Genomic DNA, 115,343 nt, shown 5'->3' on the forward strand with positions numbered 1-115,343 from the left:
TCTCCTTGTCCTCGGGTTTCAGGGTATTCCACCTTACTAAGCCAGACAAGGAGACAAATCCTTTTCCTGCTCTCCCTCATCAAACCGTACGTGAGGTTTTCCCTCATACGGCTTTCCGATGTTCTTCTTCCAATGGCGTTCGTACTTGCTACTTTGCCAGTTTCACTAATTTATACTTCGTCAGTTCTATGACATCCTTTATCCTAGTGTGTTTATGCCTTCTGTTTCTTTTCTTGTTCTGAAACAACGTGAGCCTTTCGAGCACATACCAGTCAATTTTATTAAGCCATTTCTTCGACATTGGAGAGACTTGATAGTAATTTTTAAAGCCTCTAAGTCTCTTGTTCAGACCTTCGACTAATTCATCCAACGAAAGATATAGCTTATTCCTTGGCGACGTGTATTCTTTGATCTTGGTTCTCATCTTCTTCATGGCTTTCTTGCTTGGAATGTGCGACATGACGTATATCTTGGAACCACCCTTGTTGTACACGGGAAATTTTCTGTGATGCATCCCGAGGAAGTCAAATCCACTTTTGTCATTCCAAATGTTCACTAATCTTGATTTGTCTTTGTTAATCGTTAAATCCAGCTTCTTCATGATGGATTTAAGGACATTGATACTTTGCAGGGCCTGATGTTTTGTTTTGCACATAATGACGAAGTCATCGGCGTATCGAATAAGCTCTCCTAAGTGAGAGAATTGCTTTTCCCAAATGGTATCCATGTAATTCAAGTAGATATTCGCTAAAAGCGGTGATATCACTCCGCCTTGCGGCGTACCTAGTTCGGTGTCATGGAACTGGCCATCTTCCATAACCCCTGCTTTTAACCATTTTCGGATAAGTTTTAGCACTCTTCTATCGCTTATTCGCTTTTCCACCAGCTTCATCAGCTTCTCCTGGTTGATGTTGTCAAAGTATCCTTTAATATCGACATCGACAACCCAGTATGATTTCCTGCTTGCTTTACGTATCCTATTTATGGCTTGATGGGCATTTCGTTTAGGCCGAAAACCAAATGAGCAGTCTTTGAAATCTGCTTCAAATATTGGTTCAATGACTAATTTCACTGCCATCTGTGCAACCCTGTCTTTAATGGTTGGGATTCCAAGAGGTCTTTGTTTCCCGTCAGCTTTTGGGATATATGTTCTTCGAACAGGTTTCGGGTGGAATCGTTTCTCCTTTAACTCAAGATAGAGTTCGTTAAGAAACTTTCTTTCCCCATATTCATAGACAATCTCTTCTATGGTCTGTCCATCTATACCCCCACTACCTCGATTCTTTTTCACTCTTCGCCATGCTTCCGCAAGGATGTCGGGACGATAAACTTTGTCATATAACGCGTGAAATCGGCGATTTTTGCTTTCCTTGGCACAAAGGTATAGTGTTTTCCAAAGTTCTCGAGCTTTTACATCGGTGTAGTTAGCCAGTTTTCCGGCATTCACTCACTCTTACCTCCTTCTAACACGCGAACAAAGCAGAGGTCCTTCACTCCAGAAAGTTTTGTTGTCTTTCCTTCATAGTTACTATGACCTCCTCCGACTCCCTCTTCACAGTCCACCACTTCGCATACACTTATAGGTTTCCTCTTTACTCTTATCGAGTGTGAAGGAGGGTCTCCCCAGTTCCGCAGGTTACTTTCTCAACATGTCGATTCCCTTACCCCGAGGGATTCTTAGGTGCTGCATTCCAAGTTCTTCACACCGTCCATGGTCTTCGCCCATCTCACCCAGGCTCGACTTCCCTTTGTCCTCTATAGAGGTCTCTTTTGACGAGGCGGCAGAATTCACTTGATGTTACGACCTGTTGATTTGCTAGCACTCCATAAGGAGTTACGTTGTCACCGGGCTTCATTCAACCTTAGGATTTCTCCACCAGTTGCCGGTCAGCTACCGAGCGTCTTGGCACTTACTCGGGTTGGACTTGCACCAACAAGCACCCTGAAGCTAGCTGGGCGCACATGAAAATATAAAAAAGCAGTGTGATTTCATTTGAGAAATCCACTGCTTTTTATATTTTTCTTTTATTTTAACCAAATTAAATATTAGAATATAAATAATGATGCTGAAAAGGAGCTGCTAAAACCATAAAACCAAGTAATTCAGTGCGAATCCTAGCAACAAGATGATAAAGGAGAGAGAATAGTTAATTTGTAAAAAGTGTAAAATTTCCCTAAAATATTCTGTTCTCATTGGTTTAATTTTATATAGAATTTGAGTAGATAAAGTTGAAGTTACAGACGCAAAAAATCTACTCTTTTAAAAAAGATCAAGGTGTACTCCAAATCATCCCAACGATATAAACCCAAAGGATATAAAAAATCACCGTAATGAAGTTGGTCCACAATGCTAAATTGTTTAACAGACGATATTTAGGGTCGTTACGTTTCCCTATATAACCAATAAGCCCTCCTACTATCCATAAAGTAATTAAAAGATAGCCATTTGGATTTGTTGAGAAAACAATCATTAAAATGGTTATTATCCATATTCCTAATGATAAGTATTTATACAATTGATTCTCCCTCCTTTAAATTTTGTTAATGTAAAATATATAATTTTTATTTTACCAAATTATGATAGTTGTTAAAATATTTTTTATTAAAAGTCCCAACAACCATCAAACATGTTGATATGGTTGTTTTTCTATAAATGTTACACATTTTAGATCGTGTGGTCACACTCTTTCTTTCTCGTTGTAGAAGAGGTCTTCAAAGAGGTCTAAATTGTATCTGAAACAGAACCATAGAATGTACAACATTATAAAAAGACGTTGGCAAATCAATGCTCAACGTCTTTTAAGTGTATTTAATGATACAAAGTATACCAACGTCTAGTCTAAATCGTTTGTTTAATTTTACAGGAATACTTTTTTTAAATATTTTTATTAGCAAAGCCATCCGCGAGGTTGGAAATACGTGTTAATTTGTAACCAGCTATAATAATCTTGGTCTTGGTACGGGTCGATACAGCTTGCAAGTGTTTTGTCGCAGCATTTATCTCCTTTTCCAAAGTTTTTCCAACATCTATCATGAGCGCGGCAGCATTTGTCAATATCATTAATAGGGGTTCCTCCACCTAGACTCATTCCATCCCCGCAACCCGGACCACAATGGTTATATTCTTTATTGTTATCCTCATCATCTAAACAGAATTTACCATCAATCCAATCAAGAGCTTGTCCTTGAACGGATTCGCCGGGCTTATAATCGGGATTGTCAGGGAAATTGTGTAGTATTGGTTGTTGATCAAGTTCACCTTTATATTCTTTTGAAAATACTTCACGAACTTCCCCTTGCATAATTTCAAAACCTTTATACACATTATCTTTAACAACTTTACCTTTTACCGTTTCAAAAGATATACCAGAACCATCTACTCTTACATAAGTAAGAGATACCGTTTTGCTTTTGTTTTTAAAAGTAAATGCTTTTACTTGTGTAACTTTATTTTCGAAGTTAAGTTGATCACTTTCTAAAGCAATAACAGGTTCTAAATCATCAACTGAAAAGTCTTGATATTCTTGTAGCTGTGCAACAAGAAGTTTAAACTCTTCAGTTTCCTTTAATAATTGGAACATTTTATTTTGTTCTTCGGAATTCGAAATAATTCGACCATCTAAAATTCTTTTTGTCATTTGTTAACCTCATTTCATCTAATTAAAATTTTAAACAATTTTTTAAAGAAACTAAAGCGGTTAAAATAGTTAGCCTTGGTTCCTAATGATTAGGCGATGATAACGCTACAACGACATTTAGTTAAGCGATTGTCCCAATCAATTACTTCACCAAAACATCCAGAATTGTAGTAACAACATTCACGGATCTGATAACATGTTGCTTGTGCCTCTACGTTATTCGATGTCGATTGTGCTTTGATCTTTTCCGCTTCTTCTTCAGAAACTACTGTGAATTCGCCTTCTAAGAACATCTTTCTTCAAACTCCTTTCCGTTAATGTAATATATAAAGAAGGATTAATAAGGAAAAACACAACTTTAAAAAAATATTGTTTAAAACTTTCTAGGCGTATACATAGGTAGGGGAAGTTCGTTAATGCGTAGATGTTAATAAAGAATTACTTTGATAAACATTACATTTATGTTACAAATCATCGTTATCATCCGTTTTGGGTAAGAATCATCTATTTTCCTGTGCTATAATGAGACCGTCCAAACTTCTTAAAAAAATAATATTAAAAAAGGGAAAACCCCATTTCGCTTCTTCTTGTATCTCCTAGTACAAGATGAATTTGGAATGGGGTTTTTAGTTTTTAAGGAAGGAGGAGGCTTTTATTCAAAAAGCGAAGCTAAGAGTGTCTTTATTGATTCTATTGGTTTTCTTTTCTTTGGCGTTCCCGATTTTCCAGTTCACCAAAGCATCCGTCGTACTAGCGGTGGATGGAAAAGAGAAAATAATTGAAACACACTCAACAACGATAGGTGAAGTTTTAGATGAACAAGATATAAAATTGAGAAAAGAAGACAAAGTAAATCCATCATTGAACACAGAAGTTCGTGATAATATGACAATTAAACTGGATTTGGCTACAAAGGTTATTCTTTCAATAGATAACAAAGAAAAAGAAGTATGGACTACAGCTGATACAGTAGAGGAACTACTTCAAGAACAAAAGGTGGCGCTACATTCATCGGATCATGTGAAACCGGAGATCAATGCAGAAATTAAAAAAGGTATGAAAATTTCAATTAACAAAGCGTTCCCTGTTAAATACACGGATGGGGAAATAGATACAGCAGTATGGACTGCTTCGGCTACTGTCGCTGACTTTTTAAAAGAGAAAAAAATTGCTCTTGGAGAACTTGACCGTGTTGAACCGAAAGCGGAAACCGAACTAACGAAAAACATGAGTATCAAGGTCTTCCGCGTAGAAAAGGCCATCGATGTAGTGGAAGAGCAAACTGATTTTGCAACAGTCACTAAAAAAGATTCCTCATTACGTGCTGGTACAGAAAAAGTGGTACAAGAAGGTGAAAAAGGCCTTGTGAAAAACCATTTTGAAGTCGTTAAAGAAAACGGAAAAGAAGTATCTAGAAAATTAATCAAAAGAGAAACAGTGAAAAAACCAAAGAACCGTATTATTTCTGTCGGAACCAAAGCAATAAAGAAACAAGTATCTCGCGGTACAACCATAAGTGCTGGAAGGGAATTTTATGTAACTGCTACAGCATACACCGCTTATTGTTTTGGATGTACTGGCGAAACCGCGACTGGAATAGATTTAAGGTCTAATCCAAATGCGAAAGTCATTGCGGTGGATCCAAGTGTAATACCTTTAGGTTCTAAAGTTTGGGTGGAAGGATATGGCTATGCGATAGCAGCTGATACCGGTGGCGCAATTAAAGGGAATAGAATCGATGTGTTTGTTCCTAGTGAATCACAAGCTAATCAGTTTGGACGTAAAACGGTTCGTATCAAAATATTAGATTAAATAAAAATATTTAAGACACTTCAGTTCATTGATATCAAACCCCTGTTCTTTTTAAGAATAGGGATTTCTTTTATAATTATGTAGGTTAATATTATAAGATAATAATAAGATATATCTAGTTGCAAGAGAAATCATTTCGTTGTAAAATAGCGGCGGCGATTAACAAGTGATCAATTTTTAATTTATTCACAAGGGAAAACCCCATTTTACTTATCTCTACATTTCTTGTGTAGGGTTGAGTGGAATGGGGTTTTTTCTTTTTATATGAGCATTTTGCAAAATTAGATTTTTTGGATAAAAGTATAAAAAATAAAGCACTCGACAAATAGCTACCAGCATGTTATTTTACAAAATATTACAATAATCCTGTTTTTGGGCATACCTGCAGAATTTTTCACATTGAATTTTTTTAAGCGGCTTTCTTCCCTTTATTTTCCTTTGCCATCGCTAGCGCTGAAACAAGTAATACAATAGCGTTCAGGTAAATATGGCTCTTTACTTTCTCAATTCCCCATACATGTAGGGAGTTCGCCGTAAGGTAGCTTTTCATTCTTGAATTACAGCGTTCTACACTTGTCCTCTCGTTGTAAAGCTCTTTCCAACGTTTTGTATCACGGTGCGGATTGGAATATCGGCGCACATCCTTTTTGATGTCGACTTTTACCACCATTCCATAGTTGGAAGATGAACAGGCTGCCATTCCTAATGGGTAATCCACTTTGCCGGTTGCGTGAGGACATCTGAACTTGAGCTGATCCTTATTGGCGCCCCAATAAGTCATTTCATAACCCATGGAACAACGCGGAGTTCCATTGGAAGAAATCCCTTCAGGAGGCTCTTTTTCGTTGCGCAAATTGAGCGGGATAATGGCTTGCGCTCCAATGTTTTTGGCTGATTCATAGTTTTTTAGTTGGTCACATCCGCCATCCATGATCAGAAATTCAATTTTGGATTTGGTACGCTCTGCCACTTGCTCGATTAATTCTGGTGCGACTTCTCCATCGTTCACATGGGCAGGGGTTACTTTTATGGCCATTGGCAGTTCGCTTGCGGTATCGACTGAAAGATGCATCTTATAGCCAAACCAAGTAATTTTATTACCGAAGGAATCAAACTTTGCCCCCCAATTGGCGTTGCCTGTTTGTTCACTTCGCTTCTTAGGCTGCTTCTTTTCATAAGCATCAATGGCGGCACTGTCGATAGCCTGATGTTTTCCATCAATTACTCCTTCCTCTTGAGCTAACTGGACGAGATCTTGAAAGATTCTTTTCACAAGTCCAGTTTTGGTTAGTGAAGAAAATACTCGGCTAAGAGTAGAGATGGATGGTGCAGGCCTGCTAATATCTAAACCACATTGGTAACGAAAACGCAGGTCATTTTTTAATCGATTGTGAAGAGAAGTAAAAGTATCAATACCTTCTAATGGGGCAGCGATAAGAGCCCTTAATATCCCTTCTTTGGAATGTCCTTCAGCCCCTTGGGGTGAAGAACTTTTCAATTGTTTAGCATAAGGACGCAAATCTAGAGCACTAAAAAAGATCGGTAATTTCTCTTTTGACTCTAAAATTTGCAATTCTTCAAAGGAAAATAGACTTTCTTGTAGAATATACAAAGTGACTTCCTCCTTATGGATTTTTGTGGTTTGGTCACTTCAAAATTCTACAAATAAGGGGTGAAGTCCTTTTTTATGCTTTAGAAAACCTTATGACTCTTGGGTTGAAAAATGTGCAAAATGCTCAAATAATAAAAAGAATATTGGTACAGTGAAAATTATTAATAAAAATACTATTGAGGAGAATACTGAAAGAAAAAATTGGAAAAATTTTTTAATCAGCAAGAAAAAATACCTAACCGAGAAATTACAACATTACGAGTAAATCAAAATACACACAAAAAAATAAAAGCACTCGTTGAGACTGTTAAAGCAAATTCCACTAATTCATTAATCGAATTAATGATTTGCGAATTTCTTAAATTACTTACAGAAGAAGAAAAAGAAAAATACAATGATTTCTATAAGCACTATATTGAAAAAGAAAAAGATTAACTAATTGAGTTAATTTCATAATTCTCACCCCTTGATTTTCAAGGGATTCAAGACAATAAAAAATGGGTACCTCCCCAAATTTCGTTATAATGGTAGGTAACCAAACAAACCATACGAAAGAGGTGAGTACCCTATGACTATTGTAAAACAAATTTCTCTTTTTGACATCCATCAATTATTAGAAATGGAAAGTTCCCATCGTTATGAAGCCATTTTTAGTGTGATCGACATTCAGCCTATATTTCAATAGTTTTCTAAAAAGACATTGAAAGGTGCACCACGTGAATTGAATTATGGTGCAATGATTCAATCGCTGATTATACGTATTGTCGAACGTATTCCAACTATCAAGGATTTAGTCAAACGTTTGGTTCATGATCCTTTATTTCGTTTCGACTGTGGATTCCTTGTGTCTGATGTCGTACCATCTGAAAGCTCTTATTCACGCATGATTCAAGTCATTAGTGAATCAGATGTGCTAGATAAAATGAACGATACACTCATCAAAACAGCGATGTTGGAAGGCTTTCTAAATGATGAACATGTCGCCATCGATGCGAGTCACTTTGAAGCTCGTGATGCTTTCACACCATCAGAAAAGAAAGCACCTAAAACTCCTAAAAAACGTGGTCGTAAAACGAAAGCTGAACGAGCTGTTTGGTTAGCCGAACAAGTAGAGAAAAAAGGAAATCAATCAACCTATGAAAAAGAACTGAAAGAACAGCTGGATATCCCATTAGAAACCCTTTGGAAGGATGTACCGATTGAGCCAAAATGGGGTGTGAAAAAGAATAGTAAAGGAAAAAATACATTCTGGTTTGGTTATAAAGCACATTTAGCTGTTTCGACGAAAAGTCAATATATCATCACTCGTTTGATGTCCTCAGGTAATTGAAGTGATTGTAAAGCTGCGATTCCATTATTGAAAAAACTTCATCACTTAGGAAACGGTCAATTTACAATAGCTATATTTGATGCTGGTTATGATGTTGAACCTATTTACCGTCAAGCCGTATCACAGTCCATGCGAGTCGTGATTCCTTACAACGTTCGCCGAGAAGGAGAATATATAGGATTCGATGAACATTTTCGTCCAACCTGTGTGCGTGAACATAGTTACCAATATGACAGCTTTGACGCTAAGTACAATACATTAAAATTCACACGTCCAAAGGAATGTGCAACTTGCCCATTACGAGAAGACACCCTTTGCCAAAAAGTTTTCAAAATCAAATGTGATATAGATATCCGTAAATTTACCTATCCAGCACGTGGGACAGAACGATGGAAACAGCTTTATCAAGAACGTACAGCAGTCGAACGCGTAAACGCTTATTTAAAGGAATACTTTCAATTTGTAAACGCTAAAATAGAATCAACAGAATTTGCTCATTTGGATTGAACACTTTTTCACTATTCAATACACTTCTAGTAAACTAGTAGTTTTAGTTTATTGGAGGCTGTACTAATGGAGGAGAAGTTAGTGTTATATGTAGATATTCACCGCTTGCATGATAGGAAATTACGAATTTCACAAATTGCAAAGCAGTTAAAAATTTCTCGTAATACAGTTTATAAGTATTTAAGTATGACATTTGAAGAAGCGGTTGAAGAATTTGGTCCAATTGAGCGAAAGAAAAAATTAGATCCCTATCGGGATTGGATTGTGAATTGGTTACAAGAATATCCAAGTATCAGTGGAGCGCAAATTTTAGATTGGCTTCAAGAAAGGTTTCCTGACATTGTAGTTGGAGAAAGCACTGTTCGAAGATATGTCAATGAAATGAGAGAAATCTATCATATTGAAAAAACAAATGAACCTAGAGAATACGAAGCAGTTGTCGAGCAATCACCAGGCAAACAGATGCAAGTTGATTGGGGCCAAACAATTCAGAAAAACACTCAGAAAAAAGAAATAAAGCTTTATTTTATTGCCTTTGTGTTGGCTCATTCTCGGCAAAAGTATATGGAGTGGCAGGACCGTCCTTTTACTACACAGGATACCATTCGTTGTCATGAAAATGCATTTCGATTTTTTGAAGGAGTAACCGAAGAAATTGTTTATGGTCAAGACAATCTAATTGCAGTGAATGAAAATGCAGGAGACATTATTTTAACAAAAGAATTTCAAAAGTATGTAAAGGAACGAAAATTTAAGGTTTACCTTTGTAGAAAGGCTGATCCAGAATCAAAAGGAAAAATTGAAAATGTAGTGAAGTATGTGAAAAAGAATTTCGCTCTTCATCGTGTTTTTTCAACGATTGAAGATTGGAATGAAAAAGCGTGGAAATGGCTAGAACGAACGGGTAATTACAAAGTGCATCAAACCATAAAAAAGAGACCTTTCGAAGTGTTTCTCCTGGAAAAGCAACACTTACGAAAAATCTCTTCACCGCTTTCAGAAGTTGAAAGCAACCCTACAGAAATTATAACAAGGAATGTGAATAAGGACAACACGATTCGTTTTCAATCGAATCGATATTCAGTGCCGATTGGCACATACACGAAGTGTCCTCAAGTGAAGCTACAAATCAACGGGCAACAACTAATCATAGTAAACTCAACTACAGGTGAGATTCTTGCCAAACATACAATTAGTTCAGAAAAAGGAAAGCTGATTAAAAATACGAATCATACGAGAGATCGTTCTAAATCAATAGAAGCACTTAAACGACATGTATTGAACCTTTTTCAAAGAGAAGAAAAAGCAAAACAGTATATTGAGGAAATTTGTCATATTTATGGGCGTTATCGCCGTGACCAATTACTTTTATTAAAAAAAGTAGCCGAAGAGAATCCCCAATGGATTTCAGCTGCACTTGAGAAGTGTATGGGTGAAAAATTGTATAGTGCGAATGCCTTTCGTGATGTTGTGGATTATTTAAAACGGCAACAATTGCATCCCATTCCCAAAATTCATGTAGCATCCGCCACCTCTGTTTCAATACCTGTAGAAACAAGAGATTTGAAGGACTACATTCAACGAATGGGAGGAAATATGCATGAGTAAGAGTGTCACGGAAATTCAACAAGCCTTTAAACAATTGCGGTTAGCAGAGACAGCGGAGGAGCTCCCCGAGCTCCTTCGCAAAGCAGAGCAATCCTCATGGACATATTTAGAATTTTTAGAGGAGCTGACTACATTTGAATTAAAAAGGCGCGAAGAAAAAAGTATTCAAAAGCGATTAAACTGGGCTCGTTTTCCATTCCATAAACCGATCGAAACGTTTGATATAAACGAGCAAACAGCGATTACAGAACGTCAGTTAAAACAGCTCCGGGAGTATCAGTGGATTGAACAAACTTACAATATCATCTTGCTTGGTCCGCCAGGAGCGGGAAAAACATTATTATCGGTTGGTTTGGGAATTGAAGCGATTGAAAAAGGATATCAAGTATATTTTGTCACCATGGGAGATTTAATTGTTTTTGTCAATATAAAATTGAGCCACTTACTGAATGAAATTTACAAAATGGAGAATTTGGAGTGAGGAGATCATGCCTTGGAGAGGGACATTATCCTCTCACTCCTTGTGGATTGATTATTATTCTTCTGTTTTTCGATGTTTTAAACTTTCTCTGAAACGATAGGGTTCACCATTAAGCAAAAGGATATGTGCTTTATGAGTTAAGCGATCTAGTAATGCAGTCGTAATTTTTTCATTACCAAACAGATTTGTCCATTCAGAGAATTCTAGATTAGTTGTAATCATTACACTGCCACGTTCATAACGATTGGAAAAGAACTGAAACAGTAATTCGACTCCAATCTTAGAAAACGGAACATACCCTAATTCATCCACGATGATTACATCATATTTGAGCCACTTGTTTTCAAATGCACCTAGCTTATGTTCGTCGTTGGAGATGAGTAATTGTTCCACTAATTCGTAGGCAGTTGTAAATTTTACTTTGTAGCCGTTCAGAATCATTTCCATCCCAAGAGCGATTGCGAGGTGAGTTTTACCAGTACCACTATTGCCTAAGAAAATAATATTCTCTTTCCTTTCCACAAACTCACCTTTTGCAAGTTTCATCAATCGATTTTTGTTTAAACTGGGCATTAAGCTAAAATCATAGGTTTCTAATGTTTTATTAATGGGAGAAACAAGCCTACAGGCTTCAAATCGTTGTTCTGGGAGAGGATGAAGGTATTCTTTTTCTTTTTCCCACATTTCAACAACTAATTCGTTGGAATGAGGAACTTTTCTTTCCTTAGCATCTTCCAAACACCAATGGAATAAGTATTCATTTAATTCTTCAATCGATTGAACTTCAGGTTCAGGCACCAAAGCATTTCTTCGTACATAACCAACGGAACCTTCAACTCGTCCTTTTTCATTACCTGAGCTAGGATTACAGAATTCTGCTTTAAAGAGATAATGGGTTTGTAAAGCCAGAAATGATTCCTGCTCTAAGTGATTTCTTCCTTGAAGAATTTTCTGCACAGATGTTTTTAAATTATCAAAGAGTCCTTCTGTAGGGATACCTCCAAAAAATTCAAACGCATGAACAAAGCCATCTAAGAAAGCCTCTTGTTTTTCGTGGAGATACGCTCTGACAAAACGTACACGACTTGCCGAAAGTTGAGCGTAAAAGAGGAAAACGCGTCGTTTTTTACCCTGAAGAATAATATCCGCCTCTCCCCAGTCGAATGGGAATTGGTGGCCGAGTTGGAATTCAAGTGGAATGAAGACTTCTTGTAGTACTTTCTTGCGTTCTCTCACAATTTTTCTAATGTTGGATTCAGACTCCTTAAAACCATATTCACGAACGAGCCTTCGATGAATATTCGCAGCTGTATGTCTCTGTTTTCCCCATCGTTTGAAATCTTCTTCAAGCCATTGATCGATAATAGGCAATATTCGTTTCGTTTCACTTGAGAATTCCTTCTTTCCATAGGACTTTTCACGTTGAATAATGGTTGGTGGCTGATTCGATTTCAAATATTTACTTACAGTATTTCTTGAGATGCCAAGTTTATTAGCTATTTTTCGTTGAGATAAACCTTCTACCTCATATAGATATTTGATAATATGAAATTGAGCCATCTTAATCATCCTTTTTTATCTCTCCTTCGATTGAGTATTCGGAATTACTCAATCTTAAGAGGGAAGATAAAAATTGGAAATAGGGTGGCTCATTTTATATGTAATCGAAAGCCTTAAAAATGGCTCAAAATTAAATTATCAAATACATTCGGTATCAGCAAATGTTTTATGTGACGAAAGCGAAGCGACAGTCACAATGTGTGACGTCCTACTAATTCCAAGAAGTACCTATTATCATCACATAAAGAAACGTGAAGATGATGAAAGACAGGCTGAAGAAGCTTATTTACAAGATTTTTAAGCAAAGTCGCAATAACTATGGTACTCGTAAAATCAAAAAAGAATTAGAAAAGAAAGAAAAGATTGTTTCAAGTCGCCGAATTGGTCGAATCATGAAGCAGTTAAATTTGGTGTCAAACTATACGGTTGCCTATTACAAACCACCGAAAAAACAAAGTAATGAAGCCAAAATCGCCAATATTTTAAACCGAGCATTTCAACAAGAAAAGAAACTCTCTGTACTGGTCAGTGATTTAACATACGTACGTGTCGGAAAAAGGTGGAACTATGTATGTTTATTTGTCGACCTGTTCAATAGGGAAATTGTAGGTACAAGTGTAGGACTAAACAAAGATACCAACTTAGTCTATAAGGCGTTAAGTAGCATTCAAGGGAATTTAATGAATGTCCAATTATTCCATACAGATCGTGGTTCAGAATTTAACAATCAATTAATCGTTGAAGCAATTGAAACATTTTGTATCCAGCGATCTTTAAGTACCAAAGGATGTCCATATGACAATGCCGTAGCAGAAGCAACATTTAAAAGTTTCAAAATTGAATTTGTGTATCAGAAAACCTTCCAAACACTTGAACAACTCACCATCGAAATGTGGGATCATGTTAACTAGTGCAATCACATACAAATTCATGAAACATTAGGTTATTTAACACCAGTAGAGTATAAGCAAAAATATGGGCAAAGCAAGGGATAAGAAAACATCTAATTGAAGAAAGGCTTTACATGGAGAGGTGGGCATGACTGCCTTGATTGGCAGAGCCAGCCATATTATAAAGCTGATTCCTTGGCTCGAGAGTCATGCCCGTAGAGGCTCCATGTCAAGCCACTTGGAACATAAGAAATTTTTAAGGAGAGCAAGAATTCTTAAACTAGGCCAACCCTTATAAATATTGTTCAATTTAATGTTGACATTCCACTCCTTCCTTGTGATAAGGATGATGATATTTTGATGTTACCATAACAAGAGAAAAGTTTTTTAAGAGAATATTAATATAAAAATTGAGGCTGTTCAGAAAGTGATTGACTTTCTGGACAGTCCCTTCCTTTTTACAAAAAATTGGTGCTGGTTTTTCTCACCAACACCACATATTGAAGAGTCATAATAAAAAGCCATCTATTAATGAGAGATGATTTTTTATCTATTTATTTAATAGGGACCATTTCACTTTCTGGGCAGCTGCCTCTGCAATTATATATGAAAATAGGTTAGATGGCATTTAAAAAATAGTTCAAATAATAAATAATACTTATTTTTTTCTTAAATATAATCCTTCAGTTGTAGTAATCATCTCAATAAGCTTTCTAGATTTTTCATCTTGATAATATAGAGAAACTATTAATTCATTTACCCAAGCAATCACCTTTAATTCTGGTAAATAGATTATAGTTTGTTCATACCCTCTAAGGCTCAGTTTTAAGAGACATGCTAATTCTATGGGGGTATTAACTTGAATGAATAGATAATCCTTAATTTTTATAAGGTAATTTCTTTCTTCCTCAGAGAGGTAATCTGGTAATCTTTTTGAGAAGTAAAAAGAGCTTTGTACCCATAACGGACTATAGCAGGACAATATTGTTAAAGTATTGATATATTTTCTTTCAACTTCAAAATATTCATTTACTGTTTGCTCTTTTCGAGTAAAAAAAACATCTAGTGGAGAAAACCATTCCATAGTTTTATTAATTATCATTGGAAAACGATCTATCAATACAAAATTTTCTGGATATAAATTGAAAAGCTCTTCTTCATTAATAAATCCATCACTATCAAATGGAATTGAAAGATTAAATGAAGCAATTATTTCTTTATATGTCATATTATTATAGTTCTCTTTCAATTTATAATAAACACCACTTTTCTATCTTAATATCTATTCAATATTTTTCCTTTTTCATCTAATGAAGCAACAGTATTTCCTTTATTATCTTTTAGTTTCCATTTTCTACCTCCATGTCCTGCTGTATCTTTATCTATTTGCCATCCCGTTTTTGGATCTTTATAGGCAGTTTTCCCATTTACTTTATCGGTAAATTTACCCAAATCTACATAACCATCATTATTTAATAGTTTTTTTGGAATTGCTTTGTATGCTATATTAATATTTTCAACTAAAGTTGGTTCTTTCAACCATAATTGATAAACTCCAGCTGCTACAGTTAATCCTGCTGCTGCCCAAACAATCAGAGATAGCAATTGCTGGTACTACAAGTAATGGTAAAGCAGCAGGCTGTACTGAGTTATCCGTTTCAACTAAGAACTCTTTTTCGTTTACTATGAAAGATTCCTTTTCTAAGTTATTATTTTCCTGAGCATTAACCATTGGAATGTTTGATACTAATAATATTAAAACTGAAAAATATATTAAAAATTTTTTTATTGTACTCATATTTATCTACCACCCTATAAAAATATTTTAGTTATTACTATGCATAGTACCATTTATAACTCGAGTTATTTATATTATAAAATCAACCAGTTAATACAAGGGATAGTATATAATTACCAATTTTGTAAAATATAGATTATGTAATAAAGTGTAAATCATTTTCTAAATAAGGAAAATATTAGTAATAACAACATTTTTATAGTTTTATAGTAATTGAAAGAGTTTCTATTCTTTCAAGTGTGACGGTTAAAATAAGTGATCCAACATTTAAAGTTTACTTATGTGTAGAAATTATTATAAATTTTAAACTTGCCCCCAACAACATTTTGTAGATGGCATTTAGAATGGCATTTGATGTATTTTGATTTGTGCAAAAATACTTCTAATTATTTATTGATCTGTAGTTATTTTGTGTAAAAGTGGTTCGACTCCCGCCGTTTCCATACATTCATGAAAGTTAATTCGTATGCAAAAATAGCTACACTTTTTAGGTGTTTTTTATCCTTAGTTAAAAAACTCACCCATTCCTATAAACATGCTTACTGATATTTTTTGCCTAAAAATTGCACCAATAAGCACCAGAATAGAACGTTAGTTTGAGTTGTTTTTGAGGTATTCTACATAGAGGAGAATAACTCAAAATGTTGAGGGTATTGGGTCTAATGAATTTTGCGTTATCATTCTACAATGAGACGCTAAAATAACCATGTATACGGATATATCAATATATGGGTATATAAATAAACAAGTCTACAAATATATCATATATAGATATGTAAATATACAGGTATAGGATATATAAATGTATGAATATACAGGTGAATTTATGTAACCGTCAAGTAGAATTAAACAATTTTCCACAAATAATTTTAAACAGTTTTCTACAATTAAGATTCAACAGTTTGCTAAATTAAAATAATACCTTTCTGTATTTCATACGAATGCTATCCGTTTCGTTATCGAAAGTGATAATTTCACTCCTATGTAATAAACGGTCAAGTATAGCTGTTGTTAAAGTAGGATCACCAAGAAATTTTCCCCATTCATTTGGCCCTTTATTAGAGGTTAGAATGAATGCTGCTTTATCATATAAATCATAGATAAACTGGAAAAATAGATTGGCTTCCTGAGTCTCGTAAGTCATGTACATGACATCATCAATAATAATTAAATCCGAAGCTATAATACGTTTGTAGCGTATTTTAGATTTATTGATATATTCTCACTAGCGTCGCATAAATAAGTTTTGAAATTTCAGATTTTATTTTTCTGGAAAATTAGCGAAAAACGAAAACACCTAAATAAAGGTAGTAAACATCCATTTTTTACCTATAGCTTAAGACGAGTGCAACAACGACAAATCAACCTTTAAGGAACGCTCATCCCTTCGATTTTCCGTAACCAAATGTGTGCAGATTTCCATAAAGCTGCTTTCAAATATCGACTTATTTGTAACGTACTTCGGTCACTATTAGTGTTCAACTGAGCTAACACATTTAAACAGTATACAATCATCGCTACGTATACTTGGTTGTGTACGGCTTGTTCACTGTGGCCGTAGAACTTCTTGATATTCAAGTGTTGTTTCATCCATTTGAAAAAGAGTTCAATGGCCCAACGTGACTTATAGATTTCAGCGATTTCATCTGCATCCATATCAAAACGATTCGTCAGTAAATGAAGTTCATTTCCTTTTGTATCCAACAATTTGATGAGACGGAACGCGTTTTCAGAACGATTTTGCGTGGTTCCAATAACCACCATTTCATCGGAGAATACAGGCGAATCTTCAGGTAACGAAAATCGTTCTAACACACGGACGACAGCGTTTTTTCGTAAACGTGAAACAAAGAAATACCCATCATCCGTCATACGGTCAAATCGCTCATAATCTAAGTATCCACGATCGAACACGTACAGGCATTCTTGATCATCAATGAATACCTCTAATTGACCACGATCATGTTCGATTGCGTTTGTCAGTACGGCCTTGTCGGGATAAGAAAGTCTTTTTTCCATGAATACAAGACGCAAGTGAAGCTTCACGCCCGATTTTGTTTTTCGGAACTCTGCCCATTTGTGGTTCGTCAAATTCAGTGGCAACGTACTCGAATCAATGATTTTTAGTGGCGTTGTCAGCTTTCTTCGCTTTTGAAAATGTGTTTTCTCATGAATTTGAGCCACTAAATCAAGAAAAATCGATTGAAAGAAAACCGTTGGAATGGCATTGATTCGTCTTCCTAATTGGGAAAAGCTAATCGATGGAAGACCTGTTGCACGTTGTAATTCTTCAGAAAAAACAGCGTCACTTAAAGCTCGCAAACTCTCGGTTTCATGTAATTGAGCGTACAACAGTAATTTCAGAAATGAAGCCATATAAAGCTTCTTTGTATAGTAATCTAAATGATAGGCTTTCACCATATCGTCAAATAAGTTGAAATTAATTGGTGAAAACCATTGTTCAAATGATGTTTTTCGTGTAAACTTATCCATAATCGTGATTCCTTTATATTGGATTTGGATAGGTTTACTACCACCAAACCATTATAAAGGATTTTTTTATGGAAAAATATAGTTACAGAAAATTCAGATTTATTATGTCTATTGATATTTTTTATGCGACACTAGTGATATATTCTTTTGTTTTTAAAATATACATAAGCTGATTCATGGAGACAAAGGATACTTTGTATCCTCTCTCCACAGCGTGTATTCCTAATGCAACGGATAGATGTAGTATAGATTTATGGACACAACTTGGTTAAGTCATTAATATTAAACTAACGAAAGGTTGTGTCCGAATCATGAGTCAAAAACGGTATAATCAAGAATTTAAACAAACAGTAGTTGAGCTTTATCGCTCAGGCACTCCAGTCAGTCAACTCTCTAGCGAATATGGTGTTTCAGAAGTAACGATTTATAAATGGATTAAGCAACTCTCTCCAATTGAATGTGAACAGGAATTAACTTTGGCTGATATAGAAGCCATTCAAAAAGAAAATCTTCGATTAAAACAGGAGATCGAAATCTTAAAAAAGGCTATGACCATATTCGCGAGAAAATAGATGAGCAAGAACTGATTGACTTGATTACAAAAGAAAGCGAACATCATCCAATCCAAATGATGTGTCGTGTTTTAAAGATGCCTAAAAGTACGTATTATCAATCGTTTCACAAGAAGCCGAATAGCTATCATGTCGCCAACGAACAACTGCTTGAACGAATTCGAGCAATCCATAAAGAAAGTAAGGGTCGTTATGGGGCCCCTAAAATCTTTGAAATACTTAAAAAAGAAGGCTATACAGGCAGTATCAATCGAGTTCAACGTTTGATGAAACAAGCAGGCATCCAATCATGTATTGTAAAAAAATTCCGCCCAACACCAACACAAAAGCCCGTAGAAGAACGAGAAAATGTATTAAATCAAGATTTCACTACAACAACAATCAACGAAAAATGGGTAGCTGATATTACATATGTCCATACGCTTCGTGATGGTTGGTGTTATCTAGCGTCCGTTCTTGATTTACATACAAAAAAAGTGGTCGGATATAAATTCTCTCGTACCATGACATCAGAAATTGTGCTGGAAGCACTTCAGAATGCGATTCAAGATCAAAAGCCCGATCCTGGTCTTATCGTGCATACAGATTTAGGAACACAATATACAAGTGAAGCCTTTCAAAAACTACTAAAAAAACATGAAATGGTTCCGTCATTTAGTCGAAAAGGATGTCCATATGACAACGCTTGTATTGAATCTTTTCATGCCATATTGAAAAAAGAAGAAGTGTATCTAACCAAATACGAAAGCTTTGAGACAGCGAGAATTGCGTTATTTCAATTCATCGAAGGTTGGTATAATCGAAAACGAATTCATGGAAGCATTGGTTATTTGACACCGGATGAATACGAAAAAATGTGCCGAATAGCAGCGTAAAACATGGGGTACAGAACACTTCCCCCCTTCACATTTTTTTTTGCACAACAGCCATGGGTTTATTTCTCCACGTCCCAAGTAGATTGTCAAAGGCTCTTTTCACTTTGACAATCTACTTGGGATGTGGAACAATCCATGAATGGTTGTTGTGCAAAAAAACTTAATCTTTTTGTGTCCAAAAACTTGACGTAGATCCAGGATAAATGTGTTTTTCCTGCTCCTGTTGGTCCCATCAAAATTAAAGTAAAAAATTCTTCAATCCAATTCAGTTCTTTTAATACATTTAGTTGTTTTTCACCAAGAGCTGTTTGTTCCTTCAAATCATAGGTATCAAACGTCAATATTTCTGGGAACTCTGCCCATTTCATTAATCTCTCATTATTTTTCTGCGTAAGCGTAAAATAACGCCCACGTGTTTTTTTCGTGGGCGTTTATTATATGCTCTATTTAGTTTTATTTGGTACGCGACATTCTTCTGGAATTGTCTTCGACCAGGGAAGGAGTTGATCGATGGCTTCTACATCATTGTGATCTATCAATGGTAATTGTTCGAAAAGATAGGTTAAGTAGTTCAATGGATTTAATTGATTCTCTTTAGCTGTTTCGACAATGCTATAAATAATAGCGCTGGCTGATGCACCTTTCATCGATTGTGCAAATAGCCATGCCTTCCGGCCCATCACGAATGGTTTAATCGATCGTTCCGCACGATTATTATCGATTTCAAGTCGACCATCTTCTAAAAACACTATGAGCTTACTCCATTGATTTATACAATATGTAATTGCCTCTCCCAATTTGCTTTTTGGGGGAACTTGAGGGCGTTTTGTTTTTAGCCATGCCAAAAAAGCGTCTAACACAGGTTTACTGTGTTCAAGACGGTATTCTTTGCGCTGTTCGGGAGTACAGTTCTCAAATTTTTCACTGATTTGTCTTTCAATCTGGAATAATTGATTACAGAATTGAATTCCTTCTGCAGCGGTTGATGATGTTTTATCCACATTGGCTGGTAATGCCTTCAGTGCTTCATCGAATTTTCGCCTTGCATGTGCCCAACACCCTACCAGTTCGACATCCTTTAATTCATGATATCCTGCATATCCATCTACATGCAGATATCCCTTAAATCCTTTTAGAAAAGCCTTCGGATGTTTACTGTGACGAGTCGTTTGATAATCATATAAGATGATTGGCGGTACGTCTCGTCCTGTTCGATACATCCACATATAAGACTTCGAATCCGCTTTTCGTCCAGGTTCTGCTAGAACTTGAAGTGTAGTTTCATCCGCATGTAGAATATCGTTTTCGAGTAATAGCTCATGCATCCGTTTATATAGAATGGAAAGCCAATTGGTTGCACCATAAATCATCCAGTTGGCGAGCGTTTGGCGTGATAAATACACACCGAATCGTTCCAACTGCTTTTCTTGACGATAAAGAGGCATTCCTTCCACGTATTTTTGGTTCATGATATAGGCCATAGCCGATGCAGATGCCAAACTTTTTGGGTAAATTGGTGTTGGCATTTTGGCTGTGACAATCGGTGTCTCGATTCCTTCCCGTTCACATTGACGGCAACTGTAAATATGTTGAACATGCTCAACGACTTTTACTTGAGCAGGAATAATCTTGATTTCTCTTCGTATTTCCGTACTCATTTCGTGTACGGTTCCACCGCAACACAAACAAACCTGCTCTTCTTCGGCTAAACGATAGTGAATCGTTTCCGTCGGCAAGTTCTCTAGTTTCGCATCGCGTTGTCCTACAGACTTCTTCCGTTTATAAGTAATGGTTTCAAGTGTAGGTTCTTCCACTTCTGTATCCGCTGTGATTTCAGCTTCATTAAAAAGAGGAAGTTCGAGTTGATCCGGATTCGTTTTTTCACTGGAAGCCCCAAATTTTTTATGTTGGCTAAGGCGGAATTGTTCTTCCAACCATTTGATTTTAGCCTGTAAGGCTTCATTTTGTTTTTTGAGTTCCGCATTTCTCGCTTGCAGTTCTTCAATTGTTGATTCATTGGTTTGTTTGTGTTTGTTCATAAGTTAAAGAATAAAGGAAAGGAATTGACAGGTCAATGTCAAATTCCTTTTAAACCATGATTTTAGCTGATACTTGTTCATGTGCTTGTTTTTGTTCAAATGAAAGACCATCGAGCAACCAACTGAATTGGCGGGGAGTGATGCACAAAGGGCCGGGAGTTCTTTCATCAGGCCATTGAAAGACCCCTTTCTCTAAACGACGATAGTACAACCAAAACCCATTGTGATCCCAATGGAGAATTTTCAATTTATCTCGTTTCCGATTACAGAAAACAAAGAGATTAGAAGAGAAAGGATTTAACTGAAAGCTCATTTGAATAATGGCTGCTAATCCATCAATCGACTTGCGTAAATCCGTTGCCCCCGCTGCTAAATAAACATGTTGAATGGGTGTTTTACTTAACATGTGTTTTCAGCACCTGAACCACTTCGTTGAAAAGGAGTGGATTGAAACCTTCTTTTACTTCGATGGAAAATTCCCCAATGTTAACGATGAGCGGGGAGTTTTTTTCATCCAACGGATGGGATACTTCAACAGTTAGCCATTGAGGGGAAGTCCGTGAAGTTTCAGTTGTCTCTAACTCTAGTCTTTTCATCCATTTATACATACTTTGGTGACCTACTTGATTTTGTTTGCACCAAGCTTTTACACTTGACTCTCCACTAGATCGATAAGATTCAATTCGTTGTTGCCACAATTGTTTTCGTTCATCTGGGGACATAAAAATAAAAACCTCCTAACTTTTGATGTTGATCTCATTATCACAAAACATCAAAATGGTTAGAAGGTGTGGGATATTTGGCGCTTACTTTTCTGCTCTCTACATCGCATCTCATAGCTTAAGATTTCATAAACCAGTTCATGATATGTCCAATTCTTTGCTTCAGCTTCACGGAGTAAATTCGGTAATTCTTTAGCCGTCTCAGCGAGGCGCAAGGTACGACATTTATCTTGTAAAATTTCATAGGGATGATGATTCATTCATTTTCACCTCCAGATAAGACTTTTAAATAAATGTCTTCGGATCGTTCTGGTGCTGATAAATCTTTATACTTCTCATTCAATTCAACGATTTTAGGTGAACTTTTTTGATATTGTACAGATAATGCATGTGCAATATCCCGAAAATCATTTGCACTGGTCATTCCAAGTTTCTTCATTTCAGATAAAGCTTCCTCACAATGATTTGGGTAAATTCTGATGGCTTGTTGTAGTACTTTGAGTTGATCCACTAAATGACGTGGATATCGTTCTTTCAATTTGTGTATTAACCATTGAATATTCTCTTTATCTATGAATGTTTCTTGAATTTGATGAATTAAAAGATCTCGTTTACTTGTGCTATGTTCCCGATGGGAGGGATCTGTAATAATCAATCCTTTTCCTTCGGATATTCGGTGCTTTGCTAACTCCATCCCAGTTTCTTTCAGTCGAATAATTAACCAACCATCCTCTTCTTGTAAATAAGCAAGATTTGGGGCATCTGCTCTATATGTTCCTTTAGGAACGCTATATCGATTTCCTTCATAACGAATAACATTGTCCTTATGGATATTTCTTGTTATACTTGGAGTTGAAACATTTGCGAAAATGTAAGTACCAGAGACTTTCTTTAAGTGTTGTGCTAATAAAGTTGTTTGCTTTGAGTAAAGTTCTATACTAAAACCGATTGCGACTCCTCCGCAATACGAATGGGACCATATAGTTGAGTAAGTTGCCAGAGTGAGGTGGTTAAAATACAGAATGTAGTTAACAAAAGCGTATTTAAAAGATCGATTAATTTTTTGATATTTGCCGTAGCAATAACAATCGTTGCAACGGTAATAACCTACATAATCAATCCAAGTTTGGAGGAACTAACCAAAGAAGTAGGAAATAATCTACCTGATCAAGTGAAAGAATCTAAAGGGATAAAAAAGGTCTGGTCATTTATCGTTAATAATGGATTTATAGTGCCTTTACAAATGTTTTTCTTGGCTTTAATTCCAATACAATTTCTATATCTATTGAATATAATTTCAACTGTTGCTCTTACTGGAATTCTTTTCGGTATTGCTTTACAGGCAAATTTTAAAAAGGGTCTTGGCATAATCATTTCTGCTATTCCTCATTATATCTTTGAGGTTTTTGCTTTTTGTTTATTTGCAGCAGTTCTGTTCAAGTTAAATCAAGTCGTTCGAGATAAAGTAAGAAGTGTATTTAAGAAAGACAAAGCAGGAACGTCTCTAATTAAAAATGTATTGGGGACAGTAAAGATTTACGCTGTTTTAATTTTACCAATCATTATTATGGCTGCATTTCTGGAAACCTACATAGCTGATATTATATTTAGCTTATTTGAGTAGTAGTTTTCAGCAATCGGGCGCGATCGTATTATAAGGGGCTGTCCGAAAAGTCGATTGAATCGACCTTGGGCTCAGCCCTTTTTTCTGTTTTTAGGGTACAAAAAAATCGTCCTTTTTTATAGAATGAAATTGACCAAAAAACATTCCATAGAAAGGACGATTTCTTATGAATAATCAAATGACTATTCAAGAAAATTATAACACGCAATTAGAAATGACTCTAGAGGGTATTCAAAAAATAGAGGTTCAAAAGAATAAGAAACGCAAAAAACTAGTTTTCCAACCTTATTGCAATCGTCAAGTCATGAGCATTTTAGATATCGAAATGTATATTCCTGAAAATCATGTCGCCCGTTTAGTGGATGAAATGGTGGAATCGATTCCGGATGAAGTGTTGTATACTCATTATGTTGGTGGGGGTCGTGCACCCTATCACCCTAAAATGTTATTGAAAGTGATTTTATATGCGTACACTCAAAACGTTTATTCAAGTCGGAAAATAGCGCAAATGGTGAAAGAAAATCTTCCGATGATGTGGTTGGCGGGATTGCAAACCCCTGACCATCGCACAATAAATGATTTTCGTAGTGTTCGTATGTCAAACATGATGGATTCTGTATTTGAACAATTTGTCCTTCAACTAGTAGAACAAGGATTTATCGACCTCGACCATATTTTTGTGGATGGTACGAAAATAGAAGCGAATGCCAACAAATATACGTTTGTATGGCGAAAATCCGTAGAAAAATATGATCAGAAACTACGAGCCAAAATTCAATCGTTTCTACAAGAAGCGCACCAAATCGCCTTGGAGGAATTAAAAGAAGAACAATTAGAAGAAGAATTAGAAAAATCATCGGCACAACTTTCTGAGAGAATAGAAGCTTTGGAAAAAGATTATAAACAGGAAGAAGACAAAGAAAGAAAAAAAGAACTTCGCTCTAAAAAATCCCAACTCACCAAACAACTGAAAACGATTCAAACGGATTATCTTCCACGATTACGAAAATACAAAGTACAAAAACAGATTCTAGGTGAACGAAATAGCTACTCGAAAACCGACCATGAGGCCACTTTTATGCGAATGAAAGAGGACCATATGAAAAACGGCCAACTCAAGGCGGGTTATAATGTTCAACTCGCCACACAACATCAATTTATCGTGGGATTTGAAATTTATCAAAATCCAGGAGATACTCGCTGTTTCCAACCATTTATGGAAAAGTTATTGGAATCGATACCGAAGGAAAAGAAACTCAAGTATGTCATTGCCGATGCAGGATATGCGAGTGAAGAAAACTATTTATATGCGATTGGCGAAGAAAAAGAACCTCGTTTTGAATTATTAGCCCCATACCAAACCTATTTGAAGGAACAAAGTAAAAAGTTTAAAAAGGATTTATCAAAAGTACAAAACTGGAAATACATCGAAGAAGACGATTGCTTTATCTGTCCGAACAATCGGAAAGTCGTATTCAAGTATTATCAAAAAAGAAAAAATGCATCTGGATACATACAAGATTTGAAAGTGTACGAGTGTGAAGATTGTACGGATTGCCCGTTGAAGAATGGGTGTACGAAAGCCAAAGGAAATCGTCGAGTATATTGGAACACGATTTATGAAGAAATGAAAGCGAAAGCCAAAGCAGCTCTTGGTGACGAACAAAAGGCAGCTCTTTATGCGAAGCGTAAAGTGGATGTCGAAAGTGTGTTCGGGAACATCAAGGGCAATTTGCGTTTCACTCGATTTCTGTTACGGGGGCTTCATAAAGTCCGAACAGAATTCGGGATTGTGGCAATGGCCCACAACATACTGAAATGGGCCGCAAATTCCCAAACCAATTTCAAAAATAAGGAAACAGAGCGAATGGAAAAACTCATTGTTTTCTCCATTCGCTCTGTTTTTATGGACTTTTTAGACAAGCCCATTTTTAATTTTTGATACTCAACTTTATATTTCTTTTTTGTATTTCTTCTGACATTGTTCCTGATTACTTGTTTTCGATTTCTGCATAAAGCGATTGAGAAGTAATAGAGTCTTTATACATATGGTCCCGCCAGCATTTAAATTTTGAATACCCTTTGAATACCCCTTGGCGCAATTCAATGAAATCTTGTGTATAAATGTCAACACAAATATGTACACTTTTGCTTGTTTAAGGATGTACAAAATCACTCGTTTTCTTTCTCTAAATGATTCTTTAATCGATAAGAATCTCCAACGATAGTGACAACGGTTGCGTGGTGTAAAATGCGGTCTAAAATCGCATTGGCCAGCTTGGGTTCTTGAAAGATTTCATCCCATGCTTTAAAATTCACATTCGTTGTAAGAATCGTACTACGCTTCTCATAACGCATATCGATGAGTTGGAAGAAAAGCTTTGCGTCCTCGGCATCAATCGGTAAATAACCGATCTCATCGATAATTAAGAGTTTATATTTTGTATAGTGTTTTAATCTACTCTCTAACCGATTTTCTAAACGTGCTTTCTTCAGATTTTGAATTAAGTCATGGCACTTAATGAAATAAGTGCTTGTACGTTTCTTCGCTGCCTCAATCCCAATGGAAGTGGCTAAATGTGTTTTTCCTACGCCACTTGGCCCTAGAAAAACTATGTTTTCATTTGCTTCAATAAATCGAAGTGTTAGAAAATCTAAAATTTGTTTTTGATTTATTGACGGTTGAAAACTAAAATCAAAATCCTTTATTTCTTTCAAATGCGGAAAAGCCGCAACCTTCACCATCGATTGAATCATATTTTGTTCACGTACATCAATTTCGTAATTCGTCAGTTTCACTAGCGTATCTACCAGTGACAATTGATGGTTAACGCTGAAGTCTAAGACTTCATTTAAATGTAAGGACATTTGCTTGAGCTTCAAATAATCTAAGTTTTGTATGAGTTGTTGATAGTTTGTTGTAGGATTCATTATTTATACACTTCTCCAATCGTTGCTAAATTCCGTTTCGCTAGATCATCAATATCCGGATAATTCGGCATGGAAACGCCCAAGGCTTCTTGATAATGTGCTTCCTGATAATTTAATTTCTTATTACTTATTGGGTGTTGCGCAATCAGTTCCGTGTTATAATAAATCCATAATTGATTATCATACACTTGTAAGCCTACTTTCTTTCCTTGGTACTGTGCTGGTACCGAGTATTGGTTTGATTTGTAGGAAATCATGTTGGATGCATTTACTTTTACAAGCGTATGTTTGATCCGATAGGAATCTCTTACTTTCTCAGTTGGTAACTGGAGTAGGTGATTCCTTTCTTTTTTGAATTCTATCGCAGGAATTTTTCCAGTTCCTTGGTGGACCTCATGGTTTACTCGATGAGATAAATCTTGCACAAATTGATGTAATTCTTCCAAGGTCAACTGACCTTGATAAGCATGAATTTCATCTAATATTTTCATTGTGGTTTCCACTTTTCCTTTTGTCCTTGGACGTCCAGCAATGCATGGCTTCACCTCAAAACCAAAATCCTTAGCGAATTGTGCAAACTTGGCATTTACTCTTCCTGGGGAATGTTCTGTTCTTGCCTCATCCATAATGGTTTTCATATTATCCGTGATGATTTCAGCTGGCACCCCTCCAAGAGCTTCGAATGTTTCTGTTAAGAAGGAAAACAGGACACTTTGTGACTTAGAAATACTCATTAGGAAGGTTCTGAAACGTGAATGAGATAGAATCAGTACTGCAACATTGATTTCAACGTTCTGACCATCCTTTGTTTCAAAAGGAATACTCTCTTTCCAATCCAATTGTGCTTGTTTTCCTATAGGCGTTTCAAAACGTGCTGTGCCTTTAGGAGAAGGAATTCGTTTATCCTCTTCAAAGTAAGCATTAAATTCGGGCGTTTTCGCAATATACGCTCGGAACGTCGATGCTGCACAATCCAGTCCATGATTATCCTTTAAATACTGCCATAGCACACGACGATAATAAAACTTTTGCTTAGCATCTTCCGAAAGTAGTGCAGCGATGATTTCATAGTATTCATCAATTTTGGAGGGCTTCTTTCGTGTACGTTTAGGAATAAATCCATTTAAATATTTATCAATGGTTCTTCGATCTACACCTAGATCTCTAGCTAATTGACTTTTATTAATTTTCATCTTCAAATGCTCCATTAGTTGTTTTAATTTTGGTAAGTCTTCAAGACTCTTAATCTTAAAATCAGTTTCGACATTTATCGATATGTACATACTAATCACCTCAAGATTAGTATGTAATCTAAAATCAATTTTGTACATTATTATTCAAGCATTTGTGTACAAATTTAAATTATCATTTCTATCTTGTGAAATTGAAACCTACTAAATATATTGATACATATGGAGTTTTCCATTAAATGATGTGCCGTGAAAACCCAAAAATTAAAGAACGTAAAAAATACGGTCTCAAAGGCGCTCGTCGCGCACCACAATTCTCAAAACGTTAATTTTATCGATACGTTTATGGCCCCTTCTTTTATCAAGAAGAGGGCCATTTTTATGCTTTCGATTACTTGCTCACCAGAATCTGTGAAATTAAATAAAATCCCCTGCCGCGCATACATTAAGCGGCAGGGGATTATTTTTTTGGAATGGATCAATCAATGCAAATTCTATAGGTAGGAAAAATTTTCATTTGTTATGTGGCCGATTGGTCTGCACTGAAAACGGGACAAGAGAATTCATTCCCATTACATCCATTCCATTCGTAACAAATCATGCTCTCGTTGATTGAAAGTCTTTTTTCCTGTTTCGTTAAAATGCAAAGCATTTATAGGGTAGCCATTTTATCTTACTGATTAATAATTTTTCGTCAAAAATATTCTATTTCCCAAAAAATGATAAAAAAATTGGCGAAGACGGAAAAAATGCCTGATGAAAGGAACGATTTGTATTCATGAAAAAAAGGCTTCCTTTATATATTGTAAGTGTAAGAAATCAGGTGGTTTCGGCGACGGATCAATAAAGAACTCAGGAAATGTTATGGAAAATGTGTTTGACAAAACTGTGAAAATTATGATATTAATTAGTTACATTAAATTATCAGAAGATTCGGATAATTATTTATTCTAATATAATGTTTACTTCCCTTTCAATACGCAAATCTTATATTATTTCAGGGTAATTTATGTTTTCACTATAATATTATTTTCATAGATTCACAATTCCGGCAAAAGGAGGTGTAAAATTGAGCAGCCAAAACAATGTGGTTAGCATTAATAGTGAAGCAGTCTTAATGAACAAGTTAACAGAGCCGGGAACAATTTCCCAATTGATCACCTTGCTTGATAATTTGGAGAAATTCAACGTACTGTTTGCAGCCATTGAGCAGTTTATTTCACGCAGTCCAGAAATGGCGGATTCCGTCAACAGAATGGTTGTGGCTTTGCGGGAAGAATTGCCAAGGAACAACTTCATCAGCAATATGCAAAAAAGCATCGAAACATTAACGCGTTTCCAAAATTTAATCAACTCCGAAGAATTCAAGAAAATTGAAGAAACATTCTTGAATGAAAGAACACTCAAGTTTTTAAGCAATTTATGCGACTCTGCGTCAGAAGCAGCTTCGCAAAAGGATTACAAAGGTTCAGGCAGCTCCGGCATTTTTGGATTGATGAAAGAACTGACAAACCCGGAAATTCAGCCTGCCATTCAATTTGTTTTGAATTTCGCAAAAGTACTTTCAAAGGAGCTTAAAAATGCATGAACTGTCTATTGCATTCAGCCTGGTCCAATTGGCGGCAGAAACTGCGGAACAAAATAATTTGAACAAGGTGGATGCACTTAGATTAAGGTTGGGAGTATTTTCTGGTGTTGTAAAGGAAGCATTGGAATTTTCCTTTGACATTGCAACAGAAGGAACAATGCTCGAAGGAGCACGCTTGATAATCGAAGAAATTCCGTTAAAAATTTTTTGCCCGCAATGTGAAAAAGAGTATGTGTTGCAAAATCCGGTTCCAATCAAATGCCCGGAATGCAACTCAGGCACTGATCAGATTCTAGAAGGGAAAGAAATTGAATTATATGAACTAATAGGTGGGGGTTAATATTGAGCCAAGCAATTGAACAGCCACGTATCGTCAAAATAAGAGAGAATGTTTTGAAGAAAAATGACATCCTGGCCAGAGATTTAAGAAAGCGTTTTCATGACCACGAAGTATACGTGGTGAACATTGTTTCCAGCCCCGGCTCCGGAAAAACAACATTGCTTACGGAAGTGCTGAGGCGCCTCAGCCAAAAATATAGCGTAGCGGCACTGGTAGGCGATTTGGCAACAGAAAACGATGCACACCGGCTGGAACAGAGCGGAGCAATGGTGAAACAAATCACAACTGGGACGGTTTGTCATCTTGAAGCCCAAATGATAGAAGATTCGCTCCGACATTGGAATTTAAATGAGCTGGATTTTTTATTCATCGAAAATGTCGGTAATTTAGTTTGCCCTTCCAGCTATGATCTGGGCGAAAATATGCGGGTTGTCTTATTTTCAACAACGGAAGGGGAAGATAAACCGGAAAAATATCCGACCATCGTCAACAGCGCAGATGTAGCCATCATTACAAAAATGGATTTGGCGGAAGCGGTGGATTTTGACAAAGAGATGTTTTACCAAGCAATCTATCATTCAAGACCTAATATGAAAGTTTTTGAAGTATCAGCAAAAAAAGATATGGGGATTGATGAATGGATTGATTTCTTAATAGAAGAAAAAATGAAAGCGTTTTAATGGGTTTGTTAGTAATAAAAATATACGCGATTTTGGAGGTGTGAGAGGTAAATGGTAAATGTGTTTTGGATTCATGGTGGAGCCTGCAATGGAAATACTCAATCGTTTCTGAATGCAGATGAACCTACCGTGATTGATTTAGTGACAGATTTTGGAATTAATATTCTTTACCACCATTCGGTCTCCATGGAATTCGGCTATCAAGTGAAAGGGATTTTGGACGACATCCTTGAAGACCGTACCGAATTGGACATCTTGGTTGTCGAAGGAACAGTCATTCAAGGCCCGAATGGAACGGGGCGCTTCGATACATTGTTTGAACGTCCTAAAAAAGATTGGATTTATGATTTGGCCCATAAAGCAAAATTTGTTGTGGCTATCGGGGATTGTGCATGTTGGGGTGGAATTCCTGCAACAAGTCCGAATCCATCCGAATCAACAGGATTACAATTCTTCAAGGATAAACCTGGCGGATTTTTATCAACGGAATTCCGCTCACAAGCCGGTTTACCGGTGATCAACATTCCAGGGTGCCCTGCCCATCCGGACTGGGTGACGCAAATCCTTGTAGCCATTGCGACAGGCAGAACTTCAGATATTACATTGGATGAATATCACCGCCCTGAAACGTTCTTTAAAACATTCACTCAAACAGGTTGTACACGCGTTCAATATTATGAATATAAAGAACCGGTGGAAGAGTTTGGACAAGGAACGAGAAAAGGCTGCCTATTCTATGAGCAAGGCTGCCGCGGACCGATGACCCGTTCATCCTGCAACCGTATTTTATGGAACCGTCAATCTTCCAAAACAAGAGCAGGTATGCCATGTATCGGATGTACAGAACCACAATTCCCATTCTTTGACTTGGCACCAGGAACAGTATTCAAAACGCAAAAAATCTTGGGAACTATTCCGAAAGAAGTGCCAACAGGCATGGATTCATTAAGCTACTCAGCACATGCTGCCGTAGCTCGTACAGTGGCTCCTAAATGGGCAAAAGAAGATCTGTTTGTACCATGATAATTGGAAATTTTTGAAAGAATTAAGGAGGGGAGAATTTGGCACAGCAAACGATTAAAGTCCCTTCTTTAGGACGTGTAGAAGGGGATTTAGATGTCAAAGTTACGATTGAAAATGGTGTAGTAGTTGATGCCTGGACGGAAGCGACGATGTTCCGGGGATTTGAAAAAATATTGGTTGGCAAAGATCCGCAAGCGGGTCTCATCATGACCCCAAGGATCTGCGGTATTTGTGGTGGCAGCCACTTAACAAAGTCCGCCTATGCACTCGATACCGCGTTTCACACTGAAGTGCCGCCAAATGCCACTTTGGTGAGAAATATCGCGCAAGCGGTGGAAACGATTCAAAGTATCCCTCGTTGGTTCTATGCGCTATTTGCCATAGGGCTGACACATAAAAACTATCAATCATCGCCTTTATATGAAGAAGTGAATAGAAGATGGGCGCCATTTGTCGGTGTGAACTATGAAAAAGGCGTAACGCTTTCCGCCAAACCGGTGGAAATCTATGCGATTTTTGGCGGACAATGGCCGCACTCAAGTTTCATGATTCCAGGCGGCGTCATGTGTGCGCCAACCCTCTCGGACGTTACCCGTTCGATATCCATTATGGAACATTTCCGGAAAAACTGGCTGGAGGATATTTTACTCGGCTGTTCAATGGAAAGATGGCTCGAGAACAAAACATGGTCCGATGTGCTTGAATGGTTGGAAGAAAAAGAAGAGCACTATGAATCGGATTTGGGATTATTTATCCGATACAGTATGGATATTGGATTGGACAAATATGGGGCTGGTCCTGGCAAGTACTTGGCTGCAGGAAGTTTCCCAAATCCTGAGAAATATACTCACCCTACAATCGACTCGAGAAACGGTGCGTTGATCGCCCGTTCAGGCGTATATGACGGCGAGAACTACCATGATTTTGACCAAGCCCGTATCCGGGAAGACCATACGCATTCCTTCTATGAAGGAACAGGTTCATACCATCCGTTTGAAGGATTTACAAATCCGCTTGATCCTGAAGAAGGGGTAAAACAAGGAAAATATACATTCGCAAAAGCTCCGCGCTATTTATTGGATAGCGGCGAAACACCGCTGGAGGTCGGACCGCTTGCCCGCCAAATGATTGCAGGACGAGAAGGTGCGGAAGATTGGCAAGATTATGATCCGTTGATTTCCAACATTGTAAAAGAAATTGGACCGAGCGCTATGGTTCGCGTGTTGGCACGATTCCATGAAGCGCCAAAATATATCCGTTATGTGCAAAATTGGTTAAAACAAATTGACTTGAATGAAAAATTCTATGTGAATCCTGGCGAATTGATTGAAGGACGCGGTTTCGGAGCTACGGAAGCAGCCCGGGGATTCTTGGCGGATTGGATCCAAGTGAAAGACGGAAAAATCGAAAAGTACCAAATCATTACACCAACTGCATGGAATATTGGACCACGTGACCGCTTTGGCCAAAGAGGTCCGATTGAAACAGCACTGATCGGTACGCCAATCAAAAATCCGGAAGATCCGGTGGAATTGGCACATATTGCGCAAAGTTACGACTCCTGTCTCGTATGTACAGTTCATGCATATGACGGCAAAACAAACAAGCAATTGGCCAAATATCGGGTGACAAACTTCTGATTATACAGAAATGGACAATTTCAAAGAAACTTAAAATCTATTAGAAGAAAAATAATTAGAGGGCAATTTTATCATAAAGCCCTCTAATTTATTCATAAAAGTTTTATAGATGGAGGACAACATGATCACAATTATTGGCTGTGGGAATTTGATCCGGAAAGATGATGGTGCCGGCCCTATTTTGATACGAAAGTTATGGGATTTAGGCGTTCCTTCAAATGTGCGTTTGGCGGATGGCGGAACGGCAGGAATGGATGTCGTATTTCAAATCGGAAAAGCTGAAGAATTGATCATTATTGATGCTTGCACGACGGGAGCGGAACCGGGGACGGTCTTTGAAATCCCGGGGGAAGAAGTGGAAGCCATTCCGTTAGAAAACATCAATATGCATGATTTCCGTTGGGATCACGCCATTGCCATGGGGCGATGGTTATTGAAAAATGAGTTTCCAAAAAAAGTAACGGTCTATTTGGTTGAAGCCCAAGATTTATCATACGGTACGGGGCTTACACCGGAAGTGGAAGAAAGCGTGATGAAGTTGGCGAAAAAAATAATCAAAAAAGTATCAGGTGAAGAAATTGAAGTGTCAAATAACTGAAACAGGCTATTTGCAAATTCCCGCGGAAATCGCTCAACACTATTTCCCTACTGGCGCGATCATTGCCATTCTGCAAGGACAAGATTTGCTCATCATGCCGGTGAATTATGTAGGAGCCGGAGGATTGATTTTAAAATACCGCAATGCCAGAGGGGATCGTTCCGTTTTCATATCTGAATTTTTGCCGGATGATGTGGACTTTGGACCAAGAGATGTCCAATGGGATGAAGAGGCATTGGCACTTCGGATTCCACTATATTTAAACCAATGAGAAGTTTTGTAGCCGTTTCAGAGGGTAATTGATTTTAGGGGGGAGATGAACATGTTGAAACGTCAGCCAATTGGAGTATTTCCAGGTACAGCCGGATTCTTTTTATTGCCGCCGATCAAAAATGCGGACACCATCATGCCTTCTTTATTGCAAGGTTTTATTCCTGAACCTTGTCCAAAAGAATGGCAATTTTTTTTAGCCGCCATTCAGGGGGAACCTGTGGAGCGGGTTGATGAGTTGTTGCCTGACACCAAAGAAGGCCACTTTAATCGATTCATTTTATATCCTGAAAAATCCCATTACGAAAAAGCGAAATCCATGTTGGGCGGAGACTTGAGACTGCTTTTGGATGCGGTAGCCTGGCGTTTGAATATGAAGCAGGAACCTCCCCGATATGACGAAGATACGGCTGACGAGATCCGGGCATTCATTATGGCTACACATGCTTATGAAGCGTTTCAGAATAACAGCTGGACGAAAGGGATTCAATTGCTGGAAGAAGCCGCTCAAATTGTCAATGAAATTTCGCCCATCTTTTCGGCGCGGCTCTTAAGTGAAGTCGCCGCAACGAAACAATCATTGGGAATGGTCGACATTCAATTGGTTGAATTATATAAAACCGCTTTATCGCTGATCGAACGTTCACCCTTTGACGTTATGCGGGCAGAGCTGACCTTCCAGATGGGGACAGCCTACCAGGAAATAGCGGACAGCGGCAATAAAACCTATTATTTAGAGGCCATCAAATGTTACAACACGGCTTTGAAAACATATCGGAAAGAAACGTATCCTGAAAACTATGCCATGATCCATATGAATTTGGCGTTGTCTTATATAGCCATGCCGCCCAATGCCCATAACTACCACTTGAAAAATGCGATGGCCATTCAATCGCTCAGGGAAGCATTGCGTTATTTGGATAAAGAAAACCATACCGACTTATGGTGCAGTGCAACGATCAATTTGGCCAATGCCCTGCAATATGCAAAGTCTTCCCATATTGAAGACAACTTGTGGGAAGCTGTCGCCCTTTATGAAGATGTACTGAAGGTGCGTAAAAAGGAAACAGATCCTCATGGCTATGCGCGGCTCGTTGCGAATCAAGGTACAGCCCTCTCTCATCTAGGCGCATTCTCCAGTGCGGTGCCAAAATTGACTGAAGCGAAACAAATCTTTGAAGAACTGGGCGATCGTGAATCGGCAAAAGTGGTAGAGGACTTGTTACAGGAAATCAAGTTGAAACAAGAAGAACTTTCCAAAAAGTAGTGGAGGGAAACCGGTGAACGATTACGAAAAGCAATATTTCAATACGCTGTTGCAAATTGCCACAGAGCGGTTTGTAGAGCGGGCCGTCCAACGTTCGGAAGGGGTGGAAAATGCGTTGCACCTTTTGCGCACGGATCCTTATGGCAATGGGGTATGGCTGGATAAATTCGTTGATGCTTTTTTTGAAGAATTTTTGCTCGATAATCCTGCAGGTTCATGTTTTATTCTACAAGCGCTCTCAAAACGGCGTTATGATCCGGAACAAGTTCTGCAACAAGAAGTAACGGTGGAAGCGATTGTAGAAAAAATGGCAAAGGGAGTATTTGAAGAGCTGTTAAAACAAAAAGCTGAAGAAGTGCTTGAACAGCATGCAGCTTTTGGGGGGTGAAGCCGATTGGGCACACAATCAAAAAGTGTGGAACAGTTGACAGAGCGGATTGATCAAGTGTTAAGAGAGATACGGGAAATGGATTTTACTGACTACCAATTGAAAAAAATCATGGAGTTAAAGAAAGCCATTGAAGCGTTTCATGAAGATGCCCTTAGAAAGCTTGTAAAAATTGTCCGCTCAACGGATGAAGGAAAACAGTTGATGTTGGAGGCCATAGAGGATCCTTCTGTCTATGCGATGCTTTTATTGCATGGAATCATAAAGCAAAACCTGTATACAAAAGTCGCTGCGGTCATGGAAGAGATTCGGCCTTATTTAAATTCCCATGGCGGGGATATTGAATTGGAAAAAATCGATGGCAATGTGGTCTATGTGCGGATGCAAGGGGCTTGTTCAGGCTGCTCTTTATCGGCAGTGACATTGAAAAACGGCGTTGAAGAAGCCATCAAAGCACGGGTTCCGGAAGTCGAAAGAGTCGAGATGGTCAACGATTTATCTCCAGGGTATATGCCTTACAAACGGAACGTCGATGAAGGGGATTTAATGAATTCGGGGTGGAGAGAAGGCCCGAATGTCGACGAATTAGAAGAAAACAAGCCATACTACCTCACCATCGATGAAGTGGACGTGCTGTTAATCATCATAGACAACAAGATCATGGCCTATCGGAACCGCTGTCCACATCGGGGAATACCATTTACACAGGAGACGGTGGAACAGGAAGATCATATGGTTTTAATCGGACATGACAATACACTTCGCTTTGATTTGACAAATGGGGAATGCGTTACTGTCCCGCATATCCAATTGGAGCCGTTTCCTGTGCGAATTGAAAATAAGCAAGTGTGGATCAGGACCGGGAATTAACGAAATGTTGGGGGGATAAAAATGTGCTTGGCGATTCCAGGAAAAATTGTCGAGTTGCTGGATGATCAAAATCAATATGCGATGATTGATGTTTCCGGTGTGAAACGCAAAGTGAACATCAGTTTGATCAAACATGAAAATGTGAATGAAAACGATTGGGTGTTGATTCACGTCGGATTCGCAATGAATAAAATCAGCGAAGAGCAGGCGAAAGAGCAATTACAACTATTGCAGGAAATAGGAGAAGACAAGGAAGCGATGGAGGAAGTGAGAGGGTATCAGTTTGAATAAGTGGTACTAAATTTTTCTGATATTTTTTGGGGGGATTTAAATGAAGATGCGTTATATTGATGAATTTCGTAATCCTGATTTGATTAAGAAAACTTTGGAAGAAATTGAGCGTATCGTTGAGCCGGATGACCATTTTCGAATAATGGAGGCATGCGGAGGGCATACGTATTCGATTTTCCATTTCGGCCTTCAAGAACTGTTGCCAAAAAATATTGAATTTATTCACGGGCCAGGATGTCCCGTATGTGTTCTTCCCCCAGGGCGTGTCGATGAAGGATTGGAGATTGCATCCAAAAATTCCGAAGTGATTTTTACAGCGTTTGGGGATGTGATGCGCGTTCCAGGAAAAAAAGGTTCCCCATTAAACCATAAAGCGATGGGGACGGATGTACGGATGATTTATTCACCCTTGGATGCATTAAACATTGCGATCAAAAATCCGGATAAAAAAGTGATATTATTTGCCATCGGTTTTGAAACGACGGCCCCTTCCACAGCCATCACGGTTCTAAAAGCGAAAGAATTGGATATCGACAACTTTTTCGTCTATTCCAATCATGTAAAAATCATACCGGTTTTAAAATCCATTTTGGACCAGCCGAATATGAGAATTGACGGATTCATCGGGCCGGGGCATGCATCGGTTATCATCGGTGCCCATCCTTATGAAATCATTGCCAAGGAATATAAAAAGCCGGTCGTGATTTCAGGTTTTGAACCATTGGATATTTTGCAGTCCATTTTGATGCTGATCAAACAGCTGAAAAGCGGAGAATCCAAAGTGGAAATCCAGTATAAACGGGTTGTAATGGAAGAGGGAAATGTTTCCGCATTAGAAATCATCGATCAAGTGTTTGAAGATCGCCCTGCATTTGAATGGCGCGGATTAGGGGCAATCCAAAATTCCGCATTGAAGCTGAAACCGGAATTCGCCAAATGGGATGCGGAAGTTCATTTCAATGTCGAAAAAATCCACATTGAAGAAAACAAAGATGCCCAATGCGGGGAAATATTGAAAGGAATGCTGAAGCCGAATCAATGCAAATTGTTCGGAAAAGTGTGCACTCCTGACAATCCTGTCGGCGCTCTCATGGTTTCTTCTGAAGGGGCGTGTGCAACTTATTATAACCACCTGTATTCTACAATGAGTTCTTAAAAACAATATTTGAAAAATGTCGAGAAGGAGTAGTTGCCATGCTGAAAGAGAAGGTCGCTTTTAGAGAACCAACCATTCAACTTGCCCATGGAGCCGGCGGGAAGGCAAGCCGGAGATTAATTGAGGGGCTTCTGGTGCCGTATTTAAATGTAAAAGAATTGAACGATGCGGCCTATGTACAAGCGGATCAAACAAAAATCGCCTTTACAGCGGACAGCTTTGTCGTAAATCCTTTGAGATTCCCTGGGGGATCCATCGGGGAATTGGCAATCAACGGAACGGTCAATGACATTGCCATGGGCGGTGCGAAACCGCTGGCCATAGTTACAACTTTGATCATAGAAGCAGGCCTTGAAACGGAAATATTGGAAGCGGAAATAAAAGCCATGCATGAAGCGGCGGAAAAAGCGAATGTGGCCATTGTCGGCGGCGATACAAAAGTGGTCGAACATCAAAAGGCGGACAAGCTGTTTATTACGACAGCAGGCATCGGGCTTGTGGACCCAAGAGTCAATTTATCAGCAAGCAGAGTCAAAAAGGGAGATAAAATCATCCTTTCCGGACCCATTGGTGACCATGGCATCACCATCCTTTTCGCCCGGGGAGATCTCGATCTGGAAGCGGATATCAAATCCGACACACGCTCAGTTTGGCCGTTTGTTTCCAAACTGATTAATGCGGCAGCACCGGGGCTAAAATGGATGCGCGATCCAACCCGTGGTGGAATGGCAACCGCATTAAACGAATTGGCAAGGGATGCCCAAGTGGCGATCATGCTTGAAGAAGAAGCCATCAAAGTGCATCCGGAAGTACGCGGCGCTTGTGAAATATTGGGGCTTGATCCGATGCATATCGCGAATGAAGGGCAATTTATCGCGGTTGTTTCAGAGGAATATGCGCAAGATGCATTAAAAGCCATACAGCAAGTCCCTGGAGGAGAACAGGCGGCCATTATTGGGGAAGTGTTTGAAAGCGATCGCCATATTGTCCTTTCCCGCTCTTCTTATGGTGGAACGAGGGCGATTGATATGTTGGTCGGTGATCCCCTTCCACGGATTTGTTGATCATCTGTAAATTATATGGAAAGAGAGTGATTGAATGACAACGCCTTATCGTACGATGACGACCTATACTTTTTTACCTGATACGGCCATTTGCGATGATTGTTTAAAAGAATTGTTTGACCCGGAAAGTAAACGTTATTTATATCCATATATCGGCTGCCCTAATTGCGGACCAAGATATGCGTTAATGAAAAATGTCCCATTTGAACGCCAAAATACAACCATGACGGATTGGGAAATGTGCCCATCCTGCAAAGAGGAATATGAAAATCCGCAGAACCGCCGATATCATGCGGAATTAAACTGCTGTCCGCAATGCGGTCCAAACTATTATCTGTTTGAAAATGGACAACGTGTTGAAGGTGAAGAGATGTTCCGGCGGGTAGCCGAACTGTTGAATGCCGGGGAAACCCTTCTTGTGAAAAACAATGGCGGCTACCATTTAGTATGTGATGCCTTTAATGGCAAAGCGGTTCAAGTCATGAGAAATAAATTGGGCCGCCCACGAAAAGCCTTTGCCATCATGGTAAAAGATTTGGAGGCAGCAAAAGAAATTGTTCATTTATCTGAAAAGGAAGAAGAGATTTTACTATCGAAAAGACGTCCAATTTTGCTTGCCAAATCAAAGAATGAAGAATTGAGCTCCATCGTTGCGCCGAACAATACAGACATCGGCCTCATGGTGCCTTATACAGGATTGCAGCATCTTTTGTTCCACTTTGGCGCGCCGCGTTACATCGTGATGACGAGCGCCAACTATCCCGGAGAACCGACGATTCATAAAGATGACCAATTAACGGGATTGATGGAAGATTTCCAATGTGCGGCTTTGATCGGTGAACGTGAAATCGAGCGGAGCGTTGACGACACGGTATTGAAAGTGACGAAACTCGGAGCGGTGCCTTTCAGAAGATCCAGGGGCTATAACAACTTGCTGGATATCGCGTTGCCTTCTTCCCGCCCGATTTTAACGGTCGGCGCAGATTTAAAGAGCACCATTACACTGGTAAAAGACCAGAAAGTCGTTATGAGCCACCATCTTGGCGACATGACGAAATATGGCACACAGTTGAAGTTTGAACGGACAGTGAAGGATTATTTGGCCATCCATGGGGTGGACTTGAGCGAAACCATTATCGGTTATGATTTGCATCCGGAATACTTTACAACGAAATTCGCCCAAACATTGGAAGGCTGTCAACATGTCGCTGTGCAACATCATAAAGCCCATCTTGCCTCCATATTGGCGGTGAAAAATAAACTGTCGGAACGGGTTGTCGGCATTGTTTTTGACGGTGCCGGATACGGTGAGGACGGCGAAATTTGGGGCGGCGAAATTTTTGTAGGAAGTGTACAGGAAGGATTTACGCGGCGCGGCCATTTAAGAAAAGCGTCTTTGATTGGCGGAGATGCGGCAGCAACGTTTCCGCTTCAAGCTTTGGCAGGTTTTATAGGTGACTTTGACAAAGAGCTGCTGGATCGTTTGCAGCTTCCGGATTCATTCCATAAGGCATTGAAAATCAAGGAAAAAAATATTCGCACATTCCCGACAACATCCGTGGGAAGATTGTATGATGCGGTGGCCGCGTTATTAGGTTTCCACCTGGACAACTCCTTTGAAGGGGAAGCGGCGATAGGTTTGGAATACTTGGCGAGCCAATCACAAGTGGAAGAAGTGTACACATTCCCATGGACAGGGGAAGAGTTGGATTATCGCCCATTATTTGAAGAAATGATTCAATCAAAGCTGAAAGGCCAATCGCCATCAGTGATTGCAAGGGGATTCCATCGCAGTTTGGCCCAGGCGGTTGTGGATGTGATTCAGTCCCTTTGTGAAGAGTATGATACGAATTACGCCGTATTGTCCGGCGGGGTGTTCCATAATAGTCTGCTGGTTTCCGACATTTTCGATTTATTGGAAGGTTCAAAGATTGAAATTTTATATGATGATGAAGTTCCATTGGGCGACAATTGCATCAGCTTAGGGCAAGCAGCCATTCTTTCAGCAACAATCCTTGAATAAAGGTGAGCGCTATGAAGGTTAATAATCGATTCCTACTTATGTCAGTGCTGATTTTTGCATGTTTCCTGCTGGTTGCATGCACATCCCAAGCTTCTGACTCAGAAACTGGCAAGAAAAAAGATAGTTTAGTATTGGCAATCGGCTCAGAACCGACCGATGGATTCGATCCGACGACAGGTTGGGGCAGGTACGGTTCCCCATTGTTTCAAAGCACCTTGCTTACACTGGACCGAAATTTCAATGTGCAGCCGGATTTGGCCGTGGACTATAGCGTGAGTGAAGATGGATTGGAGTGGACTGTAAAAATTCGCGATGATGTGAAGTTTTCCGACGGTGAGCCGCTGACAATCGAGGATGTGATATTTACCTTTGAAACGGCCAAAAACAGCCAATCAGTGGTGGACTTACAAAACTTAAAAAAGATTGAAAAACTTGATGCCCAAACAGTGAAATTTGTTTTAGAAAGACCCCAATCGACCTTTTTATACACATTAACAATGCTAGGAATTGTGCCGAAACATGCCTATTCTGAAAACTATCGGGAAAATCCAATTGGCTCTGGACCATATAAGTTAGTGCAATGGGATAAAGGGCAGCAGCTAATTGTCGAGGAGAATCCTTATTATTACGGAAAAAAATCTCCTTTTAAAAAATTAACATTCCTCTTTTTATCCCAGGATGCCGCATTTTTAGCGGCAAAAGCGGGACAGGTGGATATTGTATCCGTTCCGCCCAATTTGGCAAAGGAAACCATTCCTGGAATGAAGCTGATTGCACTGGATAGTGTGGACAATCGCGGAATTATGATGCCAACCCCAGAACCGGGACTTGATTTGGAAACAGGAATCAAATTCGGACATTTTGTAACATCGGATCTCGCCATCCGCAAAGCGCTCAACATTGCCATTGACAGAGAAAAGTTGGTTGATGAGGTACTTGAGGGATTTGGAACTCCCGCCTTTTCAGTAGCGGACAAACTGCCATGGTGGAATGAAGAGACCGTTTTTGAAGATGGGGATATAGAAGCGGCAGAACAAATTTTAATGGATGCCGGATGGCGGAAAAACGCGGATGGAATTTTTGAAAAAGACGGGGAGAAGGCAAGGTTTACATTGGTGTATCCTGCCAGTGACCAAACGCGCCAATCGTTGGCCATTGCATTTAAACAAATGGCCAAAGAAATCGGCATTGAGGTCAACACGGAAGGCAAAAGCTGGAGTGAAATCGAGGAAGTCATGCATTCAACGCCAGTCGTTATGGGCTGGGGAAGCCATGACCCGATTGAAATGTATCATCTTTTCCACAGCAAGTTTCGCGGTCAAGGTTATTCGAATGCAAACTATTACTCCAACGAAAAAGTAGACCAATATATGGATCAGGCGATTCACGCCACATCCCAGGAAGTGGCGAATGAATATTGGAAGAAGGCCCAATGGGATGGAGAAACGGGCTTTTCCGCGCTGGGCGATGCTCCATGGGTTTGGTTGGTGAATCTTCAGCACTTATATTTTGTGAATGAACATTTGAATATAGGCGAACAGAAGATACAACCCCATGGACACGGATGGCCGATAACGGAATTTATTGCAGATTGGACATGGGAAGAGTGAGTATGGAAAGAAGGTAGAGGGCATTGCAACTCTTGAATATAGGAAAATTTATTCTATTGCGCACATTGAAATTTGCCATATTGCTATTTGCCGTTGTCTTGTTCTCTTTCATACTCGTCAGCTTCTCGCCTGTCGATCCCATCCAATCCTATCTCGGGGCGGAGATGATGGTGGTCAGCGAAGAGCAAAAGGAACAACTTGCTGAATATTTTGGTGTCGATGAATCAAAAACACAGCAATTTCTTAATTGGTTGAATATGTTTTTGCATGGGGATTTAGGCACTTCCCTATTGTACCGGCAAGAGGTGCTGTCCATCATTCAAGAAAGGTTTCTCGCCTCCTTTATGCTGATGGCCATTTCCTGGATTATCTCCGGCATTTTTGGCTACGCATTAGGTGTGATTGCGGGGATGAATGAAGGATCTTGGATGGATCGGGCAATCAAATCTTATTGTTTCATCCTCGCTTCCACCCCGGCCTTTTGGATAGGGATATTATTGCTGATTGTCTTTTCCATGTGGCTCGGCTTATTTCCGATTGGTTTGGGGACCCCGATCGGGATGCTATCAGATGAAGTGACCTGGCTGGATCAAATAAAGCATATGGTGCTCCCTGCTTTGACATTAAGTATCATTGGCGTTTCCAATATCACCCTTCATACAAGGCAAAAAGTGATGGACGTTTTTAACACCGAATTTATACGATTCGCACGGGCAAAGGGGGAAGAAGGTTTCCGGCTTTTTGCCAGACATGGTTTGCGAAATACGTTATTCCCTGCCATCTCTGTGCACTTTGCCTCATTTGGAGAATTGTTTGGAGGGGCCATTTTAGCTGAACAAGTATTTTCTTATCCGGGTTTGGGACAAGCCATCGTCCAAGCAGGAATGAATAGTGATGTTCCCCTGTTGCTGGGAATCGTTGTATTTAGTACGTTGTTTGTGTTTATCGGCAATTTATTGGCCGATTTGTTGTATTACCTCATCGATGTACGGATGAAAAATGGTGAAGCGATATGAAAAATCATTCCATTACAATTGGACTTGGAAATACGGTCCACCGCAAACGGGTGTTGATGAAATTAACCGTAACCGCATTGTTATTTCTGATCATTGCTTTTAGCGGGTTTTTGATCGGAGATGAGCAGATCGAGGCGAATATGAGTGAAAAAAATCTTAGCCCTTCCGTCGAACACCTCTTTGGAACGGATTGGTTAGGAAGGGATATGTTTTACCGCACATTTTTAGGTCTTCATTTAAGTTTGCAAGTCGGCTTGCTGGCGGCAACGATCAGTACATTAATAGCCCTTATCTTCAGTTTGTTATCTTCTATAAACAAATTTTTCGATGCAATTGTAACAGGTCTTATCGATTTGTTTTTAAGCATCCCCCACCTTGTGGCTTTGATTTTAATTGCCTTTGTATTAGGTGGAGGAGTAAAAGGCGTTGTGGTTGGCATCGCTCTTACCCATTGGCCTTCGCTGACACGGGTGTTGCGTGCGGAACTGATGCAAATCAAATCGGCCGAATATGTACAAATATCTAAGAAATTAGGAAAATCCCGTATGTGGATCATCAGGCGGCATTTCTTACCGCAATTGATGCCCCAATTATTTGTAGGATTTATATTATTGTTTCCACATGCCATATTGCATGAATCGGCCGTCACCTTTTTAGGATTTGGCTTATCGCCTGAACAGCCGGCCATTGGCATTATTTTATCGGAATCAATGAAATATTTGACGACCGGCATGTGGTGGCTTGTGCTGTTTCCCGGATTATCATTGATTTCAATGGTTGCCATGTTTGATGTGTTGGGAAATAACCTGCGAAAATTATTGAATCCGAATTGAGGAAAGGATTTAATCAATGAACATAGTTTATGAACTGAAACATGAAACAAATGAAGAGATAGAGAAAGTGCAAACCCATTTTTTGCTGGAAATAAAAAACATGTCTTTAACGATTGAACGGTTTAATAAAGGGTTTGCCCGTGAATGTTTGTATGCCATAAGGGATTTTCATTTACAGATTCAACATGGAGAAGTGGTGGCCGTTGTTGGGGCGAGCGGGTCAGGCAAAAGTTTGTTGGCGGATGCCATTTTGGGGATTCAGCCAAAAAATTCTGTGATTGAAGGTTCGGTGAATTACGAAAATCAACCGCTGACCGAGAAAAGGAAAAAACGGCTGCGCGGCAATGACATCATGCTTATTCCGCAAATGACCAATGCTTTGGATCCGTTGATGAAAATTGGAAAGCAAGTAAAAGCATTGGTGAAACAGAAAAATAAGCAAAAAACGGTGGAAGAAATATTCCGGAAGGTGGGATTGGATCCGGAGATATATCACCAAATTCCTTCCGCATGTTCAGGCGGGATGATTCGCAGAATTTTTATCGCCATGGCATTGGCAAGTGAAGCGAAGTTGATTATTGCGGATGAACCAACCAATGGATTAGATGCGGAAGCGCTTGACGAATTGTTATTCCAATTAAAAATGTTGGCAAGGGATCATCGGGGTGTGGTCATGATTACCCACGATTTGGAAGCGGCAATGAAAATCGCAGATAAAATTGCGGTGTTCTATGCGGGGGAAACGGTTGAAATTGTGGACAGAAAACATTTGAAGAAGGGCGGGAAATTCCGTCATCCTTATTCAAGGGCGCTTTGGAATGCATTGCCGCAAAACGGGTTTATTCCTATTGAAGGTTCACAGCCTTCCCCTGCAGAAGAGCTGGCAGGCTGTTCCTTTGCAGATCGTTGTCCAATCGCGACGAGAAGATGCAGGGCGGAAAAGCCTGAATTACAAAAGATCGGAAAATACGAGATGGTAAGGTGCTTTTATGCTTAAGTGCAAAAATATCAGTTTCCAGTACAATCGTTCAACATGGCTGTTTCGAAACGTTAATTTTGCGTTGGAACGGGGCGAAATCGTCGGCATGTTCGGCAAAAGCGGTTCTGGAAAGACGACCCTTGCGAAAATCATGGCGAACTACCTTTCCCCTGCTGAAGGGGAAGTCATTATTGACGGAGAAAAGAGCGTTTTTCCAAAAGTTTATCCGGTGCAGTTGATTTGGCAGCATCCTGAACAAGCCATCAACCCAAAATGGAAGCTGTCGGAAACAATCGAGGAAGTGGAGGAGCTGGATAAAGAAATCATTGATATCCTTGGTATAAAAAGAGAGTGGTTCAATCGCAGGCCCCATGAACTCTCCGGCGGCGAGCTGCAAAGGTTTTGCATTGCCCGCGCCTTTCATCCCGATACCCGGTATATTATTGCCGATGAAATTACCAGCATGTTCGACGCCATTACACAGGCGCAAATATGGCATGCCCTCATTCGGCTTGTAAAAGAGCGGAATATCGGAGTATTGGCCATCAGCCATCACATTTCCCTGCTGGAACGAATTAGCGATCGCATCATTGATTTTAATCAATTAAAAAGCTGTCCGATGTAAATGTTTCGGACAGCTTTTACAATTTAGTATTAGTTGGAAAGAACTTTTTCCAGGTGTTTGATGGTTGGTGTCAAATTTGCAAAGAAATAGGCTTCGCGCAATCGGCGGGAAGGGTCGCAACCTTGCAAATACCCGGCGCTTGCGTTATGAAGCATGCTTGCTTGTGTGGCTTCCAATGTTGAATAGGCCGTTTCCAAGCGAATTTTTGCGATTTCTTTCCAGTGAAAAGACTCTTTTTTCAGTAATTGCTCGAGTTTCTCTTCAATTTGATGGATGGTTTCTTCAATATCACTTGCTTGTGTCGGCAAGAATTGATTGCACCCATTTTGTCTTGATTTCACTTTATGAATGGAATCAGTAGAAGCTTTCATGATACCGATGCCCAATGGGATTTGGTATAGAATGAATTTCGGACGAATCAGCTCGACAAACTCGTCGGCATTTTCCGCAAGCACATACTCATTTGGAATAAATACTTGATCGAATTGACAAGCATATGTGGCGCTGCCATTTACGCCTAAAAAACCGGCCTTTTCTTTGAGTTTTAGCCCTTTGGCATTGCATGGAACAAGAAACATCACCCGTTTACTTTCACTGACGCTCGCGATGGTGCCAAACCAATGGCTCTCCTCCAAATTTGAAACAGCCGGAAGAACGCCGGAAAGAATGTAGCCTCCGTCCGTTTCCTCAGCGCATAAATGCAATTTTTCGAGCCCGGCATAATATTTCATTGGATTGGATAAGCCTGTGGCAGCCAAAAGTTCCCCATTTTCAAATAAAGGCAGTAAACGGTTTTTGATGGTCGAATTGTTTGTATTCCGTATATACGTCAATCCGGCAAGGTGACACCAAAGGCAAAATGCCGTAGTCATACAAACTTTCGCCGTTTCTTCCACCAACTTCATTTCTTTTAGAAGGTATTCTGTTTCCGTTTTGCCTTCCGACCGGAAAAATCCTTCTTTTCCGAGCTCCAGCAAATAATCCCTCGCGTAATAGGCTTCCGTATCAATTTTCTTTACAAATGGTTTCAACTTTTGTTCGATGATGCTTTCCAGCAACGGTTTTTCCGCTAAGCTTTTCGTCAATGGCTTTCACCTCTACAACCCTTTCCATTGAAGGTAAAATAAATTATAATAAAACAAATAATTCAGACTAGTTTAGTAAGTTTAAAGTTATTTTATTATACCTTGTATAAAAAAACAACTGAAAATTAAAAAAAGTAGCAAAACCATTGATTGGTTTGCTACTTGGAAAGGATGGGCAAAACATTTACTCGTTAGGCAAAATTTCTGTAATGGAATCGATCGGTGTTTGAACGGCTTTACGGGCGCGTTTTACAGCTTCTTCATCCGGCGCATCGTAGAAGCATAAGCATTTTGTCATATCTTCACATACATAAGTTCTTGAGAATTTCACTTCCGGCACTTCCTGATAATGCACAGAGTTTTTCTGTTTTCTGGCAAGGTATTGCTCCATCGTTATATCTTCCGGGATATTCCATTCAACTAAGTAGTTGACAACTTCATTGCTTTTCTTTACTTCTTCCAAGTCTTTACCAACCAGGCGGACTGGTTTGACAAGTTGAACCGGGATGGAAAATTCTCTTAACACATCAGTAAAATCGGCGCGTTTTTCGCCTTCAAAGATAAAAAATGCACGAGTGAAATCTTTTGATACTTGCAGTTCAATTAAAGAGGCATTGTTTGCTGCCAATTTTTCCTGCAGTGACTTTGTAGTCTGATTCAATTCTTCTTTTGTAGATACAATTCCTTTTAAGGAAGATTCAACTAAATATAATCCCATTAATAAACCCCTCGCTTAAATTTAAATTTTAGTTTTCCGGTAAGGTTATAATATTATACTTAGTTAAAAAAATCAACTTTGTATATAAAATAATTTTTATGTTAAACTGGGAAAACGGAGGTAGGCTGAATATGGAAACAAAAACTCGATACGATATTCCTTGCAATATTGCACAATCGCTGAATATCATCGGCGACAGATGGACGCTGCTGATTATTCACGAAATTTTAGCAGGACATACGTTATTCAACGAGATCAAAAAAGGGCTAAAGGGCATTTCTTCCAATCTTTTATCTGAGAGGCTGAAATATTTGGAACAACAAGGAATCGTGGAAACCGAATTATATTCGGAGCACCCACCCCGCTATTGCTATAAATTGACGGACAGCGGAAAAGATTTGGAGGATGTTTTTAATGCCTTCATTATATGGGGAAGCAAACATTTAAAAAAATGCTATAAAAAAATTGTTGATGAAGAAACAGGCGATGAGATAGAAATTGGATATTATTCAAAAAGAACCGGAGAGCGGGTAAATAAAATTGCTGTCGTTCCGGTCAGCGATCCTGCTGAAAATGAATAAGCCAAAAGCTGACAATAGGTTGATGGGGTTCACAAACCCTATCACTATTGCCAGCTTTTTTTATGAAAAGGGATGTTTTCAAAAAATTCTTAAAGGTAGTTGAAAAATATTACAAAGTATAATAAAATAACTTAAAATTATAAAACTAAGTAATCTTATATACATTTATGATTTTAAAGGTGGGAGGTGGATGGGATGGTTCCGGATCGGCAACCAATGATTCAAATTCATCAAGTGAGTAAAAGCTTCAAAAAGAACAAACAAGATGTGCAAGTATTAGACAATATATCTTTTACTGTACAAAAAGGGGAAATCATCTCCATTTTGGGGGAAAGCGGCTGTGGAAAAAGCACTTTGTTGAATATCATCGGCGGATTTGAACAAGCGTCTGGCGGGGAAGTATTGTTAGATGGCATAAAAGTCAATGGGCCGAGTAGAAAATGCATTATGCTGTTCCAAAATTACGGTTTGCTCCCTTGGCGGACCGTGTTAAAAAATGTGGAGCTGGGGCTTGAAAAATCAATTAAAGATAAAAAAGAAAGAAAAGAGAAAGCGTTGCACTATATTCAATTAGTTGGGTTGCAAGGGAAAGAAAATATGTTTCCACATGAATTATCCGGCGGCATGCAACAAAGGGTGGGAATTGCAAGAGCCTTGGCCCTGCAACCGGAATTGATATTGATGGACGAACCTTTTGCTGCTTTGGATACATTTAATCGCTATTATTTGCAAAATGAATTGCTTCGTATCCAGGAGCAGGAAAAAACAACGATGATTCTTGTCACCCATGACATTGATGAAGCCATTTATTTATCCGACAGAATTTTTATTATGCATCCGAATCCCGGAAGAATCCATAAAGAAATCAAGATCCATCTGACGAAACCCCGGGACCGGAGCAACGGAGATTTTCAGTATTATCGAAACATTGTGTTTAAAGAATTCCACTTCAGCAGACCTGAAACTTTAATTGAGTTCAATATTTAACTCAACTTTCGCACACAGTAATATTTAAGCATTGCTTGATATAATTAGGTATAGTAACCAACCATTTATTCATTTGATTTTTAAAGATGTCCATGTTTAAAGAAACCTTGGATTCCGCCAAAGTTTGGAAAAGGTCAATAAGCGATTGAAGGGCAGTAATAAAATCTATGTCTTTTACATCTTCGCAAAGGATGTAAAAAAGGTTGCCAATCGTCTTAGGATCCTCCTCTTTTCGCATTTGCCAGGCAATGAGAATATATCGTGTAAAAACAATGGTTGTATGGCTAATTAACATGTCGTATGAACGACCCTGGAATTCTTTCCCTAAATTTAAAAAGGATTTATTGCATTTGAAGAAGACTTCAATGTCCCAACGCATGCCGTAAATACGAATGATCTCTTCATTTTCTAATGTTGTATCTGTGCTGAGAATAGCAAGCCATTCGCTCCGTTTATTACGGTTTCGTACAAATAGAATTTTTACTGGAATTCCATTGTCTAAAGTAGCATAAACGGATCCGAGAATGTCTTTTTTACCCATGTGCGTTTTTGCCAATTTGTAAAGTTGATTCAGTGTGAAACGTTCACCATTGTAAACGTATCGCTGCTTTAATTGCTTCACCATGCCAATGACAAATAACCCTTTGTTCGTAATCTTCTCAATTAAAGGCGCTTGTGTAAACCAGGAATCCATGAGAACATAGTCAGCTATAATCCCTTTTTCAAGCGCATGATCAAGTAAAGCTGAAGCCACGTCCGGTTTTGATTTCAGAGCTTCCTGGCGACGCTTATAGCCAGATGTTCGTTTATCAATATTGGTATTGATTTCTTGCAGGCGATTTTCCTTTTTCGGTGAACTTAGAAGAGCAAAATCAATAGGAATAAAAGTAAAACTATCGGTCCAGCCAAGGGTAAGCATTTGAAACCCTTTCAAGTACTGATGCGTAGAGTGATCAAAAACCTTAGCCAACAGTTCAACCGACTTACTACGGTTTCGTGAAAAGACAGAATCATCAATCACAAAAGCTGTGACACGATCTTTTGAAGTTAATGGTTGAAGCAGACGGATCATTTCACTGCTTAATGAAAGCAGAAACTTTCTCCAATGATAGGTTGGTGTATTTAAAAAGCGATAGACTGTATCCTTTCCGGGCAGATCCTGAGATCGTTTACTCATAAAAGCACGAAACCAGTTCTTATATTGGAAGACTAAAAGAAAAATCAGTTTGAAAACAGTAAGACAAGAATACCCGGAAAGTTTCGTAATATTCGCTTTTCTTATATGATATCCAATATTTAATTCGGAAAATCCTTGTTTAATTTCTTTTGGTAATTGCGCAAAGTAGTCTTTATTCGTTATCATAGTGGTGACACCTTTCTTTTGGATTTGGTTTCGTCACCAATATTTTACCAAAAGAATAGGTGTCTTTCTTTATGTTTTAAAAAATGTCAAATGATAATTTTGTACTTCCAAAACCCATTTACATCAAGCATTTAAACAAGATTTTGGACTGCGAAAGTTGAGTATTTAATTTTTGCAAATGAAAAAATAGATTGGATGGGTAGTCATGAAACGAATTAAAAAAGGGTTATTGTTTGTTCTTGCAACGATTCTTCTATTAAGTTTATATGCTTGCAATTCTGAAGGAGAGAATTCATCTGCAACAAGCGGAAATGGAAAGAAAACAATCAAAATCGGTTATTTGCCAATAACACATGCGGTGCCATTATTTGTGGAAAAAGAACTGGAAGAATATCAAAACTTTAATTTGGAGCTCATTAAATTTGGTTCTTGGACTGAGCTTTCCGATGCTTTGAATACAGGCCGCATTGATGGGGCATCCATGCTAATTACTCTTGCCATGAAAGCAAAGGAACAAGGCATTGATTTGAATGCTGTGGCATTAGGACATCGTGATGGCAACGTGGTGGTTGTCTCCAAAGATATTAATCAAGTTGCAGATTTAAAAGGAAAAAGTTTTGCCATTCCGCATAAATTCTCGACTCAAAATGTATTACTTTATCAATTGTTGAAACAAAACGGTTTGAAATATGAAGATGTAAATGTTGTGGAATTGCCGCCTGCGGAAATGTCGGCCGCTCTTTCTGAAGGGAGAATATCCGGCTATGTGGTGGCAGAACCATTTGGCGCCGTATCCGTCTCCCTAGATAAAGGAAAGGTGCTTTATCAAGATAATGAAATTTGGAAAAACTCCATTGACTGTTCATTAGTATTGCGCAAAGAGTTTATTGAACAGGAAAGCGAACTCGCACAGGAATTTGTGAATTACTATATTGCGGCGGGCCATGCTGCCGAACAAAAAGATGCGCATGTGAAGGACATGTTATCCAATTATTTGAATGTGGAACAAAATGTGCTTGATTTGTCTTTAGAATGGATTTCTTACGATGATTTAAAAATCAATCAGGAAGATTATGAAGAATTGTCTAATCATCTGGTGGAAATGGGACTCTTCGATAATCCTCCGGCATATGAAGACTTTGTTAACAATTCTTTTATAGAAAAAGCGAAGTGAGAGAATGAAGAACTATAAATTTTTCATTAACGCCATTATAGGATTTGCCATTTTAATTGGGGCTTGGCAGTTTATGGTTGTAGCGGGCGATTACGAAGCCGCTTTATTTCCACCGCCTTCTTTAGTGTGGGAAGGAATTGTATCTTTAATTACTGACGGAACATTATTGGTTCATTTGCAAGTAAGTTTATTGCGTTTCATTTCCGGTTATCTATCAGCGGTGGTTGTAGCCATTTTATTGGGACTGGTTCTTGGAAGAATTCCTTTATTATGGGGCGTGATTGACCCAATCGTTCAAGTGTTGCGTCCTGTTTCTCCGATTGCCTGGTCGCCGTTTATCGTGCTTTGGTTTGGGATTGGGAATATTCCGGCCATTGTCATCATCTTTATTGCCGCCTTTTTCCCGGTATTATTGTCCACTGTTGCAGCCGTAAGAAAGGTGGAACCTACTTATTTGAAAGTGGCCCAAAACTTTGAAATTAAGAAGTTCGAAATTTTGAGAAAAATTATTTTCCCGGCTGTTTTTCCGTATATTGCCAATGGCCTCCATATCGCGGTAGGAACGGCCTGGATCTTCTTAGTATCCGGAGAAATGGTTGGCTCCCAATCAGGCCTTGGCTATTTGATTGTCGATGCGCGAAATTCCATGAGATTGGATTTGGTGATGGCGGGTATTGTGTTTATCGGGGTTGCAGGCTTTATTTTGGACCGGGCAGTTGGCTTGTTTGAAAGCTGGATCAACCGTATTTGGGGAAGACAAAGTGCATAAGATTTCCCCATTTCTAAGAAAAAAAGCTCAATTTCTTCGCTGCAGGCAAGAATTTGGGCATTTTTTTTTTGAAAAGAGAGGATTTTCCCTTGCTGCATCGAAAAATACATTCACAAAGTTTACGAGGGGGGAGAGAAATGCGTCTAGTTTCCATTTGTCCAAGCAATACGGAACTTGTAGGCTATTTAGGTTTGGCATCTTCTTTAGTCGGGGTGGATGATTATTCTGATTGGCCGAAAGAAATTGAACAATTGCCGCGATTAGGCGGAGATTTAAATATTGATATAGAAAAGGTGGAAGAGCTGAAACCGGATTTAGTATTAGCTTCCCTTTCCGTCCCTGGAATGGAACGGAATATTGAAGAACTGGAAAAACGGAAGATTCCGTATCAAATTGTGCCGAATCCAAAAACCCTTGCGGAAGTCGGGGAAACTTTACTATGCGTTGGTGAAATGACAAATACAGAGGATGAGGCAAAGAGGATTTATCAAAAATTTATGGATATGCTGGAGAAGTACCGGAAATTATCTCAACAAGTTGAACACAGGAAAACCGTTTATTTTGAATGGTGGGCCAAGCCGATTTTTACGCCCGGTGCGACAAATTGGTTGACGGAATTGGCTGAACTTGCTGGGGGAAAAAATATATTTGAAGATTTTCAAGAGGCCAATGTTCAAACAGAATGGGAAGAAGTAAAAAAGAGAAATCCGGATGTGTTTTGCATTGCATGGGTAGGTGTTGAAACAGAAAGAGTGAATCCAAAAGTGATAATGAAGCGCCCAGGAATTCAAGAAATGAAAAGCATTCAAAATAACGAATTTTATATATTGGAAGAGGCCTTATTTTGCCGTCCTTCTCCAAAACTGTTGCAAGGATTATGCAAGTTGGCGGCCCTTTTGCACCCGCAAATCTTTCCTCCTTATGATGGAAAGGATCCATTGCTTGGTGAAGAAGAAAAAGAAAATTCTTTATAGTATACTTTGGGGAACGGAAGGGGATTGGATATATCCTCGTTTAGAAGAGGCTGGGACAAAACTAGCTTCAAAATAGGAAAAAGGAGAATTTGAGCCAACTCAAATTCTCCTTTTTCCATTTCTCTCCATTATTTTTGGTCAGTTGATCTTTGTTGGCCGTGTATTTCCGTAAATTCACGGCCATTAAGGCAATCCCCATTTCATTTTCCACCTTCGATTTTCCTCGGACGGAAAATCGAGTGAAACGCAAATTAGCCTTCAAGAATCCAAAAACTGGTTCTACGTCCATTTTACGTTGACGGAAAATAGAACCTGCTTTTTCTTCTGAAAGCTTCGCTCTTACATATTCTTTTTGTCGTTCCCATTTTTCATTCACCATGACCTTTCGGTGATTGCCTTCCTTTGCTTTTGTGCATGATGAACGAAATGGACATCCTGAACAGTTTTCACATTCATAGATTTTCAATTCTCGTTTAAAACCGGTCTTATCGGTACGTACAGAACGATAACGGAAGGTTACTCGCTGCTGATTCGGACAAATGTAGGTATCACTTTCTTCGTCGTACATCCAATTGTCTGGATGAAATGGGTTTTGTTTATATTTCTTCTTTTGTTCTTTCTCATACATGGTATATGGAATAAGTGCCTCACATTTTCGATTCGAAAGGATGTCCTCATAGTTCTGTTCACTACCATAACCAGCATCTGCGACAATATATTTTGGCAATGGAAAATAATGCTTCTCAATCTCATTCAAGAACGGAATCAATGTACGTGTATCGGTAGGATTTGGAAAAATGCCATAAGCCAGTGCGTATTGACCTTCTGTTGCGATTTGTACGTTGTATCCAGCCTTCAATTGACCGTTTTTCATATAGTCGTCTTTCATTCGCATGAACGTCGCATCTAAGTCTGTTTTGGAATAACTATTCCGTTCACCCAAGATTTCGAAGTCTTTTTGATACTTTTGTTTACGTAAAATCAAGTCAATCAACTGTTTGTACACTCGCTTCGGATATTTCCGTTCGCTTCTTAATGCTTTTCGTTCTGTGGCATCGGGCGATGCTTCTATCTTTTGGTCATATTCCGTAATCACTTCATCGACTTGTTGCACCATTTGAGCGAGTTCTTCTACGGACAATTCCCCATCACTTTCCCGCTCCATTTCAGGGATGATTTCCTTCTCTAACAGTTCGTTGTAGAGCTGATTGGATTTTTCAATTAAGCTTTTGTTGTATTTTTCAATGGATTTTTTCCACACAAAAGTAAATCGGTTGGCATTCGCTTCAATCTTTGTACCGTCAATGAAAATTGCTTCTTGATCAATTAATTTTTCTTCCACCAGTTGGCAACGGAATTGGACAAAACATTGACGAATTAATTCTTTTACTTCCGGATGCACACGAAAACGATTGATCGTCCGATAACTTGGTTCATAGCCTTGTGCCAACCACATCATCCGAATACTGTCCTTTAAAAGGGCTTCAATTTTCCGACCTGAAAAGACTGATTGGGAATAAGCACACAAAATAATTTTTAGCATCATGCGTGGATGATAAGCAGGACAACCTGTATTTCGAAGAAACGGCTGAAAGGCTTCATCGGGGATACTTTCAACTAAATGGTGAATGTGGAAGGCAATATCATTTTCTTGTAATTTTATTTCTAAATCTAGAGGCAAAACTAATTGATTCATGTTATAATATTTGAACATAAGGACACTTCCTTTGATAAAATTTTTTGGGGTAGATACTTAAATTTTATCAGAAGATGTCCTTAATTTTTATTAAAAAAATAGTAATAGCCCATGAAATTTCATTCCAACATTTCATGGGCTGTTTCCATTTTAGAGGAGGGTTTTGTCCCAGCCTCTTTTTTTATTGGTCTTGTAGGATTAGATGGGAAGATTTTGGCTACCATTGGTTTTGAAAACAAATTTTTTGGGTAAGTCGCAAATAAATAAGCTTTGGAGATTCATTCAAACAAGGAAGGTAATGAGAGCGATGAAGGGAATTAAAATGTTTGTCATATTCGTCGGGTTTGTGTTCATATTATCCGCTTGTTCGCCCAAACAACCTCCGAAAGCCGTGGAAACCTCTTCGGGCAATAATCTGGAAGTCATTGCGAGCAATCTTCAAATACCATGGTCCATTGACAAGTCAGGAAACACTTTTTATTTATCGGAGCGGGTCGGAAATGTGGTGAAAATTGAAAATGGGCGGGTGGAAAGGCAGTCCGTCAATTTGGAAAAGCCCCTTTCCACAGCATCAGAAGCCGGTTTGTTAGGATTTGTCTTAGCCCCCGATTTCCAAGAGTCCAACAAGGCATTTGCATACTACACTTATACGGATTCCAAGGGGCAAATTAATCGCATCGTCCGGTTGAGGCTGGAAAATGATTCATGGGTTGAGGAAGAAGTGTTGCTCGATCACATACCGAGCGGGCCGGTTCATCATGGCGGAAGGCTGAAAATTGGCCCGGATGGCAAGCTTTATGCGACAGCCGGAGACGCATTGCAGTCATCCATCGCACAGGATGTAAATGCCCTTGGAGGGAAAATCTTAAGGCTCAATTTGGATGGTTCCATTCCTTCAGATAATCCTGTTCCGAACTCTTATGTTTACAGTTTCGGCCACCGCAACCCCCAAGGGCTCGCTTGGGCACCGGATGGAACCCTTTATGCAAGTGAACATGGAAATAGTGCCAATGATGAAATCAACCGGATTGAGCCGGGGAAAAATTACGGCTGGCCGGTCATCGAAGGGAAAGAGGAAAAGGAAGGCATGGTTTCTCCATTGTTTACATCCGGTTCCAATAAAACATGGGCGCCTTCGGGGATGGTCTATACAGATGGGAAGTTGTATGTTGCGGCATTACGGGGGGAAGCGGTGTTGGAGTTTGATTTAAACGCAGGAACAACAAAAGAAGTGATCAGCGGTTTGGGGCGGATTCGGGATGTATTCATTGAAGGGGATAATTTATACTTTGTAACCAATAATACGGATGGCCGGGGAAAACCGGGGGAAAATGATGACAAACTTTATCGAATGGCTTTATCAGAATTAAAGCCATAATGAAAAAAGGCTGTTGAAAAAGCGCGCCGCTTTCTAAACAGCCTTCCATTTTGCCGTCCGTCTTAAGATCTTTGATTCTCCATGATTTGTTGCATGTATTGATTGGACTCTTCCAAAGTCGTCATTGTATTCATCATTGAACATGCCGCGTCCAGGATAGGGAAAGCAAGGGCTGCACCGGAACCTTCTCCTAGCCGCATGTTCATGTTTAACATCGGCTCCAATCCCAATAATTCGCTGGCGATTTTTGCCCCAGGTTCTTCTGACATGTGGGATGGAATAATGTAATCCTTCACTTTTGGTTCCAATTGATAAGCGATTAATGCGGAAACAGTGGAAATAAAGCCGTCGATCACTACCGGAATGCGGTTGGCTGCGGCACTTAGCACGACACCGGCCATTCCGCCCAATTCCAATCCGCCCACTTTCGCCAAAACATCAATTGGATCATCAGGATTTGGTTGATTGATTTCTATTGCACGACGAATTACATCAATTTTATGTTGAATGCTATCGACACCCGCCCCCATTCCGGTTACTTCACCAGGGTCATAGCCAAAAAGAGCCGCTAAAACCGCACTGCTTGCTGTGGTATTGCAAATGCCCATTTCCCCGGTTGCTAAAACGTTGACCCCTTGTTTTACTTGATCATTGGCCACTTCGATGCCCACTTCAATGGCCCGGATGGCTTCTTCCCGTGACATAGCCGGTTCTTTGGCCATATTCGCAGTCCCGTATCGTACTTTTTTATTAATTACGCCAGAAGTTTCCGGCAAATCGGCATTGATGCCGACATCGACAGAAACCACTTTGGCTCCTGCCGCTCTTGCAATGGCGCACACACCGGTAAACCCTTTGGCGAAACCAATGGACTGCATCACCGTTACAATTTGAGGGTTATTGGATACATTTTCTTCATAGACACCGTGATCGGCGGCCAATGATATAACCGCTTTATTGGATACATCCAGCTCCAGTTTTTCCGTAATCCCGGCAAGTTGTACCGCGATTTGTTCCAATTTTCCTAAACTGCCTGGCGGTTTGCAAAGGGCATCCACTTTTTCCCTCGCCTGTTTCATGATTTCTTTGTTTACTGGTTGAATAGCTTGCAATGTTGATTGCAATAGTTCCATTTCAATTCCCCCATCAATTAATTTTTTCAATAATAAATAAAAGTCTGCAGTTTATTGGCATGCCAAATAAACTACAGACTTTACCATCGTACTGTATGTTTCAAGTAATCAGGCAGGTCTCCTGGCTCAGGTTCATCGCAACTATGGGCCTTCCCAGTTTCCCAGTGGCATATTCCATATTGCTCCCCCATACAGTGGTGGGTCCGCTAAAGATTCTCACTTTATTCCCTATTCTCCCATAAAGGGCACCTAATTACGTGGATATTCTTTTTCTAAATAATGTATGATGAAAATAAAGTTTCGTCAAGATGTTTTAAATCTTTTGCATGAAAAGTAAATTGAACGTTGGAATCGGTAGAAGCTGATTGGTTTGACGATCATCTATACAGTTGTATACAATTCGGGTGGTCATCTGTAAACATATGTATACATAGTTGCTGATACAAAGGTGGAGAAGGAGTTAGAACATGCATGCAGCGATAAAACTTTCAAAATATTTGAAGCCCTATAAGCATTTTGCGATATTGGCGCCAATCCTCATGATATTGGAAGTGGCAATGGATTTGATCCAGCCGACCATTATGCAAAAAATAATCGACGAAGGGATCGCGACAAAGGACCCAACACATATCATGGTGATGTTTGCTGCAATGATGGTATGTGCAATTATAGGATGGTTTGGAGGGGCGGGCTGCACGTATTTCAGTTCGAAAGCGGCCGTCAACTTTGCATCCGATATTCGGGCAGATTTATATGAAACCATCACCTATTTTTCTAACAGCAATAAGGACAAATTTACGTTGGGGAAACTGATTACGAACTTGACCAATGATGTGGAAATGCTGCAAAGGGCGTTAAACATGCTGTTGAAAATATTTGTCCGGGGCCCTTTCATGTTTGTCGGGGCTGTCGTGGTCGTCTTCTTTACGGCAAGAGATTTATTTTCCGTATTATTTTTTGTTGTCCCTGTCCTGATCGTCTGTTTATATGTGTTTATTAAATTATCGATTTCATTATTCCGGAAAGTCCAGGAAACGATCGATGTTGTGAATACCCGTGTACAGGAAAATTTATCAGGCATCCGTGTCATTAAAGCCTTTAACCGCATGCGCCATCAAGTGAAGCAATTTGCAGGTGTCAACGAAGAATTGGCGAAGCGCAATATGACCGCCGATCAAGTCATTGCCGCATTGACGCCGATCACGCAGTTTGTTGTCAATATCGGGATTGTTTTGGCGCTTATGCTCGGAGTAGTAAAGGTGGAAGCGGGCGCCATTGAAATCGGGGTCATTGTGGCCTTCATCAACTATTTGATGATGATCATGAACGGACTAATGAGCTCCAGCAACGTACTCATTCAAATCGCACGGGCCATTCCGAGCGCGGAACGTGTCGTTGTCGTGTTGGAGGAGCAGCGGGATATTATAAACGCGGAAAATCCGGTGAAAAAAGAAATCCGAGGAGATGTGCGATTTGAGAATGTAAGTTTCTCTTATAACAAACAGGTGGAACCGGTGTTAAAAAATATTACCTTTGAAGCGAAAGCGGGCAGCACGGTAGGAATCATCGGCATGACCGGCAGCGGGAAATCCACATTGATCAAATTGCTTGCCCGTCTAATGGATGTGGATGAAGGAACGATTTACATCGATGACATCCCGATCCGGCAATATGACATTGAAACATTGAGAGGCTCATTGGCTTTTGCACCTCAAAAAGCAACATTGTTTTCCACAACAATTGAAGAAAACTTGAAATACGGAAAAAGTGATGCAACAGAAGAGGAAATTCAAGAGGCACTGGTCGCATCGAATGCTTATGAGTTTGTGGAAAAACTGGATAAAAAAACACAACATGAATTGACCCAAGGGGCAACCAATTTATCAGGGGGTCAAAAACAACGGTTGGCCATGAGCCGTGCATTAATCCGGAAACCGAAAATTCTGGTTTTGGATGATACAACTTCAGCAGTGGATAGTATTACGGAAAAAGTGATCCGAAAAAATATGAAGGAAGCGCTTGAAGGAAGCACGAAGTTTATCGTTTCATCTAAGATTTCTTCGATTAAACATGCCGATCTCATCCTGGTTTTGGAAGATGGACGCATTGTGGCACAAGGAACCCACGAAGAATTATTGAAAACAAGTGAACATTATAGAGAAATTGTTGCAACTCAAGTTGAAAAGGGAGGTGTGCTCTATGAATAGATTGCAGGAATCCCTTTCCGGCAGAGGCCGTGGTCCGGGCAGGGGTCATGGGCCGGCTGCAAAGGCAAAAAATCAAAAGGCCACCCTCAAACGGATTTGGAGTTATTTAAAGAAACAAAGGATAAGCATTATCAGCGTCATTTTTCTTGTTGTGATTACATCCATATTAAATATTTTAGGACCTTTTATGATTGGATACATTATCGACCATTATATTTTGCCTCTCGATATAAAAGGGACTGTCCGAATGGGACTATTGCTTGCCGCCATTTTCATTTCATCTTCCCTTTTTACTTGGTTGCAAACCTTTATCATGATTCGGGCATCATTAAAAACCATTCAAAATTTGAGACTTGAGCTGTTTGAAAAATTGCAGTCATTGCCCATTCCGTTTTTCCACCAAAAACAGCAAGGCGATTTGATGAGCCGCATGACAAACGATATCGACAATTTGAATTTCGCCCTTTCCCAAAGCGTTATTCAAATTATATCGTCTATATTATCGCTTGTTGGAACAGCCATTGCGATGTTGTATTTAAATTGGATTCTGGCGATTGTGACTCTTCTTGTGATTCCATTAATTGTTTTCGCAACAAAGCAAATTATCAAACGGAGCAGCGTGAATTATCGGAATCGCCAACGGGATTTGGGAAATCTGAATGGATATATTGAAGAAACAATCTCCAATTCGGAAATTGTGACTCTTTTCGGGAAAGAACAACAGACGATTCAACAGTTCGGTCAAGCAAATGAAAAACTGCGCCATTCCGCGATGCGCTCAGAAATTGTATCCGGTTTGTTGGGTCCGACGAATAACTTTATCAATAACCTTGGGCAAGGATTAATCATTGGAGCAGGTGCGGTTTTGGCGGTGAACTCCCTTGTTTCGGTGGGGGTGATTGCCTCTTTCTTAACTTATGCAAGACAATTTTTCCGTCCAATCAATCAATTATCGAACTTATTGAACACCTTTCAATCGGCCATCGCCGGTGCAGAAAGGGTATTTGAAATATTGGATGAACCGGTTGAAGTGATGGATTCCCCACATGCCCTTCCCAAACGTCCATTGGAAGGAAATGTGGAATTCCGCAATGTCAGTTTTCATTATGTAAAAGATAAGCCGGTATTAAAAAATCTTTCTTTTAAAGTGAATGCCGGTGAAATCGTTGCCCTTGTCGGTCCGACGGGTTCAGGAAAAACAACGATTGTCCAGTTATTGAGCCGATTTTATGATGTGACAGGCGGGGAAATCTTGATTGATGGTGTGAATATAAAATCCTATTCCATGGAACATTTGCGGGATTCCATTGGCGTCGTGCTGCAAGATACCTACTTATTTTCCGGAACGGTGAGAGAAAATATCCGGTTCGGGAAACTGGATGCGACGGATGAAGAAGTGGAAAGGGCGGCAAAAATCGCATATGCCCATTCGTTTATTAAATATTTGCCGGAACAATATGAAACCATCATCGAATCGGGCGGCAAAAACTTGAGCCAGGGACAAAGACAACTCATTGCCATTGCCCGGGCCATTTTAAAAGACCCCGACATTTTAATTTTGGATGAAGCGACTTCCAGCATCGACACAATGACCGAAGTGCATATCCAGAAAGGATTAAATAATTTGATGAAAGGCCGTACCAGCTTTGTCATTGCCCATCGTTTAAAAACCATCGAAAGTGCCGACCGCATATTGGTCATTAAAGATGGGGAAATTGTTGAGCAAGGAAACCATGAATCCTTAATGAAATTGAATGGATTTTATGCCCAATTGCAAAAACAATCCCTTCAAGGAGAATACCTTTAAAAATGGCTGCCCCCTATATATCTGTGGGGCGGCTTTTTTCAATGAAGGAAGAAATACTTGCTGCAACTTGTTCGGGTTCATTTGCAACCGTTTTTTTATATTAACGATGAGAAACGTGCCATCGTTGAATCTAGAAAGATTTACATTAAAAGATATCAATATTCTTTACTCATACAAGCCCTCCTTCCAGCGTATAGTAGTGCAAAAGGTTGCAAAAGGCGGTGTAGTAGATTTGAAACGATGGATTGCACTAATTGTCATTTTGCTCTGCTGTTTGTTGGTGGTGATGTATGAGACAAGCGCGTCAGATAATCGATTTTTCCTTCCGGAGCCACTTGGAGGGGTGAGAATCGTGATCGATGCAGGCCATGGAGGAATTGATGGAGGCGCATCGGCGGAAAATGTAATTGAAAAAGATGTTACACTGGCAATTGCAAAAAAAGTGGAAAGAAAATTAAAACGTTTGGGTGCGGAAGTGGTCATGACAAGAACAACGGATGGAGACGTGCTTTCGGAACATGCACCTAGCGAAGAATTTGCCACTTTACGGGAGAGGAAAAAACAAGATATCTTTTTACGGGAACAGATTGTAAAAGAAAACGATCCTGATATTTTCATCACCATCCATGCAAATGCAATCCCGGAAGAAAAATGGAGAGGCGCACAAGTGTTTTACCATAAAGAAGGTCACCCAAACAGCGAACTGCTTGCGAAAGCCATCCAATCTTCCATTAAGGAAAAGCTGCAAAATACCGATCGGGAAGCTTTAGCCATCAAACAAATTTACTTATTGAAAAAAGCGGAAGTTCCAGCTGTTCTTGTGGAAACGGGATTTTTGAGCAATCCGGAAGAAAGAGCCTTATTATCAGATGGAAAATATCAAGAAAAAATGGCGGATGCAATTGTGGACGGAATTGAAAACTATGTAAATTTGGAGATTGAATAAGCGGTGTAAATATAGCTATTAATAGTCAATCGGTGTGTTATACTTATACTATCATCGGAAGCATATATAGGGGAGTGTTTAACGTGATTAATGAACAACAAGTCCGCGAAATTGTAGGACAACTGGAAGACCCGTTTTTACATAGAACGCTGAAAGAAACAAACGGTATCGTCAATGTATCAATAAAAGAAGAAAAAAATCATGTAAGCGTTAAAGTGGCGATTGCCAAAACAAATACGCCGGAACAATTGCAATTGCAGATGAAAATCGTTGAGAAGTTAAAGGAAGCCGGCGCTTCCACAGTTGGAATTCGATTTGAAGAACTGCCAGCTGAAGTCATTGAAAGTTTCCGCGGAAAAGCGACAGAAGAAGAGACGCATGATATTTTATCGCCTTTATCCACAGTAAAAGTGATTGCCATTGCATCAGGGAAAGGCGGCGTCGGAAAATCTACCGTATCCGTCAATTTGGCGGTTGCTTTAGCACGTTTAGGAAAAAAAGTGGGCTTGGTCGATGCGGATATTTATGGATTCAGTGTTCCTGATATGATGGGAATCGAAGAAATGCCAACTGTAAAAAATGATCGGATTTATCCTGTGGAACGTAAAGGGGTTAAGGTCATTTCCATGGGATTCTTTGTGGAAAACAACGCACCGATCATTTGGCGCGGGCCAATGCTGGGAAAAGTGTTGGATCAATTCTTACGCGATGTTGAATGGGGAGATATCGACTATCTTCTATTGGATTTGCCGCCGGGAACTGGTGACGTAGCGCTGGATGTTCACCAAGCATTGCCAGCTTCAAGAGAAATCATTGTCACAACTCCACATCCAACAGCGGCATTTGTCGCAGCACGTGCTGGAGCAATGGCGGTTCAAACGAATCATGAAGTGCTTGGCGTTATTGAAAACATGTCTTGGTATGAGTCAAAATCCGGCGAGCGGGAATATGTCTTTGGCAAAGGCGGAGGACAAAAACTTGCGGAAGAATTGCGCACGGATTTATTGGGACAAATCCCGTTAGGACAACCTGATTGGAATGACGAAGATTTTGCACCTTCCATTTACGAACCAGACCATCCAACGGGCAAAATTTATATGGATATTGCTCAAAAAGTGATTGATAAATTGGAACAATAAAAGATAAGAGCGAATTGTGAAAACGCTGAGTTTTCCAATTCGCTCTTTTTAAACATCGTTTTATCAACTGTATTAGCTGCCTCCACCATCTTGTCCTTGCCCTTCTTGTCCACCACTTTCTTCTTTTCCTTTTTCTTTAGAACCACCGGATTCACCGCTCTTTTTAATCAACTCTTGCCATTTTGTTTGCAGTAATGGACTTTCAATTGTTTCCATTACCACTTTTTCAATCTCTTTCCTCAATTCCGCGCTTTTTAGGATAGATTCCAATTCTTTCTTCATCTCAGGCTGTCCAAAGAAAGAAATCAAGTCTTCTTGAAAGGACGCATCTTTCATCAATTGCTTCATGATTTCGGTCTGCTGTTCTTTCATGCTTTTCGCCATCGATTCCTTAAACTTCGGATCTTCAAAGGTCTTTTTCCAGAAATCGGAAGCCTGATCTGACATCAATGAGTTGTTGATAGCTGTTTCCACTTCGTCATGCTCAAGCACCACCAGTTCCCTGAAGCTGGGATCTTCTAATAATTGCCGTATCGCCTTTTTGCCCTCTTCTGTTTGAATCGCATCAACAACGATTTTTTTCACTTCTTCATAAGAAGGTTGCGCATTCGGTGATTCAGAACAACTCGCAAGCAAAATCAATATCAACAACAGGGTTAACAATCGATTGAACAGGGGATTATTCACCTTTCTCAGTCCTTTCTATATAAAGGCTCTATTTTTCATTATTGTTCACATTTCTCTTAATAAATATGTACATGTTTAGAACTTGGATAGCTTTTTTAAAAAACCATTGATAAAATAATGATTAAAGTGAAAAAAATAAGGGGAGCATTATTGTGACAATACGAAATTGGTTTAAATTTTTCTTGATGTGTATGCTCATAGGCGGTATCGTCACAGGCGTGGCAGGTCTCATCATTCGTTGGAATTTTTTTAATGATTACTTGGCTGCAGGAGAAATCGGAGAATTCCTTGCTGCTTTTCTTTGGATGATTTTTTTGGGCTTCACCATGAGCGTAATTGCTCAAGCAGGCTTCTTTGCTTACTTGACCATTCATCAAATTGGGGTTGGCGTTTTCAGAACGTTAACGTTATGGAACTGGGTACAAGTTTTGCTGATGATTGTCGTTATAGGAGATTTGATTATTTTCCGCTTTGCCCCTGCCGCTGAAAATGTGAAAGATTGGCTGTTTTATATCGGTTTGCTGATACTCCTGATTTCCGGCGCAATTGCAACAGCAATCAAAAAAGTCCAATTGACCGGCAAAAAGCATATTTTGATATCGGCAATGTTCTTTATGATTGTTATCACATCATTAGAATGGATTATTCCTTTGATGGGACGCAAAGGCAATATTGATACATATGTTGCTTTGTTGTTGTTCCCTTTGGTGGCTGTAAACGCTTATCAAATATTAGCTTTGCCAAAATACAATAAAAAATCAGATGAAGACCGTAAAAAATTAGAGGAACGAAAAAAAGCGAGACAACAGAAAAAGTTGAATATGAAAAATATTGCAAACGAGTCAAAATGAAGATGCTTCCGCTGTTTAAAAAAGTCTGAAGAAGCAATAGAAAAACTGTCCGGAAAAAGTTCCGGGCAGTTTTTTAACCCTTTTGGACAATTTTTTCATAAACGTTGATTACCAGGCAGATACATTTATTTTAGTTGTAAATAATACAGCTAAGGGGATGGCATCCATTGTCATGGCATTTTTGTGGATTTGATGGAATAACCGAAAATGTTTTCTTCCAAAGAGATAAATTTATGGGTTTTCATGAATTCAGAGAGTTTTTTAAAATCGGGCTTCGTTTGTTCGTGGAGTTGAATACTAACGATGGCCCCTTTTACGTCGTTGTATTTTTTTCCTTCGTCGTATATGTGGGATGGTGATAATAAATTAATTTCTTCATTAAAAACTGCCTGCTTCAGATTTTCGGGAAATTCATAATCCCTTGTCATAAACCATAGCGGTTTCTTGCCAAAATATTTCTCGTAAACTTCCACTTCCTTTTTGAAGGCTTCTATGCTATATTCTTCTTTGCCCAATCCCCCCAACAAACCAGCGGGAATGTTTTTCTTTTGTATCACTTCCACCAGCTTAGGGGAACGCTCAATCCAACTTGCATCCAGCATTAAGATTGGATAGGGCGCATTGAGAGACTCCAACCATTCAGGGAATCCATCATGGGTAAAAGAAATCTCTATTATTAATGATTGTCCGTAATTCCCTTTTGATATGACAAGAGGTTCATCGGTCATTCGAAAAACGGAAATCAATGAATTTTTCTGTGGATAAACCAAAAAGATAATTGCCATTATAAATAGTGCAATGAACAATTTACGAAACATCAGTTTGTCCCCTTTTTATCTGATTTTATTGAATGAAAAATCGTTCCTAAAAAAACTTATGAAAAAGTGTTGACTTTCATGATTGACAGATGATATTATGGAAAAGTCGTCGAAAGACAACGAAACATGTCAAATGAACCTTGAAAACTGAACACCGAAACGTTAATGATATAAATTTTCCAATTCGTTGACCCTCGTCGACGGATTGGATACGGACAAAAGTTTGAGCTAATCAAATTTTCTTTTATGGAGAGTTTGATCCTGGCTCAGGACGAACGCTGGCGGCGTGCCTAATACATGCAAGTCGAGCGGACCAATTAGAAAGCTTGCTTTTTAATTGGTTAGCGGCGGACGGGTGAGTAACACGTGGGTAACCTGCCCTATAGACCGGGATAACTCGCGGAAACGCGTGCTAATACCGGATAACACACCGAAGCGCATGCTTCGGGGTTGAAAGATGGTTCTGCTATCACTATAGGATGGGCCCGCGGCGCATTAGCTAGTTGGTGGGGTAACGGCCTACCAAGGCGACGATGCGTAGCCGACCTGAGAGGGTGATCGGCCACACTGGGACTGAGACACGGCCCAGACTCCTACGGGAGGCAGCAGTAGGGAATCTTCCACAATGGGCGAAAGCCTGATGGAGCAACGCCGCGTGAGCGAAGAAGGTCTTCGGATCGTAAAGCTCTGTTGTAAGGGAAGAACAAGCGCAGCAGTCACTGGCTGCGCCCTGACGGTACCTTACTAGAAAGCCACGGCTAACTACGTGCCAGCAGCCGCGGTAATACGTAGGTGGCAAGCGTTGTCCGGAATTATTGGGCGTAAAGCGCGCGCAGGCGGTCTCTTAAGTCTGATGTGAAAGCCCCCGGCTCAACCGGGGAGGGTCATTGGAAACTGGGAGACTTGAGTGCAGGAGAGGGAAGCGGAATTCCATGTGTAGCGGTGAAATGCGTAGAGATATGGAGGAACACCAGTGGCGAAGGCGGCTTCCTGGCCTGTAACTGACGCTGAGGCGCGAAAGCGTGGGGAGCAAACAGGATTAGATACCCTGGTAGTCCACGCCGTAAACGATGAGTGCTAGGTGTTAGGGGGTTTCCGCCCCTTAGTGCTGCAGCTAACGCATTAAGCACTCCGCCTGGGGAGTACGGTCGCAAGACTGAAACTCAAAGGAATTGACGGGGGCCCGCACAAGCGGTGGAGCATGTGGTTTAATTCGAAGCAACGCGAAGAACCTTACCAGGTCTTGACATCCCGCTGACCGCCATGGAGACATGGCCTTCCCTTCGGGGACAGCGGTGACAGGTGGTGCATGGTTGTCGTCAGCTCGTGTCGTGAGATGTTGGGTTAAGTCCCGCAACGAGCGCAACCCTTGTCCTTAGTTGCCATCATTCAGTTGGGCACTCTAAGGAGACTGCCGTACAAATACGGAGGAAGGTGGGGATGACGTCAAATCATCATGCCCCTTATGACCTGGGCTACACACGTGCTACAATGGGTGGTACAAAGGGCAGCAAACCCGCGAGGGGGAGCGAATCCCAAAAAGCCACTCTCAGTTCGGATTGCAGGCTGCAACTCGCCTGCATGAAGCCGGAATCGCTAGTAATCGCGGATCAGCATGCCGCGGTGAATACGTTCCCGGGCCTTGTACACACCGCCCGTCACACCACGAGAGTCTGTAACACCCGAAGTCGGTGAGGTAACCCTCCGGGAGCCAGCCGCCGAAGGTGGGACAGATGATTGGGGTGAAGTCGTAACAAGGTAGCCGTATCGGAAGGTGCGGCTGGATCACCTCCTTTCTAAGGATATAAACGGAAAACATTAACGTTTTGGGTTCAGTTTTGAAGGTTCATACCTTCAAACGTTGCTCCTGCGCGATGCGTATTCGAGAAGTGAAATCATTACTCGTCGCAAGCCTGCATGGAGCTGATTCGCTGACGTAAATTCAAGTTGCGAACGAAGTCAGTAGGCTTGTTCTTTGAAAACTGGATAAACGACATTGAAAGCAAGAAATTTACTGTAAAGTTCTTACGCTTTTCTGATAGAAAAGCAAACCATCAAGGGTTACGAGGCGCAAGCAAATCGTAAGCCGCAAGGTTAAGTTAGTAAGGGCGCACGGTGGATGCCTTGGCACTAGGAGCCGATGAAGGACGGGACTAACACCGATATGCTTCGGGGAGCTGTAAGTAAGCTTTGATCCGGAGATTTCCGAATGGGGCAACCCACTGCTCGTAATGGAGCAGTATCTTAACGTGAATTCATAGCGTTAAGAGGGCACACCCAGGGAACTGAAACATCTAAGTACCTGGAGGAGAAGAAAGAAACATCGATTCCCTGAGTAGCGGCGAGCGAAACGGGAACAGCCCAAACCAAGAGGCTTGCCTCTTGGGGTTGTAGGACACTCTATACGGAGTTACAAAAGGATGGGTTAGACGAACCGTTCTGGAAAGGACGGCCGTAGAAGGTAACAGCCCTGTAGTCGAAAATCCATCCTCTCCAGAGTGGATCCTGAGTACGGCGGAACACGTGAAATTCCGTCGGAATCCGGGAGGACCATCTCCCAAGGCTAAATACTCCCTAGTGACCGATAGTGAACCAGTACCGTGAGGGAAAGGTGAAAAGCACCCCGGGAGGGGAGTGAAAGAGAACCTGAAACCGTGTGCCTACAAGTAGTCAGAGCCCGTTAACGGGTGATGGCGTGCCTTTTGTAGAATGAACCGGCGAGTTACGATTACGTGCAAGGTTAAGTCGAGGAGACGGAGCCGCAGCGAAAGCGAGTCTGAATAGGGCGAAAGAGTACGTGGTCGTAGACCCGAAACCAGGTGATCTACCCATGTCCAGGGTGAAGGTGAGGTAACACTCACTGGAGGCCCGAACCCACGCACGTTGAAAAGTGCGGGGATGAGGTGTGGGTAGCGGAGAAATTCCAATCGAACTTGGAGATAGCTGGTTCTCTCCGAAATAGCTTTAGGGCTAGCCTCGCGTAACGAATACTGGAGGTAGAGCACTGTTTGGACTAGGGGCCCACCTCGGGTTACCGAATTCAGACAAACTCCGAATGCCAGCTATTTAGACGCGGGAGTCAGACTACGAGTGATAAGATCCGTGGTCAAGAGGGAAACAGCCCAGACCACCAGCTAAGGTCCCAAAGTAACCGTTAAGTGGAAAAGGATGTGGCGTTGCTTAGACAACCAGGATGTTGGCTTAGAAGCAGCCATCATTTAAAGAGTGCGTAATAGCTCACTGGTCGAGTGACGCTGCGCCGAAAATGTATCGGGGCTAAACGGTTCACCGAAGCTGTGGATTCGTGCTTCGCACGAGTGGTAGGAGAGCGTTCTAAGTGCGCAGAAGTCAGACCGGAAGGACTGGTGGAGCGCTTAGAAGTGAGAATGCCGGTATGAGTAGCGAAAGATGGGTGAGAATCCCATCCACCGAATGACTAAGGTTTCCTGAGGAAGGCTCGTCCGCTCAGGGTTAGTCGGGACCTAAGCCGAGGCCGAAAGGCGTAGGCGATGGACAACAGGTTGATATTCCTGTACCACCTCCCCGCCGTTTGAGCAATGGGGGGACGCAGGAGGATAGGGAAAGCACGCCGTTGGTCGCGCGTGTCCAAGCCGCAAGGCGGGGAAGTAGGCAAATCCGCTTCCCGTAACGCCAAGCGGTGATGGGGAGCCTCTTTGGAGGCGAAGTTCCTGATTTCACACTGCCAAGAAAAGCCTCTAGCGAGGCGGGAGGTGCCCGTACCGCAAACCGACACAGGTAGTCGAGGAGAGAATCCTAAGGTGAGCGAGAGAACTCTCGTTAAGGAACTCGGCAAAATGACCCCGTAACTTCGGGAGAAGGGGTGCTCATTGGGGTGCAAGCCCCGATGAGCCGCAGTGAATAGGCCCAGGCGACTGTTTATCAAAAACACAGGTCTCTGCAAAACCGCAAGGTGACGTATAGGGGCTGACGCCTGCCCGGTGCTGGAAGGTTAAGAGGAGGAGTTAGCGCAAGCGAAGCTCCGAATTGAAGCCCCAGTAAACGGCGGCCGTAACTATAACGGTCCTAAGGTAGCGAAATTCCTTGTCGGGTAAGTTCCGACCCGCACGAAAGGCGTAACGATCTGGGCACTGTCTCAACGAGAGACTCGGTGAAATTATAGTACCTGTGAAGATGCAGGTTACCCGCGACAGGACGGAAAGACCCCGTGGAGCTTTACTGTAACCTGATATTGAATTTCGGTGCAACTTGTACAGGATAGGTAGGAGCCGTAGAAGGGGGAGCGCCAGCTTCCCTGGAGGCGCCCTTGGGATACTACCCTGGTTGTACTGAAATTCTAACCCGCAAGCCTGATCGGCTTGGGAGACAGTGTCAGGTGGACAGTTTGACTGGGGCGGTCGCCTCCCAAAAGGTAACGGAGGCGCCCAAAGGTTCCCTCAGAATGGTTGGAAATCATTCGCAGAGTGTAAAGGCATAAGGGAGCTTGACTGCGAGACCTACAAGTCGAGCAGGGTCGAAAGACGGGCTTAGTGATCCGGTGGTTCCGCATGGAAGGGCCATCGCTCAACGGATAAAAGCTACCCCGGGGATAACAGGCTTATCTCCCCCAAGAGTCCACATCGACGGGGAGGTTTGGCACCTCGATGTCGGCTCATCGCATCCTGGGGCTGTAGTCGGTCCCAAGGGTTGGGCTGTTCGCCCATTAAAGCGGTACGCGAGCTGGGTTCAGAACGTCGTGAGACAGTTCGGTCCCTATCCGTCGTGGGCGCAGGAAATTTGAGAGGAGCTGTCCTTAGTACGAGAGGACCGGGATGGACACACCGCTGGTGTACCAGTTGTCTTGCCAAAGGCACAGCTGGGTAGCTATGTGTGGACGGGATAAGTGCTGAAAGCATCTAAGCATGAAGCCCCCCTCAAGATGAGATTTCCCATTGCATAAGCAAGTAAGATCCCTCAAAGACGATGAGGTAGATAGGTCCGAGGTGGAAGCACGGTGACGTGTGGAGCTGACGGATACTAATCGATCGAGGACTTAACCAAAAGAAATGCTTTCAATGCCGTTATCCAGTTTTGAGAGAACAACCTCTCTACAATACATAAAACAAGTCTAGTGATGATGGCAAAGAGGTCACACCCGTTCCCATACCGAACACGGAAGTTAAGCTCTTTAGCGCCGATGGTAGTTGGGGGCTTCCCCCTGCGAGAGTAGGACGTCGCTAGGCTCAAAAAGTCATTACTGACAGAAAGTTGGTAGTGGCTTTTTTTTATTGCCCCCAACTACCAAAGACCGAAGGTCAGCTCGGCGCGATACAGAAGCAGGAATAAAAGAGTCAAGTAGAAGAACCATTAGTAGCAGACGAGAAGCACGGGGACCAAGAAGATCAAGGAAGCGAGGCGGCACGGAGCGGAGCGTACTTGGTACGTGAGCACCGGACCGCCGAAGCTGACGTAGAGATTCGCCGGTCAACGTGCTTCGGAGTTCGCGCCGATGGTAGTTGGGGGGCCCCCCTGCGAGAGTAGGACGTCGTCAATGTTTTTTCATATTGAAATTTCACACAAATAAAGACAGAAAGTCTGTTCATTTCTAGATAAGGAGACAAAATTCGATTCAATTTAAAATTAATATTTAGAGGATACAAGAAAACAAAGAAAAACGATTCATCCATAAACACCGAACCACCAAAGCTGACGAGATTCGCCGGTCAACGTGCTTCGGAGTTCGCGCCGATGGTAGTTGGGGGGCCCCCCTGCGAGAGTAGGACGTCGTCAATGTTTTTTCATATTGAAATTTCACACAAATAAAGACAGAAAGTCTGTTCATTTCTAGATAAGGAGACAAAATTCGATTCAATTTAAAATTAATATTTAGAGGATACAAGAAAACAAAGAAAAACGATTCATCCATAAACACCGAACCACCAAAGCTGACGAGATTCGCCGGTCAACGTGCTTCGGAGTTCGCGCCGATGGGAGTTGGGGGGCCCCCTGCGAGAGTAGGACGTCGTCAATGTTTTTTCATATTGAAATTTCACACAAATAAAGACAGAAAGTCTGTTCATTTCTAGATAAGGAGACAAAATTCGATTCAATTTAAAATTAATATTTAGAGGATACAAGAAAACAAAGAAAAACGATTCATCCATAAACACCGAACCACCAAAGCTGACGAGATTCGCCGGTCAACGTGCTTCGGAGTTCGCGCCGATGGGAGTTGGGGGCCCCCTGCGAGAGCAGGACGTCGTTAATGCTTTTTCAAATAAAATACATACAGATAAAGACCGAAAGTCTATTCATTCTTGATAAGGAAACAGAATTCAATTAAAAACGATACAAGTTATTTAGTAATCTTCATAAGTTGTGCAATCATTTTTGTTGCTTGTACAAAAGAAAATGACCATGGGGAAGTGTCTAAAGCTGAAAATGCTAACAAGGAGTCTTCCGGTGTTCTGCAATGGAAAGTCCAGAATTGCCTGCTACGCTGGAGGAAATTATCAGCGATCCAGCGGGGGTATTTAGCGATAAAAATATTACGATTAACGACGAAGAAGTAATATTATTTTCATAAAAATCATCTTTCTAACCTTTTTATTGCCATTACAGACGATTATCATTACAAATGTTTATAATCAATGGAAGCGCATATAATCCAATCCCCCCCGTAACACTGATTTACGGGGGGTTTAGGATTCAACATCCTCATGCCTATATGAAAAAACGGAAAAGAAAAACTTTTTAAATTTACTACTTGAAAAAAATGAAAATATGGTTATAATGTAATCTGTACTCAATAAAATAAAATTTTGTTAAAACCGTTCCGAAGTAGCTCAGTGGTAGAGCAATCGGCTGTTAACCGATTGGTCGTAGGTTCGAATCCTACCTTCGGAGCCATTTTTATTGCCTTTTTTCACCCCAAGATGTCTAAATGCCTTCCTCTGCATTGTTTGATGAATCCTTCCGAAAGTTTTCGTTCCTTATAAACATTTCCCCTGAAAAAACTAAGAATGAAAGTAGAAAAAGCATTTATTTAACAATAAAATAATTTTCCCCATACATAATTCATCTATCAAATGTTTTTCTTCAAAAAATATCATATTAAAATAACTTCTTAGTATTTTCCGTCAGTAATTTGGAGATCAGGAAGATTGTAAATGATAAAAAATGTTGAAAAAGCAGAAAATTTTAATCATAAAAAAGAAAAATCGGTAATATATAATACAAAACATTTTGTCCATCAATAGTTGATTAAGAATAATAAATTTGAAGGGGGAACTTTGTTGGGGCCGATTTTGGAGATAGAAAATGTTTCATTGCATTTTGGAGGAGTAAAAGCTTTAGATCAAGTTTCTTTTTCTATCAATGAAGGTGAAATATTCTCACTTATTGGTCCAAATGGGGCAGGAAAAACAAGCATGCTGAATTGTATTAGCGGATTGTATCAACCGACGAGTGGATCCATCCGCTATAAAGGAAAAGATATAACGGACATGAAGCCTTATGAACGGACTGCCTTGGGAATTGCCCGAGCCTTTCAAAATATCGCTTTGTTTGCTCATATGTCGGTGTTGGACAATATTAAATTGGGCAGACATACTTTGATGAAATCCGGCGTGTTCAGCGGCGGAATTTATGTTGGAAAGGCTTCAAAGGAAGAAATTGAACATCGCGAAAAAGTGGAGGAAGTGATTGAATTTTTGGAGCTGCAAGACATTCGCCACAAACCGGTGGGAACCCTTCCTTATGGCCTTCAAAAACGGGTGGAAGTTGGACGGGCATTAGCGTTGAATCCGGAGCTAATTTTGTTGGATGAACCGATGGCTGGCATGAACGGCGCTGAAAAGGAAAGGATGTCGCAATTTATCCTGGATATGCACGAAGTCATGAAAACGACTGTGGTTCTGATCGAACATGATTTGGGAGTGGTCATGAGTTTATCTCATCACATTGCGGTGCTGGACTTTGGAAAACGGATAGGGTTTGGCACGCCAAAAGAAGTCAGAGAAAATCCAGATGTTATTAAAGCTTATATTGGAGAGGATACCGTTATTGAAGGGGGAAAAACATGGTAAAAGAGGTGACGTTGCCATTTCTATTAGTAGAACGGGCAAATCAGGATTCCTCTGGAGTCGCTTTAAGGCAGAAACAGTTGGGGATATGGAAGGAAATCACATGGAACGATTATTTAGAAAATGTCAAAAAACTCTCGATTGCATTGCATAAGCATCTTGATTTCAAGGCGGGGGAAATCCTCGCAATCATCGGGGAAAATAAACCCCAATGGTTATATGCCCAGCTCGCAACACAAACCATTGGCGGAATTTCGGCGGGAATCTATCAGGAATCTTTGCCAGAGCAAATCCGATATTATTTAAATGATCTGAAGCCGAGAATCGTTATTGTGGAAGACCAGGAACAAGTCGATAAATTGTTATCCATTGAGAAGGATATCCCGTTTGTTGAACATATTGTCCACTATGATGTTCGGGGGTTGCGTCATTACCAAAACTCCAAATTAATCTCCATGAAAGAGTTATTAAAAATTGGAGAAGAACATTTAAAAGTACACCCTGCTTTCTTTGAACAACAAATCACTTTGCTAAGCGGTCATCAGGAAGCACTCATTTCCTATAGTGCGGCAACCAGCGGAGATCCCAAAGCGGCTGTGTATACCCATCATCAATTGATAGAAGCGGCAAAAAACTTGATTCAACTGGATGAAATGAAAAAAACGGATGACTACTTTTCTTTTTTACCGCTTGCATGGATCCATGAACAGATTATGGGCATCGTAATCCCTATTGTAATAGGGTTAACAGTGAATTTTCCGGAGCGGCCTGATACGGTGATCGGCGATTTAAGAGAAATTGGTCCCCAAACGGTGGTGGCTTCACCAAGAGTGTACCAATCAATCATGTCCAATGTGCAGGTGCGTTTAGAGGGAGCCAGCTGGTTGAATAGAAAAGTGTATCAATTGTTCAAAAAATACGGGGATAAACGGGCAAAAGCAAAGTTGGAAAAAATCCGCTTGTCCGCTTTTGATCGATTCATGTACTTCCTTGGAGATGCCATTGTCTTTAGTGCGATACGTGACCACTTGGGATTTGCAAGAACGAGAAGGGCCTATGTGATAGGAGCGGCTTTGCATCCTGAAGCGTTCTATTTTTACCATGGCATCGGAGTGAATATTAAACAGACCTATGGCGGGACAGAAGTTGCAGGAATTGCCATTGTCCAACGGGATGATGACATCAAAGCAGGCAGTTCCGGAGTGGCGCTTCCGAATACGGAAGTGAAAATTGGGATCGACGGTCTTGTCTATTTGAAAAATAATGCGATCTTCTCCAGATATTTAAAACCGGAACATCAAAGATGGATCGTGGATGGATGGATTTCCCTCGGAGATAAAGGGTTTATTGATAAAGACGGTCATTTATTTATTTTAGACCGGAAAGAAGACGTCATCGTCATGCCGAAAGGAGAAATTTATCCTCATAAAATTGAAAATATCATAAAGTCCAGCCCTTATATTCAAGAAGCCGTTGTAGTGGGAAAAAACCGTCCATTTTTGACGGCGCTCATTAACATAGATATGACTACGGTTGGAAGATGGGCGGACAAACGGCGGATAATATATACAGAATTTTCTGATTTATCTGTAAATAAAGATGTGATTGAATTCATCGAGCAAGAAATGATAAGGCTGATGGACGAATTGCCGCCGCAAGAACGGGTGAAAAAAATCATCCTGTTGCCCAAACAGTTCACGGCAGATGCCGGTGAACTGACACGGACATTAAAAATCAGAAGGAATCATGTGGAAAACACTTATAAAGATCTTATTGATGCAATGTATTCCAACAATGGGACGGTTCAAGTCCGCATATCGGAAGCGGAAATTCCGTTGCGCATCATTCAATTGGAGAGGAATTTGGAGGTGACTGAGGATGTTCTTATTGCAAATGCTTATTAATGGGATTGTCGTCGGCAGCATTTATGGTCTTGTTGCCTTGGGATTTGTATTGATTTATCGGGCAAGTGGTGCGCTGAATCTTGCAAATGGCGAATTTGTTCTATTTGGTCCGTACATTTGCTTAGTCATCATGACCTCATTAAACGTGCCTTTCCTTGCAGCGTTTATAGGTACGTTAATCTTTAGCGCGGTCCTGGGGTTGGTTGTCGAGCGACTGGTCATTCGGCAATTGCAAAATGCCCCAACCATTTCCGTCATCATGGCAACTCTTGGATTATCCAGTTTACTCGCGGGTGCAGTCCATATTATTTGGGGGCATTCAACCAGAACATTTCCACCGGTATTTCCTCAGACACCGTTAAATTTGGGAGGCATCATCGTCACTCCCGTCTACTTATGGTCCTTTATCATTGTCGTGATTTTGTTGATCGTTTTTTCGATTTTCTTCAAGTTTTCCAAGATTGGACTTGCCATGCGGGCCGTAGCCGACGACCGGCAAGCTGCATTATCCATGGGGATGAGCGTGAAGTTTGTTTTAGCGGTGACATGGATGATTGCCGCAATGGTTGCCGGCATCGGTGGAATTTTGCTTGGAAACATCAATGGAGTCAACCCTACGATGTCTGCCATCGGTTTGACGGTTTTGCCCGTGGTCATTCTTGGAGGTCTTGATAGTATCATCGGTGCGATTATTGGAGGATTTCTGATTGGCATCATTCAAAACTTGGCAGGAGGCTATTTGGATCCTCTCGTAGGGGGAGGTTTAAAAGATGTAGTGCCATTCATTGTCGTTCTCTTAATCTTAATGCTAAAACCACATGGCTTATTTGGCAGCCGTGGTATTGAGAGGGTGTAATCAGATGAGGAATTTGTTTGTGAGAGAATGCGGAAACTATATAACTTCCTATAAAAAGGATATGAAGCTCTTTGGTACAAAGAGTGAAATCATAAAATGGCTCATTTTATTGATCATTCTGCTGACATTGCCGCTATATGCCTCCAACTATTGGGTGGGTCTGTTGACGCTATGCGCCATTTCTGCAATTGGCGCCATCGGATTGAACATTTTGACGGGATTTACCGGCCAGATTTCAATCGGAGTCGGCGCCTTTTTAGGGGTTGGAGGATATACAACAGCCATTTTGACAACAACTTATGGATTAAGTTTCTGGATATCCCTTCCTTTGGCGGGGATTGTCACAGCGTTGGTGGGAGGTTTGTTTGGAATCCCTTCACTAAGGCTGAAAGGATTATATTTGGCCATTGCTACACTCGCCGCCCAAGTCATCATTACATTCATCATCAGCCGATGGGACAGAGTGACGGGCGGGACGGCAGGGATGGTATTAAGCCGGCCGGTCATTGGAAATTATGTTCTCACATCGAATGCTTCTTACTATTACTTAACCATCATCATTTTAATGTTGACTGTACTTTATTCGGTAAACCTGTTAAGAACAAGGGTCGGGCGGGCGTTTTTGGCGGTTCGGGACCGGGATATTGCGGCACAAATCATGGGCATCAACTTGTTTTACTATAAGGTGTTGGCCTTTATTATCAGTTCCTTTTTCGTAGGAATCGCCGGTGCATTGCTGGCTCACTACACAATGATTGTGAGCCCGGAACTTTACAATATTCAAGTTTCCATTCAGTACCTCGCCATGGTGTTGATTGGCGGATTGGGAAGCATCCTGGGTTCCATCTTAGGGGCAATTTTCATCACTTTGTTGCCGGTTGGACTCACTTCTGTCGTTGACCTGTTAACCGCCTACATGCCGGATCTTTACCAATTATTCTCCGCCTTCAAAGAATTCGTTTTCGGTTTGACGATTATTCTCTTCCTAATTTTTGAGCCGGGCGGTTTAGCGCATATTTGGCAAAACATTAAAAACTATTTTAGAGTCTGGCCATTCTCTTACTAAGGTTGATAAAAAATTAATTATATAAAAAACAAGGGGGATCAGATGTTGAAACGCAAAAGTTTATTGGGGTTTTTACTAGGGGTGTTGTTGCTCATTCTTTCAGCATGCGGAGGCCAAGATTCGGCCAGTCCAAGCACTTCTTCCGATTCATCCGGATCCGACGGAAAGAGAACCGTCGTTGTTGGCGGTTTGTATGATATTACAGGAGGTACCGGAGATGTAGGAACCCCTTATGCGGAAGGGGAAAAAGCTTACTTCGAGTATTTGGAAATGAAAGGTGGAGTGGAAGGGCTGAATTTAAAACTAATCGGTAAAGACTACGCTTATCAAATTCCGGAAGCGCAAAAACTTTATCAAGAATTGCGTGACAAGGAAAAGGCTGTTGCCATATTAGGTTGGGGTACAGGGGATACGGAAGCGTTAAGACAACAAGTTGCTTCTGATCAGCTGCCATTCATTTCAGCTTCCTATTCCGAAAACTTGAAAAATATTAAAGAAAGTCCATATAACTTCTTAACCGCCGCTTCTTATTCCGATCAAGGACGGGCAATCCTGAAATGGATTGTTGAAAATCATGAAGGTGACAACCCTCCGACACTGGCGCTTCTTTATAATGATACAGCATTCGGTAGATCACCGATTGAAGATATCAAAGCCTATGCTAAAGAAGTCGGAGTGGAAGTGGTAGATGAACAGGTGATTGATGTTCAGGCAACAGAAGCCCAATCCCAATTGCTGAATATGGAAAAGAAAAATCCGGATTATGCGATTATTCAACAAACATGGGGAGCAACTTCAACCATTTTGCGTGATGCCAAAACATTGGGCATCGATACGCAATTTATCGGTTTAAACTGGGCAGCGGGAGAAGGAATCATTGATATCGTTGGAGCGGATGTTGCCGAAGGATATATGGGCATCCTTTCCCACGCATTTCCATATGAGGATATGCCAGGGATGGCTGAAATTAAAGAGTATTTGGATGCAAAAGGCAAGACGATTGATGATATCAACCAAAAATTTGTACAGGGATGGGTTGCTGCAAAAATAATGGTTGAAGCAATCAAAATCGCTGCTGAAAAATACCCTGATGGAGATTTGACAGGTCCACAAATTCGTGAAGGTCTTGAATCCATTCAAAATCTGGACTTGGGAGGACTTGCCGCAAATGTATCATTTGCACCGGATAATCATGCCGGAACAGAAAAGACTCGTTTGGGTATTGTAAAAAATGGAAAATGGGAGCCGATTACTGATTACTTCAGCCATAACGATTAATAGATGGAAAAAACTCCGAAAAGGGACAAACCATTATTGTCCCTTTTCTCTTTAATGTTGATGAAAGGGGATAAAAATAATGCTCCGTGTAAATAATTTGGAAGCGGTATATCAAAAAATGATACTTGCATTGAGAGGAATTTCACTGCATGTCAAGGAAGGCCAAATTGTTGCCTTGCTTGGCAGCAATGGTGCGGGGAAATCCACCACATTAAAAGCCATCTCGGGACTCTTGGCGGCGGAAGATGGGCATATTACAGACGGAACAATAGAATTTCAAGGGGAAATCATAAACAATACTTCACCGGATCAATTGGTGAAAAAAGGAATTTTTTTGTGCATGGAAGGCCGTCGAATCTTCAAAGACTTGACTGTGGAAGAAAATTTGTGTGCGGGGGCTTATACAAGAAAAGACCGTTCTGCCATAAAAAAGGATATTGAAAAAATTTACGGATACTTTCCTAAATTGAAAATGCTTGAACATCGCAAAGCGGGATATTTGTCCGGCGGAGAACAGCAAATGCTGGCCATTGGCAGGGGACTCATGGCAAAACCGAAATTGCTGCTTCTTGATGAACCATCATTAGGGATAGCACCGCTTCTGGTAAAGGAAATTTTTGATAATATCAAAAAAATTAATGAAGAAGAAGGGTTGACCATCCTGGTTGTTGAACAGAATGCCAATATCGCCCTTTCCATAGCCGATTACGGTTATATCATTGAAAACGGAAGGGTTGTAATGAAAGGCGAAGCTGCCGCTTTGTTGGAAGATAAAACAATTAGTGAACATTATTTGGGGACAGGGAAAGGCCTTAAAAAAGGCGGAATCTACCGGCGCCGTCAACGGATTGTGTGGTGATTTTGCGTACAGCTACCTTGAAGGGGTCACTTCCTTTAAAGGTAGTTTTATTTTTTTAGAAAAAAATTATATTTTCTATTGCATAGTAAAAAAAATCATGGTAATATAACTCTTGTCTTGCGAAAAGGCGAATGGCCCCTTGGTCAAGTGGTTAAGACACCGCCCTTTCACGGCGGTAACACGGGTTCGAATCCCGTAGGGGTCATTATTTTTTTCTTCATTTTAGGAGGATTAGCTCAGCTGGGAGAGCATCTGCCTTACAAGCAGAGGGTCGGCGGTTCGATCCCGTCATCCTCCACCATATATATTTGGAGGGGTAGCGAAGTGGCTAAACGCGACGGACTGTAAATCCGTTCCCTTTGGGTTCGGCGGTTCGAATCCGCCCCCCTCCACCATTTTATTGGGGTATAGCCAAGTGGTAAGGCAACGGATTTTGATTCCGTCATGCCCAGGTTCGAATCCTGGTACCCCAGCCATTGTTAATCAATAAACTCGGATATGTAGCCCTTCAATAAAGTGTGGATTAAATGATTCTAACTGACAAAAGGGCTTGTCTAAAAAGTCCATAAAAACAGAGCGAATGGAGAAAACAATGAGTTTTTCCATTCGCTCTGTTTCCTTATTTTTGAAATTGGTTTGGGAATTTGCGGCCCATTTCAGTATGTTGTGGGCCATTGCCACAATCCCGAATTCTGTTCGGACTTTATGAAGCCCCCGTAACAGAAATCGAGTGAAACGCAAATTGCCCTTGATGTTCCCGAACACACTTTCGACATCCACTTTACGCTTCGCATAAAGAGCTGCCTTTTGTTCGTCACCAAGAGCTGCTTTGGCTTTCGCTTTCATTTCTTCATAAATCGTGTTCCAATATACTCGACGATTTCCTTTGGCTTTCGTACACCCATTCTTCAACGGGCAATCCGTACAATCTTCACACTCGTACACTTTCAAATCTTGTATGTATCCAGATGCATTTTTTCTTTTTTGATAATACTTGAATACGACTTTCCGATTGTTCGGACAGATAAAGCAATCGTCTTCTTCGATGTATTTCCAGTTTTGTACTTTTGATAAATCCTTTTTAAACTTTTTACTTTGTTCCTTCAAATAGGTTTGGTATGGGGCTAATAATTCAAAACGAGGTTCTTTTTCTTCGCCAATCGCATATAAATAGTTTTCTTCACTCGCATATCCTGCATCGGCAATGACATACTTGAGTTTCTTTTCCTTCGGTATCGATTCCAATAACTTTTCCATAAATGGTTGGAAACAGCGAGTATCTCCTGGATTTTGATAAATTTCAAATCCCACGATAAATTGATGTTGTGTGGCGAGTTGAACATTATAACCCGCCTTGAGTTGGCCGTTTTTCATATGGTCCTCTTTCATTCGCATAAAAGTGGCCTCATGGTCGGTTTTCGAGTAGCTATTTCGTTCACCTAGAATCTGTTTTTGTACTTTGTATTTTCGTAATCGTGGAAGATAATCCGTTTGAATCGTTTTCAGTTGTTTGGTGAGTTGGGATTTTTTAGAGCGAAGTTCTTTTTTTCTTTCTTTGTCTTCTTCCTGTTTATAATCTTTTTCCAAAGCTTCTATTCTCTCAGAAAGTTGTGCCGATGATTTTTCTAATTCTTCTTCTAATTGTTCTTCTTTTAATTCCTCCAAGGCGATTTGGTGCGCTTCTTGTAGAAACGATTGAATTTTGGCTCGTAGTTTCTGATCATATTTTTCTACGGATTTTCGCCATACAAACGTATATTTGTTGGCATTCGCTTCTATTTTCGTACCATCCACAAAAATATGGTCGAGGTCGATAAATCCTTGTTCTACTAGTTGAAGGACAAATTGTTCAAATACAGAATCCATCATGTTTGACATACGAACACTACGAAAATCATTTATTGTGCGATGGTCAGGGGTTTGCAATCCCGCCAACCACATCATCGGAAGATTTTCTTTCACCATTTGCGCTATTTTCCGACTTGAATAAACGTTTTGAGTGTACGCATATAAAATCACTTTCAATAACATTTTAGGGTGATAGGGTGCACGACCCCCACCAACATAATGAGTATACAACACTTCATCCGGAATCGATTCCACCATTTCATCCACTAAACGGGCGACATGATTTTCAGGAATATACATTTCGATATCTAAAATGCTCATGACTTGACGATTGCAATAAGGTTGGAAAACTAGCTTTTTGCGTTTCTTGTTCTTTTGAACCTCTATTTTTTGAATACCCTCTAGAGTCATTTCTAATTGCGTGTTATAATTTTCTTGAATAGTCATTTGATTATTCATAAAAAATCGTCCTTTCTTTAGAATGTTTTTTTGGTCAATTTCATTCTATAAAAAAGGACGATTTTTTTGTACCCTAAAAACAGAAAAAAGGGCTGAGCCGAAGGTCGATTCAATCGACTTTTCGGACAGCCCCTTTTTTTTTTTTTTTTCCCTGAAATAACCGGGATAACAGGAGTTGAGTAAAAGTGATAAAAAATTGATGGGTTGGGTAAGAATGCTCATAATTTTGCACAAAATTTGAAATGCCGGCAAATACGCAAATTGTTCCGAACATCCTTTTAAACGAATTCATTTGGCGACAGACTTTGAATAATTATGCATCATTATGTCAAGTTGAGTCACAGGATAAATTTCCTATAGAATAAAAAGTATCTAGGGGGTGTTTTTTGATGGAAAAAAAGAAAATTTCTATTATCGGTGTTCCTTCTGATTATGGCCAACAACGTCGGGGTGTGGATATGGGGCCAAGCGCGATGAGATATGCCGGAGCCATTGAGAGATTGGAAAAATTAGGTTATGATGTTAATGATGAAGGAAATGTATCAGTCCACAAAACGAAGAAAACAAAAAGCGAAGAAGATAAATTATTGAATTTGGAAGAAGTGTTAGAAGTCAGTGAACAATTGGCGGAAAAAGTCGATGAAGTAATAAAGCAGGGAAGATTCCCGGTCATTTTGGGGGGAGATCATAGCATTTCCATCGGTTCCATTGCCGGAATAAGAAGGCATTATAAGAATTTGGGAGTTATCTGGTTCGATGCCCATACAGACATCAATACGCCGGAGACGACCCCTTCCGGAAATATTCATGGAATGCCCTTAGCGGTTAATCTTGGACTTGGGGATGAGCGGTTAATCAATGTTGCAAAGGATGCTCCTGCAGTCAAATTTGAAAACGTTGTCATCATCGGTGCCCGTTCGATTGATGAAGGGGAAAAAGCTTTAATAAAGGAAAAAAAGATCAAAATTTTCACAATGCATGAAATTGACCGTATGGGGATGTCGAAAGTCATTGAAGAAACCGTGGCTTATTTGAAGGCACGACAAGTGGATGGGGTGCATATTTCCATTGACTTGGATGCGCTGGATCCGATCTATACACCCGGTGTTGGAACGCCGGTGCCTGGCGGAATCACTTATCGGGAAAGTCATCTGGCGATGGAAATGTTGGAAGAAGCAAAAATTATTACTTCTTGTGAATTTGTAGAGGTCAATCCAATTCTTGATGAACGCAATAAAACGGCTGATACTGCAGTAGCATTAATGGGATCGTTGATGGGAGAAAAATTAGTGTAAAAATCACTATTTATTTCTATATATTGACTATTCTATACTTGATTAGATAAGATGAAAAAAATTTTTTATATGTTAGAAAAAAAGTGAAACTTTTTATTGAGTTCGTTCGTACAGTATTTAACCCAAAAGGTGGAGAGTTAATGTATGGATGCGTTAGTGAAAAAACGAATAAAGCAAGTGCTGAAAGGCGATCAAAATGCCTTTGCGGACATTGTAAGCCTTTATCAGCACAAGCTGTACCAAATTTGTTACCGAATGCTAGGAAATAAACAAGAGGCTGAAGATATTGCCCAAGAAGCTTTTGTCCGAGCGTATATCAATCTCCATACGTTCGATCCCAAGAGAAAGTTTTCCACGTGGCTTTATCGAATCGCGACAAACCTGTGTATAGACAGGATCAGAAAAAAAAAGCCGGATTACTATTTAGATGCAGAGGTCGACGGAACCGATGGATTGAATATGTATTCCCATATTGCCAATGACGATCAGCTGCCTGAAGATGCAGCACTTCAAATGGAATTTCAAGAACGCATCCAACATGAAATCAGCAAATTGCCAGAGAAATATCGTACGGTAATTGTATTAAAATATATTGAAGAATGTTCGCTTCAAGAAATTAGTGAAATACTTGACTTGCCTTTGGGAACAGTGAAAACTAGAATTCATAGAGGTCGTGAAGCATTGAGAAAGCAGTTAAACGAACTGTAGGAGGGGAAATCGCATGAGTACGTGTCCACAACACATTATTGAATATATGCACGAGTATCTGGATGGCGACATTAGCCGTGAACACGAGCAAGTGCTTAAACAGCATTTGAAGACATGTACGGCATGTCAAGAGCATATGCATCAACTAAGCGATGCGGTTGCATTTATTAAAAGTGCGGCACAAATTACGGCACCTCCACATTTTGAAGAAAAGGTAATGAAGCGTCTTCCTCGACCAAAAAATCGACTCGGTATACAAAACTGGCTGAGAAGACATCCGTTCTTGGTAGCGGCTGCCATGTTTATTCTATTTATGAGTGCAACACTTTTTGGAAGTTTCAATGATGATAAATTTTCAGTAACGAAACAACCGAACTTGGTAGTGGAAGGCCAAACCGTTATTGTCCCTGAAGGCGAAGTTGTGAAAGGCGATATCGTTGTAAAAAATGGAGATATTGTCGTTGAAGGTGAAGTGGACGGCAATGTAATTGTCATTAATGGAGAGTATATGGCATCCACTGCAGTGGTGACGGGCCAAATCCATGAAATCGATCAGGTATTTGAATGGGTTTGGTATGAAGTGAAACGGATGACAAAGGACTTTTTGGCACTGTTTGAAAACGGGAAAGATTAATTTGATCCTCCATTTTGGAATGAACTGCACCTTTAAGGATGCAGTTCTTTTTTTGTGATGGACATGATAATCCGTTCGGCTTAAATAAAGAAACATTTTCAAAAAAGTTTCGTTAATACTATAAAAGCTTAATGAATTTGATTATGATATACTTGATAATAGTATATAAATTGGGAAAATTTGATTTAATTTAGAAAATGAAAAATATTTGCATACTATTTTTATAAAACAAGCATAAACTATATCGCTTATGATTTATATGTGATTGATTTGGTTAAATAAGTGGGGGATGCCACATGAATATAATTGAGCAATTTACGGATTTTACACCTGTAAATATCATCTTCAGCTTTTTGGACATCATACTTGTCTGGTACGTGATCTATAAAATATTAACCCTAATCAGAGGAACAAAAGCGGTTCAATTGTTGAAAGGGCTATTTGTTATTATCGTTGCAAGAATTGCCACTGAAATTTTTGGTCTGGATACGTTAGGTTGGATGTTGCAAGAAGTCATTGATTGGGGATTTTTGGCAATTATTATCATTTTCACTCCTGAGATTCGGAGAGCCCTCGAACAGATTGGGCGGGGAAGATTATTTCAACGTTCAGTCAATCAATTGGAAGATGAACAGGCCCGTTTGATCGAAGCCATGAAAAAAGCGGTAAGCTATATGGCAAAACGGCGGATCGGTGCTCTCATTTCCATTGAAAAAGAAACCGGCTTAAACGAATATATCGAAACGGGCATCCGATTAGATGCAAATATCTCTTCAGAACTGATCATCAATACATTCATTCCAAATACCCCACTTCATGATGGAGCAATGATTATCCAAAAAAATCGTATTGCAGCTGCAGCTTGTTATTTGCCGTTGTCCGAAAGCACTTTGATTTCCAAAGAGTTGGGGACGAGGCACAGAGCTGCCCTTGGGTTAAGTGAAGTGACAGATGCCATTGTGGTCGTCGTGTCCGAAGAAACTGGGGCAATTAGTATTGCAGTGAACGGCAATTTACATAGAAATCTCACGTTGGAGAATTTCGAATCGTTGCTGAAAACATTATGGTTTGGCCCTGAAGGCGAATTAGAAGCATCCTCTAAGTGGACTTGGAGGGGGAAAAAGCATGGATAAATTTTTTGATAATATATGGGTGTTGAGGGCAACAGCCTTCATTTTGGCACTCCTGCTTTTCTTTTATGTGAAAGCCGAATTGACAGGCGGGAAAGAACCTACGTCAAATAATCAAGTGGACATTATTACAGATGTGCCGCTGGAGGCTTATTATGATTCGGAAAACTTGATTGTTACCGGTCTGCCGGAAACGGTGGATGTTACAATTGAGGGGCCGATGCAGCTCGTACTGCAAACAAAATTCAAAAAAGATTTTAAAGTTTTTGTTGACTTGAGCGATCTGTTAATCGGCAAACACAGAGTGACCATTCAGCATGAAAACTTTAATCCAAAATTAAATGTGACAATCGATCCTGAAGCGGTTGATGTGGTCATTGAGGAAAAAGTTACCCAAGAGTTCAAAGTGGATCCTGAAATCAATAGTCAATTAATTGCTGAAGGCTATATGCTAAAATCCATGACTGTGGAACCGAGCAAAGTAGTTGTTACAGGTGCCAAAAGTGCGATTGAAAGAATTAATTATGTAAAGGCAACGGTTTCGGCATCAAACGGAATCAAAGAGTCATTTACCCAAGAGGCGAACGTCAAGGTATTGGATGGCAATTTAAACAAATTGGATGTGTATATTGAACCACAGACAGTAAACGTCACTGTCGAGGTGGAAGAATACAGTAAAAGTGTTCCAGTGACGCTGAAACAAACAGGCTCCCCGCCGCCGGGAGTCGTGATTCGTCAATTGGAAACCGATACAAAATCGGTTCAAGTGTTTGGTCCAAAATCAATCGTTGACTCGATCAAGACGTTAGAAGCGGAGTTTGACTTATCGCAGGTGGATCATTCCGGGAATTATGAAGTGAATTTGAAATTGCCTAAAGGCGCTACAAGATTGGGAACTGATAAAATTTCTGTTCGGGCAAATATCACAAGAACATCCCAATCCGAAACAAGTGTTGACGAAACGACAAATGAAGAGCAAAATATCGATGAGTCAAATAGTGATGCAAACAGCAATTAAACCATATAAAAAGATAAAACCTATTCAAAGCATATTATTACTTGTAATTGATTCCATAAATGTTCATTTGTATGGAATGTCAAGTGTTGAAGGAGAGAATAGTTATGGGAAAATATTTTGGAACTGACGGTGTACGTGGAGTTGCAAATACAGAACTCTCACCGGAACTTGCGTTTAAAATTGGCCGTGCTGGGGGATATGTTTTAACAAAGAACGCAACAGAAAGACCAAAAATCATTGTCGGCAGAGATACGAGAATTTCCGGCCATATGTTGGAAGGGGCGTTAGTGGCGGGATTGCTTTCTATCGGTGTGGAGGTTATGAGACTGGGGGTAATAAGCACTCCGGGTGTCGCTTATTTGACCCGTGTGATGAATGCGGATGCAGGGGTCATGATCTCCGCATCCCATAACCCGGTTCAAGATAATGGAATTAAATTTTTCGGACCGGATGGCTTTAAATTGACCGATGAACAGGAAGAAGAAATTGAAAAATTGATTGACGCCGAACAAGATACGCTTCCTAGGCCGATTGGTGCGGAATTGGGCACGGTCAGCGATTATTTTGAGGGCGGCCAGAAGTATCTCTCATATTTAAAACAAACGGTGGATGTTGACTTTGAAGGTATTCATGTGGCTCTTGACTGTGCTAACGGAGCTACTTCTTCATTGGCTACCCACTTATTTGCTGATTTGGAAGCGGATATTTCAACTATGGGCGCTTCGCCGGACGGATTAAATATCAATGACGGGGTAGGTTCCACACACCCTGAAAAGCTTGCGGAATTCGTCTTGGAAAGAGAAGCGGACGTGGGGCTGGCCTTTGATGGCGACGGAGACCGTTTGATTGCCGTTGATGAAAAAGGAAACGTTGTAGACGGCGATCAAATCATGTTTATCATCGGCAAATATTTAAACAGCAAAGGGCTTTTAAAGAAAAATACAGTCGTATCCACTATCATGAGCAATATGGGATTCTATAAAGCGTTGGAAGAAAACGGGATGACCAGCGCGCAAACGCCTGTCGGTGACCGCTATGTCGTTGAAGAAATGCGCAAAAATGATTACAACTTCGGCGGCGAACAATCCGGCCACATCGTTTTCCTTGATTACAATACAACCGGCGACGGTATGCTCACGGCAATCCAATTGGTGAGCATTATGAAATTGACAGGAAAACCTCTATCTGAACTGGCATCAGAAATGAAAGTATATCCACAACGCTTAGTCAATGTACGGGTAACAGATAAACATAAAGTAAAAGAAAATCCGAAAGTACAAGAAGTTATCAAAGAAGTGGAAAACGTTCTTGGAAATAATGGCCGTGTACTGGTTCGACCTTCAGGTACAGAGCCGTTGGTGCGTGTGATGGTGGAGGCGCCTACAGAAGAAGAATGTGAAAGTTATGTAAACCGCATAGCAGAAGTGGTAAAAAAAGAAATGGGCATGAATGATTGAGATGAACGGCTGCGCAGAATATGAATGTTCTGCGCAGTTTTAATTTTTTGGGGATAACTGTATCCACACAAGTCTCAATCCATCCACCCAGGTCCACTCCCTTTAGCGCGAGAAACCATTTCACCTCCACTATTTCCATCAGGCACTGATTAATTAAAGAAGGAATGGGCATAGTAATAAATGTGAAATATGAAAGGGAGTGGAGAGATTATGGCAAAAATTGCAACACTCATAACAGACTTATTTGAAGATGTTGAATTTACAAGCCCTAGAGAAGCTCTGGAAAATGCGGGCCACACAATCGTGACGATCGATAAAGAGGGCAATAAAACCGTAAAAGGAAAAAGAGGAGCCAAAGTGGATATTGATTATGGAATTGAAGAAGTCCATCCGGATGATTTTGACGCATTGTTCATTCCGGGAGGCTTTTCACCGGATCTGTTGCGGGATGACGATCGCGTGGTGGCATTTGTAAAAGCATTTATGAAGGCAAACAAGCTTGTATTCGCCATCTGCCATGGGCCGCAACTGTTAATTTCGGCAAGGGAATTGGAAGGGCGCGACGTCACTGGTTATAAATCCATCCGGGTGGATTTGGAAAATGCCGGTGCAAAATTCCATGACGAGCCGGTGGTGGTTTGCGGAAACCAATTGGTGACAAGCAGAACCCCGAATGACTTACCTGAATTTAACAGAGAAATCGTCAACTTGTTAAAAGAGCAAGAGTTTCAGGAGTAATTGTTAGTACTTTTTTCTCAAAGGTATAAAAAAATTTTTTTGCCCAGGACAATTTCTTGGGCAGCTATACATAGATGGGTTCAACCAATTTGTATAGAATAATAAAAAATAACAAATGTAAATCATTGACGGAAAGTAGCATATTCTGTATGATGTAGTTGCTTGATTTTTTCATGAATAATTTCCATATTTTAGAAGGGAATTATTCAAGCGCGGCAAAGGAGGGTAGTTACGCGCTATAAAAATGCAAGGAAAATAATGATAGCGCCTGGACTAAGGAAATCGGACGTTCAATCCTTAGTTGACGAGGAGGAGGTTTATCGAGTTTTCGGCGGGTACCTCCCGACCGCATTGCCCGGTCGCAATTTCGTTCTTAAAACATAAAAGCGATTTTATGGACAAAGGAACGAAAAGGCAATAATCAATAATATAGAGCGATATCAAACCTACATTTCTTTTTTTAAATTGATTGAATTAGACAGAATTCGATGTTAAAAAAAGAGCGGATGTAGGCGGTATTTTTTATTGTCTTTTTCAAATCTATGAAGATATCGCTTGTAACGGAGGAATGTTAAAATGTGTGGAATTGTCGGATATAACGGAAAGTTGGATGCGAAGGAAATTTTAATTAAAGGATTGGAAAAACTGGAATATCGGGGATATGACTCAGCCGGTATCGCCATTCTGAATGAAAATGGTGTTACGGTTTTTAAAGATAAAGGCAGAATTGCCCACTTGCGTCAAATCGTTGATGATCAAGTTGAAGCAAATATCGGCATTGGTCATACGCGTTGGGCGACTCACGGTGAACCAAATCAAGTCAATGCCCATCCCCATCAAAGTGCATCAGGTAGATTTACCATTGTACACAATGGAGTTATTGAAAACTATCACTTGTTGCAAAGAGAATATTTAAAAGAGATTCCAATGCAATCTGATACGGATACAGAAGTGATTGTTCAATTAGTGGAACTATTCGCTAATGAAGGATTATCAACAAAAGAGGCGTTCCGCAAAGCGATCTCTTTATTGCACGGTTCTTATGCGATCGCCCTTCTTGATAAAGAAGATCCGGAAACGATTTATGTCGCAAAAAATAAATCTCCTTTGCTGATCGGAGTCGGTGAAGGATTCAATGTGGTGGCATCCGATGCTTTGGCGATGCTTCAGGTGACAAATCAATTTATTGAAATCCATGATGAAGAAATCGTACTTGTGCATAAAGATAAAGTGGAAATTTCCACTTTGGATGGACAAAAAATTGAACGAAACCCTTATACAGTGGAACTTGATGCGAGCGATGCCGAAAAAGGAACATATCCTCACTACATGTTGAAAGAAATGGATGAACAGCCTGGCGTGGTGCGTAAAATTATTCAAGAATATAGCAACGATGCAGGCGAATTGGCAATCGACGAACCGATCTTAAAAGCGTTGCGCGATGCGGACCGGATTTATATTATTGCAGCAGGAACCAGTTATCATGCAGGCCTTGTAGGAAAACAATATTTTGAAAAACTTGCCGGAATTCCAGTGGAAGTGCACATTTCCAGCGAGTTTGGCTATAACATCCCGTTGCTTTCCGAAAAGCCGCTGTTCATTTTCATTTCCCAATCCGGTGAAACAGCCGACAGCAGACAAGTGCTTGTAAAAGTGAAAAAATTAGGCCATCCTTCTTTAACTATTACGAATGTTGCGGGATCCACTCTTTCCCGTGAAGCGGATTATACTTTATTGCTACATGCCGGCCCTGAAATTGCCGTGGCATCGACAAAAGCTTATGTGGCACAACTTGCGGTACTTGCCATCGCCGCTTATGTCACTGGAAAAAGCAAAGGAATCAAATCCGATTTCGATTTGAAAACAGAGCTGGCCATTGCTGCCAACGCGATTCAATCTATCGTGGATTCCAAAGAGGAATTGCACAAAATCTCAAATGAATATTTAAGCAAGTCCCGGAATGCATTCTTCATCGGCCGCAATATCGATTATTATGTAAGTTTGGAAGGTGCTCTTAAGTTAAAAGAAATTTCCTATATTCAGGCGGAAGGTTTTGCAGGCGGGGAGTTGAAGCATGGTACGATTGCGTTGATTGAAAAAGGAACGCCAGTCTTTGCCCTCGTTACACAAGCGCCAGTGGCATTGAATATCCGCGGAAACGTGAAAGAAGTGGTGGCGCGCGGGGCAAATGCATGCGTAATTTCCATGGAAGGACTGGATGAACACGATGACCGTCTGGTGATTCCGAAAGTTCATCCACTTCTAACACCGCTTGTTTCTGTCGTGCCGCTCCAATTCATCAGCTACTATGCGGCTCTTGAACGCGGCTGTGACGTCGACAAACCTCGTAACCTAGCAAAATCTGTAACGGTGGAATAAAATAACCGATACTTGCAGTATGTGAGTGATAATTAATGTTGTCACACAATTATTGAATAATGTCACTGATTTTTGCCTTGATACAGCATAAATGCTTGCTGTATCAAGGTTTTATTTTTTTGGTTACATTTCATTATCCTTTCTACATTGATATCCTGTTCTTTTCTGAGATATTGAATAACGCTGAAAAAGCCGATACATAGAATTTTCGATGGAGAATAGAGTGAAAAATTTTTAGTTCGGCCATGATTTCAGAGATTTTTCATTTTGTTTGGTTACGCTTATAGTCAATATCAAGATGAACAGGAGGAGCTTTATGAACTATTTGAAATTATTGATGGCACTAATTTTCTGTTTTGCACTGATTTGTACGTCTGGTCACATCGCATTTGCGGATGATGATTTTGGGGAGCATCATGAGCATTACGAATGGGGTTATGGCAAAAAAGAACATATAGACGACCGCTATGAAGATGCAGGAGAAATGATTGGCTGGGGGACGGTTATCACATTTGCAGTGGCTGGGTTAATATTTCCGATGAGAAGATTAACCAAACCGATGATTACGACATTTCCGTCAATTAAGCAAATCTATATATCGTTGACGAAATTTTTGGGTAAATACCACATACTGATTGGAATCGTCACGGTCCTTTTAAGTATCTGTCACGGCATTCTCATGTACCTTCATGAAGGAAGATTGGAAGATGAAGGGGTTAGTGGACTAGTATCAGCTATTGTGTTGGGAATAGCCGGTTTGATTGGGTTAATGTTATTTAACAATAAAAAGGTTAAGAGCTTACGAACAACACATATGACGTTAATCGCTGTTACAATGGTTATTGCTCTTTTCCATATTTTCATTTCCTAATACGAATTTTGTTGGGATCTGATTAATACGGGGACAACTGCTATGGATAAATTCCATTTATTACAATAAATTCATGTTCAGCTATTTGCACCAAATTTGCGCCGGTAGGATTGACCGAACTGCCTGAAAAGGGCGTACTTTTATACATTGTTTGTGACAAGATTAATGATAAGTCATAACCAAAAAGCCTTGATATAGCCAAATGCTTGCTGTATCAAGGCTTTTTCTTTGTCATTTTAGAATATAAGATTTGGTATGGAAAGGAATTTCTTTCACATCGTTGAGCTTGTTAACGTAAAGCGCCATGGCATGGGCAACATTGGAAAGAAGGCCTATAAACTGAAATAATAAATCGCTGACGGGTTTTTCTTTATGGACATGATGGAGGGCGCGGTAAACAATCTTTGCATCATTTCTTACCCGGTGCAAATGCATGGCTGCCTGACACCCTTGTGGGATGACGAAATGTTTCATTGCTTCGCCCACTTGCCCGCTATAATAGTCGTACCGCGAGCTTAACCATTCAACATCTTCTTTCGTGATGGCCAGATTGCCCCGTACAGAACCATTGGCGTGATACGTTAATTGTTGCAGATGAATGAGATCATCTTTTATGATTTGCTCAGGCTCTTTGGTTAAATAGGGAATCACCATGCCAATGCTGACGGTTAATGCATCCGAAAGCACTTCATAATCCACTTTGCAGCTTTTCTCCCTCATATAGGTATAACAAATATAACGCAAATCTTTTTTCATTGAATATCACTCTCCTAATAAATAATCAGATTATGTTAATACATCAAAAGGAATCATCTGCTTCTTCTTCATTAAAGGTTCTTGATAAATGATGGATTTCACCTGAAATGTTTTGGCAATATTTTCGGTATTTAACGCGTCAGAAGGGGCATTATAAGCCACAAACTTTCCATCTTTTAAAAAAATACATTGGTCACAAATGCGGGTAGCTAAATTGATATCATGAATGGCTGCTATGACCGTTTTTCCTTCCTGTACGAGAGAATGAAGAATGTCCGTTACAATGACTTGATAGTAAATATCTAAGTCAGAAGTCGGTTCATCTAATAGTAAAATATCTGTTTCTTGAGCAATGGCTTTTGCTAAATAGACAAGCTGCCGTTCTCCTCCAGATAAAGAAGGGACAAATCGATGTTTCAAATGGCTGATGCCGACTTGCTCCAACGCTTTTTTGACGGCCAGCTGATCGGTTTTCATCCAGCGGGAAAACCGTTTTTTGTGTGGATAACGCCCCATTTCGACCACTTGTTGCACAGTAAAATTCGTCTCTAATGTGGTCGTTTGGGGCATATAGGTGATGCGTTTGGCGATTTCCATAGGTTTCAGCTGTCGAAGGGACCGATTAAAAATTTTAATGTCTCCGCTATCAATCCGATTAATGCCGGCCAAACATTTTAATAAGGTAGATTTTCCCGTTCCATTCGGTCCAATGAGGGCAATAAACTTCCCTTTTTCAACAGTGAAGGAAAGGTTATTAAAAATGGTTCGGGCATTCCGATGAAAGGTTAAAGATTGAATTTCAAGAGCCGCTTCATTCATAAAAGTCCCTCCATTTTTTTCTGGCGCAATATTAAGAAAATAAAATATGGAGCACCTAAGAATGCAGTAATGATCCCAATTTGAATTTCAGCTGGGCGAATAACGAGGCGCGCGATTAAGTCAGCCAATGTTAAAAATAATGCACCACCTATCAGACTGGTTGGTATCAAATAACGATGGGTTGGCCCAATCAACAAGCGAATCATATGAGGAACAATTAAGCCGACAAATCCGATGGCGCCAGTCAAAGAGACGCAAACCCCTGTTAATAAAGAAGCGCTAATTAATAAAATGGTGCGTGTCCGTTGCACATGGATGCCCAAGTTTTTCGCTTCCTCTTCCCCAAGCAATAAAATATCCAACTGCTTGCGGTAGCTGAATATGAGAATATTGCAAAGGATAAAAGGGAGGATTAACAGCTTTACATCATCCCAATCCCGTCCATTTAAATTGCCCATAAGCCAGTATAGAATTTGCTGCAATTGGCCGTAGCTCGCGTATGTAATAATAAGAGAACTGCAAGCGGAAATGAACGAACTGATGGCGACCCCTGTTAAAAGAAGAGTTAACATGGATGTTTTGCCGTTTGATGTAGAAATGATATAGACAAGAAGCAAAGTGAGGAGAGCCCCTAAAAAACCAAAGACAGGAACAAAAAAGGTACTGATATGGGATAATCCAAAATAAATAGCAATGACTCCTCCTAAAGAGCCTCCTGATGAGATGCCAATGATGCCCGGTTCTGCCATCGGATTGCGGAATAAGCTTTGCATGACCACCCCACACACAGCTAAACTGGCACCAACAATGCTTGCTACAATGACACGTGGCAAGCGAATATAAAGCAAAATCTGTTCAAAGGTAGAGTCCGTTTCAAAATAGAAAAAAGGAAGTTTAGCCAAAAAAACTTGAACGGTTTCAAAAAGGGGAATCGTCACGCCACCGAAACTCGTGGCGATGACGATACTGAATAGAAATAATATAAAACTGGCGATAAAAAAGACGGGCATTTTCAGTTGCTTCATCTTTTGTTACTCCTTAGATAAAATCGCAGCCATTTCTTCTGCTCCTTCGATTACATAGTGGGAGGCAGTGGTTACATTGGCGCTGTCTAGCACATAAATCTTATTGTTTTTAATAGCTGGCACGTCTTTTAGTGCAGGGTCTTTTTTCCATTCTGTTACGAAAGCCGGCTCCCCATTGTTTGTAGTAGACCCCCAGGCAGTTGTAAAAATCACATCTGGTTTTAATTGAACCAATACCTCTTTTGAAATTTCCGGGTAGTCAGGGTAGGATTCGCCTACAATCCCTGCTTCCGATACAACATTAATTCCGCCGGCTAATTTAATCATTTCACCGATTGTGGTATTGTCTGTCACACTGGAGGAGTATTCCGTGTAATAAAGAACGCGGGGTTTATTTTCTTTTTTGTCCGCTTTTTCTTTTAATGCATCGATTCGTTTTTGAATATCCGCGATTAAGTTATTCGCTTTTTCTTGTTCTCCGACAATTTTCCCCAGCGTTTCAACGGTTTTTAAAATACCTTCAAAGGAAGTGTCATCGATGACTTGGAATGTTGTAATTCCGGCATTTTCTAATTGATTCAATACATCTGGATTAACGTAAGAAGGAATAATCACCAAATCTGGCTTTAATGCTAAAATTTGCTCGGCTGTTACGGTTTCAAATTTCGTTTCAATTGAATCGGTTTTGCCTGCAACATTGGAAATCGCTGGATCACTAGAAATCGCTGTGACGCCTACAAGATTTTCAGAAGGTACTAAATCCACCAGCAATTCATCGACAGCTAAAGCAGTCGAAACAATACGTTTCGGTTTTTCCGAAATGGTAATTTCCTTACCACGGCCATCTGTCACCGTCAGCGGATAAGCCGATTGTTTAGCTTGTTCGGATGGTTGATTTGTCGAATTTTCATCATCATTGTTGGCAGTATCGGTATTACAAGCTGTTAAAAATAATAAAAGCAATATGGGTAGTAGCAATTTGGTGAATTGATTCATCACAAATCTCCTTTTCTATAAAATTTTTTATATGTTTAGTGTGGCCACACATTAAACCAAAATAAAAAGCCTGTATCCCAAGTGGGAATACAGGCGTGAAAGCGTTAAAAAGCACAAAAAAGCATGACTTGCTTGCACCCGTTCTTTTCCCACCCGAAAAGACGTTTGCAAAGTGTTTAAGCAGGCTTCCTGACTCGGACTTCCTCTTACTCCTAACCCTTCCCGAATGTAACATTCAGTGGTTATTGTTAGTTTCATCCATCCTCACAGTAGCGGGGGCTGTACTAGATTTTCACTAGTTTTCCTTTTACCTCTTCCAAGAAGAGCACTTAAACACCCTCGATATGAAATTAACTATAATCTAGCATAAATCATTTAATAAATGCAATAGTATAACAAAACTTTACATGATTGCACCACATCGGATATACTAATCAGCAGTTTTTCTTTTTGGGAGGGAAGATATCTATGGCAAAAGACTGGCGTTATATTAGTTATCCGTTTATGCGGGAGAAAAGTTGCTTGGTAGATTATGAAATTATGACAGACAGCTTAACGACAAAAATAGGAGATTGCATAAGTGTAAGCAAAAATGAACATAAGTTTGAAGAAATCACTCAAATTTTAAGAAAAATCCAACCGCTAGCTTATCATGCAAATGGATCTGTAAGAGGGCGTTTAGCGATTACAGAAGAAAATTTAATGTGGCTGGAATCTGTATATGATGATTTTGTCGAACGAGCAGGCGAGACAAATAAGCAATTCGTTTTGCCACAAGGTTCTGAGTTGGCGACGCGATTGCATATTTGTCGAAGTGAAGCGAAAAAGAGCTATCGTGCTTTACACAAAGTAAGCGAAGAGAGAGAAGTGCCGGAAATTTTATTTCAGTTTTTAGGACTTTTAGCGAATGTATTTTTTGTACTGGCAATCGAAGCGAATAAATTAACTAAAACCGAAGAAATCCCTTTTATCAGCAAATCTTATGGAAAAACTAAATAAATAGTTTATAGATAGCCCAAATTTATATATATATGGCAAGTTAGTTAAGAGAATACTAGATGAAAACGATTTGTAAATATTTTAGATTTACTTTTTAAGATTGTAAGCATGAATTTTATATGATAACATACACTATATATTGTGTAGTTTAAAATTTAATAACACAAAATGTTGAGTATAAAGTTATGGTGGTAATTTTTAATACCTTAATAGGGAATCCAGTGAGAATCTGGAGCTGCCCCCGCAACTGTAAGTGTGGACGAATTAGCAAACCACTGTATCGATTTACTGAAAGGTGACGATACGGGAAGGGCTATAGTAGGAGGATACACGAGCCAGGAGACCTGCCATACTTTGTAGTTTCTATTCTTCGGGGTGTGAGAAGGAGAAACGATAGGAAAAGATATATTTTACATATGTTTTATTTCTGTCGTATTCTTCCTTTTTCCGTCTATTCCCCGAGAATGACGGATTTTTTATTTTTAGGGAGGAATTAAGGTGACAAGAAATCAAAGTATTGAACAGGAAACACTTTCTGAATTCATCGATCGTATTTTTAATGATTTCAAGTTGGCATCAGACCAATACAAAGAGAAGATTCGAAAAGCAGGAGTAACCAATCCATTCGATGAGAGAGATGCAGATCTTTTAATTAAGTATGCTCTTGAAAATATTGATGAAGCAAATACAGAATGGACCTATATTGCAGCAAGAATTTTTTTACAAAATCTTTATTATAAAGCAGCAAGAAACAGAGGATATGAATTTAATCATAATCGTACTTATGGATCGTTTTATGATTTGATTCGGATATTGACCGAAAAAGGAATCTATTCCGAAAAGTTATTAATGAAATATACAAAACAAGACATTGAGTATTTTGAATCATTTATTGAACCTAAACATGATTTGTTATTTACATATCCAGCTATTCTATCTTTGGCAACCCGTTATTTAGCAACGGATTATGAGAAAAATGTTTATGAATTGCCACAAGAACGCTGGATGATTATTGCGATGTACCTTATGCAAGACGAAGAAAAATCCATGAGAAATGAGTATGTAAAAGAAGCGTATTGGGCTTTAAGCAATCTGTATATGACTGTTGCGACCCCAACACTTGCAAATTCCGGAAAAACACATGGGCAGTTATCTAGCTGCTTTATTGATACTGTAAATGATAGCTTACAAGGAATCTATGATAGTAATAGCGATGTTGCCCAGCTTTCTAAAAATGGAGGCGGTATCGGTGTTTATATGGGGAAAATTCGTGCAAGAGGTAGTTCCATCAAAGGATACAAGGGCATGTCAAGTGGTGTTATACCATGGATTAAGCAATTAAATAATACAGCAGTCAGTGTTGATCAGCTTGGTACAAGAAAAGGCGCTATTAGTGTGTATTTAGATGTATGGCATCGTGATATAGAAGATTTCCTTGATTTGAAACTCAATAATGGTGATGAACGGTTGCGTGCGTATGACATATATACAGGAGTATGTATACCCGATTATTTTATGGAACAGGTAGAAAAACGGGGAGATTGGTATTTATTTGATCCATATGAAGTGAAACAAGTGATGGGTTACTCGCTAGAAGACTTCTATGATGAAAAGAAGGGCGATGGACAGTGGCGTAAAAAGTATCAAGAATGTATTCAAGCCAATCTTTCTTCCAAAAAAAGAATTCCAGCAATAGATATTATGAAGCGAATCATGAGATCCCAATTAGAAACTGGCGCACCGTTTATGTTTTATCGTGATGAAGTCAACCGCCAAAATGCCAATTCCCATCAAGGTATGATCTACTGTTCAAATTTATGTACGGAAATTGCGCAAAATCAATCTCCAACAGAATTTATTGAAGAATATATCGAAAACGAAAATATAATTGTAAAAAAATATAAAGCTGGTGATTTTGTTGTTTGCAATTTGAGTTCTATCAATTTAGGCCGTGCTGTACCTGATAATGTTTTAGAACGTTTGATTAAAATTCAAGTTCGCATGTTAGATAATGTAATTGATATTAATACGCTGCCAATTAAACAACCAGAAATCACGAATAAAAAATACCGGGCCATTGGACTTGGAACATTTGGTTGGCATCATCTATTAGCTTTGAAGAATATTGAATGGGAATCAGAAGAAGCAGTACAATATGCAGATGAACTTTATGAAAAAATAGCTTATTACACGATTCGAAGCAGTATGGAGTTAAGCAAAGAAAAGGGCAGTTATCCATTATTTGAAGGAAGTAAATGGAGTTCTGGTGAGTATTTTATTTATAAAGGTTATACAGACGAACGATGGATGCAACTTCAAAAAGATGTTAAAAAATATGGAATTCGAAATGGATATTTAATGGCCATTGCACCTAATGCGACAACTTCGATTATTGCAGGTTCCACCGCTAGTATTGATCCTATCTTTAAACCTTTTTATATTGAGGAGAAAAAGGATTACCGAATTCCGACAACTGCACCTGATTTAAATCATAAAACGTATAATATTTATCGCCGTTCAGCTTATATTGTGGACCAAAGATGGTCAATCAAACAAAATGCTGCTCGTCAAAAACATATTGATCAAAGCATTTCATTTAATATTTATGTTCCAAACACGATAAAGGCATCAGTGCTGCTAGATCTGCATTTTCAAGCATGGAAATCAGGTTTAAAAACAACCTATTATGTTCGCTCTACATCGAATGAAGTAGAAGAATGTGTGTGGTGTCAAAGTTGAAGGCTTTAATAGCTTATTTATCTTATAGTGGAAATACAAAAGAAGTTGCAGAAATTATTGAGGAAGTATTAAAAGAAAAGAAATTTCAAGTGGATATGCATCGAATCGGAGTCAATTTGCCAATCAATCTTAAAATGTACGATTTAATATTTATTGGTACTTTTACATGGGCAAAGGGTGCATTACCTATTGAAGTTAAGGATTTTGTATGGGAAATAGGCTATAAACCAAAAAATATTGCAGTATTTGGTACTGGTGATACTCAGTTTGGGGGCGATGAATTATTTTGCTTGGCGGCTGTGAAATTAGCAAGATTCTACAATAGTCGTTGGGAACCTTTAAAAATTGAACAATCTCCTAGAGGAAGTCAAGAAAAAATCGTAAAAAAATGGATAGAAGGGATTGTTAAAGATGTCACCAAACTTGCTTGAAAAGGTAAAAACATTAGATCCAATGAATCCAAATCGAGCAACTGCACTGTTTGGAGGAAAATCGAGTGGTATTTTAAATTGGAATAATATTAAGTATCCGCATTGGTATAAAACATATAAACGCTTGTTAAGTAATTTCTGGAAGTCTGATGAAGTGAATATGTCGAATGATGTGAAGGAATTTCCAATGTTATCAACGGAGGAACAAGATACGTTTTTAAAAGTAATTAGCCTTTTAGCGACATTAGATTCATCGCAAACAAGGACCATTCTACTCACATCCTTATATGCCACAGATCCATCAGTACAATCTATTTTAGCTGTCATTGCACAACAAGAAGCAGTGCATAATGAAAGCTATTCTTATATATTATCTTCCGTAGTATCGTTAGATAAACAAAATGAAGCTTTTGAAATTGGTAGAAGTGATCCGATTTTACTTAAACGTAATCAAAATATAATGGAGATATATAATCAATTTGTCGAGAAGCCATCTTTAGAAAATATATTAAAAACATTAGTATATTCCACAATACTTGAAGGATTATTCTTCTATTCAGGTTTTGCTTTCTTCTATAATTTAGCGCGCCAAAACAAAATGGTTGGAACATCTACAATGATTAGTTACATTAACCGAGATGAATTAGAACACGGTCGTTTTATTTGTGAATTAGTTCGGGCAACATTGGGAGAAAATCCAGAGCTAAATACAAAACATTTTACTGATTGGGTTTATGAACAATTTAGAAATTCTGTAGAATTGGAAGTGGAATGGTCTCACTATGTGTTAAATGGTGTAGAAGGCATTGATTTAGATGAAATGGAAGGTTTTATTAAATATAGAGCGAATAAAATGTTACGAATGATAGGATTAAGTGAAATATACGCAATGCATATTAATAATCCAATGAAATGGATTCGTGCATATGTAGATAATTTTGATGAAACAAAAACGGATTTCTTTGAACAAAGAAATCGTCAATATACGAAGATTAGTGATTTGAATGGTTTTGATGAACTCTAAAAATTATTAATATTAAAAATCCAAATCTCTGAAGGGTGTACTAATATTTTTAGCAGCCCTTCTTTTTTTGTTGAGATAAGTTTGAGTATATATGCCTATCATTTTTTATACTAGTATGTTCAAAAATGTTAGAGTTGTTGAAATAAACTTTGGTGCTCTGATTTCTAGATTGAAATTTTATGTATAAATCCAATAGTAAATTTCCATAATTAAATCAGGATTTTAAAAATTGTTAAAAGGTAGGGATTATTTTTGGGAGAAAGTAAATATGCAGAATTAAATGAAGAACAACTCAAGGAAATAAAACGACTAGAGGAAAAATTAAATGTAACACTAATTGCATATGAAAATTCAATATTAGAAAGTCAAAACCAATTTGATAACACAGCGAATTAAATTGAATGGATATTGTTATTGACAAGTAGAAAATACACATATTTGGTGAAGGTCTCTAATTTAAAGAAAAAGGTTCGATTGAAAATGAAGAATATCCATAGGCCTTCACCTATCCCTTCACTTGAGATTTTCAGTATTCAGGAAGAACCATCCCCTATCAGCAAAGCATCCGTGAATTCTGCCTTCCTTGTCTCCATTATGGTTTTCTCTTTATACACGCCCACATAGCAGATATCCCCGTATGATTCAAAATCTATCGATATTAGTCAAAATGAAATTATAGAGAAAAGCATGCATGAAATCGAAATTTTAGATGACAGAGAATTTGATGATTTATATAATCAATTGGATGTTGCTCATCAAATGATTGTGGACGGAACTATTCGCGAATACGTGGACTGTGTCAGCAGCGCCTGCGAAAGCAAAATTCCATGCAATCAATGACCGATTATATGAGAATGCCTGGAAGTCGCAATTTTTATCCAGCTTGATGATGCCGATATGCAGTTTATCGGAAATTTTGGCTATGTAGCTGTGTGTATTGTTGGTGCTTACCTTGTTACAACTGATGCCATCACCATTGAAACGATTGTGGCGTTTATAATTTATATTCGTCTATTTACTCAGAAACCCAATTTGCTCAAGTGGGAACAAATTTACAATCAGCGCAAGCGGCCAGTGAGCGGGTATTTGAATTTTTGGAAGAAAAAGAATTGGATGCGGAACATCCGAAACTTGCAAAAGTGGAGCATGTTAAAAGGGAGATAGAATTTAAAAATGTGCAATTTGGATACCGCCAATGGACAAAAACAATGATTAACGATTGCCCGTGTAATGATAAAAAATGCGCCGTTATTGATTTTAGATGAAGCAACGAGTTCTGTGGATACACGGACAGAACTACAAATTCAGCGCGCTATGGAACAATTGAAAACAGGAAAAACGTCCTTTATTATTGCCCATCGTCTTTCAACCATTAAAAATGCGGATTTAATTTTAGTCATGAAAGTTGGAGAAATTGTGGAGAAAGGAACCCATCAAGAACTTCTTGATAAAAATAGATTCTACGAAGAATTGTATAAAAGCCAGTTTGAACAAGTATCGTAACTGTTTCAAACTAAAATATGGTATAATTAGTAAGCGAGTTTTTGACGTACACTTGACATAAAACGGTTTTTGCATTGTTTCTGCAAGTGAAACGATAAAATATTGAGCGGAGGATTTAAATGAACAAAATGAATATGCCAAAAATGATGAAGATGATTACTATTCCGTTAGCTTTAAGTGCCATGCTAGTAGGATGTTCAAACGGAGATGATGAATCAGTAGCAACGGTGAATGGAGAAAAAATCACAAAAGCGGAATTAAACGAAGCTCTCACGGAACAATATGGACAAGAAGTATTAAATAATTTAATTGCCAATAAAATTGTGGAGTTAGAAGCGAAAAAACAAAAAGTTTCCGTAACGAAAGACGAAATTGAAGCGGAGTATAAAGACTATGTGGACCAATACGGAGGGGAAGAAAGTTTCAAACAATTGCTTTCTTCTTATAATATGGATGTAGAGGATGTAAAGAAAGATATTAAAAATTATTTACTAACAAAAAAAGTAATGGAAGACTATGTTGACATTAAAGACGACGAATTGAAATCCTACTTTGAAGAAAATAAGGATTCCTATAATCAAGCAGAACAAGTTGAAGCAAGCCATATTCTAGTGGACGATGAAAAAACAGCTAAAGAAGTCATTAAAAAATTAAATGATGGAGAAGATTTTGCTAAACTTGCAAAAGAATATTCCACTGATACAGGTACAAAAGACAAAGGTGGCTACTTAGGCTACTTTGGCAGAGGCGAAATGGTTGAAGCCTTTGAAAATGCTGCATTCTCCATGAAAGTAGGTTCCATTTCCAGCGAGCCAGTCAAAACTGATTTTGGTTACCATATCATAAAAGTGACAGACAAAAAAGAAGTAAAAGAAGCCAAATTTGAAGATGTGAAAGACAAAGTATATCAAGATTTATTAGAACAAAAAGTAAACGAACAATATACAAAATGGCTATCCGAAAAAATGGATGAATATAAAATTGAAAACAAATTATCAGGCGATAATAAAGATAAAAAGGATAAATAATTAAAGGGGGCTGTCCAGAAAGTCGAACACTTTCTGAAACAGCCTTACTTCTTATAGTAATATTCTCTTAAAAACTTTCCCTGCGGTGGTTACAAAACGCGCCTCCTCGTCGCAATTTATCTGCGGCGAAAACTCTAGCTAAAGCCGCAAAGGGGGCGTCTTGAAATGACTTTTCAGAAGCCGCCCTTTTTTTGCCATTAAAAAACGGCCGTCTTATTTTGGAATAATTTATGGCAGAGATGAAAAGGATTTGTAAAATATCCCCCACTTCCCAAATGTTTTACAGTTACTTTAATGTTTTTTCACAACTGTCTTATAAGATGATGGTGAAAAAATGAGAAGGGGGAATAGTAATGAATTTTCCATCAGTGGATTATTCATGGCTCGGAAACGGGACGGTCATTGCGATGATCGCCATTGTCCACGTCATTATCAGCCATGGTGTAGCCATTGGAACATCCGTTTTGACCGTATCTTTGGAACATCGAGCGTTTAAGACGAACAATCAAAAACTAGATGGGTTGGCCAAAAACATTGCGAAATGGATTTTAATCATCACTACAACAGTAGGAGCGATGACCGGTGTGGGAATCTGGTTTTCGACAACGGTCATTCAGCCGGATTCGATTGGTTCTTTATTGCGAATCTTTTTCTGGGCTTGGGTAACAGAATGGGTTTGCTTTATCACCGAAGTCATTCTATTAATCATTTACTATTACACATGGGACCGTTGGCAAGATCCTGAGAAGAAAAGAAAACATATTTATATAGGAGTTGGCTTAAGTATTGTTTCATGGCTGACAATGGCCATTATCACAGGCGTGTTGGCAGCAAAATTGACACCCGGGAAATGGATTGAGACATTCTCATTCTGGAATGCCTTCTTTAACCCAACGTATTTGCCTTCTTTAGGATTCCGAATGTTCTTAGCTATCTTATTGGCGATTGTACTTGTTTCATTATTCATACGTCTATTCGTAAAAGACCTTTCACTGAGGGAAGAATCCTTTAAAGTATTCGGTTTTTGGGGTGCGATTTCTTTGCCAATGACCTTCGTTTTAGGGCTTTGGTATTTATGGTCCATTCCAGATCAAGCCTACAATATGATTGTTTTGGCAACAGGAATGACCGAAAGTACATTTAAAATCATCAATGGTCTTGCATTATTGATTTTACTGGTTTTTTCTGTTTGGCTTATCCGAAGCCCGAAAAAAGTGCCCATTATCCTTTCTATAGCAGTGTTTGGTGCGTCCATCGGATTTATCGGAGAATTTGAGGTGGTAAGGGAATACATTCGAAAACCTTTCATCATTTATGATTACATGTACGCAAACGGACTTCTCGCCCAAGATCGGGAAAAAATGAATGAAGAGGGCTTTTTAGCCAATGCGACTTGGGCAAAAGAAAAGGAAATTACGGAAGAAAACAAAGTGGAGGCCGGAAGAGAAGTTTTTGTAGGCCAATGTATTGCTTGCCATACCATCGATGGTTGGAGAACAAAAAGGGCGTTAGGAAAGCGTTTAGCCGGATGGGATGAAGAAGCATTGAAAAACTATATACCAACCATGCATACGGTGCGGGTTGCCATGCCTCCTTTCATGGGAACTGAAGAAGAATTGGATGCCTTAGCAGCCTATTTGAAATCAGAAATTGACCGCGTAAATAATGAAAAGGAGGTAAGTCAAAATGAATAATTTGCCGATTTCTCCTGATAATGCGTTACCAATTCCGGCACCTCTGGGTTTAATGGAATTATTAATCATCTTAACCTTTATCATTCATATTTTATTTGTAAATTTTACGGTTTCACTTGTAACGGGAGCAGTGGGATTAGAGATTGCCGGGAAAATTAAAAAAAGTGCTTTCTTGGATAAGATGGCAAAAAGTTGTTCTTTCCACGCATCCATTCATAAAAGCATCGCTGTTGTAATGGGGGTAGCTCCACTGCTCATTATCAGCGTGATTTATACTCAATATTTTTATTCCAGCACCATTTTAATCGGGAAAATATGGATCAGTGTCATTCCTTTATTAATCATTGCATTTCTTTTGTTATATCTTTATAAATTCACATGGGATAAGTGGCAAAATAAAAAAGCGCTGCATATTCTTGTAGGATTTGCAGCAATGTTGATATTGTTATATATCCCGCTTATTTTCATCGTGAATATTACTTCGATGCTGTATCCAGACAAGTGGGGCGAGGTTCAAGGATTTTTCCCTAGCTTATTGTATTATCCGCAAATTTGGCAAAGATATTTGCATTTCATCCTTGCCAGTCTTGCTACAGGCGGCTTTTATGTATTCCTGTTTTACGCATACAAAAGCCGAAAAAAAGGCGGTTTGGAAGATTATGAACAAAGCCTGAAATTATTTGGTGCCAAAGTGGGCTTATGGATTACGGTAGTGCAATTAATTGCAGGATTCATCCTGTTATTCGCCTTTAAACCGGAAGTCAGAATGTTGTTCATGGGTGAAGATTTATTATTAACTACTTTATTAATGCTTTCAATCGTTTTAACCATTATTTTATGCGTCTTTTTATTCCTTGCGGGATATAAAGATTCTTTCAAATCCTTTGTTTTATCGGCGGCTGTGTTCGTGTTAATTGTGAGCATTATGGGATGGATCCGTCATGAAGTAAGAGAAACTTATTTATCCCCTTATTTTGATGAATTCCCAAGAACAGAGCAATCGATGGAAAAATAATATGAATTGCAAGCGGCAGTTTAGATGAAGCAGAAGCTTACTAAACTGCCTTTTATGTGCGCCCGGCATGTACATGAACGATAGGGTGTAAGTCCCGAACCCCGAAGACAGAAGTCAGCAGAGGTCATCGTATTAGTTGGTTTAGAACTACTAAGAAGGACTGAACAATTAAGAGAGAATAGCCCTTGGCATTCAGTGAGTCATGATGAACACAGAAAACGTAGTACCTCACTTGAGGAAGGAAGCGGTGAATCCCGTGGGAGACCTCTTGGAGGGTGGAGTGACCACTGGCATAAAGAGAACAGCTATTCACGGAAGTTATAAAGACTTGCGTCAATTATCTTAATTGAACCGCCGTATACGGAACCGTACGTACGGTGGTGTGAGAGGACGGGAGCTAATCAATCCCTCCTACTCGATTTGTAAGAATATCGATGAAAGGAAGTATTCGAATTTATAAAATATTCGAATTTATAAAAAATAATTGCATAATTTACCAAATAAGATTATAAATATTAATATATTCTTATTTTTGTAGCATAAATTCTCGTATAATCTTTTTAATTGTCATAAAACAAGGAGGGGTTTGGATGGGAAATGTTCCTAAAGTGTTGCAAAATTTGCGTCTTCCCGTGATTGGGGCACCGATGTTTATTATTAGTACACCAAAGCTAGTGATTGCCCAGTGTAAAGCAGGAATTGTGGGTTCTATGCCGGCATTGAATGCAAGACCATCTAGTCAATTGGATGAATGGCTTGCGGAAATTACGGAAGAACTCGCCAGCTACAATGCCAAAAATCCGGATAAGCCTGCTGCACCTTTTGCCATTAATCAAATCGTTCATAAAACGAATGACCGTTTAGAAAAGGATATGGAACTTTGCGTTAAGTATAAAGTTCCTATTATTATTACGTCCCTTGGTGCACGGGAAGAGGTATATGAGGCTGCCCATAGTTATGGCGGTTTTGTATTCCATGATGTCATTAATAATACCTTTGCCAAAAAAGCCATTCAAAAAGGGGCAGATGGACTGGTGGCAGTGGCGGCAGGAGCTGGTGGACATGCTGGAACCCAAAGCCCGTTTGCTCTTGTACAAGAAATTCGGGAATGGTTTGATGGTCCATTAGCTTTATCGGGAGCGATTGCACGCGGACACTCTATTTTAGCTGCACAAACAATCGGAGCCGACTTTGCATATATTGGTTCTCCATTCATTGCAACCCATGAAGCCCGGGCGGCGGAGGAATACAAGCAAATGATTGTGGATAGTTCTGCAGAAGATATTGTTTACAGCAATCTTTTTACAGGCGTACATGGGAACTATTTGAAAGGCTCCATCATTAACGCCGGCTTGGACCCGAATAATTTGAAAGAAAGCGACCCTTCAGCCATGAACTTTAAAGAAGCCGGCAAAAAAGCCTGGAAAGACATTTGGGGAAGCGGCCAAGGAATTGGCGTCATCAAAGAAATCACTTCTACAGCGCAGCTGGTGGATCGATTATACAAAGAATATCTTCAAGCTTATGAGGAGTTAATTCAAAAGAGAGCCGTATATGCAAATCGATAAAATATGCAGACTTCCTAATGATAGACAGATTCTAACGTCTGTTTAGCATCGGGAAGTTTTTTTGGTTCGCTTACTAATCGATTTAGTGCGTTTACTACTTTATTTGGATCAGATGTTGCCTCCATTAGTGCATTTACTACTTTATTTGGATCAGATGTTGCCTCCATTAGTGCATTTACTACTTTATTTGGAGTGGATGGTACTTCCTTTAGTGCATTTGCAATCTTATTTGGTGCGGATGGAGTTTCCATTAGTGCGTTTGCAACCTTATTTGGTGCGGATGGAGTTTCCATTAGTGCGTTTGCAACCTTATTTGGTGCGGATGGAGTTTCCATTAGTGCATTTGCAACCTTATTTGGTGTGGATGGAGTTTCCATTAGTGCGTTTGCAATCTTATTTGGTGCGGATGCAACCTCTTTTAGTGCATTTACAACCTAATTTAGTGCGGATACCTCCACCTTGTATTGAAAAAATATTGCAAATACAACAAAAATCAAATAAAATCTTTATAAAATATTGCATTTGCAACAAAAAGAAGGGTTTACAATGAAAGAAGTTCTTCGAGAAATTGGCATGATTGCAAGGGCGTTGGATTCTATCAGCAATATCGAATTTAAAGAATTTGATTTAACAAAAGGACAGTACTTATATCTTGTTCGAATATGCGAAAATCCGGGCATCATTCAAGAAAAGCTAGCGGAAATGATAAAAGTGGACCGGACTACTGCCTCCCGCGCCATTAAGAAGCTGGAATTAAATGGTTTTATTGAAAAGCGCGGCGATGCAAACAACAAAAAAATTAAAAAATTATACCCAACTGAAAAAGGAAAAAGCATTTATCCATTGCTTAAAAGAGAACACGATTATTCCAACGCCGTGGCTTTAAAAGGACTTTCTGAATCAGAAGTGGAAGCATTGTTCCATCTTTTGCAACGGGTAAGAAAAAATGTGGAAAAAGATTGGGAGTATGTCAAAAAAGGGAATAAACGAAATTATTGATGTAAGGAGCGACTCTTATGATATTCAAAATAAAAAAATGCACCCTTGAAGATATGGAAACATTGCAAAAGGTCGGCAGCGAAACCTTTTATGAAACCTTCAAGGATCAAAATTCGCCGGATAATATGAAAGCCTATTTGGAAAAGGCTTTTAATCCGGTGCAACTTGAAAGGGAATTATCCAATATCCATTCGCATTTTTACTTTGTTTATGTGCAAGATGAAGTGGCCGGCTACTTGAAGCTGAATATCCATGATGCCCAGACGGAAGAAATGGGGGATGAATCCCTTGAAATCGAACGGATTTACATTCGGAAAAAATATCAAAAGTTTGGACTTGGAAAAGCTTTGCTGAATAAAGCCATTGAAATTGCAAAGGCGTTAGATAAGAAAAAAATTTGGCTTGGCGTCTGGGAAAAGAATGAAAATGCCATTGGTTTCTATGAGAAAATGGGATTTGTTAAAACCGGCTCCCATACCTTTTATTTGGGCGATGAGGAGCAAACGGATTATATTATGGTCAAAACTTTGGAAGGTTGAAGTGGAGGAAAGGAATAATTTTGGGGAATCCTCGTATTTTGGGAAGCTTTCAAAGTGGATTTGGAAATCAAACCCACTTTTTTAACTTCCTTTATACTTTTCTGCAATATCTTTTAGCAAAGCAATGATTTCTTTATTTTGTTCAATTTGAATCTCACTATTGATACGGAGAAGTCTCAACCATCTGAAGAAAAAAGCAATCAACAATATTCCCTTGAAATCAAACCCGACAAATAATAAAAACCCGCTTTGAAATATAAAGCCTTTTCAAAACGGGTTTTTAATTGGAAAAATACAGGATATTTTTTGCGAATCAACATAAAACGATGATCCGAAATGGTGTGGTTTGGGCAGGAATGTTGCGGGTTGTTGGTCCATAAATAACGACTAAATCCCGGTTTCCAGGATATTTTGAAAAGAGTTGCCCATTACTCATCAAAATGGGGGTGAAAGGAGATAAATGTAATTGCAATTGCCCATCGCTGCTTAACAATTGATGATCGAAATAGCTGACTTTCACATTCCGGTCCGGATATTCTTTCACTATCACAAGGGCTTGATATTGGGGTGGATAGATGAGAATGGCCGGCAAATCGCCATTATAGTATCCCGTCACTTTGTCTCCAATCATGACTGTTTCTTGGTTGATGAAGTATGTTGAAGGGGTGACGACAAAATTGACGATTGAACCGGATTCATCTTCCACTGTAAACAATTTATTGCAACCTTCCATTTCGCCCCTTTGCCCCGTGAAAAAATCACTGATTGCCGTAACGGCCCCGCTGAAAGATAAAAAATTGGTCATGCGATACCTCCAGAACAAAGTAAATTCATTTCCATAACTAACAATATAGGTTATGATCTGAAAAAGTTTTGGTTAATTCGTGGTTCGAATCCAGTTCATTTTCACCATTATTCCGATAAAAGTCATTCTAAGAATATCGGGTAAGAAAATGAGTCAGATACTAAACTATGAACTGAAGGAGGAAGGAAAATGCTGAAAAGTCTTAATGAGGCGTTGGAATATATTGAAGCCCACTTAAATGACGAAATCGATGAAAAGGAAATTGAGAAAATTACAGGGACTTCGATTTATCATTTTAGACGAATTTTTTCATTTCTTTCAGGAATGACTTTAGGTGAATATATTCGAAATAGGAGATTATCTAACGCTACCTTTGATTTGCAAAATGAGGGAATGAGTGTCACAGAAGCCGCATTTAAATATGGGTATGAATCGGTAGACGGATTTTCCCGTGCTTTTAAAGAATGGTCAGGTATTAGCCCGTCAGAAGTAAGAAAGTCAACGAAGCTGAAAGCATTTCCGAAGCTCTCCTTCCAATTAACCATAAAGGGAGGAATCGATATGGACTATCGAATCGAGAAAAAGGAATCCTTTAAAATTGTAGGAAAGAAAAAAAGAGTTCCCATTCAATTTAAAGGAATTAATCAAGAAATCGTGGAATTAGCAAAGAGCATTACCCCAGAACAAAGGGAAAAGTTACGAAGCTATGCTGATATGGAACCATTTCAAGTCGTAAACGCATCTTTTAATTTTGATGATGGATGTATGGAGGAAAAAGGGAGTCTTAATCATATGATCGGCTACTTAACTACAAAAGATGTGGATTTTGAAGAATTTGATGTCGTAAAAGTGCCTGCACTTACTTGGGCGATTTTTTCATCAAAAGGCCCATTCCCAAACGTCATGCAAGAAACTTGGGCAAAAATTGCTTCAGAATGGCTACCTTCATCGGATTATGAATTAGTGGAAGCACCCAATATTTCCTTTACAGGCGATTTAAGTGATATGAACAATGTATATAGCGAGATTTGGTTTGCAGTAAAGAAAAAGGAGAAATAGGGAGAGTGGTTGTAGAGGCTGGGACAAAACTAGCTTCAAAATAGGAAAAAGGAGAATTTGAGCCAACTCAAATTCTCCTTTTTCCATTTCTCTCCATTATTTTTGGTCAGTTGATCTTTGTTGGCCGTGTATTTCCGTAAATTCACGGCCATTAAGGCAATCCCCATTTCATTTTCCACCTTCGATTTTCCTCGGACGGAAAATCGAGTGAAACGCAAATTAGCCTTCAAGAATCCAAAAACTGGTTCTACGTCCATTTTACGTTGACGGAAAATAGAACCTGCTTTTTCTTCTGAAAGCTTCGCTCTTACATATTCTTTTTGTCGTTCCCATTTTTCATTCACCATGACTTTTCGGTGGTTGCCTTCCTTTGCTTTTGTACATGAAGAACGGAATGGACATCCCGAACAGTTTTCACATTCATAGATTTTCAATTCTCGTTTGAAACCGGTCTTATCGGTACGTACAGAACGATATCGGAAGGTTACCCGCTGCTGATTCGGACACGTGTAGGTATCACTTTCTTCGTCGTACGTCCAATTGTCTGGATGAAATGGGTTTTGTTTATATTTCTTCTTTTGTTCTTTCTCATACATGGTATATGGAATAAGTGCCTCACATTTTCGATTCGAAAGGATGTCCTCATAGTTCTGTTCACTACCATAACCAGCATCTGCGACAATATATTTTGGCAATGGAAAATAATGCTTCTCAATCTCATTCAAGAACGGAATCAATGTACGTGTATCGGTAGGATTTGGAAAAATGCCATAAGCCAGTGCGTATTGACCTTCTGTTGCGATTTGTACGTTGTATCCAGCCTTCAATTGACCGTTTTTCATATAGTCGTCTTTCATTCGCATGAACGTCGCATCTAAGTCTGTTTTGGAATAACTATTCCGTTCACCCAAGATTTCGAAGTCTTTTTGATACTTTTGTTTACGTAAAATCAAGTCAATCAACTGTTTGTACACTCGCTTCGGATATTTCCGTTCGCTTCTTAATGCTTTTCGTTCTGTGGCATCGGGCGATGCTTCTATCTTTTGGTCATATTCCGTAATCACTTCATCGACTTGTTGCACCATTTGAGCGAGTTCTTCTACGGACAATTCCCCATCACTTTCCCGCTCCATTTCAGGGATGATTTCCTTCTCTAACAGTTCGTTGTAGAGCTGATTGGATTTTTCAATTAAGCTTTTGTTGTATTTTTCAATGGATTTTTTCCACACAAAAGTAAATCGGTTGGCATTCGCTTCAATCTTTGTACCGTCAATGAAAATTGCTTCTTGATCAATTAATTTTTCTTCCACCAGTTGGCAACGGAATTGGACAAAACATTGACGAATTAATTCTTTTACTTCCGGATGCACACGAAAACGATTGATCGTCCGATAACTTGGTTCATAGCCTTGTGCCAACCACATCATCCGAATACTGTCCTTTAAAAGGGCTTCAATTTTCCGACCTGAAAAGACTGATTGGGAATAAGCACACAAAATAATTTTTAGCATCATGCGTGGATGATAAGCAGGACAACCTGTATTTCGAAGAAACGGCTGAAAGGCTTCATCGGGGATACTTTCAACTAAATGGTGAATGTGGAAGGCAATATCATTTTCTTGTAATTTTATTTCTAAATCTAGAGGCAAAACTAATTGATTCATGTTATAATATTTGAACATAAGGACACTTCCTTTGATAAAATTTTTTGGGGTAGATACTTAAATTTTATCAGAAGATGTCCTTATTTTTATTAAAAAAATAGTAATAGCCCATGAAATTTCATTCCAACATTTCATGGGCTGTTTCCATTTTAGAGGAGGGTTTTGTCCCAGCCTCATTGTTATTTTTCCGTAAAAGCGATTTTCAGCCCAATCAATGTAAAAATGGATCCTTGCAGATAGTTCATTTTTTTGGAAATCATCGGATTTTTGCGCAGGAATTCTCCCACCTTGCCTGCAAAGACGCTGATTAAGCCAAAAATAAGGATTGTTTGAATGATAAATACAATCCCCAATAAGACCATTTGAAGGGAAACGTACCCGGCCTCATAATTGATAAATTGCGGGAATAAAGCCAAAAAGAACAAAGAAACTTTCGGATTTAACAGATTCATGATGATTCCTTTTTGATATAACGATTTGTAATCCAAGGAATCCGCACTTCCTAAGTTTATGCCGGAACTTTTATCCATAAAGGATTTATAAGCCAAATATAATAAATAAGCAGCTCCTGCATATTTTACGGCGTTAAACGCGATGGCGGAATGATAAACAACGGCCGCGATTACGGCGGTTGCGGCGCCAATATGTACGATTAGCCCTGTGCATAGGCCGAGCGTCGTATAAATGCCTGCTTTTTTCCCCTTTGCCATGCTTTGCGCCAATGTGAACATATTATCCGGCCCCGGCATAATGGTAAGAATGGCGGCTACGCTCAAAAAAGATAAGACCGTAAGCAGCTCCAATGATCTAAACCCCCTTAGTACAAATTTTTTATATTTTAACATAGATAAAAAATTGATATTGTTTAATTAAGGAATATATAAAATATTTCAGAGAGTGGGAAAATGAATTGAGAAAACGTATCGAAAAGCGGTTTGCATACCTTTATACGGGGGAGCTGGCCGCCGTCATATGTTTTATTATTGTGAGTTGGTTGTGGAATGAAGCCTATCCCCAATACAGGATATATTCTCTTGCTTCCTTTTGGCTGTCATTTATTTTTCTGGAATTCCTTTTAGTGCAAGGGAGCATGTATTGGTTTTCCAAATGGAAGCAGTTAAAAAAAGAGAATACACCTGTCACACCAATAAAAGTGGTACTGCGGATGAAGAAACTGCAGAAGATGAATATTGTTCTTATCATTGTCACGCCATTCGTTTTTGTTTTGGACATTTTCAGATGGTACCCGTTGCTGCCGGCAGAGGGTCTGACGCTTTCGGCTTTTGTTTTCATTTTTGCCATACTTGAATATATTAATTATTTTCATATACAACTTTCTTATGACAATCAATCGGATATACAGTATTTATTCAGGCACAAAAAGTTAAAAAGGGCGAGTTTAAGTAAAGACTTCGAACGGTTAAAAAAGTGAAGGGGTTTCCTTCACTTTCCGCTTTATTTATTCGTATTTTGTGCTCTCAACAAGTCACGGATTTCCCTTAACAGCTCTTCCTTCGTATCCAGCTCAGGAGCAGCTTCCTCCACCACTTCTTCTTTTTTCTTCTTTGTCAGCTTATTCAACATGCGAATAAATAGAAAAATGGCAAAGGAGATAATCAAAAAGTCGATGACGCTTTGCAAAAATACGCCAAAGGAAACCGTTGCATCCCCTACTCGCCAAATAAATGATTTGGTAAAATCGATTCCCCCGGTAAGAACCCCGACAAGTGGCATGATGATGTTGTCCACCAATGAAGAAACAATTTTGCCAAAAGCGGCCCCGATCACAACGGCTACGGCAAGATCGATGACATTCCCCTTCATGGCAAATTCTTTAAATTCTTTCCACATATAAATCCTCCAATATTTCCATGATGTTAAA

At 39.7% G+C, this 115,343-nt stretch carries 104 protein-coding genes, 5 tRNA genes, 3 rRNA genes, 4 pseudogenes and 3 riboswitches; of the genes and pseudogenes, 80 read left to right on the forward strand and 36 right to left on the reverse strand.

The annotated features are described in order from the left end of the window. Window positions 1-148 precede the first annotated feature (148 nt). The 4 genes from ltrA to NSS77_RS06525 all read right to left on the reverse strand — a co-directional run bounded on the left by ltrA (window position 149) and on the right by NSS77_RS06525 (window position 3,931). The gene (gene ltrA / locus NSS77_RS06510; protein WP_342470895.1) at window positions 149-1,447 is read right to left on the reverse strand and encodes a group II intron reverse transcriptase/maturase; all 1,299 of its coding nucleotides are present in this window, start codon (window positions 1,445-1,447) and stop codon (window positions 149-151) included. Window positions 1,448-2,270: 823 nt separating this feature from the next. After that, a complete protein-coding gene (locus NSS77_RS06515; RefSeq protein ID WP_173661257.1) occupies window positions 2,271-2,516 on the reverse strand; it encodes a hypothetical protein in 246 nt (81 codons plus the stop codon). A 372-nt stretch (window positions 2,517-2,888) separates the two neighbouring features. Then, window positions 2,889-3,638 carry a hypothetical protein gene (locus NSS77_RS06520; protein ID WP_342470896.1) on the reverse strand — a complete coding sequence of 250 codons (750 nt, stop codon included), beginning with the start codon at window positions 3,636-3,638 and terminating at the stop codon, window positions 2,889-2,891. Window positions 3,639-3,727: 89 nt separating this feature from the next. Beyond that, window positions 3,728-3,931, reverse strand: coding sequence for a hypothetical protein (locus NSS77_RS06525; protein ID WP_342470897.1), 204 nt, complete (start codon window positions 3,929-3,931; stop codon window positions 3,728-3,730). Window positions 3,932-4,313: 382 nt separating this feature from the next. On the opposite strand from NSS77_RS06525, the gene NSS77_RS06530 reads away from it, so the two are divergent. After that, window positions 4,314-5,450, forward strand: a complete 1,137-nt coding sequence (locus tag NSS77_RS06530; protein ID WP_342470898.1) for a ubiquitin-like domain-containing protein — start codon at window positions 4,314-4,316, stop codon at window positions 5,448-5,450. A 409-nt stretch (window positions 5,451-5,859) separates the two neighbouring features. Here the strand turns inward: NSS77_RS06530 and NSS77_RS06535 are convergent, their stop codons facing one another. Beyond that, complete coding sequence (locus NSS77_RS06535) at window positions 5,860-7,062, reverse strand: transposase (protein WP_342470899.1); 1,203 nt, start codon at window positions 7,060-7,062, stop codon at window positions 5,860-5,862. 201 nt (window positions 7,063-7,263) lie between these two features. Here NSS77_RS06535 and NSS77_RS06540 point away from each other — a divergent pair, with 201 nt between their 5' ends. The 5 genes and pseudogenes from NSS77_RS06540 to NSS77_RS06560 all read left to right on the forward strand — a co-directional run bounded on the left by NSS77_RS06540 (window position 7,264) and on the right by NSS77_RS06560 (window position 10,988). Next, window positions 7,264-7,497, forward strand: coding sequence for a DUF5388 domain-containing protein (locus NSS77_RS06540; protein WP_342470900.1), 234 nt, complete (start codon window positions 7,264-7,266; stop codon window positions 7,495-7,497). 286 nt (window positions 7,498-7,783) lie between these two features. Further along, the gene (locus tag NSS77_RS06545; protein WP_342470901.1) at window positions 7,784-8,392 is read left to right on the forward strand and encodes a transposase; all 609 of its coding nucleotides are present in this window, start codon (window positions 7,784-7,786) and stop codon (window positions 8,390-8,392) included. Window positions 8,393-8,404: 12 nt separating this feature from the next. Then, window positions 8,405-8,899: pseudogene (locus tag NSS77_RS06550) on the forward strand (IS5/IS1182 family transposase); the annotation flags it as partial. Between the two features lie 81 nt (window positions 8,900-8,980). Further along, the gene (gene istA, locus NSS77_RS06555) at window positions 8,981-10,507 is read left to right on the forward strand and encodes an IS21 family transposase (RefSeq protein ID WP_342471216.1); all 1,527 of its coding nucleotides are present in this window, start codon (window positions 8,981-8,983) and stop codon (window positions 10,505-10,507) included. After that, window positions 10,500-10,988 carry an ATP-binding protein gene (locus NSS77_RS06560; protein ID WP_016839619.1) on the forward strand — a complete coding sequence of 163 codons (489 nt, stop codon included), beginning with the start codon at window positions 10,500-10,502 and terminating at the stop codon, window positions 10,986-10,988. Before istA (NSS77_RS06555) ends, NSS77_RS06560 begins: the two co-directional genes overlap by 8 nt. A gap of 54 nt (window positions 10,989-11,042) precedes the next feature. On the opposite strand, the gene istA (NSS77_RS06565) is transcribed toward NSS77_RS06560, so the two are convergent. After that, a complete protein-coding gene (gene istA, locus NSS77_RS06565; protein WP_016839620.1) occupies window positions 11,043-12,548 on the reverse strand; it encodes an IS21 family transposase in 1,506 nt (501 codons plus the stop codon). A gap of 257 nt (window positions 12,549-12,805) precedes the next feature. Here istA (NSS77_RS06565) and NSS77_RS06570 point away from each other — a divergent pair, with 257 nt between their 5' ends. After that, a complete protein-coding gene (locus NSS77_RS06570; RefSeq protein WP_016839622.1) occupies window positions 12,806-13,459 on the forward strand; it encodes an IS3 family transposase in 654 nt (217 codons plus the stop codon). A gap of 637 nt (window positions 13,460-14,096) precedes the next feature. Here NSS77_RS06570 and NSS77_RS06575 read toward each other — a convergent pair. The 5 genes from NSS77_RS06575 to NSS77_RS06595 form a co-directional block, all read right to left on the reverse strand. Beyond that, window positions 14,097-14,666 (reverse strand): hypothetical protein, encoded by a 570-nt coding sequence (locus NSS77_RS06575; protein ID WP_016839623.1) that lies wholly within the window; start codon window positions 14,664-14,666, stop codon window positions 14,097-14,099. Window positions 14,667-14,713: 47 nt separating this feature from the next. Beyond that, on the reverse strand, window positions 14,714-15,043 hold the full coding sequence (locus tag NSS77_RS06580) for a hypothetical protein (RefSeq protein ID WP_342470902.1): 330 nt from the start codon (window positions 15,041-15,043) through the stop codon (window positions 14,714-14,716). Between the two features lie 1,103 nt (window positions 15,044-16,146). Further along, on the reverse strand, window positions 16,147-16,452 hold the full coding sequence (locus NSS77_RS06585) for an ATP-binding protein (RefSeq protein WP_342471217.1): 306 nt from the start codon (window positions 16,450-16,452) through the stop codon (window positions 16,147-16,149). 152 nt (window positions 16,453-16,604) lie between these two features. Beyond that, window positions 16,605-17,729, reverse strand: coding sequence for an IS4 family transposase (locus NSS77_RS06590; protein WP_096550083.1), 1,125 nt, complete (start codon window positions 17,727-17,729; stop codon window positions 16,605-16,607). Between the two features lie 121 nt (window positions 17,730-17,850). Further along, window positions 17,851-17,976 carry a hypothetical protein gene (locus NSS77_RS06595; protein WP_342471218.1) on the reverse strand — a complete coding sequence of 42 codons (126 nt, stop codon included), beginning with the start codon at window positions 17,974-17,976 and terminating at the stop codon, window positions 17,851-17,853. 64 nt (window positions 17,977-18,040) lie between these two features. On the opposite strand from NSS77_RS06595, the gene NSS77_RS06600 reads away from it, so the two are divergent. Continuing rightward, window positions 18,041-19,176, forward strand: a protein-coding gene (locus NSS77_RS06600; protein WP_096551019.1) for an IS3 family transposase whose coding sequence is annotated in 2 segments (ribosomal slippage) — window positions 18,041-18,263 and window positions 18,263-19,176 — 1,137 coding nt in all. Because the reading frame shifts where the segments join, the coding sequence is not laid out codon by codon here. A gap of 86 nt (window positions 19,177-19,262) precedes the next feature. Here the strand turns inward: NSS77_RS06600 and NSS77_RS06605 are convergent. The 6 genes and pseudogenes from NSS77_RS06605 to NSS77_RS06630 all read right to left on the reverse strand — a co-directional run. Continuing rightward, window positions 19,263-19,553, reverse strand: a pseudogene (locus NSS77_RS06605) (ATP-binding protein); the annotation flags it as partial. 66 nt (window positions 19,554-19,619) lie between these two features. Beyond that, entirely contained in the window at window positions 19,620-21,215 is a 1,596-nt protein-coding gene (locus tag NSS77_RS06610) for an IS66 family transposase (protein ID WP_342469277.1), read from the reverse strand. A 49-nt stretch (window positions 21,216-21,264) separates the two neighbouring features. Then, window positions 21,265-21,621 carry an IS66 family insertion sequence element accessory protein TnpB gene (gene tnpB, locus NSS77_RS06615; RefSeq protein WP_141603366.1) on the reverse strand — a complete coding sequence of 119 codons (357 nt, stop codon included), beginning with the start codon at window positions 21,619-21,621 and terminating at the stop codon, window positions 21,265-21,267. After that, entirely contained in the window at window positions 21,611-21,937 is a 327-nt protein-coding gene (locus tag NSS77_RS06620; RefSeq protein ID WP_096550474.1) for a hypothetical protein, read from the reverse strand. The genes tnpB and NSS77_RS06620 overlap by 11 nt, the downstream gene beginning before the upstream one ends. A gap of 59 nt (window positions 21,938-21,996) precedes the next feature. Next, complete coding sequence (locus tag NSS77_RS06625) at window positions 21,997-22,197, reverse strand: hypothetical protein (RefSeq protein WP_342470903.1); 201 nt, start codon at window positions 22,195-22,197, stop codon at window positions 21,997-21,999. Continuing rightward, window positions 22,194-22,631, reverse strand: coding sequence for a hypothetical protein (locus NSS77_RS06630; RefSeq protein ID WP_342470904.1), 438 nt, complete (start codon window positions 22,629-22,631; stop codon window positions 22,194-22,196). The genes NSS77_RS06625 and NSS77_RS06630 overlap by 4 nt, the downstream gene beginning before the upstream one ends. Window positions 22,632-23,000: 369 nt before the next feature. Here NSS77_RS06630 and NSS77_RS06635 point away from each other — a divergent pair, with 369 nt between their 5' ends. Together NSS77_RS06635 and NSS77_RS06640 are read left to right on the forward strand one after the other, a co-directional pair. Beyond that, on the forward strand, window positions 23,001-23,561 hold the full coding sequence (locus NSS77_RS06635; RefSeq protein WP_231553249.1) for a stage II sporulation protein M: 561 nt from the start codon (window positions 23,001-23,003) through the stop codon (window positions 23,559-23,561). 166 nt (window positions 23,562-23,727) lie between these two features. Further along, the gene (locus tag NSS77_RS06640) at window positions 23,728-25,503 is read left to right on the forward strand and encodes an IS1182 family transposase (RefSeq protein WP_342470905.1); all 1,776 of its coding nucleotides are present in this window, start codon (window positions 23,728-23,730) and stop codon (window positions 25,501-25,503) included. 230 nt (window positions 25,504-25,733) lie between these two features. Here the strand turns inward: NSS77_RS06640 and istB are convergent, their stop codons facing one another. Beyond that, on the reverse strand, window positions 25,734-26,492 hold the full coding sequence (gene istB / locus NSS77_RS06645) for an IS21-like element helper ATPase IstB (protein ID WP_342470906.1): 759 nt from the start codon (window positions 26,490-26,492) through the stop codon (window positions 25,734-25,736). Then, a complete protein-coding gene (gene istA / locus NSS77_RS06650; protein ID WP_342470907.1) occupies window positions 26,492-27,775 on the reverse strand; it encodes an IS21 family transposase in 1,284 nt (427 codons plus the stop codon). Before istA (NSS77_RS06650) ends, istB begins: the two co-directional genes overlap by 1 nt. A gap of 161 nt (window positions 27,776-27,936) precedes the next feature. Here istA (NSS77_RS06650) and rpsI point away from each other — a divergent pair. The 20 genes and pseudogenes from rpsI to NSS77_RS06750 all read left to right on the forward strand — a co-directional run. Beyond that, window positions 27,937-28,011, forward strand: a pseudogene (gene rpsI / locus NSS77_RS06655) (30S ribosomal protein S9); the annotation flags it as partial. A 740-nt stretch (window positions 28,012-28,751) separates the two neighbouring features. Next, window positions 28,752-29,270, forward strand: a complete 519-nt coding sequence (locus tag NSS77_RS06660) for a DUF1641 domain-containing protein (RefSeq protein WP_340434971.1) — start codon at window positions 28,752-28,754, stop codon at window positions 29,268-29,270. Continuing rightward, window positions 29,263-29,610 carry a hydrogenase maturation nickel metallochaperone HypA gene (hypA, locus tag NSS77_RS06665; protein ID WP_342470908.1) on the forward strand — a complete coding sequence of 116 codons (348 nt, stop codon included), beginning with the start codon at window positions 29,263-29,265 and terminating at the stop codon, window positions 29,608-29,610. Before NSS77_RS06660 ends, hypA begins: the two co-directional genes overlap by 8 nt. 2 nt (window positions 29,611-29,612) lie before the next feature. Beyond that, window positions 29,613-30,290: a hydrogenase nickel incorporation protein HypB gene (hypB, locus tag NSS77_RS06670; RefSeq protein ID WP_340434967.1), complete on the forward strand. Its 678-nt coding sequence runs from the start codon at window positions 29,613-29,615 to the stop codon at window positions 30,288-30,290. 51 nt (window positions 30,291-30,341) lie between these two features. Beyond that, on the forward strand, window positions 30,342-31,313 hold the full coding sequence (locus NSS77_RS06675; protein ID WP_340434965.1) for a hydrogenase: 972 nt from the start codon (window positions 30,342-30,344) through the stop codon (window positions 31,311-31,313). A gap of 38 nt (window positions 31,314-31,351) precedes the next feature. Beyond that, a complete protein-coding gene (locus tag NSS77_RS06680) occupies window positions 31,352-32,953 on the forward strand; it encodes a nickel-dependent hydrogenase large subunit (protein ID WP_340434963.1) in 1,602 nt (533 codons plus the stop codon). 121 nt (window positions 32,954-33,074) lie between these two features. Beyond that, window positions 33,075-33,551 carry a hydrogenase maturation protease gene (locus tag NSS77_RS06685; protein WP_340434960.1) on the forward strand — a complete coding sequence of 159 codons (477 nt, stop codon included), beginning with the start codon at window positions 33,075-33,077 and terminating at the stop codon, window positions 33,549-33,551. Then, window positions 33,532-33,822 (forward strand): hydrogenase maturation protease, encoded by a 291-nt coding sequence (locus NSS77_RS06690; protein ID WP_340434958.1) that lies wholly within the window; start codon window positions 33,532-33,534, stop codon window positions 33,820-33,822. The genes NSS77_RS06685 and NSS77_RS06690 overlap by 20 nt, the downstream gene beginning before the upstream one ends. Before the next feature lie 51 nt (window positions 33,823-33,873). Further along, window positions 33,874-35,088, forward strand: a complete 1,215-nt coding sequence (locus NSS77_RS06695; RefSeq protein WP_342470909.1) for a tetratricopeptide repeat protein — start codon at window positions 33,874-33,876, stop codon at window positions 35,086-35,088. A gap of 13 nt (window positions 35,089-35,101) precedes the next feature. After that, window positions 35,102-35,476, forward strand: coding sequence for a hypothetical protein (locus NSS77_RS06700; protein ID WP_342470910.1), 375 nt, complete (start codon window positions 35,102-35,104; stop codon window positions 35,474-35,476). Window positions 35,477-35,482: 6 nt separating this feature from the next. After that, window positions 35,483-36,346, forward strand: a complete 864-nt coding sequence (locus NSS77_RS06705; protein ID WP_342470911.1) for a NifU family protein — start codon at window positions 35,483-35,485, stop codon at window positions 36,344-36,346. A gap of 21 nt (window positions 36,347-36,367) precedes the next feature. Then, window positions 36,368-36,637: a HypC/HybG/HupF family hydrogenase formation chaperone gene (locus tag NSS77_RS06710; RefSeq protein WP_340434951.1), complete on the forward strand. Its 270-nt coding sequence runs from the start codon at window positions 36,368-36,370 to the stop codon at window positions 36,635-36,637. A 40-nt stretch (window positions 36,638-36,677) separates the two neighbouring features. Then, complete coding sequence (hypD, locus tag NSS77_RS06715; RefSeq protein WP_340434949.1) at window positions 36,678-37,793, forward strand: hydrogenase formation protein HypD; 1,116 nt, start codon at window positions 36,678-36,680, stop codon at window positions 37,791-37,793. A 38-nt stretch (window positions 37,794-37,831) separates the two neighbouring features. Beyond that, the gene (gene hypE, locus NSS77_RS06720; RefSeq protein WP_340434947.1) at window positions 37,832-38,857 is read left to right on the forward strand and encodes a hydrogenase expression/formation protein HypE; all 1,026 of its coding nucleotides are present in this window, start codon (window positions 37,832-37,834) and stop codon (window positions 38,855-38,857) included. 34 nt (window positions 38,858-38,891) lie between these two features. Further along, entirely contained in the window at window positions 38,892-40,880 is a 1,989-nt protein-coding gene (hypF, locus tag NSS77_RS06725) for a carbamoyltransferase HypF (RefSeq protein WP_342470912.1), read from the forward strand. An 11-nt stretch (window positions 40,881-40,891) separates the two neighbouring features. Then, window positions 40,892-42,490 (forward strand): ABC transporter substrate-binding protein, encoded by a 1,599-nt coding sequence (locus NSS77_RS06730; protein WP_342470913.1) that lies wholly within the window; start codon window positions 40,892-40,894, stop codon window positions 42,488-42,490. Between the two features lie 23 nt (window positions 42,491-42,513). After that, window positions 42,514-43,506 (forward strand): ABC transporter permease, encoded by a 993-nt coding sequence (locus tag NSS77_RS06735; RefSeq protein WP_342470914.1) that lies wholly within the window; start codon window positions 42,514-42,516, stop codon window positions 43,504-43,506. Next, the gene (locus NSS77_RS06740; protein ID WP_340434939.1) at window positions 43,503-44,339 is read left to right on the forward strand and encodes an ABC transporter permease; all 837 of its coding nucleotides are present in this window, start codon (window positions 43,503-43,505) and stop codon (window positions 44,337-44,339) included. Before NSS77_RS06735 ends, NSS77_RS06740 begins: the two co-directional genes overlap by 4 nt. Before the next feature lie 16 nt (window positions 44,340-44,355). Then, on the forward strand, window positions 44,356-45,336 hold the full coding sequence (locus NSS77_RS06745; RefSeq protein ID WP_340434937.1) for an ABC transporter ATP-binding protein: 981 nt from the start codon (window positions 44,356-44,358) through the stop codon (window positions 45,334-45,336). Further along, window positions 45,329-45,943, forward strand: a complete 615-nt coding sequence (locus NSS77_RS06750) for an ATP-binding cassette domain-containing protein (RefSeq protein ID WP_340434935.1) — start codon at window positions 45,329-45,331, stop codon at window positions 45,941-45,943. Before NSS77_RS06745 ends, NSS77_RS06750 begins: the two co-directional genes overlap by 8 nt. A gap of 29 nt (window positions 45,944-45,972) precedes the next feature. On the opposite strand, the gene NSS77_RS06755 is transcribed toward NSS77_RS06750, so the two are convergent. Both NSS77_RS06755 and NSS77_RS06760 read right to left on the reverse strand, forming a co-directional pair. Further along, the gene (locus NSS77_RS06755) at window positions 45,973-47,028 is read right to left on the reverse strand and encodes an acyl-CoA dehydrogenase family protein (RefSeq protein WP_342470915.1); all 1,056 of its coding nucleotides are present in this window, start codon (window positions 47,026-47,028) and stop codon (window positions 45,973-45,975) included. A 184-nt stretch (window positions 47,029-47,212) separates the two neighbouring features. Then, window positions 47,213-47,746: a DUF4242 domain-containing protein gene (locus NSS77_RS06760; RefSeq protein ID WP_208651308.1), complete on the reverse strand. Its 534-nt coding sequence runs from the start codon at window positions 47,744-47,746 to the stop codon at window positions 47,213-47,215. A gap of 131 nt (window positions 47,747-47,877) precedes the next feature. Between NSS77_RS06760 and NSS77_RS06765 the strand changes: the two genes are divergently transcribed. Further along, a complete protein-coding gene (locus NSS77_RS06765) occupies window positions 47,878-48,327 on the forward strand; it encodes a helix-turn-helix domain-containing protein (RefSeq protein WP_342470916.1) in 450 nt (149 codons plus the stop codon). 195 nt (window positions 48,328-48,522) lie between these two features. Beyond that, window positions 48,523-49,314 (forward strand): ABC transporter ATP-binding protein, encoded by a 792-nt coding sequence (locus tag NSS77_RS06770; protein ID WP_342470917.1) that lies wholly within the window; start codon window positions 48,523-48,525, stop codon window positions 49,312-49,314. A gap of 1 nt (window position 49,315) precedes the next feature. Here NSS77_RS06770 and NSS77_RS06775 read toward each other — a convergent pair whose 3' ends face one another. After that, window positions 49,316-50,677, reverse strand: coding sequence for a transposase (locus NSS77_RS06775; protein WP_342468410.1), 1,362 nt, complete (start codon window positions 50,675-50,677; stop codon window positions 49,316-49,318). A gap of 205 nt (window positions 50,678-50,882) precedes the next feature. Here NSS77_RS06775 and NSS77_RS06780 point away from each other — a divergent pair, with 205 nt between their 5' ends. From NSS77_RS06780 to NSS77_RS06790, 3 genes are all read left to right on the forward strand, one after another. Then, complete coding sequence (locus NSS77_RS06780) at window positions 50,883-51,851, forward strand: ABC transporter substrate-binding protein (protein WP_342470918.1); 969 nt, start codon at window positions 50,883-50,885, stop codon at window positions 51,849-51,851. Window positions 51,852-51,855: 4 nt separating this feature from the next. After that, a complete protein-coding gene (locus tag NSS77_RS06785) occupies window positions 51,856-52,620 on the forward strand; it encodes an ABC transporter permease (RefSeq protein WP_342470919.1) in 765 nt (254 codons plus the stop codon). A gap of 137 nt (window positions 52,621-52,757) precedes the next feature. Then, window positions 52,758-53,594, forward strand: a complete 837-nt coding sequence (locus NSS77_RS06790; RefSeq protein WP_342470920.1) for a cobalamin-binding protein — start codon at window positions 52,758-52,760, stop codon at window positions 53,592-53,594. 67 nt (window positions 53,595-53,661) lie between these two features. Here the strand turns inward: NSS77_RS06790 and NSS77_RS06795 are convergent, their stop codons facing one another. Further along, complete coding sequence (locus NSS77_RS06795) at window positions 53,662-55,308, reverse strand: IS1182 family transposase (RefSeq protein ID WP_342468433.1); 1,647 nt, start codon at window positions 55,306-55,308, stop codon at window positions 53,662-53,664. Between the two features lie 289 nt (window positions 55,309-55,597). Here NSS77_RS06795 and NSS77_RS06800 point away from each other — a divergent pair, with 289 nt between their 5' ends. Beyond that, window positions 55,598-56,668, forward strand: coding sequence for a sorbosone dehydrogenase family protein (locus tag NSS77_RS06800; RefSeq protein WP_342470921.1), 1,071 nt, complete (start codon window positions 55,598-55,600; stop codon window positions 56,666-56,668). 62 nt (window positions 56,669-56,730) lie between these two features. Here NSS77_RS06800 and cobT read toward each other — a convergent pair whose 3' ends face one another. Then, window positions 56,731-57,801, reverse strand: coding sequence for a nicotinate-nucleotide--dimethylbenzimidazole phosphoribosyltransferase (cobT, locus tag NSS77_RS06805; protein ID WP_342470922.1), 1,071 nt, complete (start codon window positions 57,799-57,801; stop codon window positions 56,731-56,733). Between the two features lie 93 nt (window positions 57,802-57,894). Next, window positions 57,895-58,069, reverse strand: a riboswitch (cobalamin riboswitch). 199 nt (window positions 58,070-58,268) lie between these two features. Here cobT and NSS77_RS06810 point away from each other — a divergent pair. The 4 genes from NSS77_RS06810 (at window position 58,269) to NSS77_RS06825 (ending at window position 63,900) form a co-directional block, all read left to right on the forward strand. Further along, the gene (locus NSS77_RS06810; RefSeq protein WP_342470923.1) at window positions 58,269-60,008 is read left to right on the forward strand and encodes an ABC transporter ATP-binding protein; all 1,740 of its coding nucleotides are present in this window, start codon (window positions 58,269-58,271) and stop codon (window positions 60,006-60,008) included. Then, window positions 60,001-61,815 carry an ABC transporter ATP-binding protein gene (locus tag NSS77_RS06815; protein ID WP_342470924.1) on the forward strand — a complete coding sequence of 605 codons (1,815 nt, stop codon included), beginning with the start codon at window positions 60,001-60,003 and terminating at the stop codon, window positions 61,813-61,815. Before NSS77_RS06810 ends, NSS77_RS06815 begins: the two co-directional genes overlap by 8 nt. 232 nt (window positions 61,816-62,047) lie before the next feature. Next, complete coding sequence (gene cwlD / locus NSS77_RS06820; RefSeq protein ID WP_342470925.1) at window positions 62,048-62,761, forward strand: N-acetylmuramoyl-L-alanine amidase CwlD; 714 nt, start codon at window positions 62,048-62,050, stop codon at window positions 62,759-62,761. Between the two features lie 83 nt (window positions 62,762-62,844). Further along, window positions 62,845-63,900: a P-loop NTPase gene (locus NSS77_RS06825; RefSeq protein WP_342470926.1), complete on the forward strand. Its 1,056-nt coding sequence runs from the start codon at window positions 62,845-62,847 to the stop codon at window positions 63,898-63,900. A 72-nt stretch (window positions 63,901-63,972) separates the two neighbouring features. Here the strand turns inward: NSS77_RS06825 and gerD are convergent, their stop codons facing one another. After that, window positions 63,973-64,587, reverse strand: coding sequence for a spore germination lipoprotein GerD (gerD, locus tag NSS77_RS06830; protein ID WP_342470927.1), 615 nt, complete (start codon window positions 64,585-64,587; stop codon window positions 63,973-63,975). A gap of 152 nt (window positions 64,588-64,739) precedes the next feature. Between gerD and NSS77_RS06835 the strand changes: the two genes are divergently transcribed. Next, the gene (locus NSS77_RS06835; RefSeq protein WP_342470928.1) at window positions 64,740-65,438 is read left to right on the forward strand and encodes a KinB-signaling pathway activation protein; all 699 of its coding nucleotides are present in this window, start codon (window positions 64,740-64,742) and stop codon (window positions 65,436-65,438) included. A gap of 170 nt (window positions 65,439-65,608) precedes the next feature. Here NSS77_RS06835 and NSS77_RS06840 read toward each other — a convergent pair whose 3' ends face one another. Continuing rightward, the gene (locus NSS77_RS06840; RefSeq protein ID WP_342470929.1) at window positions 65,609-66,256 is read right to left on the reverse strand and encodes a hypothetical protein; all 648 of its coding nucleotides are present in this window, start codon (window positions 66,254-66,256) and stop codon (window positions 65,609-65,611) included. A gap of 243 nt (window positions 66,257-66,499) precedes the next feature. Between NSS77_RS06840 and NSS77_RS06845 the strand changes: the two genes are divergently transcribed. From NSS77_RS06845 to NSS77_RS06910, 14 genes are all read left to right on the forward strand, one after another. Continuing rightward, window positions 66,500-68,052 (forward strand): 16S ribosomal RNA (locus NSS77_RS06845). Window positions 68,053-68,348: 296 nt separating this feature from the next. Then, a 23S ribosomal RNA gene (locus tag NSS77_RS06850) occupies window positions 68,349-71,275 on the forward strand. A gap of 66 nt (window positions 71,276-71,341) precedes the next feature. Continuing rightward, window positions 71,342-71,457 (forward strand): 5S ribosomal RNA (rrf, locus tag NSS77_RS06855). The 16S, 23S and 5S rRNA genes sit together here, the layout of an rRNA operon. Before the next feature lie 1,591 nt (window positions 71,458-73,048). Continuing rightward, window positions 73,049-73,123 (forward strand) — tRNA-Asn (locus NSS77_RS06860). Between the two features lie 386 nt (window positions 73,124-73,509). Next, window positions 73,510-74,301 (forward strand): ABC transporter ATP-binding protein, encoded by a 792-nt coding sequence (locus NSS77_RS06865; RefSeq protein ID WP_342470930.1) that lies wholly within the window; start codon window positions 73,510-73,512, stop codon window positions 74,299-74,301. Beyond that, window positions 74,295-76,202 (forward strand): AMP-binding protein, encoded by a 1,908-nt coding sequence (locus NSS77_RS06870; protein ID WP_342470931.1) that lies wholly within the window; start codon window positions 74,295-74,297, stop codon window positions 76,200-76,202. The genes NSS77_RS06865 and NSS77_RS06870 overlap by 7 nt, the downstream gene beginning before the upstream one ends. Beyond that, window positions 76,177-77,058, forward strand: a complete 882-nt coding sequence (locus NSS77_RS06875) for a branched-chain amino acid ABC transporter permease (protein WP_342470932.1) — start codon at window positions 76,177-76,179, stop codon at window positions 77,056-77,058. Before NSS77_RS06870 ends, NSS77_RS06875 begins: the two co-directional genes overlap by 26 nt. A gap of 4 nt (window positions 77,059-77,062) precedes the next feature. Continuing rightward, on the forward strand, window positions 77,063-78,124 hold the full coding sequence (locus NSS77_RS06880; protein ID WP_342470933.1) for a branched-chain amino acid ABC transporter permease: 1,062 nt from the start codon (window positions 77,063-77,065) through the stop codon (window positions 78,122-78,124). Between the two features lie 42 nt (window positions 78,125-78,166). Next, complete coding sequence (locus NSS77_RS06885) at window positions 78,167-79,402, forward strand: ABC transporter substrate-binding protein (protein WP_342470934.1); 1,236 nt, start codon at window positions 78,167-78,169, stop codon at window positions 79,400-79,402. 79 nt (window positions 79,403-79,481) lie between these two features. After that, window positions 79,482-80,261 (forward strand): ABC transporter ATP-binding protein, encoded by a 780-nt coding sequence (locus tag NSS77_RS06890; RefSeq protein ID WP_342470935.1) that lies wholly within the window; start codon window positions 79,482-79,484, stop codon window positions 80,259-80,261. Between the two features lie 133 nt (window positions 80,262-80,394). Next, window positions 80,395-80,466: transfer RNA gene (locus NSS77_RS06895), tRNA-Glu, on the forward strand. 20 nt (window positions 80,467-80,486) lie between these two features. Then, window positions 80,487-80,562, forward strand: a tRNA-Val gene (locus NSS77_RS06900). A 9-nt stretch (window positions 80,563-80,571) separates the two neighbouring features. Then, window positions 80,572-80,656: transfer RNA gene (locus NSS77_RS06905), tRNA-Tyr, on the forward strand. Between the two features lie 6 nt (window positions 80,657-80,662). Further along, a tRNA-Gln gene (locus NSS77_RS06910) sits at window positions 80,663-80,737 on the forward strand. 7 nt (window positions 80,738-80,744) lie between these two features. Here NSS77_RS06910 and NSS77_RS06915 read toward each other — a convergent pair. Then, a complete protein-coding gene (locus tag NSS77_RS06915) occupies window positions 80,745-82,568 on the reverse strand; it encodes an IS1182 family transposase (RefSeq protein ID WP_342470936.1) in 1,824 nt (607 codons plus the stop codon). 389 nt (window positions 82,569-82,957) lie between these two features. Between NSS77_RS06915 and rocF the strand changes: the two genes are divergently transcribed. The 9 genes from rocF to NSS77_RS06960 all read left to right on the forward strand — a co-directional run bounded on the left by rocF (window position 82,958) and on the right by NSS77_RS06960 (window position 92,798). Continuing rightward, complete coding sequence (rocF, locus tag NSS77_RS06920) at window positions 82,958-83,863, forward strand: arginase (protein WP_342470937.1); 906 nt, start codon at window positions 82,958-82,960, stop codon at window positions 83,861-83,863. Window positions 83,864-84,007: 144 nt separating this feature from the next. Then, the gene (sigW, locus tag NSS77_RS06925; protein ID WP_342470938.1) at window positions 84,008-84,571 is read left to right on the forward strand and encodes an RNA polymerase sigma factor SigW; all 564 of its coding nucleotides are present in this window, start codon (window positions 84,008-84,010) and stop codon (window positions 84,569-84,571) included. A 13-nt stretch (window positions 84,572-84,584) separates the two neighbouring features. Beyond that, the gene (locus tag NSS77_RS06930) at window positions 84,585-85,205 is read left to right on the forward strand and encodes an anti-sigma factor (RefSeq protein ID WP_342470939.1); all 621 of its coding nucleotides are present in this window, start codon (window positions 84,585-84,587) and stop codon (window positions 85,203-85,205) included. A gap of 296 nt (window positions 85,206-85,501) precedes the next feature. Further along, window positions 85,502-86,338 carry a diadenylate cyclase CdaA gene (cdaA, locus tag NSS77_RS06935; protein ID WP_342470940.1) on the forward strand — a complete coding sequence of 279 codons (837 nt, stop codon included), beginning with the start codon at window positions 85,502-85,504 and terminating at the stop codon, window positions 86,336-86,338. Then, window positions 86,331-87,353 carry a CdaR family protein gene (locus tag NSS77_RS06940; RefSeq protein ID WP_342470941.1) on the forward strand — a complete coding sequence of 341 codons (1,023 nt, stop codon included), beginning with the start codon at window positions 86,331-86,333 and terminating at the stop codon, window positions 87,351-87,353. The genes cdaA and NSS77_RS06940 overlap by 8 nt, the downstream gene beginning before the upstream one ends. Window positions 87,354-87,457: 104 nt before the next feature. Continuing rightward, the gene (glmM, locus tag NSS77_RS06945; protein WP_342470942.1) at window positions 87,458-88,810 is read left to right on the forward strand and encodes a phosphoglucosamine mutase; all 1,353 of its coding nucleotides are present in this window, start codon (window positions 87,458-87,460) and stop codon (window positions 88,808-88,810) included. A 210-nt stretch (window positions 88,811-89,020) separates the two neighbouring features. Further along, on the forward strand, window positions 89,021-89,548 hold the full coding sequence (locus NSS77_RS06950) for a type 1 glutamine amidotransferase domain-containing protein (protein ID WP_342470943.1): 528 nt from the start codon (window positions 89,021-89,023) through the stop codon (window positions 89,546-89,548). A gap of 576 nt (window positions 89,549-90,124) precedes the next feature. Then, window positions 90,125-91,927 carry a glutamine--fructose-6-phosphate transaminase (isomerizing) gene (gene glmS / locus NSS77_RS06955; RefSeq protein WP_342470944.1) on the forward strand — a complete coding sequence of 601 codons (1,803 nt, stop codon included), beginning with the start codon at window positions 90,125-90,127 and terminating at the stop codon, window positions 91,925-91,927. 316 nt (window positions 91,928-92,243) lie between these two features. Next, the gene (locus NSS77_RS06960; RefSeq protein WP_342470945.1) at window positions 92,244-92,798 is read left to right on the forward strand and encodes a hypothetical protein; all 555 of its coding nucleotides are present in this window, start codon (window positions 92,244-92,246) and stop codon (window positions 92,796-92,798) included. Window positions 92,799-93,029: 231 nt separating this feature from the next. Here NSS77_RS06960 and NSS77_RS06965 read toward each other — a convergent pair whose 3' ends face one another. Genes NSS77_RS06965 through NSS77_RS06980 form a run of 4 tightly spaced genes read right to left on the reverse strand, consistent with a single transcriptional unit; the run spans window position 93,030 to window position 96,394 of the window. Further along, on the reverse strand, window positions 93,030-93,554 hold the full coding sequence (locus NSS77_RS06965; RefSeq protein ID WP_342470946.1) for a hypothetical protein: 525 nt from the start codon (window positions 93,552-93,554) through the stop codon (window positions 93,030-93,032). A gap of 30 nt (window positions 93,555-93,584) precedes the next feature. Then, the gene (locus NSS77_RS06970; RefSeq protein ID WP_342470947.1) at window positions 93,585-94,373 is read right to left on the reverse strand and encodes an ABC transporter ATP-binding protein; all 789 of its coding nucleotides are present in this window, start codon (window positions 94,371-94,373) and stop codon (window positions 93,585-93,587) included. Next, window positions 94,370-95,398 (reverse strand): iron ABC transporter permease, encoded by a 1,029-nt coding sequence (locus NSS77_RS06975; protein WP_342470948.1) that lies wholly within the window; start codon window positions 95,396-95,398, stop codon window positions 94,370-94,372. The genes NSS77_RS06970 and NSS77_RS06975 overlap by 4 nt, the downstream gene beginning before the upstream one ends. A 6-nt stretch (window positions 95,399-95,404) precedes the next feature. Further along, complete coding sequence (locus NSS77_RS06980) at window positions 95,405-96,394, reverse strand: ABC transporter substrate-binding protein (protein WP_342470949.1); 990 nt, start codon at window positions 96,392-96,394, stop codon at window positions 95,405-95,407. A gap of 161 nt (window positions 96,395-96,555) precedes the next feature. Beyond that, a riboswitch (cobalamin riboswitch) is annotated at window positions 96,556-96,742 on the reverse strand. A gap of 120 nt (window positions 96,743-96,862) precedes the next feature. Between NSS77_RS06980 and NSS77_RS06985 the strand changes: the two genes are divergently transcribed. From NSS77_RS06985 to NSS77_RS07040, 12 genes and pseudogenes are all read left to right on the forward strand, one after another. Further along, window positions 96,863-97,393 carry a hypothetical protein gene (locus NSS77_RS06985; RefSeq protein ID WP_342470950.1) on the forward strand — a complete coding sequence of 177 codons (531 nt, stop codon included), beginning with the start codon at window positions 96,863-96,865 and terminating at the stop codon, window positions 97,391-97,393. A gap of 169 nt (window positions 97,394-97,562) precedes the next feature. Further along, window positions 97,563-97,760, forward strand: a riboswitch (cobalamin riboswitch). Window positions 97,761-97,891: 131 nt separating this feature from the next. Further along, the gene (locus tag NSS77_RS06990) at window positions 97,892-100,132 is read left to right on the forward strand and encodes a ribonucleoside-diphosphate reductase subunit alpha (protein WP_342470951.1); all 2,241 of its coding nucleotides are present in this window, start codon (window positions 97,892-97,894) and stop codon (window positions 100,130-100,132) included. After that, window positions 100,111-100,563, forward strand: coding sequence for a flavodoxin (locus NSS77_RS06995; protein WP_181733300.1), 453 nt, complete (start codon window positions 100,111-100,113; stop codon window positions 100,561-100,563). The genes NSS77_RS06990 and NSS77_RS06995 overlap by 22 nt, the downstream gene beginning before the upstream one ends. Then, window positions 100,544-101,587 (forward strand): ribonucleotide-diphosphate reductase subunit beta, encoded by a 1,044-nt coding sequence (locus NSS77_RS07000; protein WP_141603256.1) that lies wholly within the window; start codon window positions 100,544-100,546, stop codon window positions 101,585-101,587. The genes NSS77_RS06995 and NSS77_RS07000 overlap by 20 nt, the downstream gene beginning before the upstream one ends. A gap of 252 nt (window positions 101,588-101,839) precedes the next feature. Continuing rightward, window positions 101,840-101,983, forward strand: a complete 144-nt coding sequence (locus tag NSS77_RS07005) for a hypothetical protein (protein WP_342470952.1) — start codon at window positions 101,840-101,842, stop codon at window positions 101,981-101,983. 291 nt (window positions 101,984-102,274) lie between these two features. Next, a complete protein-coding gene (locus tag NSS77_RS07010) occupies window positions 102,275-102,427 on the forward strand; it encodes a hypothetical protein (RefSeq protein ID WP_245989590.1) in 153 nt (50 codons plus the stop codon). Next, window positions 102,399-103,090, forward strand: a pseudogene (locus tag NSS77_RS07015) (ABC transporter ATP-binding protein); the annotation flags it as partial. The gene NSS77_RS07010 and the pseudogene NSS77_RS07015, both read left to right, overlap by 29 nt. Window positions 103,091-103,209: 119 nt before the next feature. Then, window positions 103,210-104,118, forward strand: a complete 909-nt coding sequence (locus tag NSS77_RS07020; RefSeq protein ID WP_342470953.1) for a peptidylprolyl isomerase — start codon at window positions 103,210-103,212, stop codon at window positions 104,116-104,118. 353 nt (window positions 104,119-104,471) lie between these two features. Continuing rightward, window positions 104,472-105,812, forward strand: a complete 1,341-nt coding sequence (locus NSS77_RS07025) for a c-type cytochrome (protein WP_342470954.1) — start codon at window positions 104,472-104,474, stop codon at window positions 105,810-105,812. Next, entirely contained in the window at window positions 105,805-106,827 is a 1,023-nt protein-coding gene (locus tag NSS77_RS07030; RefSeq protein WP_342470955.1) for a cytochrome ubiquinol oxidase subunit I, read from the forward strand. The genes NSS77_RS07025 and NSS77_RS07030 overlap by 8 nt, the downstream gene beginning before the upstream one ends. A gap of 202 nt (window positions 106,828-107,029) precedes the next feature. Next, window positions 107,030-107,173 (forward strand): hypothetical protein, encoded by a 144-nt coding sequence (locus NSS77_RS07035; RefSeq protein ID WP_342470956.1) that lies wholly within the window; start codon window positions 107,030-107,032, stop codon window positions 107,171-107,173. A 244-nt stretch (window positions 107,174-107,417) separates the two neighbouring features. Beyond that, on the forward strand, window positions 107,418-108,395 hold the full coding sequence (locus tag NSS77_RS07040) for a nitronate monooxygenase family protein (protein ID WP_342470957.1): 978 nt from the start codon (window positions 107,418-107,420) through the stop codon (window positions 108,393-108,395). Between the two features lie 14 nt (window positions 108,396-108,409). Here NSS77_RS07040 and NSS77_RS07045 read toward each other — a convergent pair whose 3' ends face one another. Further along, a complete protein-coding gene (locus NSS77_RS07045; protein ID WP_342470958.1) occupies window positions 108,410-108,772 on the reverse strand; it encodes a hypothetical protein in 363 nt (120 codons plus the stop codon). A 169-nt stretch (window positions 108,773-108,941) separates the two neighbouring features. On the opposite strand from NSS77_RS07045, the gene NSS77_RS07050 reads away from it, so the two are divergent. Continuing rightward, window positions 108,942-109,394 (forward strand): MarR family transcriptional regulator, encoded by a 453-nt coding sequence (locus NSS77_RS07050; protein WP_342470959.1) that lies wholly within the window; start codon window positions 108,942-108,944, stop codon window positions 109,392-109,394. A gap of 17 nt (window positions 109,395-109,411) precedes the next feature. Then, window positions 109,412-109,933, forward strand: coding sequence for a GNAT family N-acetyltransferase (locus NSS77_RS07055; protein ID WP_342470960.1), 522 nt, complete (start codon window positions 109,412-109,414; stop codon window positions 109,931-109,933). 313 nt (window positions 109,934-110,246) lie between these two features. Here the strand turns inward: NSS77_RS07055 and NSS77_RS07060 are convergent, their stop codons facing one another. Then, window positions 110,247-110,738: a hypothetical protein gene (locus NSS77_RS07060; protein ID WP_342470961.1), complete on the reverse strand. Its 492-nt coding sequence runs from the start codon at window positions 110,736-110,738 to the stop codon at window positions 110,247-110,249. A 189-nt stretch (window positions 110,739-110,927) separates the two neighbouring features. Between NSS77_RS07060 and NSS77_RS07065 the strand changes: the two genes are divergently transcribed. Continuing rightward, a complete protein-coding gene (locus NSS77_RS07065; protein ID WP_342470962.1) occupies window positions 110,928-111,797 on the forward strand; it encodes an AraC family transcriptional regulator in 870 nt (289 codons plus the stop codon). A 35-nt stretch (window positions 111,798-111,832) separates the two neighbouring features. On the opposite strand, the gene NSS77_RS07070 is transcribed toward NSS77_RS07065, so the two are convergent. After that, entirely contained in the window at window positions 111,833-113,479 is a 1,647-nt protein-coding gene (locus tag NSS77_RS07070) for an IS1182 family transposase (protein WP_342470963.1), read from the reverse strand. 161 nt (window positions 113,480-113,640) lie between these two features. Next, the gene (locus NSS77_RS07075) at window positions 113,641-114,264 is read right to left on the reverse strand and encodes a LysE family translocator (RefSeq protein WP_342470964.1); all 624 of its coding nucleotides are present in this window, start codon (window positions 114,262-114,264) and stop codon (window positions 113,641-113,643) included. A 107-nt stretch (window positions 114,265-114,371) separates the two neighbouring features. Between NSS77_RS07075 and NSS77_RS07080 the strand changes: the two genes are divergently transcribed. Continuing rightward, complete coding sequence (locus NSS77_RS07080; protein WP_141602586.1) at window positions 114,372-114,893, forward strand: general stress protein; 522 nt, start codon at window positions 114,372-114,374, stop codon at window positions 114,891-114,893. Between the two features lie 23 nt (window positions 114,894-114,916). Here NSS77_RS07080 and mscL read toward each other — a convergent pair whose 3' ends face one another. Then, window positions 114,917-115,312 carry a large conductance mechanosensitive channel protein MscL gene (mscL, locus tag NSS77_RS07085; protein ID WP_141602587.1) on the reverse strand — a complete coding sequence of 132 codons (396 nt, stop codon included), beginning with the start codon at window positions 115,310-115,312 and terminating at the stop codon, window positions 114,917-114,919. Window positions 115,313-115,343: the final 31 nt, after the last annotated feature.

Origin of the sequence: Ureibacillus sp. FSL K6-3587 (assembly GCF_038593165.1) — a bacterium.
Lineage (GTDB): Bacteria > Bacillota > Bacilli > Bacillales_A > Planococcaceae > Ureibacillus > Ureibacillus suwonensis.

Bases quoted from the DNA above. Each gene is read 5' to 3' on its own strand.
- NSS77_RS06760 (WP_208651308.1), bottom strand. From the start codon at position 47,746: ATGGGATTATATTTAGTTGAATCTTCCTTAAAAGGAATTGTATCTACA.
- NSS77_RS06640 (WP_342470905.1), top strand. From the start codon at position 23,728: ATGAATAATCAAATGACTATTCAAGAAAATTATAACACGCAATTAGAA.
- NSS77_RS07055 (WP_342470960.1), top strand. From the start codon at position 109,412: ATGATATTCAAAATAAAAAAATGCACCCTTGAAGATATGGAAACATTG.
- NSS77_RS06810 (WP_342470923.1), top strand. From the start codon at position 58,269: ATGCATGCAGCGATAAAACTTTCAAAATATTTGAAGCCCTATAAGCAT.
- tnpB (WP_141603366.1), bottom strand. From the start codon at position 21,621: ATGTTAAGTAAAACACCCATTCAACATGTTTATTTAGCAGCGGGGGCA.
- NSS77_RS06575 (WP_016839623.1), bottom strand. From the start codon at position 14,666: ATGACATATAAAGAAATAATTGCTTCATTTAATCTTTCAATTCCATTT.
- NSS77_RS06940 (WP_342470941.1), top strand. From the start codon at position 86,331: ATGGATAAATTTTTTGATAATATATGGGTGTTGAGGGCAACAGCCTTC.
- NSS77_RS06915 (WP_342470936.1), bottom strand. From the start codon at position 82,568: ATGAATAATCAAATGACTATTCAAGAAAATTATAACACGCAATTAGAA.
- NSS77_RS06570 (WP_016839622.1), top strand. From the start codon at position 12,806: ATGATGAAAGACAGGCTGAAGAAGCTTATTTACAAGATTTTTAAGCAA.
- NSS77_RS06885 (WP_342470934.1), top strand. From the start codon at position 78,167: ATGTTGAAACGCAAAAGTTTATTGGGGTTTTTACTAGGGGTGTTGTTG.
- NSS77_RS06625 (WP_342470903.1), bottom strand. From the start codon at position 22,197: ATGAATCATCATCCCTATGAAATTTTACAAGATAAATGTCGTACCTTG.
- NSS77_RS06965 (WP_342470946.1), bottom strand. From the start codon at position 93,554: ATGAAAAAAGATTTGCGTTATATTTGTTATACCTATATGAGGGAGAAA.
- NSS77_RS06815 (WP_342470924.1), top strand. From the start codon at position 60,001: ATGAATAGATTGCAGGAATCCCTTTCCGGCAGAGGCCGTGGTCCGGGC.
- hypF (WP_342470912.1), top strand. From the start codon at position 38,892: ATGACAACGCCTTATCGTACGATGACGACCTATACTTTTTTACCTGAT.
- NSS77_RS07060 (WP_342470961.1), bottom strand. From the start codon at position 110,738: ATGACCAATTTTTTATCTTTCAGCGGGGCCGTTACGGCAATCAGTGAT.
- NSS77_RS07020 (WP_342470953.1), top strand. From the start codon at position 103,210: ATGAACAAAATGAATATGCCAAAAATGATGAAGATGATTACTATTCCG.
- glmS (WP_342470944.1), top strand. From the start codon at position 90,125: ATGTGTGGAATTGTCGGATATAACGGAAAGTTGGATGCGAAGGAAATT.
- cobT (WP_342470922.1), bottom strand. From the start codon at position 57,801: ATGGAACTATTGCAATCAACATTGCAAGCTATTCAACCAGTAAACAAA.
- NSS77_RS06980 (WP_342470949.1), bottom strand. From the start codon at position 96,394: ATGAATCAATTCACCAAATTGCTACTACCCATATTGCTTTTATTATTT.
- hypE (WP_340434947.1), top strand. From the start codon at position 37,832: ATGCTGAAAGAGAAGGTCGCTTTTAGAGAACCAACCATTCAACTTGCC.
- NSS77_RS06950 (WP_342470943.1), top strand. From the start codon at position 89,021: ATGGCAAAAATTGCAACACTCATAACAGACTTATTTGAAGATGTTGAA.
- mscL (WP_141602587.1), bottom strand. From the start codon at position 115,312: ATGTGGAAAGAATTTAAAGAATTTGCCATGAAGGGGAATGTCATCGAT.
- NSS77_RS06995 (WP_181733300.1), top strand. From the start codon at position 100,111: ATGTGTGTGGTGTCAAAGTTGAAGGCTTTAATAGCTTATTTATCTTAT.
- NSS77_RS07045 (WP_342470958.1), bottom strand. From the start codon at position 108,772: ATGGAAACTCCATCCACACCAAATAAGGTTGCAAATGCACTAATGGAA.
- NSS77_RS06590 (WP_096550083.1), bottom strand. From the start codon at position 17,729: ATGGATAAGTTTACACGAAAAACATCATTTGAACAATGGTTTTCACCA.
- rocF (WP_342470937.1), top strand. From the start codon at position 82,958: ATGGAAAAAAAGAAAATTTCTATTATCGGTGTTCCTTCTGATTATGGC.
- NSS77_RS06710 (WP_340434951.1), top strand. From the start codon at position 36,368: ATGTGCTTGGCGATTCCAGGAAAAATTGTCGAGTTGCTGGATGATCAA.
- NSS77_RS06890 (WP_342470935.1), top strand. From the start codon at position 79,482: ATGCTCCGTGTAAATAATTTGGAAGCGGTATATCAAAAAATGATACTT.
- NSS77_RS06775 (WP_342468410.1), bottom strand. From the start codon at position 50,677: ATGATAACGAATAAAGACTACTTTGCGCAATTACCAAAAGAAATTAAA.
- NSS77_RS06730 (WP_342470913.1), top strand. From the start codon at position 40,892: ATGAAGGTTAATAATCGATTCCTACTTATGTCAGTGCTGATTTTTGCA.
- NSS77_RS06970 (WP_342470947.1), bottom strand. From the start codon at position 94,373: ATGAATGAAGCGGCTCTTGAAATTCAATCTTTAACCTTTCATCGGAAT.
- NSS77_RS06880 (WP_342470933.1), top strand. From the start codon at position 77,063: ATGAGGAATTTGTTTGTGAGAGAATGCGGAAACTATATAACTTCCTAT.
- NSS77_RS07000 (WP_141603256.1), top strand. From the start codon at position 100,544: ATGTCACCAAACTTGCTTGAAAAGGTAAAAACATTAGATCCAATGAAT.
- NSS77_RS06675 (WP_340434965.1), top strand. From the start codon at position 30,342: ATGGTAAATGTGTTTTGGATTCATGGTGGAGCCTGCAATGGAAATACT.
- NSS77_RS06975 (WP_342470948.1), bottom strand. From the start codon at position 95,398: ATGAAGCAACTGAAAATGCCCGTCTTTTTTATCGCCAGTTTTATATTA.
- hypA (WP_342470908.1), top strand. From the start codon at position 29,263: ATGCATGAACTGTCTATTGCATTCAGCCTGGTCCAATTGGCGGCAGAA.
- NSS77_RS06800 (WP_342470921.1), top strand. From the start codon at position 55,598: ATGAAGGGAATTAAAATGTTTGTCATATTCGTCGGGTTTGTGTTCATA.
- NSS77_RS06525 (WP_342470897.1), bottom strand. From the start codon at position 3,931: ATGTTCTTAGAAGGCGAATTCACAGTAGTTTCTGAAGAAGAAGCGGAA.
- NSS77_RS07065 (WP_342470962.1), top strand. From the start codon at position 110,928: ATGCTGAAAAGTCTTAATGAGGCGTTGGAATATATTGAAGCCCACTTA.
- glmM (WP_342470942.1), top strand. From the start codon at position 87,458: ATGGGAAAATATTTTGGAACTGACGGTGTACGTGGAGTTGCAAATACA.
- NSS77_RS06780 (WP_342470918.1), top strand. From the start codon at position 50,883: ATGAAACGAATTAAAAAAGGGTTATTGTTTGTTCTTGCAACGATTCTT.
- NSS77_RS06560 (WP_016839619.1), top strand. From the start codon at position 10,500: ATGAGTAAGAGTGTCACGGAAATTCAACAAGCCTTTAAACAATTGCGG.
- NSS77_RS06840 (WP_342470929.1), bottom strand. From the start codon at position 66,256: ATGTTTCGTAAATTGTTCATTGCACTATTTATAATGGCAATTATCTTT.
- NSS77_RS06770 (WP_342470917.1), top strand. From the start codon at position 48,523: ATGGTTCCGGATCGGCAACCAATGATTCAAATTCATCAAGTGAGTAAA.
- NSS77_RS06765 (WP_342470916.1), top strand. From the start codon at position 47,878: ATGGAAACAAAAACTCGATACGATATTCCTTGCAATATTGCACAATCG.
- NSS77_RS06740 (WP_340434939.1), top strand. From the start codon at position 43,503: ATGAAAAATCATTCCATTACAATTGGACTTGGAAATACGGTCCACCGC.
- NSS77_RS06630 (WP_342470904.1), bottom strand. From the start codon at position 22,631: ATGGAGTTAGCAAAGCACCGAATATCCGAAGGAAAAGGATTGATTATT.
- NSS77_RS06930 (WP_342470939.1), top strand. From the start codon at position 84,585: ATGAGTACGTGTCCACAACACATTATTGAATATATGCACGAGTATCTG.
- NSS77_RS06685 (WP_340434960.1), top strand. From the start codon at position 33,075: ATGATCACAATTATTGGCTGTGGGAATTTGATCCGGAAAGATGATGGT.
- NSS77_RS06750 (WP_340434935.1), top strand. From the start codon at position 45,329: ATGCTTAAGTGCAAAAATATCAGTTTCCAGTACAATCGTTCAACATGG.
- istB (WP_342470906.1), bottom strand. From the start codon at position 26,492: ATGAATCCTACAACAAACTATCAACAACTCATACAAAACTTAGATTAT.
- NSS77_RS07040 (WP_342470957.1), top strand. From the start codon at position 107,418: ATGGGAAATGTTCCTAAAGTGTTGCAAAATTTGCGTCTTCCCGTGATT.
- NSS77_RS07050 (WP_342470959.1), top strand. From the start codon at position 108,942: ATGAAAGAAGTTCTTCGAGAAATTGGCATGATTGCAAGGGCGTTGGAT.
- NSS77_RS06960 (WP_342470945.1), top strand. From the start codon at position 92,244: ATGAACTATTTGAAATTATTGATGGCACTAATTTTCTGTTTTGCACTG.
- NSS77_RS06745 (WP_340434937.1), top strand. From the start codon at position 44,356: ATGAACATAGTTTATGAACTGAAACATGAAACAAATGAAGAGATAGAG.
- hypD (WP_340434949.1), top strand. From the start codon at position 36,678: ATGAAGATGCGTTATATTGATGAATTTCGTAATCCTGATTTGATTAAG.
- sigW (WP_342470938.1), top strand. From the start codon at position 84,008: ATGGATGCGTTAGTGAAAAAACGAATAAAGCAAGTGCTGAAAGGCGAT.
- NSS77_RS06785 (WP_342470919.1), top strand. From the start codon at position 51,856: ATGAAGAACTATAAATTTTTCATTAACGCCATTATAGGATTTGCCATT.
- istA (WP_342470907.1), bottom strand. From the start codon at position 27,775: ATGTACATATCGATAAATGTCGAAACTGATTTTAAGATTAAGAGTCTT.
- NSS77_RS06520 (WP_342470896.1), bottom strand. From the start codon at position 3,638: ATGACAAAAAGAATTTTAGATGGTCGAATTATTTCGAATTCCGAAGAA.
- NSS77_RS06875 (WP_342470932.1), top strand. From the start codon at position 76,177: ATGTTCTTATTGCAAATGCTTATTAATGGGATTGTCGTCGGCAGCATT.
- NSS77_RS06695 (WP_342470909.1), top strand. From the start codon at position 33,874: ATGTTGAAACGTCAGCCAATTGGAGTATTTCCAGGTACAGCCGGATTC.
- NSS77_RS07035 (WP_342470956.1), top strand. From the start codon at position 107,030: ATGATGAACACAGAAAACGTAGTACCTCACTTGAGGAAGGAAGCGGTG.
- NSS77_RS06985 (WP_342470950.1), top strand. From the start codon at position 96,863: ATGGCAAAAGACTGGCGTTATATTAGTTATCCGTTTATGCGGGAGAAA.
- NSS77_RS07070 (WP_342470963.1), bottom strand. From the start codon at position 113,479: ATGTTCAAATATTATAACATGAATCAATTAGTTTTGCCTCTAGATTTA.
- NSS77_RS06790 (WP_342470920.1), top strand. From the start codon at position 52,758: ATGCGTCTAGTTTCCATTTGTCCAAGCAATACGGAACTTGTAGGCTAT.
- istA (WP_016839620.1), bottom strand. From the start codon at position 12,548: ATGGCTCAATTTCATATTATCAAATATCTATATGAGGTAGAAGGTTTA.
- cdaA (WP_342470940.1), top strand. From the start codon at position 85,502: ATGAATATAATTGAGCAATTTACGGATTTTACACCTGTAAATATCATC.
- NSS77_RS06795 (WP_342468433.1), bottom strand. From the start codon at position 55,308: ATGTTCAAATATTATAACATGAATCAATTAGTTTTGCCTCTAGATTTA.
- NSS77_RS06870 (WP_342470931.1), top strand. From the start codon at position 74,295: ATGGTAAAAGAGGTGACGTTGCCATTTCTATTAGTAGAACGGGCAAAT.
- NSS77_RS06620 (WP_096550474.1), bottom strand. From the start codon at position 21,937: ATGTCCCCAGATGAACGAAAACAATTGTGGCAACAACGAATTGAATCT.
- NSS77_RS07030 (WP_342470955.1), top strand. From the start codon at position 105,805: ATGAATAATTTGCCGATTTCTCCTGATAATGCGTTACCAATTCCGGCA.
- NSS77_RS07025 (WP_342470954.1), top strand. From the start codon at position 104,472: ATGAATTTTCCATCAGTGGATTATTCATGGCTCGGAAACGGGACGGTC.
- NSS77_RS06610 (WP_342469277.1), bottom strand. From the start codon at position 21,215: ATGAACAAACACAAACAAACCAATGAATCAACAATTGAAGAACTGCAA.
- NSS77_RS07010 (WP_245989590.1), top strand. From the start codon at position 102,275: ATGCATGAAATCGAAATTTTAGATGACAGAGAATTTGATGATTTATAT.